Source organism: Maribacter sp. UBA3344 (genome assembly GCF_002362375.1).
Classification (GTDB): domain Bacteria; phylum Bacteroidota; class Bacteroidia; order Flavobacteriales; family Flavobacteriaceae; genus Maribacter; species Maribacter dokdonensis.
Genome location: NZ_DERI01000002.1, coordinates 57672 through 157620, shown reverse-complemented (window position 1 = coordinate 157620; position 99949 = coordinate 57672). Strand labels below are relative to the sequence as shown.

Here is a 99949-nt window from a genome sequence, read left to right as displayed (position 1 = left end):
GTTGTTGGTTTTTGGTTGTTGGTTGTTGGTTGTTGGTTGTTGGTTGTTGGTTGTTGGTTGTTGGTTGTTGGTTGTTGGTTGTTGGAAATTTAGCTTTGCTAAATTTCATTGAACAAAAAATCTATACTCTAATTTCTATTTTCTCAATTCTTACTTAACACATTGTAAAACCAAACTACTTAAGACTTCGTACTTAATACTTTATACTGATAACTTAGTAAACTAGAACACTGGAAAGTGAAACTGAGACTGTACACTGATACTGAAAACTGTAAACTACTTCCAAACATTCAACGAATAGATAGCCACGTCGCGAAAAGCTCCTCGCAATGACGTAATAAACTTGCCAACCAACAACCATTTCCCGTACTTTGTACTTAATGTACTTAAAAAAACATCCCAAAACACTTCTCGTAATCGCATTGGTATGGCCAGAACCTGTTTCTACTGCGGCCGGTGTTCGTATGATGCAGCTGCTACAGGTTTTTAAAAACCAAGGGTACCGAATTACGATTGCTTCTGCGGCTTCAAAATCAGAATATTCTGCGGATATGGTAGCGCTTGGATATGAAACTGCGGAAATCAAGATGAACGATGGTTCTTTTGATGTTTTTGTAAAAGAATTAAATCCTGATGTGGTGCTGTTCGATCGGTTTTTGACCGAAGAGCAATTTGGGTGGCGTGTGGCGGAAAACTGTCCGCAAGCACTTAGAGTGTTAGATACGGAAGATTTGCATTCCCTACGTCATGTACGGGAGCAGTGTTTTAAAAAAGAAATTCCATTTACTACGGATGCTTGGTTAGCTGATGATAAGACCAAACGTGAAATTGCCAGTATATATCGGTGCGATCTGTCCCTGATCATTTCTAGCTATGAAATGGAACTATTGACCGAAGTACTCAAAATAGATAAAAGTCTATTGTTGTTACTCCCTTTTATGGTCATTGAAATAGGTAATGACACTAGTTGGAAAACATTTGAACAGCGACAAGATTTTATTTTCATTGGCGGAGGCAAACATGCCCCTAATATAGATGCCGTAAAATGTTTAAAATCTATGATTTGGCCATTGGTGCACAAACAATTGCCCGAGGCAATTATGCATATTTACGGTGCTTATTTGCCTCAGCAGCTACTGGAAATGCACAACCCGAAAGAGAAGTTTCTGGTACACGGTAGAGCGGATAATGTAGATGCTATCATGCAAAACGCCAAAGTATGTTTGGCTCCGCTACGTTTTGGAGCGGGTATAAAAGGAAAATTACTCTCAGCAATGCAAAACGGCACACCCAGTGTAACTACCACCTTGGGCGCGGAAGGCATGCATGGTATTCTGGATTGGAACGGATATATAGAAAACGACCACAGTGCTTTTGTAGAAGCTGCAGTTCGCTTATATACTAAAAAAGAAGCATGGCAAACCGCACAAGATCAAGCCAAAACTTTGGTCAATACCTTATACAATAAAACAAGTCTAGAAAGCATACTTTCAAACAGCATAGCACAACTTCAACAGCATATAACTACACACCGCAAACAGAACTTTATTGGAAGCTTACTACAACACCAAACCATGACCGCTACCAAGTTTATGAGCAAATGGATTGAGGAGAAGAATAAAGTGTAATATTTAAATTTGAATCTAATTTTTTACACTAATTATTTCTTTATCTAAAAGAAAATCTGGGTTATGTTCTTCATATTTGGCATCAATATATTCTAAATAACTATATTCATGTAAATAGAATGAACTTCCCTGATAATTAAGATTATTAATTTTTAAATTAGGATATCTATTTAAAATTTCCTCAGGTAATTCGTAATTATAACCGTAATGATATTTTCCTTGGTTTAAATTCCAGTTAACTTCTACATAGTCTACATCCTTAGTTCCTACAGAAGATTGGAAGTGGTGACTTTGTCTGTTGAAACTATTAGATGAAGGTCCATTGTATTGAAAATTATTTATAGCATCATTAGTTACATGTACATTCCAATAGTCAATATCTGCTAATTGAAATCCAACGGGTCTATCACCATATTTTAAATATAGATAATTGAAATTACCATTTGTGTAATTTAATGTAGTTATATATTTATCGAGAGTATTTAAATATCCTAAATTGATATTGTTTGAGGTTATTTTGTCATTATCAAAGGGTAACATTAAGTTTAAAAGATAGCCGCCTCCTTCATTGTAAGCTTGATTTTCTTCAAAACCTACAATATTACAGAAGTATTCGCCCCCATCAGGTAAGTATAACGGCACAATTTCGTCATAACTTTGTAATTCTGAACTATTAAAACTTATAGTTGTACCATCGGTTAGGTCATTCAAAAATTTATATTTTGCATCTCCATTAGTATCATAAATAGAAAATAAATAACGATTCTCTTGATAAAGTGGAATGTTCTCAAATTCGATATTCGTAACATGATTTACTGTGGTTTCACTAAAACCGCCTGATAAAGTAGATCCATATTTATTTGATAAAGTATAGGAAGCTGGAGAATTCAAATTGTTAGCATTAATTTTTAGTTCACCTATAACTTCTCCCCTTGATGTAAAATCTACTGGAGTACTAGATACTAAATTCCATAAAGAACCGTCACTTACAGAAGAATATGTTGATATACTTATATATGTATTTCCTTCATAATTCCGAACATTAATTAAACTGATATTATTATCATGAATAGCGGTAGTCATAGGCTTTTCAAAATGTACAGAAGCTCCATTGTCTATTTGAATATAGTCTAAAACATCACCGTTATTGGCATCATTTACAACTAACCAAGATTCGCTGTTTTCGGAATAATAATTATTATCTACGTTTAAAGTAAAATATGTTTCAATTTCAATAGGTTCTTCTTCCATGGGATTTTCTGATTCCGGTTCTGACATAACATCTTCTGATGAATCTGAGGAACAAGAAATAACAATAAATATAACTGGAAGTAATACTAGAATGATTTTTTTCATAATTACTAAACGGAGCTTTGATTAATATATTGGTTTGCTATAAATCTTAAATATGTTATAGCTATTCATGAATTATGACATTAGAATATCTCCTACTACAACACCAAAACATGAGTACCTCCAAATTAATGAGTAAATGGATTGAGGGGGAGAATAGGGGATGATGGTAGGTTTCGTTACCCTGTTTGTGTATAGCTAGTTGCATTGTTAAACAATTAATCATATTCTGAATTATTCACAGTTCTTATTCATTCCAACTCTTAATCTTTTTAATCAGTTGATTCATTTTAAAGTTTAAATCCAAAATATTCAAATCATCTTCTTGAATATGCTTTACTATTTCAATTGAAAATTTGCTTTTTGCAGTCGCATATTTTTTAGTAGATACTTTAGAAATTAAATCTTCTAATTTTTTATTTGAGTCAATTTTTATTTTGTCAATTTTTAACCATTTTTTTAATGTGCTTTCGGAAACATAGTTTTCAATTTCACGTCCTTTGGTTACCCAAGAGTTTCTGTCTCCCAATTCTGCTTTAATCCTAGATTTAGTTGCATTTAATTTTGTTATGTTGGTAAAGCCATCTCTATCCATTATCACATAAGCATTTCTATTTAGTTTTAAAAGAGGTATTAATTCTGAAATTATTTTTTCATTTTCGAATGTTAAATGAGATAATAATCTTCCTCCATAGAACATTATAGAAAAGTGTAACCCTTCAACTAAAGTGGAATCAATTAAATTAATCCACTTTAGGATAAATGTTCTATCGCTTGGACCTTCCACCCATATAACTCCGTTAGACTGTAGAATATCACTAGAATGATAACCTAAATCATTTAATATTGAGAATGTTTTTCCTGTTCTATTTGCATTAAAAATAGTTGATTTAATTCCATCATTTTGAACGTGATAAATTGACGTATTATATCTTGAGTCTAAAAAAATATTAGAATGAGTAGTTAAGAAATATATATTTTTAGTTTTACCTAAAAAATTAATGAATTTTCTTTGTAATTCTGGGTGAAGATGAATTTCAGGTTCTTCAATGCATACTATGGAATTTTCGTGGATTACTAATGTACTGCACAATAAAACAAGTTGATGAATACCAGTTCCAAAAGACTCTAGAGGTAATCTATTATCATCTATGGTTAAAACGATTTCTTCTTTTGTGTGTGGGATTTCAATTTCTAAATCAGCTTTATTAATTAAATCTCTAACAAAAGTTTGAATGAGGTTAAATTTATCTCTTGATTTTTCATCTCCAATTAATGGGTTTTGCATTTCGAACATTTTGCTAATTATGTTTGAACCATTTATGGAAGAGTTTGAATCTCCGAAAGAATGACCTTCTTTGATTACTCTTAAATGAGGAATATAAATTAAATCACTAAAAGTATTTCGGACTTTTTGAATTATAGCACTTGTCCAACTCTCTTTTATAGTAGTTAAAAGCTGTGATACTCCAGCTGATGAATATTTTTGTTGAAATGGTAATAATTGATATTGGTTAAAGGTGCCAAATATTTTAGGTAGTTCGATTGATTGAGAGTTAATTGAAATATCAAATTTATGGTACTCACTTATGAATTTTTGAAAATCAAATTTTCTATTTTGATGAAATTGGTCTTGATTTACTGGTAATTCTTCTCCTTTAATTTTTATTTGTAAAATAGCCTGTTGCCCATTTCTTCTATGTTGATTTTGAATATCATTTGGGAATTTATTTAACTCTTGTATATTTGAATTCAAAGTCTGAAGAAACCTTAATACATTAGATTTTCCGCAATTATTTTTACCAATTATAACATTGATTTTTTTTAAATTATCAAGAGTAACTCCGTCCTCATTGAAGCTTCGGAAGTTTTTAATTCCAAATCCTTGGATATTGTTCATAGTTGTATTTTATTGCAGGTAACGAAGAGCTAAGAAGAATTTCAATTCCTTCTAGCGGTCTTAATTTTTATGTTTTCGGGGAGTGAAAGCTAAGTTCTATATTTCAACTATTGTACGCAAGTACTTACAAAATGAGTTATTCAGAGTTATCAACGAAAATGTAGTGCTAAAACTACCAACCGTAACCCCAACTGTAACTGCATACTGATACTGCCAACTGAACACCAAACACTACTAATAATTACGTAATTTCGAGCTTTAAATAAATTGCTAAGAATGGAAGTAAATAAAATGCTAGCATATATTACAAAGGTCATTACAAATATGCCACAAGATTGGTTGAACTTAACCACGCATCGGTTGGATATTTACAATGAAGAACTGGCTAAAGTCCAGTTTTTAGACCAGTTTATCCATCTAGCAAAAGAAGGGAATTCCAGCACTGCGGCATTGAGCAATTTACCTACGGCGTATGACTACATTCGTCTCGGTCATCCATTGTCCTGTGTTTTAGAATGGGCCATTGGGAATATCAACGGGTTGCCGGCCGAACAGGTAATCAGTTTTCAGTCCAAGACGGCACCTATTTTAGCCATTTTAAGAACAAACCTTTTAGCGCACAGAAATACGCTTATCACATACACCAAAGAGCTCCCAAGTGCATTTGATATTGATGTGCTAAAAAACATCTACGGTTTTTCTTTTGAGCTGAAAAAAGTAGCTAGTCCCGCTGATGTGGAATCGTTCAATGGCAGTACCATTTTCATCTCACAGCAACATGATAGTTCAGCTATAAGCGTATCATCACATATTGATTTTTACGTTAATATGTATGCAGAATTGGGAAGTGTATTGCTTATCAACGGTGCAGAAAATATACATTACATTTCAGATATTCAGCATTTTAGGCGTAGGGAAACCGTTGCCATGACACCTCATAATTGTTTGAACGCCTTACGGTCTTTGGTGCAACTACCGGCTGAAAAATCGGTAACAAAGAATACAACGGAGCACAAAACTGCCGTATTGGATTTGATACGAGAGGTGAGTGGCAGCCAGACCACACCATTGGTAGCATCGAGCGGATTATCCGTTCAATATGCGATTTTAATGGGCTTGGTGCATGACGCTTTGGAAAACCATAAGGACAAAGCCATTAAAATTGTGGTTCCACCAAATTGCTATGGTGGTACCAATGATCAAGCAAGGCGCGTTGCCGCTTGCAGCGATGCCATAGAAATTGTGGATTTACTGGTAGATGGTGATAATGATATGGTGCAAAGCATTGATCATGTTTTGGAACAAATAGCCGCCGAAGATGCCGTACCTTATATTATTGCGGAAATACCAACGAATCCAAGAGTTGAAGTTCCCGACCTTCAAAAACTAAGGGCTGTATTAAGTGCTAAACGAAAAACCGATACTGGGAGCCAGGCTATTGATCCCGTGTTTATTTTGGACCAAACGTTTTGCCCAAATGTCCATTTTTTAGGTGATTCCGACGTTCTTTCATCTGTTAGAACCATTTCCTTTGCCAGTGGTTCTAAATTTCCAAGTGGTGGTAAGTGTACTGCCGGATATTGTATAGCGAATAAAAAAGCGGAAGCTTTGATTGAAAAAATACAGTTGCACTTAGCCCTTTGTGATAATGAAGCTACGGATTTGCAATATGAAATTTTAGCAAAACAAATGCCGACTATGATGCAGCGAATTCATGATGCCTATATCAATACGCGAGATTTTGTTTCCTTTATAGAAAAAACATTGCCTACGGCGAAAATCAATTTTGTTTCCGAGGCATTGGCAAAGGAAGGTTTTACGCCATCGGTCTTTTCTTTGGACCTACCTACAAAAGGGAATACTCCTGAAGAAAAGGAGGCGTACAAAAGAAAAATGAACGCCCTGTTGATCGATTTAATGATTACCGAAATACCCGATGAAAGTAAGTATTGCGTAAGCTACGGACAATTGAAAGGGTGTTATTGGACCATACCGGCAACATCAACTCAGGGTACCACCAAAGAGGACGATAAGGATTATATCGCCCGTGTATCGCTTTCCCCGAATATGGACTTAGAACGCCATAAAGAGGTCTTCTTGAAGTTCGTGGAACAAATGTAAAAATGGTAGGGTAGGGCTATTCTATATAGCCCTGCTTGCGCATCCAATCATCATTGAACATTTTGCCAACATACCTGCTACCATGGTCATGAAATAAAACCACCACAACATCATCTTTGGTAAAGTGTTTCTTTAACTGCAAAACGCCTTTAATGGCAGAACCGGCAGAATTGCCCAAGAACATACCTTCTTCCTTTGCCAAACGCTGGGTGTATACCGCACCGTCTTTATCGGTTACTTTGGTAAATCCGTCAATAATATCAAAGTCTACGTTTTTGGGTAGAATGTCTTCGCCAATACCTTCGGTTACGTAAGGGTATATTTCTTTCTCATCAAAAATTCCCGTTTCGTGGTATTTTTTGAATACGCTACCATAGGTATCTATACCCCAAACTTTTATCTTGGGATTCTGTTCTTTTAAATACTTGCCCACACCAGAAATTGTTCCGCCCGTACCCACACCAATTACAAAATGAGTGATTTTACCATCGGTCTGTTTCCAAATTTCCGGTCCGGTGCTTTCGTAATGTGCTTTGGCATTACTTGGGTTGTCATATTGATTCACGTACCAACTATTAGGCGTCTCTTTCGCCAATCTTTTGGAAACCGAATAATAGGATCGTGGATCATCTGGCTCAACAGCAGTAGGGCACACGACCACTTCTGCACCTACGGCACGTAAAATGTCGCACTTTTCTTTGGACTGTTTATCCGCCAATACAAAAATACATTTGTAGCCTTTTACTATGGCAGCCAATGCCAAGCCCATACCTGTATTGCCAGATGTACCTTCAATAATGGTGCCGCCAGGTTGCAATCTTCCATCCGCTTCAGCATCTTCGATCATCTTTAAGGCCATACGATCCTTAACCGAATTACCAGGGTTAAACGTCTCATATTTAGCCAATACCAAACATGGCAATTCTGCCGTAAGTGTATTGATCTTTACAAGGGGAGTATTACCAATTGTTCCCAATATATTTTCTGCGTATTCCATAGCTGCTATTAAAGTCTTTCAAAAGTATAAAACGAGAATGACGAAAGCAATTTTGTTGCAGATACATCAAAAATTAAATGAGGCTTTTCTTTTGGTTTAATAACGATAACTACCGCACCACAGTAACCTCTAACTCAACTTTTAAGGTTTCAAATAGGCTCTTAACTTCCAATACGGTACTGGTCTGTTTTATCCCATGCTTTTTTACCCAGTTTTGAAAAATATCAAAAGAGGCAAAGAATTCATCTGATGACGTGGTGTAGATATTTAATCGCACAATATTCTTGCATGCATACCCAGCTTCATCAATGATCTTTTCTAAATTGCATATGGTGTCCGTAAGTTGGTTTCTCATATTGCCAGTACTTGATATACCGGCAGCGTCTATAGCTGTTTGACCGGAGATGTACAACGTAGCTTCGGGCTTTACGACTTCAACCGCTTGAACATAACTTCTTTCATTCTGCCACTCCCAGGGATTAATTATTCTTAGTTCCATGCTATTTTATATTTGGTGTTCATTTTTACACTACAAATATTCGAATTAAAGCACCGTTCAAGTGTGACATACATCACAATTATAAAACTAGGAAAGGCTAAGAGGATAATCTGCTAAGTGTTTCTCGTGATACACCCAAATAAGAAGCTAACAAGGTTTTTGGTACGCGTTGAAATAATGCTGGATGTGTTTTGAGCAATTGTTCATACCTACCCTTGGCGTCTGATGTTAGAAAAGATACAATCCTATTTTGCGAAGCGATATGACCTAAATTTGATTTCATTAAAAAGAAACGCTCCATTTTTGGAAATGCCGATGACAAGGCATGGTAATTTTTAAGGGGTAAAGCGTATACACTGGTGGGTTCAATTGTCTGTAATGACATGGAAGCCTTGGTTTGCATGAAATAGGCGGAAAAATCACTTTCCCACCAATCTTCCATAGCAAATGAAATAATATGTTCTTTACCATCTTGGTCTACTAACACCAATTTTAAGAGTCCGGAGACAATAAAATAACAGTGATTTACTTTTTCTCCCTGCCGGATAAGAAAATCCTTTTTATCATAATTTTCGAATGAGAAGTATGAAAGCACTTCTACAAATTCATGATCGGTAAGAGGCACTAGTTTTTGAATATGTTGTTTTAACTTCTCTTCCATTGGTTATGAACTATTCGATTAAATTCTTTATTGAATTTAGCCGAATAGATTTTACATAATTATTTCATTACCTTTTGATAATCCAAAATAAACTTCTTCATCATTGATTTTAATACAGCCTTTTCATTTTAAATCATTTTAAATCATTTTAACCATTTAAAGCCAAACTGCACCTATGGTTAATTTCGAATTAGTATTTCTTTGGTAATAAAATCGCCCTTTTCAAATGCCACTAAGTCTATATCCCAAAGTGATTAATAGGACCATTGCCATGACCCAAGATTTTATCTTTACCCGCGGCAATAGCTTGGTTTACGTAATTACACCCTTTTGTAATTGCTTCATCCATAGAAAATCCTAAACTTAAATAAGCTGCAATGCTTGAAGAAAGACTACAACCGGTACCATGTATATTAGTAGTGTTTACCCTTGGGTTGGTGATGATTTTTACTGTTTTGGTCTCATGAACATAAAAAACATCGGTCATAATAAAAGAATCATTATCCACATGACCACCTTTCAACAAAACGGAGACTTGAAACTGTTCACCAATTTTTTGTGCCATAGCTTTCATGTTGCCTTCGTTGATTTTTTCATTGATCAATAATTCCGCTTCGGGAATGTTGGGCGTAATCAAGCTTACCTTTGGTAGGAAATCCTTTAAACATTCAATAGCATCGTCCGCAATTAATTTATGACCGGATGTACTCACCATAACAGGGTCCAATACAATATTAGTTGCTTTATACTCGGTCAATTTAGCCGCTACCACATTGATTACCTCGCAAGAATGGAGCATACCAATTTTAATGGCGCCAAAATAAATATCACTCAATACGGCATCTAGTTGTTTTTCCAAATGTGCAATGGGTATAGCGTGTATATCTGTTACACCTTGCGTATTCTGAGCCGTGGTGGCCGTTATTACCGTTGCAGCAAATGCTCCGCAGGCGCTAATACTTTTAATATCTGCCTGTATACCTGCACAACCGCCAGAATCGCTCCCAGCGATACTTAACACACTATTATAGGTTCTATTTAAATCTTCCATGTTTCTTTATTATAGGCGCTATCCCAAAACATCCATTCCAATTTAGATGCTTTTATAAAAGCTGTTTTCATTTTTTGTAAAACTTCTTCAGGAGCATTTTCGGCATACCTATTGGTAATGGCTACCGCATTATTGACCGAAGTTGCAAATTCTTCCCCACCATAGGTATCTATCCAATCTTGATATGGGTTATCTGCTTTATTGGTTTGGTTTTCTTGAATGTAATCCCCAATTTCTTTGTAAATGGTAAAGCAGGGGAGCACGGCTGCCAATGCTTCTTCTAAAGAATGGTTTGCTACCATACGTGTTAAATAACTAGTGTACAATTCACAAGTAGGCGAGGGCTCGTGTGTTAACCGATTATCTTTCAAGAAAATTTGATGTAGCGCATTTTCAACATGAATAATGCCGGTTGCCGAATCCAGAAAAAACTGTGTGTCGTTTTCATCCTGACACTTAACACCCACTGTAGCAAGTACTTTTTTATACTCCGCCAAATACATGGCGTCTTGATTGATGTAAAATTGAAATACATCCGATGACAGCGTGCCGTTCATCAGTTCTTTGATAAAGGGCTGTTGTTTTATTGCTTCTAGAATAAAATCTGTTTCTTGTCTTACTAGTGTGTACCAGTCTTGCATACTATTTGTTTTAATTCTTTTGTTGCCGTTAGAGGTTCAACTGCTTTTGAAATTGCGGAAACTACGGCAATACCGTCGGCACCGTTGCTTATAATCTCCGCTGTATTATTTTTGTTGATACCACCAATACAGACCATAGGTTTATTATATATTTTTCGTATTGATCTAAGGCCCGAAATTCCTAAAGGTTTTGCTAGATCTGTAGTCTTCGTATCCGTTGAAAAAATAGGGGAGATGCCAATATAATCAGCGGCTTGGGCATTATCCTTTATAGCTTGTTCCAAAGTACTTACCGATAATCCGATAATGAAACTTTTTCCCAGTAAACGTCTGGCAACGTTAAATGGCATATCGGTTTGTCCAATGTGAACTCCGTCTGCATTCACTGCCAGTGCAATGTCTATACGGTCATTAATGATCAATGGAATGTTATAAACAACACACAACTCTTTTGCATGAACGGCACGTTTGTAAAATGTAGCCGTGTCACAGGTCTTCTCACGTAATTGTACCAATGTTACACCGCCCTTTAAAGCAGCTTCTAGAATAGCAAAAAAGGTATTATCGTCCCTAATACTATCATCGGTAACATACATTAAAGCGTAATCTATTTTAGGCATTCGTCTTAACTTTTACCGCTAAAACTTCAGGGGAAAGCTCGTATAGACTATCATAAAAATTCATTTGAAAACTGCCCGGACCGGCACTCTTATCATTTGCCATATCACCTGCAACGCCCATAATTGCCATTGCAGTAACTGCAGCTAAATGTGTATTTTCCTCAACCCCCAAACAAGCACCTACCATAGCGGTTGCCGTACAGCCCATACCGGTAATTTTTGCCATAAGCGGGCTTCCATTTTCTATTGTACTAATAGTATCTGCAGTGATGATGTAATCTATAGCACCACTGATCACTACGGTGTTATTAAGTTGCTTGGCAAGTAGGGTAGCACCTTCAATGGCATCTTGGGTATCCATAGTACTATCCACACCTTTAGTGGAATTGGTCAATTTAGCCAAGGCCATTATCTCCGAGGCATTTCCACGAATTACATTGGGTATTGCTGTCTCTATGATCTTCTGTGCCACTTCCGTTCTGTATGCAGATGCACCAACGCCAACCGGGTCGAAAACATAAGGGGTATTGGTCGCCTTGGCTTGTGCTGCAGCCATTAGCATACTTTCTACCCATTTGTCGCTCAGTGTTCCCATATTGATAACCAGTGAAGAAGAAATAGCAACAATATCCTCTACCTCTTCTTTAGCATGTGCCATTACAGGAGATGCACCAACAGCCAATAAAGCATTGGCAGTATTGTTCATGACTACATAATTGGTAATGTTATGAACTAAAGGACTCTTACTTCTTATTTTTTGTAAAATCTCGGAAATACTGCTCATTGAATAATTATAATCGGTTATTTTGGTGAGCAACTAAGTTCGCTAAATTCAAAAAAATAGAAAACAATATTGTATTAGTATTGTGTAAAGTTATTAACGTTAGTTTATTAATAATGATTTAAATAGCTTAAGCAAACAGTTTTTTGAACAATAGACGTCTACATTTCAATGGCTGATATGGTAGCAACCTTTACTTTGATTTGTAATCGTCGTTTTTAGAAAAATATCCTTCGTTTGATACTGCAGCATCGCTAACTTCTATACCAGCCGTTTTGAACCAAACTTCTGCATAATTGCCATCGGCATATTGCTTTTGAATATCGCCACCATGGGTTTCTGCACCTGAACACCAGTTCATGTTTTCATCTGGAGATTTCCCATTGGTTTGATTATAAGCGCCCAATTTAAAAAAGCAGCCTTCACCAGCGTATGCTTCTTTTCGTTCTACACCATCTTGACCAATAGGGAAGAACAATTTCTTGGTTTGCTCAGGTATATCCGCCTGTGTTGGGTATTCCGATTGCAGTAAATTTTTGGTAAACGTTTTGGTTTCATGTCCGTCACTCATAAACTTTAAGCTCATGATTCCGTCTTTTACAACAACTTCATAGCTGAATTCTTCACCTAGCGCTATGCCATCTTCAGGTTCCGCAGGATAGGTATCTACAGTTTCACCAACTACCGAGAAATCATTGCCCCAAACAGCAGTAGAGTAGTCCCACCTCTTAGAATTATCATCGCCAGCGGTATTGATTTCATAATGCCAAAATACAGAGCCTTTGGTATGACCTGGGTATTTTTTGTAAAAGATTTTCAATGGCTCGTTTTCAAAGGCATCTGCGCTATGAATTTGACCCACAACTACCGCGTGGGTTGCTGCCACACGGGCATCTCCCGTAGATGACACGTTCATTACTTTAAGAGTTGCCGTCAATTTGTCATTTGCCGTTTTCGGGTACCATTTTTTAATTTGCGCCAGTTCGGTTCTGGTATTATTTGAAGAACCATGAGTATTGCCACCATTAGGTGCTTTAAAAACTACCCAATCATCTTTGCCATCATTGGCAACGTAGAAGAAATCTTTGTTTTCAAAGTTATTGGCTACTCCCGCATTTGAACCATCGCCCAAAATTAATTTCCAATCATCAAAGAACGGAATTACCTCACTTGCGTAAACCGTTTCTTCTGGATCATTCTCAATAGGAGCATCATTTGTTTTCTTGGTTGTATTCTTACAAGCCAAGAAGCAAAATACAAACAATAGTACAGTTATAAAGCTATATTTACTTTTCATTATTCTTATCGTTTAAAGCGATAAGATAGGAATAGTTTAATAATTATAGCATGAAAATTTCAGATTAGCACAAATTACAAGCAGTTTGCTATTTTTTCGTCTATTTGTTGCATTAATGCCCAAAGGTATATGTGATAATCTTTAGTATGATAGCCCCAATTGTCATAATTTGGGTGGCTTTTTTCTTCCTCTAATTCATTAGGACGCTGTTCAGTATCAGAAAAATCATAGGTTAGGCTTAATACTACTTTTTGATATCCCTCTCTTCGTTGTCTTACATTATATAATCCGTCAAAAGCTAAAAAATTTGCCCCGTTGCCAAAATCATAACCCGATTTAGGAGTTATGTAATTTTCCAAAGATGAGAAAGCAACATCGTAATAACTATTATCTTGTACAAACCAATCTCTTTCTGCATTGAATTCCCGGTATACCAATCCTCCGTTAATCAAATATGGGTTAAATTCCGGTAAACCGGGATTGATATCTATTATAGTCTGTTCTTCATCAAAAGCGGCCCAATTGTTAATACAACCACATTCAGATACCGTGGTACATAAAGGAATATTTTGCCACCATCCGCCCGCATATTCTCCTTCTGCGGCATACACATAGCCCATACCACCCAGTGCGGCAGTTACCAATCTACTTCTTAAACTTGGGTCATCATCAAAAACATCCCTTAATAACATTCCCAATAAGTAAGATCCTTGTGAATGCCCAGCCAAAATAATCTTATTTCCATTATTATAGTTTGCCAAATAATCTTGAAAAGCAGCTTTTATATCGCTATATGATGTGGCAATTACATTGGCCTGTAGTTCTTTCTCCACATTAGCTTGATATGTTAAACCTGTTGATTGTCTATATCTTGGTGCAAACATTCTGCCGTACTTTGCCAATAAACCGCCCTGAGCCAATATGGTTAAAGAAATTATAGTGCCGGGTTGATCTTCTATGGGAATATTTTCAACAGCCGAATTCTCCGTAATTTGAGTTGGATGCACCCAAAATACATCTATGCCAGTATCTGTAGTTGCATTATTGGTAATGGCTATGGTTTGGTCAACTTCCAGATTTTCATTGATCACATCAATATCTAAATTATAGTTGGTAAGAAGGGTTGTCTTATTGGGGTGATAGGCCCAATTATCCATAGCACTATAGTTTACCGTGGAAACAGGAAGTTCAAAAGTAAATTCATTTTCTTCTTCCCCTATAGAATCATTATTTTCCTCAGTTATTTCTTCATCATCTATAACTACGGGTTCGTCATTATCACTTGATGAGCAAGAAACTAGCAAAAAAATTACCGAAAGTAGTAGTAGGTTTTTCATTTTAAGGTGCCTGTTAACGATTATTCATTTTCTAACGTAATACACTTACAATTAGTATAATAGAAAGACTATTTCTCCTTAATTAATCAATGAGATTAGCAAGATTTTATAAACAAAAAAACACCGATAAATCATATTTTACCGGTGCTTTATAAAAAGATGTATAACCTATTTTGAAGCTACGGGACAACCAATGGCTTTTGTAAAAGTAAGTTCTGGACTCTTGCCTTTTTGAAGTGCTTGAATTGCATTTTCTACATATTTTGTATTTACATCTTCTGCAGACCTCGCGTTATCATCAATTGTACCTATATATTGCACTTTTCTTTCTTTGTCCAATAAAAATACATGTGGCGTTCTAACTGCACCGTATTTTGGAAAAACTTCATGAGACTCATCTGCTAAATATACATATGGAAACTGCTTTTCTTTAGCCCTTTTTTGCATGGCAGCAAAACTTTCCCTGTCGTTATCTTCACTTACATTAGGGTTAATTGCAACTACTGAATATCCCATTGGAGCATATGTATTATGAAGATCAATTAAACGGTCTTCATACATTTTTGCAAATGGACATTCATTACAAGTAAAAACTACAATATAACCTTTCGCATTGGTAATATCAGATAATGAAAACATATTACCATCAACATTTTTCAGTGTGAAATCTGAAGCAACCTCACCAATTTTATAACCGCCTATTTCCTCTAAGGTTTTAGTCTGTTCTGGGCTATGACCACCACCTGGAGGACCTTTACGCTCACCGTTTGGAGGTGGTCCCGGTCTATTTTGAGCATTTAAATTGGTCGTGAATAAAAAACTACCTACTAGCAATGTTGTCGTTAAAATTAACGTAAGTTTTTTCATGGTTTTTATTTATTAATAGTGTTATATACTTCGTTTTCCAAATCTTTAATATCATTGAATGCACGCTCATGAAAAGTTCGGTTTTCATTATTAAATATAATAGTGAAAGGTATGGCGCCAGACCAGTTAGGGTCTATCTTATTGATCCAGCTATTTTGGTCGGGGTCATCGAGCAATACTACTTTAGAGGTAATACCTTTACGCTCTAAAAACGGCTTTAACCTGGTTTCAATATCCTCAGGAAAATCTAAACTCACCAAAGTGATTTCCACGTTTGGATTGTTTATTTCGAATTCCTTTAAAATAGGTAACTCTTTTATACACGGTGCACACCACATTGCCCAAAAATTGACAATATGAATTTTGTTAGAATCGGTATATAACAGTGGTTCTAGTGATTCAAAATTATAAACAGGAATATCGTTAATTGTTACTATTTTTTCTTTTACATCCATTATGGTAGTGTCTTTAGAAAAACTAAAGAGAATGGTTGAAGTCAAGAGTATTAGTAAATATTTCTGCACCTTTATTATTTAAGTATTTTAAAATTAGACAAGTTGTAGAAGGCATGGTTTAGCCATTATATTAATTTGTGTTTTATTTAACAATCTATAGTTATTAAATGTAAAGCACGTATTAAAAATCAGTTAACTATTTCACATAAAAAATGCCCTTATAAAAGAGCATTTTTTTAATCAACAATTGAATAAAAAATCTTATTCCAATAACGAAATAATATCGGCATTGCCTTGCATTTGCGCGTGCTTTAATGCTGTATTCCCTCTATTATCAGCAATAGTTTTGTTTGCATTATTCTTTAATAAATATGCAGCAATATCTTTATGACCAAAGGTGCTGGCATAAATTAACGCCGTTGCATCATTATAGTTTTGCTGATTGACCTTGGCTCCGTTGTCAATAAGCATTTTAGCTATTTCAAAATTACCTTTAAAACAAACACCCATTAATGCCGTATTGCCAGATGTATCTTTAGCATTTACATCGCAACCTTTCTCCAATAGAAATGCAACAACCTCTTTTTGGTTGTTATATGCTGATAATATTAAAGGGGTAAATCCCTTACTATCAACGGCACTTATTGACTCCTTATTTTGATTGTAAAGATTGCGTAATGTTTCTACATCTCCAGTTCTAGAAGCCTCAAAAATGTTTTGAGCGTTACCTATAAGTGTACTTATCATAATAGTTAGTATTAGTAAATTCTTCATTATTTTCTGTATTGGAAAAGAGGATGCATAATAGCACCCTCTTTTTAGTATAAATATTTAATGCATGAAATCTTTCTGTGAAAAACCTAGTGCTTTTGCTAAAGCCATTCCAAAATTCCTATCTGCTTGATAGAAATGACCAATCATGGTTTTTTGAATGTTTTTATCTGTTACAGCACTTAAATCGCCACTTAAGTTTTTAATTAAATTTTCTTGCTGTTGTTTAGATAGCGTTCTATAAAAATCCCCAGCTTGGGCAAAATCATTGGTTTTAGAGATTTTCTTTTGTGTAATAGTTACATTGCTAAGTGTAGTTTCTGATTGCTTGTATTGTGGATCTTCTACTAAAGCAGCTTTTGAACTTGGTTGATAATTCACATCCGGATTTTCAAATCTTTTATTTCCGGCACTGTTCCAACTATCAGAATTATAGTTGTTAGGTTCTTCTAGAGGCTTGTTGACTTCCAATTGTAAAAAATTAGGACCAAGACGATGTCTTTGTGTATCAAAATAAGAGAACAATCTACCTTGTAACAATTTATCCTCAGAAGGTTCTACACCTGGAATTAAAGCACCTGGAGAGAAAGCAATACTTTCTACCTGCTCAAAAAAGTTTACCGGGTTCTCATTTAAAGTCATGGTACCAATTTTAATTTTTTCAATTTTATCGGCAGGCCAATCTTTAGTTGCATCTAAAGGCCAAAAGTCGAAAGAATGCATATCTTCTGGCTTAATTAATTGTACATACAAGTCCCATTGAGGATAATTTTTATCGTCAATATCCTTTCTTAAGCTCATGGTAGCATGTTGCCAATCTTTCCCTTGTTGTTCAGCGGCTTCTTCAATAGTCAAGTTTTTCTCACCTTGTTTAGAAACCCACGAATACTTTACATAAGTAACATCTCCTTTGGCATTTATCCATTTATAACCGTGCACACTGCTACCGTTCATGTATTGGTATCCTTTTGGAATACCTAAATCCGTATATAATCTTGTAAGCATATGTGTAGATTCTGGCACATGCGAAAAGAAATCGAAAAACCTGTTAGGATCCTGTTTATTGGTTACAGGCGAAGGTTTTAACGAGTGTACCATGTCCGGGAATTTAATGGCATCCCTGATAAAGAAAATAGGCAAATTGTTACCTACGATATCATAATTTCCTTGTTCCGTATAAAACTTAACGGCAAAACCTCTTGGGTCTCTTGCAGTTTCAGGAGAACCTTTTCCATGTATTACGGTAGAGAAACGAACGGCAAGGTCTGTCTTTTTGCCAACTTGTGAAAACAATACCGCTTTTGTGAACTCGGACATATCTTTAGTAGCTTCAAAATACCCCGATGCTCCTGCGCCTCTAGGGTGTACCACTCGTTCTGGAATTCTTTCCCTATCAAACGCTGCCAGTTTTTCTACCAAATAAATATCTTCCAATAAAACGGGTCCATATTCACCTACGGTTTTGGAATTCTGATTATCGCCAACTGGAACACCACCATTTGTAGTTATTGTGTTGTTAGATTGGGCCAAACCTACACCTACCAAGGCTAGGGTGATAAGCGTCACTAATCTTTTTTTCATTCTTTATAGATTTATGTTATAATGATGAAGCAAAATTCAATTAGAAGCGCTTATCAATCAAATTAATACTCTATATACTTGTATTGCTAAAATTAATATGCCACCTAAATGACCTTGCAACAATTAGAGTATGTGATAGCTCTAGACGCTTATAGACACTTTGTTACGGCCGCAGAAAAGTGTTTTGTTACCCAACCTACCATAACCATACAGGTTAAAAAATTAGAGGATGAAATAGGATTTTTAATTTTTGACAAGAGTAAGTTTCCCCTAAAGCCTACCAGTTTAGGGGAAATGTTCATATTGAAGGCGAAGATGATATTGAAAGAAGCCCGTGAACTTAAAAATATGGTGAATATTGAGTTGAACAGTATTGAAGGGGAATTCCGTTTAGCCGTATTGCCCACAATTTCATCTTATTTGATCCCATTAATTTCAGGACCATTTTCCAAGAAATATCCCAACACAAGATTGATGATTGAAGAAATGGAAAGTGACCAAATTATAAGGTCTTTACACAATAAGGAAGTAGATATAGGTCTATTGGTAACACCATTGAACGATGCCCACCTAAGGGAAATAAAACTATACAATGAGCCTTTTGTCTTTTATGGGCAGCCTGGTTTTATAGATAAGGATAAGAACAAAATATCTGTTGAGGAAATAGAAGGATTAAGTAATTTATGGTTGCTGGAGAAAGGACATTGTTTTAGAAACCAGGTTCTAAATATTTGTGGTCATACCAATACTAACGGAAACATTCAGTTTAAAAGCGGTTCTATTGAAGCTTTAAAGAAAATGGTAGATAATTATGGAGGATTTACATTAGTGCCTGAAATGGCCATTAGCACTAATGATAATGGCCATGTACTTCATTTTCAAAAACCAAAACCGGTAAGGGAAGTAAGTCTAGTTGTTCAACAAACTTTTTCAAAAGAGGTGTTATTAGATGCACTTAGACATGAGATTTTAGATAAAACTCCTAAAGAATTTGAAAAGAACCAACGCTTTATAAAGATTAATTGGCGTTAGGCACAACTAAACATATGCTCTAAAATTTTTATAAAACGTCAAACTGGCAACACAGTAGATTCCTCTGTTAATAGAAGTTCAATAATTTTAATTGTTCTAATAACCAATAGGTATCTCAACCCTGTTCATATCCCAAGCAATATACATTAGAGCAACACCTTGTTCTGAGTCTTCAAATTGAATGGAAAATTCTTCTACGGGTTGATCGTTTTGTAAGACATGTGCATCAACTCTTAGAACATCATTTTTATCATCATAGCTATAGTGTCCCCATTGATCAACATCGCTGTTAAATATAATGGTCCATATCTCTTCGGTAGGTATAGCATACATAGTATACGTTCCTTCCCTAAGTAATTTACCATCTATTTTAACGTCTTGATAAACCTTTATCTCAGTTGCCTCATTAGCACCAAGTCGCCATATTTCATTGTATTTGACCATACCACCAAAAACTTGGCGACCTTTCTTTTGGGGTCTACTATAATCTATTTTTAGAATAGGGCTGTCAGGTAAATTTCGCTCTGGAGCAAATTTTATATCATGGGCAAAATGATCAGGTAAATATGCCCTGTCTAACGGACTTTTATCTAAGCCCCTAAAACTTTGGGCAAAACTAACTGAAGTAACTAGGCTAAGGCAGGCGATAAGTAGCGAAATTTTTTTCATAATAATTACATAAGTTTAAAATGAATTAGCATTTAAATTTAATGATAATTAAAATGAAAACTAGACTATTCACTAGGTATCTACCTAAGAATCAATATTGCTCATAACATCAATCCCCCGGTCGCTTCAATACGTTGACCGTTGATCCAACCTGCATCTTCTGTGCACAAAAAGGCTACAACACCTCCTATGTCTTCAGGTTCACCAACGCGACCTAAAGCCGTATTACTACTAATTTTTTGACGTCTTTCCTCATTATCTTTATTTGCACCACCACCAAAGTCTGTACCAACGGCACCAGGAGCCACTACATTTGCCCTTATTTTTTTTGAACTCAACTCTTTTGCCAAAAACCTTGTAAATACATCAATACCACCTTTCATACTTGCATACGCAGAAGAACCCGGTATGGTAACACGTACCAACCCAGAGGATATATTTATAATACCGCCACCATCATTTAATTGGTCAACGGCATGTTGGGTTAAAAAATAAACGCCTTTTAAGTGAATGTTCATCATATCATCAAAATCGGCTTCGGTGGTTTCCAAAAAAGGCTTGTAAATTCCCGTTCCGGCATTATTTATCAAATAATCAAATTTAGCTATGCGATAATTTTCATTCAAATACATGCTAATTCTTTTGAAAAAACTAGAGAAATTTGATGTATCGCTTGTATCTAATTGAAATGCTACGGCTTTTTGCCCTAGTTCTTCAATTTGTTTGACCACTTGTTCTGCAGCCTCTTTTTTGGAATGGTAGGTCAAAATAACATCCAATCCTTTTTCGGCGATCTTTAGTGCAATATTCTTACCGATTCCACGGCTACCACCCGTAACCAAGGCAATTTTTGAAGATGATTTCATGATGTACAATGTCTATAATTTGTGAAGTTTTTAGTGTAACTAAAATACAGATACCGTTTTTTCAATAGTACTTTAGCTACGTTATTTTTTTATTAAAGTTGATCTTTACTTAAGTTTTGGGGTCGCGTTTAAATAATTGAATTAGATCAAATACCAAAACACAGAAAACAACCCAGATAAAACCAGCAATGAATCCGCCCGCAATATCGGATGGAAAGTGCACCCCTAAATAAATTCGACTAATACCAATACTTAAAATTACCGTTACCAATACTAACACCAACAGATATTTAAACACTTTTTGAATGTCGAATTTGATCACCAAAAAAATGAGAAAGCCATAGAAAGCCATTGCACTCATGGCATGTCCGCTAGGATAACTTAAGGTTTCCACAGAGACCAAATGTTCTATTCCTGGTCTAGCTCTATCAATAAATCGTTTTAACATCATATTTGAAACTGTTGCCAATGCTAATACCAAAGTTGCCTGTACAATATATTTCCAACGTTTAAAAACCAAAAGGGAGACTAGCAAAAAAATGGATAATACAATTAAATAGCCATAAGTATCGCCAACATTGGTCATAAATTTAAAGTAGTTGGTTAAGCCAGGTGTACGTCTAGAAACAATGTAATCCGTTATTGCAGTATCATAATTGGCAAGCATTTCGGTCTTTAATGTCTCTGTTAATTCTACAAATAGATTTATGCCGCCTACGACTATAACCAGGGCAATAATTACAGTTATCACATAAGGTAACGTTGTATTGTACTGGTTGAGCTTATTTTCTAGAAATTCTCGTAGCGATTTTATAAATGTAAAAAGGGATTGTTTCATGAAACGATCTATTTAATTCGATGTAAACTTAGCCGATATGGGTCAATATCAGTGTTTCAAACAAATTGATAAATAACTCGTTTGAGTTAAACTCATTTTTTAAAGGGGTATGTGGTCATGCAGATTTTGACGGGTATATTCTGAAACCTTATCTTTATGCGATAATAGAACTGTTAGAAATTATGAAATCACCCGATTGGAAAACTGCCATAGAATTTGATGATATTACTTATAAAAAATGTGACGGCGTAGCACGTATTGCTTTCAATAGGCCTAATGTGCGCAATGCCTTTAGACCACATACCACAAGTGAACTTATAAAAGCATTTTATGATGCACAGGAAGATACTTCTATAGGAGTGGTTTTACTTTCTGCGGAAGGTCCTTCAACTAAAGACGGAATATGGTCTTTTTGTAGCGGTGGTGACCAAAAGGCTAGGGGAGAGAAAGGATATGTTGGGCAAGATGGGCAGCACCGTTTGAATATTCTTGAAGTACAACGAATGATTCGTTTTATGCCCAAAGTGGTGATCTGTGTTGTACCGGGTTGGGCCGTTGGTGGCGGACATAGCCTTCACGTAGTTTGTGATATGACCTTGGCCAGTAAGGAACATGCTATTTTTAAACAAACCGATGCTGATGTTACCAGCTTTGATGGTGGATACGGTTCTGCATATTTGGCAAAAATGGTGGGACAGAAAAAAGCACGTGAAATTTTCTTTTTAGGTAGAAACTATTCCGCACAAGATGCGTTTGACATGGGTATGGTCAATGCCGTTATACCTCATGATGAATTAGAGGATACTGCTTTTCAATGGGCACAAGAAGTATTGGAGAAATCTCCAACTTCTATTAAAATGCTAAAGTTCTCCATGAATTTAACCGATGATGGTATGGTAGGCCAACAAGTATTTGCCGGTGAAGCAACAAGATTGGCTTATATGACCGAAGAAGCAAAAGAAGGTAGAAATGCATTTCTAGAAAAGCGTAAACCTGATTTTGGCAAGAATAATTGGCTACCGTAAGTTGATTGTCCGTTGATGGTTGTCCGTTGATGGTTGTTTTAAAAAAGTTCATTTTTCCAAAAGAAAGAATGAACTTTTTTAGGCTAACGGCTAAAAGTGGTTGTTCAAACGCGAAGCGTTTAGCTATCATAAAGCAGTACTTAATACTCAGTACTTTTTACTTAATACTTTTTTCTGAACACTTAAAACAAAAACCACCCTAAACTAAAAAGAGTCCAACCCTTTGAAGATCAGACTCTTTTACGAGAACACTATATGAAAATGAAAAAATTTATTTCGTTTTTAACAACACTGTAAAGATATATATGTTCTTCAGTTCATAGAAACTATTGTTGTCATGTAAGAGCAATCTGTTGTGTGTTTCTTGAGAATTGTGGTGTTGCTTAAATTATTTAAAGCTAAAGTGTATTATTAATAGACCTTATGATTTCCTTTAACAATGTATTGAACTGTTCGTCAGATTGCTCTTCCAGTCCGGTACGTACCACAACTAAATCTTTCGAGGGTATTATGAATATGCGTTGACCTTGAAATCCGTTTACGGAGAACAGGTCTTTGGATATATCTGGATATTTTCCATTTGCATTCAACCAAAAATGTGCGCCGTAGACTCCATCAGAATTTACAGTGGGGGTAGAAACGTAATCCACCCAAGATTCCGAGAAAATACGCTCCCCGTTCCAATCCCCTTTATTTAAATATAGTAGCCCAAACTTAGCCCAATCTCTGGTTGTTGCCCACGCATAGGATGATAGTATGTAATTACCCATTAAGTCTGTCTCTAACAACATTGAATTCATACCAATTTTATCGATCAATTCCTGATAAGGAAAATCTAGATATTCTTGGTGGGTTTCAAATTGTTCGCGCAATATCCCTGACAAAAGATTGGTGGTACCGGAAGAGTAGTTCCAAATTTCGGTCGGGGCCGCGATTACGTTTTTATTACGCTGTGCCAAAGTCATATCCGAATCTAAAAAAAGCATGCGGGTAACGTCTGATATTTTAAAATAATTTTCTTCCCAAGCCAAACCACTCTGCATGCGTAATAAATGATCTATAGTAATATTACTTTTCAGATTTTTCATACGTATCTCATTGCCAAATGGTTTATAATCCATCTTCATTTCCCCTTGATACTTTAAAATACCATAAAGTGTAGCTAATATACTTTTAGTCATAGACCACCCCAATATTTTGGTATCCTCCGTAAATCCTCTAATATAGCGTTCACCTATGATTTGGTTTTTATGAACCACCAATAGAGACCTTGTTCTCTGTTCAGGATCTTTAAAAGCATTTTCAAATGCGACCTCTAATTTATCATAATCAACATTCGCTAAAATGGTATCTTTTACACCGTTGTTACCAAAAGGAAACGGTAGTGTATCTTTTACGAAAAACCTGTTGGGGATGATATCAAAATTATGCTTCTCATATTCGTCATTGGTCAAGACGGCACCTAACCCCTCCTTGAAAACCGCTTTTCTTGGCATAAGTCCATAAACGCTTGCAGTAGCAGAATTATCCTCAGTGGAAACCTCACAATCAGATAACTTGATCAAAGGCATTTCGTGATCGTTTAATATTACATCCACGGGTTCTCTATCCGCAATAAATACACTGGATGCCATACTTTTTGATGCGTAACCGGAAATGAGGTTCAGCTTCGGGTAATTAAAATAAATAGCGGCAATAATGCCTACCAAGGCAATTCCTAAAAGTAATTTTAACTTTCTCATTATTGTTTGATGGTTTTTATCTGATTGAAAATCAGAATTCTTAAATGGCAACTTACAATTTTTGCCAAGTTTTATCTGCAGATAACCTAAAACTTCCTAAATAGTCAAAATTGCATTCTTGGGGCAAAATCAATGATAGAAAGGTACTCTGGTCCTTAGCACGGTACAAGTGATACTCCTTGCCTACAATGGGTTCAAAACTAAACTTAGCATTGTAGACCAAATTGTTATATTCAAAATCGGTCATTAATTTATCATAAGCTTTCTGCAAAGCTTCATACTGTGCTTTAAATTGGTTATTAGCACCTACAATATGGGTGTTTTTCCATGAAGTAACATCGGGTGGTGTAATTCTAGGGGCCGCTACACCACTTGCAAATGGCAGTAGTTTTCCATGATATTCTTGAGCATCTTCATCAAAGACGACATTATCCGGTTTTTTTTCTTTTTTCATATCAACAAATTTAAAGAAAAGCATTCATGTATATTGCAAGGTTTTATGGGTATAGGTATCTTCCATATTCTATTAAAGTCACTATACGAAATCATTATAATTGATGAATTTAAAATTATGTTTTTACTGTATTGTATTTATGGTCTTTATTTCATGCAATACAGAGAAACCTTCAAGGGAGGAAGCCCTTTTTACTGGTTACTGTGCTAGTTGTCATATTGCTCCAGATATACAATCTTTACCCAAAGATATCTGGAAAAATGAAGTGTTACCCGAAATGGGAGCCAGAATGGGCATATTTACCAAAGGAAAACACCCTTATTACAAGTTACCTTTTCATGAACAAATTGCTGTAATCAAAACTGGCGTTTACCCTTCAAAACCTTTAATTCCGTTAGAAGACTGGAAACTACTAAAGGAATATATAATTGAATTGGCTCCAGATAGTCTTCTAAGTAATGTTCATAAAACTGAAAGTAAACCACTAGATACATTCACGGCTTTCCCTATAAGTTTAGATAGCGTAAAGGGCAGTATGATTACATATTTGGATATCGATAGTGAAAATAACAGAATAATTACAGGTAGCCGTCAAGGAGAATTAAATACATATGATTTAAATACCAAGAACTTTCAGCTTTTAGGAGATTTCGACTCCGCAATAATCAATGCCAGAATTTTAAATGATAGTGTGTATGTCACTAGTATGGGGAAAATGGACCCCAATGAAATACCACGTGGCGCAGCTGTTTTAAGAAAAGGAAATGAAACAGCGGTATTACAGGATTCTCTCCATAGACCGGTACACACCCTATATTTAGACCTTGATAAAAATGGTAGTGAGGAAATTGTTATAAGCGAGTTTGGAGACTTAAAGGGAAAATTAACCTTGTTGAAGAAAAATGATTTCGGGTTTTACGAAGAAAAAGTGCTACTAGCTTTACCAGGTGCGTTAAGGGCAATACCTAAAGATATGAACAATGATGGCAAAGAGGATTTGGTAGTGCTGTTTGCACAAGGTGATGAATCGGTCTATATATTATACCAACAAGAAAATTTAAAATTCGAAGCTGAAAAGGTACTACGGTTTAGTCCGGTCTATGGATCTAGCTGGATTGAGCTTGTTGATTATAATAAAGACGGATTTGAGGATATCATCACCGTTAATGGGGACAACGCAGACAAATCTTTTGTAAACAAACCATACCACGGTATGCGAATTCATATAAATGATGGACAGAACAACTTTAAAGAATCATATTTTTATCCATTAAACGGTGCTACAAGGGTTGTTGCCAATGATTTTGATCAAGACGGGGACATTGATTTCGCTTTGTTGGCTACTTTCCCCGATTTTGATAATCACCCTGATTATAATTTCATATATCTGGAAAATAAGGAAAGTACTTCTTATACGTTTTCCCAAGAGCATTTAACTAACACCAAATTAGGACGGTGGTTTTTAATGGATGCCGAAGATATTGATGATGATGGAGATGTTGACATCGTACTTAGTGCCCTTAGTTTTTCATTTACACCAGCCCCGGAATACTTAGAAGAAGCATGGAAAGAAAGTTATACGGATCTACTAATTTTAAAAAATAAGCTACATTAGTAACTATGTTGAAAAGAGGGGTCGTTTTATTTTTTGCCATTTTGGTGCTAAGTTGTCAAGAAGAAGTGGTAATAGATAAATACGATTGGGTGCCTATGGAAGTTACGGCAACGGCCTATAATTCAATACCCAACCAAACATCATACGAACACCCTGCAATTACGGCATGGGGCGACTCCATAAAACCAGGAAAAAAATGGATAGCCGTCTCTAGAGATCTTTTAAAAAAAGGGCTTTCTTATAATACTCTGGTAAAGATAGATACCTTTGAAGGCATTTATATTGTAAAAGATAAAATGCATTCTAGATGGCGTAACCGTATAGATATTTACATGGGTGAAAATATTGAAAAAGCCAAGGAGTGGGGAAGAAGAAAAATTACTATATCATACGCTGTTGAAAAAGACAGCACGGAAAGCATCATTAAATGAAAAAATATCTTTTTTACATCGTTTTAATAGGTTTATTTTCATGTTCTTCATCTAAAACTATTGTAGAACGACCAATTACTTTTAATGAGGAAAGGAAGGTGTTAACCTTGGAATACTTGCAAAACAGATACGGATTAGAGCAAGATTCCCCTGAGATCGACCCTAAAATGATAGTATTGCATTGGACGGTTATTCCAACATTTGAAAAGTCTTTTGCTGCTTTTGATCCCGTATCATTACCTAATTGGAGACCTGATATTAAAAATGTGAGCGGTTTAAATGTATCTTCACAGTTTATGATAGATAGGGATGGCACCATATATCAATTAATGCCAGAAACAACCATGGCACGCCATGTAATTGGGTTAAACCATTGTGCTATTGGAGTTGAGAACGTTGGTGGTACAGATGATTTGCCCCTGACCAAAGCACAGCTAAAGTCTAACATTTGGCTTGTTAGATACTTAAAGGGTAAATATGACATTGACTATCTAATTGGTCATTATGAGTATACGCTCTTTGAAAATCATCCGCTATGGTTAGAACAAGATGAAGGATATAGAACTAAAAAGACCGATCCTGGTAAAGCCTTCATGAACGATGTTAGAAAAGCTGTCAAAGATTTGAACTTTAAAAAATTACCTACTAATCATAATTAATATAATTATAGAATGAAACACCTATTACTAGCCGCATTGTTTTTATGCTCTTGTTCGGTCATTTGCCAAACCGACAACATTACCTCCCAATTGTATGATACCTATGAGAATTACAAAGAAGGTTCTATTGGAAAGAGACGCATTAAACGAGCAGATATTCAACCATTGATAGACAATTTTACGGTAAACGATAAATTTAAGGTTCAAACCGTAGGAAAGTCGATCGGCGGAAAAAAGTTAAGTTTAATTAGTATTGGCTCTGGGGAAACCAATGTATTTCTTTGGTCTCAAATGCATGGTGACGAACCTACAGCGACACAGGCTATATTTGATATTCTGAATTTTTTTGACAGTGCAGATTTCAAAAAAGAAAAAGAGGCGATTCTCTCTAATTTAACCATTCATTTTTTACCCATGCTGAACCCAGATGGGGCAGAACTTTTTCAAAGACGTAATCTTTTGGGTATAGATATCAATAGAGATGCCCTACGATTGCAATCGCCCGAATCTAAAACCTTAAAAAGGGTGAGAGACAGTTTAAATGCCGATTTCGGATTCAACCTACATGATCAAAGCACGTACTATAATGCGGAACGAACAGAAAAGCCTGCTACCATTTCTTATTTAGCACCAGCTTATAATTATGAAAAGGATATTAATGAAACCCGTGGCAATGCCATGAAAATTATTGTATTCATGAATAATATTCTTCAAAAGTATGCCCCGGGACAAGTAGGCAGATATAATGATGATTTTGAGCCACGTGCTTTTGGAGATAATATTCAAAAATGGGGGACAAGTACCATTTTAATAGAGTCTGGCGGTTACCCCAATGATATTGAAAAACAGGAAATTAGGAAGCTAAATTACACTTCAATTTTATCGGCCATATATACGATCGCAAAAAAATCTTACGAAACCATTGCCATTGAGAAATATGAGGAAATTCCCGAAAATGACAGAAAGTTGTTTGATCTTAAAATAATAGGAGCAAGTTATAACCTAATGGGTAATACCTACGTTTTGGACCTAGGCATCAATCAAATTGAAGTAGATTACCCGGATCACAATTCATTTTGGTATAGTAGCAGAATATTAGACCAAGGTGATCTTTCTACATATTATGGTTATGAAACCTTAGATGCCACTGGGTATACCATAAAACAAGCAAAAGTATATCCAAGGACTTTAAATTCTTTTGAAGAGGTAAAAGCTTTGAATTTCAATGATATTTTAAAGCAGGGATTTGGGTATGTGCGTTTATCAACGTTTCCTGCAAAGCGCATTAATTCGCCATTTCCAGTGCACTTGATTGGTGCAAAATACAATGTTCCTGAATTGAACTTATCACCCGGAATAAATCCTACGTTCTTTTTGGAAAAAAATGGAGTTACGGAATATGCGGTCATAAACGGATTTTTGGTCAACTTAAAAAAGACCGATATCAATGTACCCAATAGTATGATTTTTAGATAAAGGTCATACCATTAATGGAATAAAAAAAGGGAAGCATTTGCTTCCCTTTTTTACATATATAGATTTTGTGCTTTACATAGCATCTTCTGCATCTAAAAGTGCAAAAAACTTATCTAAGTTTGGCAAAATAACAATCTTAGTTCTTCTGTTCATTGCCATGTGCTCTTTAGTATCGTTCTCTACCAATGGTAAGTAGCTACTTCTACCAGAAGCAATTAATTGAGAAGGATCTACGTCATATTCTTTCTGTAATTTACGTACGATTGAAGTAGCACGCTTTACACTTAAATCCCAGTTATCCGTAACCATAGGTGTGTTAATGGTTCTAGAATCTGTATGACCTTCTACCATAACTTCCATACTTGGCTCTGACTTGATAACATCCGCCAATTTTTTAAGAATATTGTCAGCTTTGTTACTTACTCTATAACTAGCTGTATTGAACAATAACTCATCAGAAATATTGATCATAACCACAGTTTTATCAATACTAACATCAATATCTTCTCCTTCTTCAGAGATAGACTGCTTTAATTTGTAAGAAACTGCCAAGTTCATTGAATCTTGTAATGTTTTAGCACCAGCTAATTTTGCAGGGTCAACATTTTTCAATGTATTTCTCATCTTAGCCTTTGTGTTGTTGCTCATTACAGCTACATCGTCCACACTTGTGAACTGGCTATCGTTCATTTCCTTTAAAGAGTTTATTTTATTATTGTACTCTTCAACACGAGCTTCAATACGTGTCATTTGAGCTTGCAACTCTTCTTTTTCTACTTGTGTTTTCTGTAGGGTACTTTGGGTTTGAGATAAGTTATCTTCTAATGCAACATATTTCTTTTTTGAAACACATGAAGTTAAAAGCGCTACAGATACTATAGTAACTAAGGATAATCTTTTCATTTTGTTCTTTTTAATTAATATTAGTTTAATCGTTTTTATATACGGCTTAAACAGAATTACGGATGTTTAAATTTTTAACTCAATCCGTTTTTCCCTGTAAAACACGTCTACAACAAAATGATTATCAATATGTTGTTCATTTCGGTTAAGAGCAAAAAAAAGAAGCATTTACATGCTTCTTTTTACTTTTTGTAGGTGTTATATCTATTCGCAACCTCCGGTAAATCCGTTTGCACTAAACTTGGTTTGTACCGCTCCCTGTCTAGATCCTGTATTGACCTGTATAGCTAAGTTATTTTCACCGCTACCATCTCTTTTAGGGCTACAATATTCGAATAAATAGAAACTATTGGCTCTTTCAGAAACCTTTTCGGAGATATCTCTAAATGTTGTTTCCAGCTCATCTTTATTGGTAGCAAAAACACTGGCCGTTTTACCAACAGCTGTTAGAACTTCAGTGTCAATTTCAGCACCAAGCCCAATACTAAAGAATGAAATATTCGCATTTGCCTCATTAACTTTTTTCAGGGCAGCACTTTCTGTATAACGTGATGCTTGATCGGTACCATCAGTAAATATCACAACTGATGCAGCTCCAATTTTACCATCAGCCGTAGAAACCTTTACTAAGTCCGATGCAATATCGGTCGATTTGATAACGGCTCCATATAAGTCTGTTGAAGGGTCATTACTGATATCATCCGTTATACCCTCAATAGCATCTTTTAATTCAGTTTTTGACGGAGTAAGCTCATTTAATAAATGTAATTCATCCTCACCATCAAACCAGTAGATAGCCATTTTTACAGATTCTTGTGTAGTAGCAGGCATAACAGCGTCAACAAAACTAGTTGAAGCTAATTTTAGCTCTTCTAGACTACTGCTCAATACACTATTACTTAAATCAAGTACCAATAAGGTATTGTTCGAGAAAATTTGTGAATTTGGAGAAATACGTGCCGATGATTCCGACGTTGAAATGGTATTAAAACAATCATCATTTCTACCTTGCTCATAAATAGTGAACTGGTCTGCCGTTAACCCGGGTACAGGGTTTCCATTGGTATCGGATACTTTGAAAAATACTGAAACTTTACCTGGCAATGTGGTATATTGATCTTGTATGGATAATACGAGCTCACCTTCTTCCAAACCTAAACATTCATCAACTTCCGTTCCTTCTCCCAGTCCGTCTCCAGTGTTCAAAATCATGCTTACATCATCATCTGCGTTACCACAAGAAACAAGTAGGGTAACCATAAAAAACACACTAAAGGTTTTTAAAAAATTTTTCATATTCAATTATTACGGGTTCAACTAGCAGAACGCACAAAGTTTATTTAAATTATAGCGAATAATAAAATTAATGTTAAAGATTGTTAAAGCTTACCCACTTAAAGCCTTTAAATTCTACAAGACCTATATTTTGTTAGGCTTAAGCACATAACGCTTCATAATATAAATTATAATTTCACTACATTAGAAGATGTAAAATGCAATGAATGACCCACGAGTTCAAAAGGATATTTAACGAGTATAGACAAGCCAAAGCTTCTGGTTTAAAATGTGTTTTGGCCACAGTAGTAGATTTAGACGGTTCTTCTTATCGTAGACCCGGTGTTCGCATGCTTATACGCGAAGACCATGTTATGATCGGTGCGGTCAGTGGTGGTTGTGTTGAGAAAGAAGTGTTGTTTCAGGCACAATCGGTATTTAAAAACAATTGTGCAAAACTAATGACGTATGATGGCAGGTATAGATTAGGCTGTGAAGGAATACTTTATTTGTTGTTGGAGCCATTTGAGCCAAACGAAACTTGTTTGCATGCATTTGACCAGGTAATCAAGGATAGAAAATCATTTCAATTAGTTACATCTTACAAAAGGACTTATGGGGAACTTAAAGGATACGGTACTTTTATCACCATAAATGCTACTAATTATGCATTTAACATGCTAACCGAAAGGCAAACAGAAGCGCTGCATTTTTCTCAGGTTATGGCTCCTTGCCAACGAATTTTGTTAATTGGTGGTGAACATGACGCCGTTCAGCTTTCCCAATTTGGTTTAGGCATGGGCTGGGAGGTAAGTGTTGCCGTTACCCCTAAAGAAGATAAAACCATAGAGGATTTTCCAGGTATTGATTCCATATTAATCTATGAACCAGAAGATTTTCCAGTAGATATCATAGATAGCAATACTGCCGTATTACTAATGACCCATAGCTATGTAAAAGATTTGAAATACCTAATATCTTTAAAAAACTGTAATCCTGCGTATTTGGGAGTATTGGGACCGGCAAGGCGAAGAGAAAATCTATTATCGGAATTATTGGAACATGACATGGATATAGACATCAGTTTTGTTGAACGTATTCATGGTCCTGCAGGGTTGAATATAGGTGCCGAAACACCACAGGAAATAGCAATATCGATTTTAGCGGAAATTTTAACGGTAATCAGAAAAACCGAACCTATGATGCTAAAAGATAAGTTGAAAGAAATTCATCATTAACATGGCTTTGAAGATTGCTGTATTGATTATGGCCGCAGGTGCTTCAAGAAGAATGAAAGGCATTAAACAACTTATGCCCTGGAAAGACTCTAATTTTCTAGTTGAAACTATAAAAACTGTTCAAAAATCTGATGCCACAAGTGTTAACGTTGTTCTAGGTTCCAATGCGGATCTTATTGCATCTACCTGTCAATTAACTGAAATGAATATAAATGTATTCACCAACACCCATTGGGATAAGGGTTTAGGTAATAGTATTGCATACGGTGTTCAATCATTACTAAAGCAGCATGAACCATATAATGGTATTTTAATTTGTTTGGCTGATCACCCCTTACTTGAACACCAACATTTAAACAATTTAATTGACCAATTTGAAAAAAACACCTCTAAAATTATAGCTACGGATTATAATGCAAAAGCAGGTGTTCCTGTATTGTTCCCTACATTGCACTTTAAGGCATTGTCTCAACTAGATGGTGATTTTGGGGCAAAAGATTATTTGAATAAACATACTAACAACATCATCTCTTTAAATGCTGCAAGGCAAATAAAAGATATTGATACCACCAGAGAATACGAACAGTTAATGGCAGAAGCCAAAAAAACACATATTTAGCAAATGACCCAACTTAAGAACACTATTTTAATTACTTTTTTGGCCGTAGTTACATCACCTAGTTTTGCCCAAGAAATGGGCTTTGAAGAATACAATCCAACATCTACATTAGTTGTACCGGGAACAGAGATTACAAAAGCAAAATTCCCATTCATTGATGTTCATAGCCATCAAAGAGATATGTCCGTAGAAGCCTTAAATGGTTTAATTACCCACATGGATGCCATGAACGAAGCCATTATGGTAAACTTAAGTGGTAGATCGGGCAAAAGCTTAAAAGAAAAAGTAGATAATATCAATAAGAGTTATCCTAATAGATTTGTAGTATTTGCCAATGTTGATTTTGAAGGAGCAAAAGATATGGCATGGGGCGAACAAGCTGCAGCTCAATTAGAACAGGACATAAAGAATGGCGCTAAAGGACTAAAAATATTTAAAAGCTTAGGACTGAGAAATAAAGACGCCAATGGCAACCGATTGGCCATTGACGACCCTCGCTTAGATCCTATTTGGGCCAAATGTGCCCAAATGGGCGTTCCAGTATTAATACACGCGGCTGATCCCAAATCTTTTTGGGATGATATGGATGCAGATAATGAACGTTGGCTAGAGCTAAAAACCCATCCTAGAAGAAAACGGACGGCAACAGACCCCGCCCCGTTTGAACAGATTATTCAAGAACAGCACAATGTATTTAAAAAACATCCTAATACTAAATTTATTAATGCCCACATGGGTTGGCACGCAAATAACTTAGAAAAACTAGGTGAATTATTAGATGAAATGCCCAACATGAATGTTGGGATATCTGCTGTAATTGCCGAGTTAGGAAGACAGCCACAACATGCAAGAGCTTTTTTTATCAAATATCAAGACAGGGTATTATTTGGAAAAGACAGTTGGAAGCCCGAAGAATTTCCGACGTATTTTAGGGTGCTTGAAAGCAATGACGAGTATTTTCCCTACTACAAGAAATACCATGCTTTTTGGGCAATGTACGGATTAAACTTACCCGATGAAGTGTTAAGGAAATTATACTACCAAAACGCTCTAAACCTTATTCCTGGTTTAGATACTTCTTTGTTCGAAGAGTAAAACCTACACCTTTTTGAGTTCAACGGTTTCTTCTACAACAGGAATGTCATCTACATTTTGAAAAATGCCACATGAAACTTGTTTCTTGACCAAGCTTTGTGTGCTTTTTCTTTTTGTCAATGCTTCTATCTCAGGATTTAAAAACTGCATATCACGTATTTTTTTAATAAAACGTACATATGTATCTCATGTTGTATGCGTTAGAATTAATTTACCCTAATTTAAAAAAGAATTTACCTGAAAGTGTGACAAATGAGAAAATCAACATACTAATGGGGAAATAAGTTTTAAGAGATGCAGAAAGAAGCGGTCTTCACAAATTTAATACGAGAACATCAAGGACTTTTGTATAAGGTGACTTCAATTTATACTGATAATAAGGAAGACCAAGAAGATCTTTTTCAAGAAGTGGTATTTCAACTTTGGAAATATTTTGATTCGTTTCGTAATGATGCCAAAATAACAACTTGGATGTATCGCGTGGCAATGAATACATCTATCACATTTATAAAAAAGATAAAGAGACGACCAGATTCCGTTTCAGTTGCTGAAGTCTTTATTAGCGAATCTGATACCCATAATGAAGTTTTTGAAGAACGATTACGGTTACTTTATCAGCATCTAAAACACCTGAATATATTAGAAAAGGGACTCATTTTTCTATTGCTAGAAGGCAAAAGTTATAATGAAATAGCACAGATTACGGGCTTGAGTGCAAGTAATGTGGGTACAAAAATATCTCGAGTAAAGAAAAAATTAAAAACGAACATGACAAATAAATAAATCATGGAATTAGAAGAACTACAATCCGCTTGGACAAAAATGAGCGATGAATTAGATCAACAAAAAAAATTAACGAACAAAATCATATTAGACATGACAAAACAGAAATATCAGAACAAATTCACTACCATTACCAAATATGAATCTTTAGGCGCATTGGTATGTTTCGCAATCGCATTATTTGTAATCTTTAACTTTAACAAATTAGATACTTGGTATTTGCAGGCATGTGGGGCATTTACGCTCTTGTTTTTAATTGTATTGCCGGTTTCAGTGTTATCAACCCTTAAAAAAATCAAGAATATCGATATTCTAAATGGATCTTACAAAGAGAATCTTAAAGTTTACGTGCATACAAAAAATAGATTGCTCAGGTTGCAACAGATCGGAATTGTGGTTGGTTTTATTGGCTTGTTTTTCATTGTGCCGGTAACCTCAAAAATAATTTCTAACAAGAACGTTTTTCTACATAGTTTAAAAACGGAACAAATTATTACTTTGACTATAACATTAGTTGCTATGGCTTTTTTTTGTAATTGGGCATACAAAGGGTATAAAAAGATTACCAGATCTGCACAAGAGCTTTTACAGGATTTGGAGTAAGCAAATTATTCGGTAAGCTTCTTTTGAATATAATTTAAAATCAGCATCCAATTCATTTTTAGTAGGAGAGAGGCGGTTGGCACATTATCATCGGCAATGGCAGAAATAATGGCTTCATGCTGATTGTCAGATTTATTATAAAAAAAATCGTCATTGGTGAAAGCATGCTCATAGAAAAAAAGACGAGTTTTGAGGTCATTTAGTATTTTGAGCGCTAACTCGTTTTTGTATCCTTTGGTAAGTAATCTATGAAATTCCAAATCGGCTTGAATTCTATCAAGGGCATTGGTGGCATTTTCAAAAACTTCTTGTTGCGCTTTCAATTTAATAATATGCTCTTCATTAAACTCTGAGTTTTCAATAGCCATAACCTCTAAATTGGCTACCAATTCATAGAGATCTTCAGCTTCCTCTACATCCAGCTCAGCTATAATAAAGCCTCTATTTGGCACAGCTTTAATTATCCTTGACTGCTGTAATTGTGTAAGCGCTTCTCGTATTGGGGTTACACTCACTTTTAAATGTCTTGACAAGGCTGCTAAATTGATTGTTTTTCCGGTCTTAAGATTACCTGTAATCATTTCGGAAAGTAAATAATCTCGTACTTGGTCCCTTAAATTCATTCTAACAATCATGTATCAAATATAATATATCGTATACGATTAAAACTAATGTTTAGTTTCATTATTGCCATTCATTACACTTACTAGCTGCTAATGTGTAACATAGCCATACTATACAGACTATTTTTTCGTTTTATCCACACAACCCTACAATTAAACAAACATGAAAAATCTAACATCTTATTTAAAAAAAGGAATTCTACTTACGGGAGTATTGTGCATGGCATATAGCTGTAGTGATGACGACACTACCGCCCAGGAGGTAACACTATCCCAAACAGAACTTAAAGCAGTTCTAGAAACCGATGAAATTATTGGTGATATTGATCTTGCTTTATTTGAGCTATCTTCTAACGACAGCAGTACCGGCAAAACTTCATATAATGATTGCTACAGTGCAGTATATTCAGACACGGGCTATGTTGCAACATTCAATAATTGTGTATTGAACGGAACTGATAATGTTAATGGCACTTTAAACGTTACTTATGACCAACAAGGAGAAACAGGCTCTTTTACAGCTAGTTATGTTGACTTTTATGTAGGAGAAATTAAAATAAATGGAACCAGATCATTAACGTTCAGCACAAATTCAGATGATAGCGCTATAACTTTTGAGGTTACTAGCGATATGACGGTAGAAATGGAAGATGGTTCTATAATTGCTGACAGCGGAACCAAATCTACCACTATTGCATTCAACGATAGTAGTACGTATAGTATTGAAGGTAATTGGACCGTAGTTTTTGAAGGTAATACCTATAATGTAAACGTAAACAGTGCATTAACAAGTGAATTATCTTGTGCTTATGTTTCTAGCGGAGATATGGATGTTTTTAAAAACGGACTCTCAGTAAATGTACATTTTGGTGATGGCACTTGTGATGATATTGCAACACTTACATACCCTAATGGAGTAGAGGAAGAAATTACTTTAGAGGATTAAATAAAATAATGAAAATGAAAAGGGATAAGACTTTTAGGTCTTATCCCTTTTTTTTTAGCTAACTCAAAAAATTCTTAATGTGTAAACTGTCTACTTGCTACCCATTGCACTCTTTTACTGGTTTTAAAGCTTGAAAAGAATGTGTTTCTCCTTGTTTCCGTTGGTGTATTTCTGATAAAAGTTCTCATGATGTTCGTTTTTAGATCTGGTGAATAGTCAGATTGATTAATGATCGATTGTTTTTTGATGTGATGTGTGATGAATATTAATGAGTAAACTGTCTACTTGCTACCCATTGCACTCTTTTACTGGCTTTAAAGCTTGAAAAGAAAGTGTTTCTTCTTGTTTCCGTTGGTGTATTTCTGATAAAAGTTCTCATGATGTTCGTTTTTAGATCTGGTGATTAGTCAGACTGATTAATGATCGATTGTTTTTTGATGTGATGTGTGATGAATGTTAATGTGTAAACTGTCTACTTGCTACCCATTGCACTCTTTTACTGGCTTTAAAGCTTGAAAAGAATGTGTTTCTTCTTGTTTCCGTTGGTGTATTTCTGATAAAAGTTCTCATGATGTTCGTTTTTAGATCTGGTGATTAGTCAGATTGATTAATGATCGATTGTTTTTTGATTTGATGTGTGATAAATGTTAATGTGTAAACTGTCTACTTGCTACCCATTGTACGCGCTTACTATTTCTAAAAGCGGTTAAAAAAACATTTCGTCTAGATTCTGTTGGTGTATTTTTAATAAAAGTTCTCATGATATATTGTTTTTAATTGATGAATAATAATTCTGTTATACTTACAAGACGACCATAAATATATTTTGTTACAGTACTATGCATAAAAAGGTACTATTTTTAACAAATTAAACTTTTACAAATTAATTAATAACCTGATTTACAACATTTTATAATATTTTCTAAAAATTAAATTTTAACAAAATATTGAATAAAATAGAATAACGGTGTATCATAATTAAGAATTATAAGGTTCTAAAATGGAAAAAGAATAGGCGTAATGTATCTTAATATTGAAATTAACCTTAAGTCTTTCAAAACTTTGATAGTTTGAGAGCTACGAATGCTAAATAATTGAAATACAAATCATATCTTTGTAGAACTTTAGAGGGATGCAACTAATATCTGCAATGACCTTACAACAAATGACATCGTAGTTAACCCATAAGCTTTCCTTCGGTTATCAACGTCACTACGTATTTCAACCCCTTTACAGTAAAATCTATTATTATCATTAAAATTACGAATGGCAAAATCGCAACAAACATTTAATAAAACTGAAAAAGAAAAAAAACGCTTAAAGAAGCGTGAAGAGAAGAAGAAAAAAATGCTAGCCCGTAAAGCGGCAGCAAAAGAAAATGGTACTTCGGGTATTCCTCTTGCTTATGTAGATTTCAATGGAAATTTGGTAGACACTCCGCCAGATCCAGCAATGAAGGTTGAAATAGAAGCGGAAGACATTGTACTAGGTATACCAAAGAAAGAAGAAGGTGATGTTGAAGAATTTGATCCGGTAAGAAACGGTAAAGTTTCTTTCTTTGATACCACTAAAGGATTTGGTTTCATTATCGATGCTGAAAACAACGAGAAATATTTTGTTCACGTTAGCGGATTGATTGATGAAATCATGGAAAACGACAAGGTTTCTTACGAGTTAGAAAAAGGCATGAAAGGCATGAACGCCGTTCGTGTTAAAAAAATCTAACATTCTCAATAACATTCAATGGCAAAAATGCAGCGTAATACCTTATTGGTGATTCTGTCATTTTTTGCCATTTATTTTATTTGGGGCTCTACCTATTTATGGAATAAAATTGCCGTAACTGAACTACCCGCATTTATGCTTGCAGGAATTAGATTTGTTACTGCCGGTAGTTTAATTTTTATCATCTCAAAATTTTTGGGTTTACCCTTAAAAATTTCCAAACAAGAATTCAAAAATACTTTCATAGCAGGTTTTCTATTTCTAACTTTTGGAAATGGGGTAGTAGTATGGGCTTTAAAGTTCGTAGATAGCGGGTTTGCAGCGTTAGAAGTTTCTGCCCAACCCTTGGTAGTATTATTAATGATGCGGATAATACAGGGTAAAAAAATACAACCTATGTCTATCATTGGTGTTATTTTGGGCATTATAGGTATATTCTTATTGGTAGGTCAAAAAGAGATCATTGCCCAGGAAGGTGCTATATTAGGAATGATACTAATTTTTATCTGTATGCTAAGCTGGTCTTACGGTAGTTTGTTTGTTGGTAAGGCCGTACTACCTAAAAATTTCTTTGTAAATACCGGGTATCAAATGCTAACTAGTGGTCTTTCATTAATGATTATAAGTACATTCCTGGGTGAAAAATGGTCTTCACCACTTACCTGGAGTACTCCGGTAATCTGGTCCATGCTACTTTTAATAATCTTTGGTAGTATTATTACATTTACTGCATTTAATTACTTGTTAAGAATTGTTTCCCCAGACAAGGTGGCTACATCAACTTATGTTAACCCCATTGTTGCAATGATACTTGGTTGGTATTTCTTGAACGAGAATATCACCTTGCAATCAGCCATAGCCTCTGTAGTTTTATTAACGGGAGTATACTTTATAAACACCAAAAAAAGTTTGACCATTCTATCTCGCTTTTCAGGTAAGCGAATTCCTAAGAAGATAGTAGAGTAGGGGTAATCTTTAAAACTTGGGACGGTTTCATTTGACCTAAAGAGATATCACCTATTCTTATACGTACCAAACGTACCGTAGGGAAACCTACCGCAGCTGTCATTTTTCGTATTTGTCTGTATTTACCTTCCTTGATCACCATACTGATCCATGATGTTGGTCTATGTCTACCAATGCGCAAAGCAGCACTTGCTTCTGGTAATATTGGTTCTTTTTTTAAGTAATCTACATCACACGGTAAAGTTTTATACTTTTTACCGAACAACCCTATGACCACACCTTTAGATAATTTATCTATAGCGTCAGTTGTTACTAAACCATCCAATTGCACCAAATACTGTTTTTCTATTCCTGATCTATTGATGTCGTCACTCCATTTTCCATCTGTGGTCATCAGTAACAAACCTTCAGACTTCTCATCAAGCCTACCCACAGGCATTGTTCCTTCAGGAAAATCAGAAAGTTCACTTAAAAAGCGTTTTTTTCGAAGTTGACGGTCTTCTCCAGAAGTTAATTGACTTAACATGCCAAAAGGTTTATAAACCTTAAAATGGAAATGTTCCATTAAATTTCTGCCTTACAATTAATATTAGTTACAAATGGTCGCAAAAGATACCCTTTTTAACCCATGAATTAGTAATAAACTAGCGAGATTGTTACCTTTGCACACTCCAGAGAAGATTTTATGCAAGAGACAGTTTTTGAACTACAGGACAGAAAGACAGATAAAGAACTTTACAGCTACCAACAAGGAGCAATTCAACAAATATTTGACAAGTTCGATTCAGAACGAGATGATTACCACCTTCTATACCAATTACCAACGGGTGGTGGTAAAACCGTAATTTTCTCGGAAATTGTTCGCCAGTACCTTAAGAACCATAACAAGAAGGTTTTGGTTATGACTCACCGTATAGAGTTATGTAACCAAACTTCTACCATGCTTACAAGCTTTGGTGTTGTAAACAAGGTTGTGAACAGTAAGGCAAACCTTGATGACCAAGAGCGTTATAGCTGTTATGTTGCCATGGTTGAAACACTGAACAATAGGTTGAACGATGATCAGTTGGATATTTCTGATGTTGGTTTGGTCATTATTGATGAGGCTCACTATAATTCTTTTACCAAACTATTTAAGTTCTTTGAAAATTCGTTCGTACTTGGAGTAACGGCAACTCCGTTAAGTTCTAACAAGGATTTGCCAATGAACAAGAACTATGATGAACTTATACCTGGTGAAACCATAGAAAATCTTATTGCCAATGACTTTTTGGCAAGAGCAGAAGTGTTTCATTATGACATGGGATTAACTTCATTGGAAATTGGTTCTAACGGTGATTATACCGTTAAGTCATCTGCAGATCTTTATACAAGCCCGGCAATGTTGAGCAAGCTTTTAGAAGCTTACACCAAACATTCAAAAGGTAAAAAGACTTTAATTTTCAATAACGGTATTGAAACCTCCATACAAGTTTACCATACCTTTCAAGCTGCAGGTTTAAATATTATGCACCTTGATAATACCGCAACAAAAAAGCAGCGAAAACAAATTTTAAAATGGTTTAAAGAAACACCGGATGCCATATTAACTTCGGTTAGTATTTTAACCACTGGTTTTGATGAACCTACGATTGATACAATTATATTGAACAGGGCTACAAAATCTCTTACGCTTTACTATCAAATGATCGGTAGGGGATCTAGGGTCTTGAACAATAAATCCAAATTCACGGTAATCGACTTAGGTAACAACCTATATCGTTTTGGACCTTGGGGCGCAGATTTAGATTGGGGTGCAATTTTTAAATCGCCCAATTTCTACATGGATCGCATACGTGATGATGAAGATATTGAGAGCGATTTTAAACTTGAACTTTCAGATGAAGTCAAAGCTGAGTTCAAAAACTCCAAAGAAACCTATTTTGATATTAAGGAAACTTACGAAACTGCAACATTTGCAGGGGAATCTTCTAAAGTAGTTCTTGAACGATCTATAGCTCAACACGCATACATTTGTATTGAAAACAGTGAAGATGTCTATGATGCCATAGCATTGGCAAAGCTATTAAAAGAAGATATTGATAATAGAATACACGTTTATGGAAAATGTATCAGTAAAAGCACATATAATTTCTTAAGCTGGTTAAAAGACGATTACCAAAAGAAATTAAACGCATACTTACGTGAAAATTTTGATAAGGTCTTTGAAGAAATTCATGGTCATCCACCAGAGGATTAAATAGTACAAAATTCAAAAGGGCTGTTCTTAAATGAACAGCCCTTTTTCATTGCAAAACTTAACCTTATTCTACGATAAGACTATACTGTGGCGTTGGATTTAATGGGCAGAAATATACATATTCACCTTTTTCTAATTTAGTTTCTTTAGAATGACCAACCGTGTTGTTCTTAACCGCTGCAGTTACGTATGCAGTTTGAATGTGGTTCTCTGGTTTTGAAGCATCTTTTCCTTTTTTTACTAAAACCAAACCTACATCTTTACCCACATTATTGTTGGCAACGTCAAAAATATAAGTGCCTTCGCTAACAGTGATAGATTTTTGGGTGAATTCCCCTGTTGTTTGCTCTAAGGCAATTTTCTTAACTGGCTGCTTCATCATTTTGTCTTGTGCATTTGCGTTGAATGAAAATGCCAATACGATAACTAAAATTGATAATACTCTTTTCATGTTTTTAAAATTTAGTGTGGGTTTCCCCGTTTTAATGATTAATAATTATTATTTGTAATTGTTTATAAAGATGGTGCTACAGGAAAATCAACCGGAACCTGTGTAGTACTGTGTATATAGTTGGAAATTGTTTTATCACCAACCAATGATATTGTATCTATTAAATTGGCTTTTGTATAACCTGCCGCAAAATAATCGTTCAATACGTCCTCGTCAGTGCGGCCTCTATTTTCAGTAATATTCTTCGCTAATTTTGCAAGTGCATTTAATTTAGTGTCAAATGAGGCTTTTCCTGCTCTAAGCTCTAAAATTTGTTCATCTGTAAAACCGTTCATTTTACCAATGGCTGTATGTGCCGATAAACAGTAAATACAATTGTTAACTTGGCTTACCGCTAAATTGACAACTTCTTTCTCCTTAGCTGATAATGAAGTTTTGGCATTTGCAAAATTCAAGTAGTTTTCTAATGCGGTATCACTATTGGCATATGTGGCATATAAATTAGGAACAAAGCCCAATGCTTTTTCCAAATTATCGAAAATACCTTGATTTTTCTCGCTTACTTCTTCTCTTGTTGGTACATTAAATGTGCTCATATTATTATTTTTTTAAATTGAATTTATTATGTTATTAATCTTGTACAAAGGTAAATTGGTGAAGTAGTTATTGTCATGCTTGAAATTCCCTTTGACATGTCAATTTTTCCCTCAAAGCAATGAATTGAATACTCGGGCCAGTTTTGAGGAATTATCAGAATCACAATAATAGTCCGATAAATGATTGTGCTTACAATGCTCTTTCACATTGATTGCATTAGACGTATCTATCCTTTTAGATGTAAATATTTCTATTAAATTAAAAATTGATTTGTGTTTTAAGTTCATGTCTTTACTGTTTTAATTCTACAGTACAAAGATCATCTTTAAGTGAAACTTAAAACGGGCTATTTTACCCTAGTAGTTGTCAATTTTTCCCTAAACGGCTTTTGCCAGTTGTTTCTTAAATTGAGAAGGAGAGAGGCTTGTCAATTTTTTAAATAGCCTACTTAGATGAGATGCATCTTCAAAACCAATTTCATAAGCAATTTCCTTTGCTGCTTTATCGGTATAAATAAGTAGTCTTTTAGCCTCAAGAACTATGCGTTCATGTATTATTTGTAAAGGAGTAGTATTGAATTTTGCAAAGGTATTTGAAAGGGTCTTAGGAGATTTAAATAACTTATCCGCGTAAAAAGAGACTGAATGCTGCTCTTTAAAATGGGCTTCTACCAACAAATTAAATGACCTTAGCAAATCTAGCTTTACATCATTGGCAGCACTTCCAAATCCTTCTTTTGCCTTAAGCAGCCTTGTACTCATTATCATAAAACGAGCCATTAGCATTCGTAGCATTTCGGCTTGTATCGTATCTTCAGTATTTAATTCATCTACAAAAACCTCATGAAGGGTATTAAACTTTCGTTGTTCATTTTCTCCTAAATCTATTAATGGAAAATGTGCATTGCTAAAAAATAACAACCCAGCACAACTTACTTCTTGGTCATGGTCTTTAATGCAATAAAACTCTCTATTGAACTGATAAACAATTAAATCTTTACCCTCAACAAAATGAATAAATTGAATTGGTGTCAACGCAAGCAGACTATGTTCTGAAATGATATATGGTATGCCATCTACCTCAATAGTGGCTTTATTACTTGTAGTTCTAATAAAAATATAGAGTCCGGCTTGTTTTGGTTTTCCGTAATTCTCCAACAAAGCTTCGTTACCAATTTTTAGTAATCCGCCAGTACTAAAATCCTTAAAAACTTCTTGCATGAAGTCTTGGTCTAAAAAAAGGTTGTTTCATTACACTGGCAATGCATCAACCTTTTCAAAAATATAGAAATAGCACTTCTTTAAAACCTCACAGAAACCTTTCCTCTTAGGTAAAACGGAGTACCGGGAGTAAAATGAATTTCCTCTACAGATGCAGTTTCATTGAACAATCTGCTTTCTGTAGCAAATTGGGTCTCGTTCCATTCTGTATCAAATAAATTCTCTATTATCAGACCCAATGTCCAGTTTTTTATATGATAGTTAAGGTTCATATCGGTTACAAAGTAACCTTCAGCTACAATGCTATTGTCTTCATTTGCTGCTCTATCTCCTAAATAACGATAGTTTAAAGCACCAGAGAATTTTCCTAAATCTGTTACCGATATACCACCTACTGAAGTAAAATCCGGAGCAAGAGGTATATAATCTTCCCCATCAAGTTCTTCAGTGCTTCTAGCGTAGGTATAATTGATATCATTATAAAGATACAGCCAATCTAACACCTGGTAACGAGCACCTAGTTCAACACCTAACCTACGAGTCTTGCCACTTGGTTCAACAATACCAGCGTCACCTACATAAACAAATTCCTGGTCTAATAACAGCCCCCATAAGGTAGCGTTCAGCACAAGTTTATCCGTAGGTTTAATTATAGTACCTAAATCTGCACCGTAAGCGGTTGGCAATATATCCCTACCTTCATTTGCAGTGACTACTCGAGTATCATTAGAATGAAATCCAAGACCCGTTTTCAAAAACACTTGCCAATTTCTATTTACAGTATACAATGTATTTAGTTTTGGACTCACTTTTGCCTTACTTTCACTTTTGTTGTCATAAAGCTCGCTTAGTTTGTTTTCATAATCGAAGTTGAAATAATCTAAGCGTACAGAAGGATTAAAGGTCCAATTCCCTGTTTTATATTCCCCGTCAACAAATCCGTAAAAATTGGTTTCATCTACATCGCCAAAAGCAAACTGCTCAAGGGTGGTTTTTCTGTTTAATGTATGTGATAGAGTTACATCATCTACATTGTCATACCTAAACCCACCACCTGCAGAATACTTAAAAGTATCATCTTTACCCACAGCAATGTTAATCTGTTCAAAAATAGTTTCGGCACCCATAATGGTTCTATCTTCAAACTGACGAATTTGATCTCCGTTGACCGGATCATCCAAAAAGAATGTAAAATTCGAAAACAGCTCAAAATCATATTTACTTACAAAAGCCCTTGTTTTCAAAAACTGATCTTCACCTAAGAATTTAACATGGTTCAACATTAAGTTAGTTCTACTGGTTTGACCACCTTCAGTATCATCAATTGCACCAAATCTACCTATTAGGTTTTGATCTACAGCTCTTTGAGGTATTTGACCAGAAGCATCCCATTTACTTTGAAAATGCGAAGCGGTCAAAGTCAATTCTTCATTTCCTATATCTTTATAGTTATAGCGTCCTAGAATATTAATTCTATTAAAGTTTTGAGGAGAATCAAAAGGTCCGTCCGTAAGATAAACTTCAGAAGCTAAATAAACATTGCTTTTACTACTTTCCAGAACTTTAAAAAGTCCAACAAATCTATTGGTATTGAACTGTCCGGATTCATAAGAAACCATACTTTGATCTATACTTTTCTTCAGACTTAAATCAACATACCCGGCAGTATTAAAATTTCCTTTATCGGCATAATACAAGCCTTTTCCAAAATTTATATTATTAATGGTTTCAGGAATAACAAAGTGTAGATCTGCATAACCTTGCCCATGCGCATGCGAGACCATGTTTACCGGCATACCATCAACGCTGATGGCTACATCCGTTCCATGATCTATGTCAAATCCTCTTAAAAATATTTGCTCGGCCTTACCTCCACCGGCATGCTGTCCTATTAATAATCCAGGAACTTTACGTAAAATCTCTTGTGAAGATTTCACCGGATCGTTCTGTACATCAATGTTCACTATTCTGCTCATAGCATCAACTTTTGATACTACTACCACCTGATCCAAGTTTATACTAGACTCCTCTAAAGTAATTTGCACGCCTTCATTAACATGTTGGGGCTGTATGACCAATACATAAGTTTTATATCCTAGGTTAGAAAAGTAAACCGAATCATTCACTGTTGTTGAAGGAAGTGAGAATGATCCTGATAAATTGGTATGGCTATGTTGCCCGGTCGTCTGATTAAAAATACCAACATTTTCTAATGCAAGTCCATCTTTATCCGTTACTTTTCCCTTTAGGTTTTGTGCTGTCGCACTTGATATTACACCAAATATCATAATTAGGCTCAACAGTTTTAATGCCCTTTTACTGCTAGAATTCATAAAATTGTTTTTAGAAAGATTGTTTTCAACGATACTTACGACAAAAAACAAGGAAGGTTTTAATTATTTATAGAAAAGCAAAAATAATGGTTATATAAAGTTCTGCAACCTAATTACGCTTTATGACATTTTTTTCACGATAAGAGTTAACTTATTCTATGAATAAAACAAAACTTTGAGGAGGATTTAAACACTACTAGAAATTAGTTTTATGAAAAAACAAGCATTGTTAATACCGTACAATAAGAATATAGCATTAGATAATAGAATTGTTATGGCCCCTATGACCAGAAGCAGGGCCACAAATGAAGAAAATAAACCAACAGAAGATTTACATGTGCCGTATTATAAACAAAGGGCATCTGCCGGATTGATCATTACAGAAGGCTCACAAGTTTCTAAACAGGCGGTTGGCTATGTGAATACACCTGGCATCTACTCTCAAGAACAGGTAGAGGCATGGAGCAAAGTCACTAAAGAAGTTCATGCTAATGGAGGAAAGATTTTTATTCAGTTATGGCATGTAGGGCGTATGTCTCACCCAGATTTTCATGATGGCGATTTACCTTTAGCACCTTCTGCAATTAACCCCAATGCAAAAAGCTACACCCCTAATGGTTTTAAAGATACCGTAACCCCTAAAGCAATGAGCATTGATGAAATAAAACAAACGGTCAGTGACTTTAAAAATGCCGCAAAAAATGCAATAGATGCAGGTTTTGATGGTGTAGAAATACATTCATCTAACGGATACTTGTTTCATCAATTTTTTAACGGCACATCTAATCATAGAACAGACGAATATGGAGGAAACATTGAAAATAGAACTCGGTTCTTTTTTGAAGTTTTGGATGCCATTAAAGAAGTGGTGCCCCAACAAAAGATAGGAACAAGATTTAATCCTTCTTTAGATGGCCTGTTTGGTATTACAATGGACGAGGAAACCATACCAACTTTTGAATACATCATAAAAAGGTTAAATGATTATGATCTAGCTTACATTCATTTGTCCGAGCCCTTTACAGATGTTTCTAACATACCCTATGCAGTACAGCATATTGCCGCGCATTTTAGACCATTGTACACCGGTACATTAATGATAAACTCTAATTTTGACAGGGAATCTGGCAACAAAATAATTGAGGACGGCAATGCCGATTTGGTTGCCTTTGGCAAACTATTTATATCTAACCCAGATTTGGTAGAGCGATTCAAGAATAATTATGAATTAGCCGAATGGAATGAAGATACATTTTACACACCGGGTAAAGAAGGATATCTTGATTACCCAACATACAAGGAAAGTAACATCACTGTTTAGAAAACAAATTAGCCCCATAACAAAAAAAAGCAGCCGTTTAGGCTGCTTTTCTTTTTTAAACTATATGGTCCGTATTTTGTTCTAAATCTTCATTTTCCGCACCTCCCTGGCTGTACAATTGGTTCTCTTCATCTTTTAAAGAATTTTCAGATTTGCTTTGCGGAAGTTTCCTCCCTGGCACATCTAAATCCTTACCAGCAAAATCGACTTTTCGGTCTCTACCCGTGAGCTGACTATCATCGCCATTATCCGTTCTTGTGTTTTTAGTTTTTTCTCCCAAAGCCTGTAAATCATCCGTGGTAACATCTGAATTATAGGTTGACTTTTTATCTTCAGTTTTCATATATAACATTTTAATAATTGAAATGGTAATCTACTACTTACATCCACTATTTATTAGCACAAATGCCTTTTATCCTTGCTTTATTATTTAACAGGTATTTTAATATTGACTGTGGGTATTGCATCAATATTTTTGGTTAACGAATTAATACAAATAGGGCATTTTAATCACCTTGCAAGAAAATAAATTGAAATGGAAAATGTATTAGTTGCCGGTGCTAACGGTACTACAGGAAAGAAAATAGTTACACTTTTAAAAAACTCTCAATATTTTGAACCTATTGCAATGGTCAGAAAAAAAGAACAGCAGGAGCAATTTGAGAATGAGAATATTAAAACGGTTTTGGGTGATTTGGAAAAAGATGTATCACACACCGTAAAAGATATGGACAAAGTCATTTTTGCTGCAGGTTCAGGAGGAAAAAAAGTAGTTGAAGTTGACCAAGAAGGTGCTAAAAATTTAATTGACGCCTCAAATAACGCGAACATTAAGAAATTTGTAATGCTAAGTTCTATGGGAGCAGATAATCCTGAACAAGCCGAAGATCTAAAGGATTATTTAAAAGCGAAACACAATGCTGATGAATATCTAAAATCTGCCAATATAATGCATACCATAGTAAGACCAGGTTCGTTAACCAATGATGCTGGTACAGGTAAAATTGAATTGCAGGATAAATTGAACAAAAAAGGATCGATAACAAGAGATGATGTCGCGCAAACTCTAGTAAGATCATTACATGACGATGCGGCCATTAACAGAACTTTTGAAATTATAGAGGGCGATACGCTAATTTCTAAAGCAATGGATGCCAATTCATAAAAAAAATAAGTAGGTGGTTGTAAAAAGTCAATCTTAATTCTTTTAAGGTTGGCTTTTTTATTGGCACCGCCAAAGGATATAATACCCCGAAGCTTGCCTCGAATTTAAAAGTTTGACTCCTTTAAGTGCCTCATGGACTTGCCCTGAGGTGTTTTACTCTTAATAACCTCTATACAAACCATGCAAACATTATATAACTTGAAGAGGTTACGTATCTTCGTATAAAAACCAAATATTCTGAACATGAAAAAAACGTTTTTAAAAAGTATAGCAGTACTGGCTATATTGCTTTCCATACAGTCTTGTAAAGAAAACAAAAAAGAAAACACCACCACTACCAATAATGAGGTAGAACTTGACAGTACAGATTTAGCCTTGTTAGAACTTAATTTGCCAGAAGGGTTTCAAATTGAAGTTTATGCCAGGGGAGTAGATGGTGCAAGATCAATGGCTATGGGTGATAATGGCACTTTGTTTGTTGGTACCAGAACAGAAAATACCGTCTACGCCATACAAGATACCAACGGTGATTTTAAAGCTGACAATGTTATGGTTTTAGATACCATGGAAGTACCAAATGGTATAGCCATGAGAAATGGCGACCTATACGTAGCACAGGTAGGTAGTTTGTGGAAATATCCCAATATAGAAAATCAACTAGGAAATACACTTGAAAAAGAGTTGATCTATGATGACTACCCAACAGAATTTCATCACGGATGGAAGTATATTGCCTTTGGTCCAGATGACAAATTATATGTACCAGTTGGTGCTCCTTGTAATATTTGTAATCGTACCGAAGAAGATGAGCGTTTTGCAACGATAACCAGAATGGACCCTGATGGAAGCAATCGTGAAATTTATGCCAGAGGAGTAAGGAATTCAGTTGGTTTTACTTGGCACCCCGATACAAAACAAATGTGGTTTACAGATAACGGACGTGATATGCTAGGTGATGATATACCGCCATGCGAATTAAATACCGTTACCGAAGCCGGGCAACATTTTGGATACCCGTTTTGCCATGGGGGCATTGTTAAAGATCCTGAATTCGGAGATTTACACCCTTGTTCAGATTTTGTTGATCCCGCCTTACAACTAGATGCACATGTGGCTCCATTAGGAATCAAATTTTACACAGGCAAAATGTTTCCAGCTGACTACAAAGGAAAAGCATTTATTGCAGAACATGGTTCTTGGAACAGAAGCAAAAAAGTTGGATATAGAATCATGATGGTCGATATTGAAGATGGCGAAGCAGTAAACAGTGAGCCGTTTATAGATGGTTGGTTAGATGAAGCTGAACAAAAAGCAACAGGCAGACCGGTAGACTTATTACTATTAAAAGATGGTTCAATGTTGATTTCAGATGATTACGGAGATGCTATTTATCGTGTTTCATATAATGAGACCGCATTGGCCAACAACTAAATCCTAAAGAGGTTTTCATATAAAAAGCAGTCGTTTTCGGCTGCTTTTTAATTTTACACATACCTTATTTTGCTACCTATGTATTATATTTATATTATAGGTCCATACCAATAAAACATCATACCATGAATAGTTTAAGTTCGCGTAGAACATTTTTAAAGCAAACAGGGGTTTTATCCGTTAGCTCCATACTTCCGTTATCCGTTCTTCCGGTACATTACAAGTATAAAATGGGACTTCAATTGTTCACTATTAGAGATGCCATGGCCAAAGATCCGTTAGGAAGCATAAAATATGCTAGGTCCTTAGGTTATGAAGATGGAGAAATTTATGGGTACAACGGTGATAATGACACATATTATGGCATAAAATCAAAAGAGTTTAAAAAGCAGCTAGATAGTTTGGATTTTACAATTTCTAGTGGTCATTATGATTTTTCCAGTCGCTTTAATGAACCTATTGATGTTTTAAAAAAATATGTGGACCAGTGCATTATTGGTTCTGAAAATTTAAACAGCAAATACATTACCTGGCCTTGGCTTGCCCCGGAATATAGAACTATCGAGAATTTTAAAGTACTGACAGATAAGTTAAACATCATAGGTGAACAAGTAACCAATGCAGGTTTACAATTTGCGTATCATAACCACGATTTTGAATTTACGGACCATAATGGTGAACAGGGCTATGATATTATCCTATCCGGTACAGACCCAAATTTGGTAAAATTACAAATGGATATGTATTGGGTAGAACATTCATCAAATAAAAGTATTCATGAATTGATCAAAGAAAATCAAGGTAGATACGTCATGTGGCATATTAAGGATATGGACAAAGTAACGCGCGACTATTCTGAAATGGGTAACGGTTCTATTGATTACAAGAATATATTATCATCCATAGAACAGAAAGATTTACAATACTATTATATTGAGCAAGGTGGTAATTTTGCAAAAAATTCAATGCAAAGTATTACAGACAGTGCCATATATTTTAAAAAACATCTGCAACGCTACCTTTAATCAATGGCATATCCAAACAAAGTTTATTTAAATGGAAATATTGTAGATGCAGAGGAAGCAAAAATATCTGTATTCGACCGCGGATTTATTTTTGGTGACGGATTGTACGAAGTTATGGTACAGATAAATGGCTCTTTCTTTTACGAGAAAGAACATTTAGAACGGCTACAATACGGTTTACAAGCAATCAACATAGATTTTAATGCAGCCTTTCTTAAGAAAGAAATACCCAAATTATTACATGCCGCCCAGCTGACAGCTATTGACTGTATGTTGTATATACAGATTACTAGGGGAGTAGCTCCAAGGCAACACTCTTTTCCGCAACAATGTCAACCTACGGTAATGATGTATGCCATACCAAAAGTATTACCTGTTATCAATGAAATTAATGCCAAGGTAATAACCAGAAATGATTTTAGATGGTCTCGTTGCGATATTAAAATGACCTCACTTTTAGGCAATGTTATGCTTAATGAAGAAGCTATGCAGCATGAATGCTACGAAACTATTTTACATAGAAACGGAGTTTATACAGAAGCCTCGCATAGCAATGTATTCTTTGTTAAAGAAGGCGTGGTTTATACACATAAGGCAAATGAACATATTCTTAACGGAATTACTAGGATAGTGGTCATTGAACTTTGTAATTCGCTAGGCATACCTTTAAAAGAAGAAGCTATTTCAGTTGAAGAAATTGAACATATTGATGAAGCCTTCTTAACAGGAACCAGTACCCAAATAGCCTCAATTCAACAGATTGATGATAAATTACTATACTCAGAAAATGAAAAAGGCCCCATTACAAAAAAACTGCAAGAGGCCTTTTTAAAACTTAAGTAGCTAATTATTTTACTTGAAAATAATCGAAGAACTGATCGGTATCCTTTATTTCCATTAAACCAAGTATATAACATACCTCACTTAAATCCGAAAAATCAAGACCACCCTCATCTACGCTTTCATTTAAATATCTGCCATCTTTTCCATTATACTGATTGCCAAGTCGAATTGCCGTATTCCAAATGTTGGTTAATTTTTCATCATTGATTTTAGTCTCCCAAGCTACTTTACCATCAGATTTTAAACCAGGTGTACCATTACCAACAGCATTACCATCAGCAATTTTGTGATAATCCGTAACCGTTTGTGTGTATTTAAGCTTTGTAGGTTCTGTTACGGATTCGTTCCAATCACTATGCTGTACCACATGAATATGTTCTTTTATTTTAATTGACGGATTTTGATTTGATATTTGCTTTACCCAATCTGCCGTAAAATCTGACTGACCTGCTTCGGCTACTCAAACATCGCCACCGTTTTTAATAGTCTTTACCACTATTTTTGCAACTCTAGCTACAGATGCTTCCCATTCTTTATCAGCATCTGTCCAATTATTTTTAAATGCCATTTTCATTAATTCGTTTGGCGGAACGTAAAGTCCTTCTTGAATACCATAAGAACCAGCAACAGCATAGTAATTTAAATGCTTATAATCCGGGTGATTTAAAAGAGTAGCCAAACCTGCAGCTGTATGTAAATCATCAATATCCGTCTTGCAATCTAACTGTACCAATAATAAATCCTTAGATATATCATAATTTGGTTTTTGTGCTGTCAAACAAAAGCTAAATAATAAAATGCACGTAATACCTGATATGGCTTTCTTAAAGTCAAATGTGTTTTTCATGTTGTTGAATACTATGAGTTGATTTTTTTTGTTGTTTCTACTAATGTATCAATATTTATAATAGCATAATTGATGATTTTCTCATAAATCATGAACTAAACAACATCAGACATAATCAATAAAGATGTTCAATTTAGTTTTACAGAGAGTAAATGTTTCATTTTGAGCAAAAAACTCATAAAGTATTCACAAAAAAAGAATATAAGTGATCAATAACCGCTCATTGTCAACTATTGGCGTCATCTTTGTTCACTAATAAGTATTATAAATTAAATTACATTACAATGAGTAAAGGAACAGTAAAATTTTTCAACGACACAAAAGGTTTCGGTTTTATCACTGAAGAAGGAGTTGAGAAAGATCACTTTGTACACATTTCTGGGTTGATCGACGAAATTCGCGAAGGCGATGAAGTTGAATTTGAACTTAAAGAAGGTAACAAAGGTTTAAACGCAGTGAACGTTAAAGTTATCTAAGACATATATACATTCAAGTTTAAGAAAAAGCCCTCTACTATTAGAGGGCTTTTTTATTATCGCTCATTTTTAAGTCTATCAAAATCTTTCTCTAATTGAAATAACTTTTCTTCTATGTTAAAATTGGTCTCTGGCAGTCTATGATAGAAAACGTATCGTACACGCCACATTTCCTTAATTTCCTTTAATTGGAGTACTACATCATCCACATTTTTATGATCTGCCCGCAACACAAAACTATCATTGGTAATAAACAATCTCCTTAAAATGATTTCCTTTTCCGTTACCGTAAAAACCAAGGTGCCATTATTAAGTTTTGAATATACCGCTGGCGGCACCCATTCCCCAATAGCAATATCCTTAGGGAACATTCCTAGTTCATTTCTACTCATTTCTAAATTTTGAACGGTGTATGCCCTAAATTTTTTATCTGGATTTATAGGTAATGATAAAAAAGGGAGGTCTTGTATGTAAGAATCCTTGCTGAAATACTTTATATAATCGGTCTGATTCACAGCTGTAATACAAGGTACTTTAATAAAGAATTCTTGCTCACCAAGGTCTTGCTCAACAGTTAAATTGCCTTTGAACTTTAATAAATTATTTACCGTTAATTCGGTTGTTAGCAAGTCATCTATAGGAATGCTAAAATAATTAGCAATTTTTATCAATGTTTCTAGTTTTGGCTCACTTCTCCCTTCTTCATAAGCACCCAAAGTACCTCGTTTTAAGTCGAATAGCTCTGCAAATGCTTGCTGACTAAGACTTTTTAAACTTCTGATTTTCCTAATATTTTTACCGAAATATGACATTTTTTTTGCTAATTATATTTGCAAGTGATAAATATTTAATTATATTTGTCTAACAAAATTAGCAATAATTATTTGAATTGCTATTATTTTGAGCTATTAATTTTTGTCTAACCAATTTTAAAAACTCAATATCATGTTCGTCGTACTTATTTACATTTTAGCGCTCCTATTATCAATTTAGGATTACGCACCAATATTATTTTGTATTATTGAATTTAAGAATCCACTTACAAAAACCAACACAAATGAAAAACCACTTTAATATAACCAGAGATTACCTGCTTGAATTGAATTTTAATATTGTAAAGGAAAATAGGGCAGACGGAATTATGGTTGTTGAGAAAGAAGATTCTGGAATAAAAAATTTGATTTTGGGAGTATCGCCTCCAATTTTGATTATGGAACAGTTTATATTCTCCGTTCACAATCAATCTGAAAAAATCTTTAAAAGCTTACTTCAGAAGAATAGAGATATCATTCACGGCGCTTTTGTTTTAGATGAAACTGCAAACCGCGTCATATTCAGGGACACCTTACAAATTGAGAATATGGATTTGAACGAGTTTGAAGCCAGTCTTAATTCATTAAGCTTACTTATGAGTGAATACTCGGACAAAATCATTGAATTTTCTAAATATTAAAACAATAAAATCATGAATATATTTAAAAGACTATTTAAAATAGGAGAGGCTGAAACCAATTCGGCTATTGACAAAATGGAAGACCCCATTAAGATGACGGAGCAAGGCATTAGGGACATGAAATTAGACTTAGAAAAAAGTTTAGAGGCCCTTGCACAAGTAAAAGCACTTGCTATACGTTCTAAGAACGATCAAGACGTTTATAAGAACAAAGCCAAGGAATATCAAGATAAAGCTATTATCATTCTAAAGAAGGCCAACAGCAAAGAATTGGACGCTGCCGAAGCGGACAGACTTGCAAAAGAGGCTCTAATGCAGAAAGAGAACAATGAGAAACAATTAGAGGCTACCAAGGTAGAAACTGAAAAGTTTGAGGCTAATGTAAGTCAAATGCAAGGCAACGTTGAAGAGCTAAAGGCGAATATAAATAATTGGGAAAACGAACTTAAAACGTTAAAAGCGCGTGTTAAAGTGAGTAATGCTACCAAAAATTTAAATAAGCAAATGGCAGAGTTAGACAGTAGTGGTACGGTTTCTATGCTTGAGCGTATGAAAGAAAAAATAGCGCAAGAAGAGGCCTTGGCCGAAGCGTATGGTGATATTGCCAATGCTAGTAAATCTATTGATGAAGAACTAGATAAAGCTGCAGATACCACTGAAGCCGCTGCAGATGACGAACTTCAAAAATTAAAAGAACAATTAGGGTTCACAAAAACCAAAAAATAAGAATTTGAATCAACTAACCGACATATTATTTTCTGAAGTAAACATTACGCTGACCGTACTGTTGATACTTCTAATTGTCTACTGGATCATTACCATGATCGGTGGTCTTGATTATGACCTTGATGTAGATATAGAGGTAGATGCAGATATAGATTTTGATGCCGGTATTGAAGGCGGTAATCTAGATTTTGAGGACATTTCAAATGCAGAGGTCAATAAAGACGATGTAATAGGTAAGAAGCGCAAACCCTTAAAAAAGTGGCAAATTTTTCTCATTTATTTCAACTTTGTTGGCTTACCGTTCATGTTCACCTTTACCTTCTGGATTTTCGTTTGGTGGTTTGCTACCACCATACTTACAACACTTACAGGTACTTATGAGAACTACATTGGTTTTATCATAATGATTGCGGTTCTTATTCCTGCTTTGTTCATAAATAAAATTCTTACCACACCGTTTAAAGGATTTTTTAAGCAATTGAATAAGGATGGTGATGCCCCAGTGGATTTTTTGGGGAGACAAGCAATTATGTTATCCAGTATTAGTGAAGATAAACTGGGTAATGCAGAAGTAAAAGCAGATGGCAACAGTCATTCTATTTACGTAAAATCGTTAGACCGTAAACCTTTGCCCTATGGCAGTTCTGTACTTATTATTAAAAGATCTGCGGATCACACACACTTTTTAGTTCAATCTTATAATCAATAAATCTTAAATCATTTATGGAATCCATCTTTTCAATTATTGGTATAGGTCTAGGAGTTCTCCTTTTCCTTATCATCGTTTATTTTGCAATTATTGCCATGTTCTACAAAAAGGTTCATCAAGGTCAAGCCTTGGTAAGAACTGGTTTTGGTGGCACAAAGGTAGCCACCGATAAAGGTCTTTATGTGGTTCCTGTTTTTCACCGTGTAGAGGTAATGGATATTTCGGTAAAGAAAATTCAAATAGAAAGACTGGCTACAGAAGGTCTTATCTGTAAGGATAATATGCGTGCAGATATTAAAGTGGCGTTCTTTGTTAGGGTAAACAATGAGGTTGACCTTATTAAAAAGGTAGCGCAGACTATTGGTGTACAAAGAGCCTCTAGACAAGAGACGCTTGAAGAACTTTTTGAAGCCAAATTCTCGGAAGCTTTAAAGACCGTGGGTAAAAAATTCGATTTTATTCAACTGTATGAAGCCCGTAGGGAGTTTAGAGATGAAATTGTAGATATTATTGGTATTGACCTAAACGGCTATACTTTAGAGGATTGTGCCATTGATTACTTGGAACAAACTGCTGTTGCCCATTTAAAGGCCGATAATATTTTAGATGCTGAAGGTATCAAAAAGATTACCGATCTAACCGCTGCACAAAACATTAAAGCGAATCTTATTAAGCGCGATGAGGAGAAAATAATCCGTAAACAAGATGTTGAAGCTCGTGAGGCTATTCTTGAGCTGGACAAGCAGTTAGCGGAAAAAGAGGAGCAACAAAAAAGAGAAATCTCTAACATAAAGTCTCGCGAAGAAGCAGAAACTTTAAAAGTAGCCGAAGAAGAGCGTTTAAAGTCTGAAACCGCACGTATTGCAACACAAGAAAAGGTAAAGGTTGCCGAAGAGAATATGGAGCGACAAATTATTGTAGCGTTGAAAAATAAACAACGTACAGATGCTGTTGAAACCGAAAGAGTTGAAAAAGACCGTTTATTAGAGGCTACGGAAAGAGAGCGAGTTGTTACCCTGGCTCAAATAGAGAAAGAGAAAGTAGTAGAAGTTGAGAAAAAGAATATTCAAGATGTTATTCGTGATCGTGTTACCCTAGAAAAAGGAGTAGTGGAAGAGCAGGAGAACATGAAAGACATTGAAGCTTTCAAGACTGCAGATCGTGAAAAACAAGTTAAGATCACCATTGCTGAAGCTAATGCACAAGAAGATTTGATCAAAACGATCAAAGCGGCCGAGGCTCAAAAAGAAGCAGCTAAGCAAAAAGCGGAGGAAATCAATATTGAAGCCCTAGCACATAAAGAAGCTAGTGAGAAAGAAGCAGAAGCACGTAAGATTTTGGCTGAAGCACAAGCTAAAGAAGAAGCTACCGTTGGTATGTCAGAAGCACAAGTAATGCATGCCAAGGCAGATGCCTATGAGCGTGAAGGTGTTGTTCAGGCGCTTATCATTGAGAAAAAGGCAAAAGCAGAGGCTGCAGGTATTGAGGCTAAAGCGGAAGCAAAACGTAAAGATGGTTTAGCAGAAGCAGATGTAATTAAAGAGAAAGCCTTAGCAGATGCTGCCGGTATAGAAGAAAAAGCGAATGCCATGAAGAAATTAGATGGTGTTGGTAAAGAGCATGAAGAGTTCAAGCTGCGTTTAGACAAAGAATTACAAATTGACCTGGCTCAAATTAATATCCAGAAAGATATTGCCGATGCTCAAGCACAAGTTATTGGAGATGCATTAAAAGCTGCCAAAATTGATATTGTTGGTGGTGAAACAATGTTCTTTGACCAGATTATCGGGCAAATTACCAAAGGTAAAGGTTATGACAGGCTTGTTGCTAACAGTACCAACATACAAGATGTAAAAGATGCTATTTTAGGTAGTGATGACGTAAAGGGCAACCTTTTGGAAAAGGTGAAAGAATTTGCTGATAAATATGGTATTTCTTCAGATGATCTTAAGAATTTAACCATTGCAAATTTATTGATGGACCTAAAATCCAAGTCCAGCGATAATGATGAGCAAACCTTGTTCAGCAATTTATTCAACCTTGCCAAAGGTTTAGGAATGAGTGATAAGAAATTGCGTTAACACCAAAGCTTATTACTTCAACTAAATTAATAATGTAATTTAAAAGCCTAAGAATTTTTATGGCAGAGCATACCCAAACAGACACTACGGAAGAGCATGTATTGGACGGTGGCACATATGATGTTATCAAAAATAGATTACAGAAGCAAAAAGAGCTGTTACAGAACAAGTTAATCGACCTTAACAATGACAGAAAAACAGTTTTTGGTTCATTGGAGACCAAGCTTATTGCTAATGACCGGATCAATACGGAGAACAACTGTATTGCACGGGATATTGTTTCTTTTGGCAATACGTGTCTGTTTGGTTATAATGTTCATTTTGGGCTAAGGACGGACATCAACATTAAAGATGTTTTTAGTTGTTATCACTTTGAGGACAATAGCTTTAAGGCAATAGACCTTGGTCTTTTAGAGGATGATACTTTTAAGACAGATTTCACCAATCTGTACAAGTATTACAGAAATACGATATTCTCCAATTTTGCCATCATTGGTAATTATCTGCATATGGTCTTTCGTTTAAGCGATAGCCCTACAGACATAAAAACCTTTAAATGGTTATTGGTCAACAACACTTTGAAATATGTTGACAACAGAAGTGAACATGAATATAAATTTCCTGTTCAGCAAGAATTTAAGTGGCAAGAGGCAAGTAGAGACATGCACCGCTATGGAGTGCACTCACATGTTTCTATTAAAGATCGTGTATTTGTTGAAACTATTGGTGGTGACCTAACCATAAAAATTGAAGATAATACAGAAGAAGGCAAAGGTATTTTTGATGAACCTGTTGAGTATGTAGACCAGACTTTAGATGATGGGCAGTATCGTTTTGGAGATTTAGGAAACTTGTTGGTTCTAGAAATAAAACCATTTCAAGAGTCGCCTCGTTACTTTGTTTTTAACGATAAAATGAAAGAGGTACAGAAAATTGAATCTGTAAAAGATGCCTGTATTCTTCTTCCCGATGATCAAGGAATCATTTTCCCAACCGGATATTATTTACAAACCGGAGAATATCACATTTTTGACAATGCAATACCAAATGTAAAATTTCAGCAACGCATTGTATCGCCCAACGGTGAGGATTTTCTTTACGTGTTTTATGCAGCAAATGAAGGACTCTATAATCTTATGTCCTTCAACATCATTAGTCAAGTTATAAAAACACCAATAATTTGTAACGGATTTACCATTTTAGAAAATGGTGAACTATGCTATTTTAAGACAGAGCAGGAGCAGACCAAACACCACGTGGTACAAATATGGCAAACACCTTATTTGAAAGGTGATTATATGCCATCGCAACATGAAGATACTTTGTTGTACAAAATTGGCAATAAGGACATTGTGCGGGCAATGGCTGAAGTAAACAGCTTAATTACCTTGCTGAACAAAAATGACAACTATGCGGGTCTCTACAGTGATATCGCCAAGTTTTCAAAAGATATTATAGATGCATATTACTGGTTGCCAGAACCGGAAACGCATCAACTTAATATTCCTATAGAGGAAATCAATAAAGCGTCCAATGCCGCTATAGATGAATTTGAGAAGGTTGTACAGCTTCGTAAAAATGCTCAAAATCAATCTAAGGAAATTCAAAAAAACTCATCGGAACTATTCAATAAAATTAAGAGCACATCTTTTAAAAGTATTGATGAATTCGTAGCACTTTTAACGCGTTTACGATCCACTAGGGGTGAGGTCATTTCCTTAAAAGAGGTTAGATATATTGACCTGGAATTTCTTAAATCATTAGAAGAAGAAATTGAAGCTCAAACTAAAAAAATATCTGAGCGCTGCGTACAGTTTTTATTGAATCCGAATGCCTTACAACCTTACCATAAAGCTTTAGAAGAAAAAAAGAGTTTCATAGATACCGTTGAAAAGGTAATAGAAGCCAAGAAAAAGGAAGAGGAAATCAATGAAATCAGTACCGATCTTGAAATGTTGATTGATATTGTTTCAAATTTAGATATAGAGGATACTGCACATTCCACTAAAATAATAGATGATATATCGTTGATTTTTTCCACGATAAATGAGCTAAAGGCGGCTTTAAAGAACAAAAGAAATTCTTTGGGCATATCTGAGGCAAAGGCAGAATTTGCCGCTCAATTGAAGTTGATTGATCAAAGTATCATCAATTATATTGACATGGCAACCACTCCTGAGAAGTGCGATGAATATCAAACCAAAACATCTATTCAACTCGAGGAGCTTGAGGGCAAATTCACGGATTTCGAGGAATTTATTGAAATCATCATTGAAAAAAGAGAAGAGGTATATGCTGCTTTTGATGCCCGAAAAAATTCCTTAATTGAAAAACGAAATAAGAAGTCAAGCGCATTGACCAATGCTTCTCAACGCATTTTAAAAGGAGTTCAAAAGAAGGCACAGAGTTTTAATACTGCGGTTGAAATCAACGGGTATTTTGCATCGGACCTAATGATCAATAAGCTTCGCGACATCATTACCCAACTGCAAGAGTTAGATGATAGTGGCAAGGCTGAAGAGATAGAGACCCAACTTAAAACTGCCCGCGAGGATGCACTTAGAAAGTTAAAGGATAAACTTGACCTTTATGAAGATGGCGACAGTGTCATTAGGTTAGGAAAGCACAAATTTGGTGTTAACAAGCAGCAATTGGATTTAACCATTGTTTTTCATGACAATGAACTAAATTATCATTTAACGGGGACAGATTTCTACAAACAATTGGATAATGAAGAGTTTGTAAATAACAGGCATTTATGGAACCAAGAGTATGTATCTGAAACCGATGAAATCTATAGAGGTGCCTACTTAGCCTATAAATTGTTTTCCAACTTTGGCGAAGATGAATTACTATCGCTAAATGATGAAGAATTATTGAAGGTTGTTCAAGAACAGAGTAGAAATGACTATTCTGAAGGTTATGTAAAAGGTGTTCATGATGTAGATGCATCAAGATTATTAAAGTTATTAGTTCATAAGCATCATGAATTAGGTTTGCTTACTTACCGACCAGAAATAAGAGGATATGCCCAATTTTTCTGGAACAGCTTAAATGAAGAGGTGAAAAATGAGTTGGATAAAAGTCTAAAAACAGCAGGTGAGGTTTTGCAGTACTTTCCAACATCTAACGAATATGCTTCTGTTGTTGAAAAAATACAGGGTCTGGTAGCTCAATTTGGAGAAAATACTGCGCTTTACGACTCATTGCTGAGTGAAGATATTGCTTCCTATATATTTGAAGAACTTAAATCTGATTCTGAGTTTGTTTACAGCAGTGTGGCAATACAATTGAAAGAAGACTTTATAAAATTCCTAAAATCACAACAGGCAGATTTAAAATTTAAAAAGAGCATTGAAGATACGGTTAGTTTAGAGGACAAAGTTCGTTTAGCTAAACAATGGGTGGCCGCATTCTTAAAAACCAAAGAAAAAGAAAGCCAAGGAATAGACCTTAAAAGATATACGCATGAAATTGTTGGGGCTTTATTGTTCAGAGATGAATCTGCCTCAAAAATTAAATCTGTTTCACCTAACGAAACCATTAAAGAATTAAGAGGCTCTCATACCACCATAAACAATGGTACGTATAACTTTAATTACCATGATTTTATTTCTAGAATGAGATTGTTCGTAACCAGTGAGGTACCGGCATTTCAAAAATTTAAAAAGACCAAACTAGAAATAACGGAGCAACTTAAAAATGATTTAAAACTAGAAGAGTTTAAACCTAGGGTTCTAACTTCTTTTGTGCGTAATAAGTTGATCGACCAAGTGTATTTCCCCATTTTCGGTAATAACCTGGCAAAACAGCTAGGTACGGTTGGCGCCAATAAACGAACCGATAGAATGGGTATGTTGCTTTTAATATCCCCACCTGGTTACGGAAAAACCACGTTAATGGAATATATAGCCAACAGATTGGGCTTAATATTCGTAAAAATTAACGGTCCGGCAATTGGTCATGAAGTCACCAACGTAGACCCCGCATCTGCAAATAATAGTGCGGCAAGGGAAGAACTAAAAAAGCTGAACTTGGCTTTTGAAATGGGAAACAATGTTATGTTATATTTAGATGACATTCAACACTGTAACCCAGAATTTCTTCAGAAATTTATTTCTTTATCAGATGGCACCCGTAAAATAGAAGGGGTTTATGACAATGAACCTAAAACCTATGATTTAAGGGGCAAAAAGTTCTGTGTGATTATGGCGGGTAACCCTTATACGGAAAGTGGAGAGAAATTTAAGATTCCAGATATGTTGGCAAACCGTGCAGATATCTATAACCTTGGTGATATCATCGGAGAAACCGAACATCTGTTCAGATTGAGTTTAATTGAAAACTCGCTCACTGCAAACCCCATTTTACAACAATTGGCAAGCAAGGAGTTTGAAGATGTCTATACCTTGGTCAACCAAATAGAATCTAAAACGGATGAAGGTCAACTAAAAGGAAACCATTCCAGTCAAGAGGTTGAGGAATATAAAAAAGTATTGGAAAAGGTTCTTAAGGTTAGAGATGTGCTCTTAAAGGTTAATGCCACCTATATTAAAAGTGCAGCTATGCAAGATGAATACCGAACCGAACCTGCTTTTAAACTACAAGGTTCCTATAGGGATATGAACAAACTTGTTGCCCAAATTGTTCCAATAATGAACGATAAGGAATTAAACACCTTATTACGATCTCATTATGAAAATGAAGCACAGACACTTACCGGGTCAGCAGAGGCTAATTTATTGAAGTACAACGAATTAATCGGACAGCTTTCTATAGATGAAAATGAAAGATGGTCTGCCATTAAAGAGCAGTTTGTAAAGAATAATAAGATCAAAGGTTTTGGCAATACCAATGAAATGGCACAGGTTTTATCGCAAATGATGGAGTTTTCAGAAAATCTTGCCGGTATTAAGTCGGTCTTACAAAACGGACTTAAAAAAGACTAGCTGAATTAAAACACTTCTATTTTTCGTTATTTCAAGATCTTATAGGTGTTCACATAAAAATAAGACGTAGTTTCGCAGCCGCAAAAAAGCTGTGTTATGAAACGTATCAACGAATACAAAAAACTTTTTGGGGTAGAGAAGGAAATTGAGCTTAAAGCCTTAAAAACCAAGTACAGAAACTTGGTTAAAGAATGGCATCCAGATAAATTTCAAGAGGGTGATGAAAAGAGGGAAGAGGCAGAAGTGCAAAGTCGTAGAATTATTGATGGCTACCACTTTCTAGTAAGTATTGCTCCAGAAACCAAAGAAGCCAATAAAGAAGCTTACGAAGAAAGCATTGCTTCTGGTATTGCAGATTTTCAACATAACGGTCTTGTTTTAGAAGTTACTTTTGTTGATGGTGCTACGTACGAATATTTTGGAGTTACAAAACCTATCTTCCAAAAGATGATCAATGCCAACAAATTAAACAGATTTGCCAAAAGAAGTATTTTTCCAAATTACTTATATAGAAAATCTAAACGAGATCTTCAAGAAGCATAATATCATATTTTTAAAGGGTTATATCGCATGAAAAATCAAAAGGATATTTTATCAAAATTGAATATCAATGCGCTAAACTCTATGCAAGAATTGGCGTTGGAAACCATTTCTTCGTCAGACAACACCATATTACTTTCACCCACGGGTACTGGTAAAACCTTGGCGTTTCTATTACCGGTCCTAGACCTTTTGGATCTAAACAATCCTGAAGTACAAGTGCTCATTTTAGTGCCCTCTCGTGAGCTGGCCATACAAATAGAGCAAGTGCTGCGTGATATGGGTACCGGTTATAAGGTAAATGCCATTTATGGCGGTAGGGCAATGTCCAAGGACAAGATTGAACTAAAACATACACCTGCCATATTAATTGGCACACCTGGTAGAATTTTAGATCATTTTATGGCAGATCGTTTTACCAAAGATCATATTAAAACGCTTGTACTTGATGAGTTTGATAAATCGCTCGAAGTTGGTTTTGAAGAGCAAATGACAGAAATTTTGCTAGAATTGCCAAACCTTAAAAAGCGCATCCTTACCTCTGCTACCGAGGGCGTTAAAATCCTAAAATTTGTGGGTATGGAAAACCCAAGAAGAATTAATTTTCTAAAAAAGGAAATTCCATCACAATTAACCATTAGTACTGTTGTTTCCAAAGAAAAAGACAAACTGAACACTTTGGTTCAGTTACTTGAATTTATTGGAGAAGAACCTGGCATTATTTTCTGTAATTACAAGGATAGTATTGAAAGTGTAAGCACTTTTTTAAGCGAACAGGGTATTTTGCACGAATGCTTTTCCGGTGGTATGGAACAACGTGATCGCGAACGTGCGCTTATTAAATTCAGAAATGGCAGTAGCAGAATTTTAGTGGCAACTGATCTTGCCGCTAGGGGCATTGACATTACCGAACTAAAATTCATTGTTCATTACGAATTACCGCATCGTATAGAAGAGTTTACCCACCGTAATGGTAGAACTGCGCGTGTAAATGAATTGGGAACAGCCTATGTTTTAAAATGGGAGAAGGAAAAATTACCCGAGTTTATTGAAGCATCGACCCCAATTAAAATCAATCCCTCAAAAAGATTAGGTGATCCGTTTTGGGAAACCTTATTTATTTCTGGTGGAAGAAAAGATAAAATATCAAAAGGTGATATTGCGGGACTTTTCTTTAAGCAAGGCGACTTAAATAGAGACCAATTGGGAGATATAGAACTAAAGCAAGATTGCGCTTTTGTTGCGGTACCTAAAGGTCTATCAAAAGAACTTGCGAATAAATTGAGCAACACCCGATTAAAAAAGAAGAAAGTACGCATTACCGTACTTTAAGCATTGTTAGTATTTTTACCCTTATTAAGGTAGTATCATGAAGGAAGAACAGCAGTATAAAGAAACAGAAATCGACTTAAACGAGATTGAAAGTTGTATTGATATTTTAAATCGTTTGGTAAACGACACCAACCAGATTTTTGAAATTCCCGAAGATAGACGTATTGCCTTAATTAAAGCTGCCGGCCAATTATCTCGCCCTAGCAAACAAGAATTTGCTAAACGGGTAAAGGATGCCAAACGAAATGAAAAAAGAAAGCAGGCTGTTCGTGACAAACATGCCCGTAAAGAAACCGGAATTCGTAGTGCGCGTGAAGCCCATGTCTTTGTTGCGCCAAAATTACTACCTGCAGCCGAATTGGCCAGTAAAGATTTGCCGGAGCTTACTACCCCTCGAAACTGTTATGTGTGTAAGGCCGAGTTTACAAAGCTTCACCATTTTTATGATACCATGTGTACAGATTGTGGCGATTTCAACTATGCAAAAAGATTCCAGACTGCAAATGTTAAAGGTCAGGTAGCGGTGATTACCGGTTCACGTTTAAAAATTGGTTATCATATTACCTTAATGTTACTTCGTGGAGGCGCAACGGTCATTGCTACCACACGTTTTCCTGTAGATTCTGCATTACGTTTTTCCAAAGAGGAAGATTTTATGGAGTGGGGGCACCGACTTAAAATTCATGGTCTAGACTTGCGCCATATACCCAGTGTAGAGATCTTCTGTAATTTTGTGGAACAGCAATATGACAAACTGGATATCTTGATCAATAATGCTGCGCAAACAGTACGTAGACCAGCAGGATTCTACCATCACTTAATGGAGAACGAAGAGCGCGAATTCTCATCCTTACCAAAATTTGCCCAAATGGTTTTAAGCGACCATGAAAGCTGTTTGGAAGAGCTTAAAACATTCAGCTCAAAAGCATCACCAAATCAAAACATGCCGGTTACATGGCACGGACCAGAACCCGGTATTGGTTTAAGAGCCTCTGCTCAACTATCACAAATACCGTATAGTTTTGACAATGCATTGGTTGCCCAGGAGGTTTTCCCAACTGGCGAATTAGATGCCGATCTTCAACAAGTGGATTTACGTAAAACCAATAGTTGGCGACTAAAATTAGGGGAGATAGAAACTACTGAAATGATCGAGGTTCAATTGGTCAACTCCGTTGCACCTTTTGTATTGTGCAATCGTTTGGCAGAAATGATGAAAAAAGAAAACACCGGGCAAAAACATATTATCAACGTTACGGCCATGGAAGGTAAATTCCACCGTTTCTTTAAGGAGTCGCGCCATCCGCATACCAATATGGCGAAGGCCGCATTGAATATGTTAACGCATACCGCAGCTGGCGAACTTGCAAAAGATGGTATTTTTATGAACGCTGTGGATACTGGCTGGGTTACCGATGAGGATCCAGCGGAATTAGCGAAAAAGAAACAAGAAGTACATGATTTTCAGCCTCCGCTAGATATTGTTGATGGTGCAGCCAGAGTTATGGATCCATTATTTGACGGGATAAATACAGGTAAACATTGGTGTGGTAAATTTTTAAAGGATTACTTCCCAATTGATTGGTAGACAACTACTTTTATCTTTTTGAAAAACATGTCTTTAAATGAGTAAAAGAAATAACAGCTACCTTTATTTAGTTATTATTTTATATTGCATTATGGGTAACAGTCAAGACAACTTGTCAAAAATCAAAAATGAAATACTAAACTCAGATTTTAATGTTCCTTATAGCTGTAAAATAGAACTTAGTGAATTGATTCAACCTACTGTGGGTGTAAAAACAATAGCTAAAGATGATAAGGATATTAATATAGGTTCATCAAAAATTGGAGGTAAACCAGATTTACCCATTAACTTCAATTGGCCCAAAATGGACAATGAGCTTCTAACTTTTTGTGCTCAATACAACTTAGAGGAAATCAATATTTTTGATGTCTCTAACAAATTACCAGATAGCGGAATAATTTATGTTTTTATTTATATTGATAAAGAATGGCCAGGTTTCCTAAACAAGAAAAATTCTTATAAAGTTATTTTTCAAGAAAGCACAGACGAATTAATTAGAACAGAATTTCCCTTGAATTACTTTAGTGAAGGAATTTTTGAACCCTCCAAGATTGAATATTTTGAATCGTATACAATCCCTGATGATGAGAGTATTATATTGAAAAATTTTCAAGATAGTTATGAAGATTTTCATGATCTCTATCATTCTACCTACGAATATATACAACATTTAACTGAGTTAGATATAGATAGTTTTCATCAAGTATTAGGTTATGATCGTTCAATTCAATCTAGTGTAACATATAGTTTTGCAGAAATTGAATTAGAAATTACTTCACAAGATGAATGGAATACTAAAAAGTCTGAAATTTTAGAGTTATCTAAAAAATACCAATTACTTCTACAACTTGAAACTGATGGCAATAACTTAGATAAGTTTGGTGACAGTTCTACTATTTACTTCGGAATTGACCCTAAAGATCTAAAAATGAAAAATTTCGATAACGTTATTATGACTTTTCAGGGTACTTAATATCCAAATTTGGATAGAACAGTACATTAGCATTGATAGGAATTAATTGTTCTGGTCTTTTTTTTACATACTTTTTCTTAATATTATTGAGACTTCCGTAATTTTTATAGCTTTTATTGCTTCATTCTGAATAGATCAAAAACTTTTAATAAAAAGTTAAAAATCATACGGTTCTAATTTACTAGTCTGAATCTATTTTCGTTTTTTTGCGGCATGATTAGGCTAACTATCAACCCATTACTATTATTTATTGTATGCTGTTGTTTCAGTATAACAAATTTGTTGAATGCCCAAGAGGTCAAAAATTACAACGGACCGTTACAAATTGGCAAATACAACGGTAAGGCAACCTACACGTATAAAATTGTTGATAACGACACAGTACTGGAAGGCGACTTTTTAGTATTACGCTCCAATCTTCAAGAGCTTTTACAAAAGCAAGATTACTCTTTTCAATTTAAAGGTAGCTTTGTAGATGGTACGGCCAATGGTCCTTGGAAATTTCAATTTGGGGAATTCAACTCCAAAAGCCAATCTTAAGTTATTGATTATCAATACCGTGTGTTGGTAAGCGGTGTTCAAAAAACTTCTACGGGAAAAATAAAGATGGGCAAACCAAATGGTGAGTGGACCATTTTAGAAGAGCAGATCGAAGATTCCGAAATTTCAGAAACCTTATTTAAAAGTGTCATTACTTTTGATGACGGGGTGCCACAGCAAAATTTCAGTATCAACAATGAAGATTACACCTTGGTTGGTAGGTTTTTAAGGGATGGTGTGGCACATGATGAGTGGTCTTTATTTCCCACTAACGGAATTGACCAATCTGAAAGCTGGTTTTTTAAAGATGGTCTGTTACAGTCTATACGTGTAGATGATGATAATGAACATAAGACCATAACCGCATTTAAAGGCTATTCCGGCGAAACGAAAACTATAAATTTAGATGCGTCCTATATTGCTGCACTTGATATTCAGTTTTCTCAAGAAGATGTCAATACACTTCATCAAAACAATCTACCTAAGTTATTAAAACAAAATGCTTTGCGCTATCAAGAAATAGACGATATTTTATCAGCGTTGGGTAAATCTGATTTTCTTCCGGAGTTTAAAGTAAAGGTGCCTTATTACCCATTAGATTCATTAGAAAGAGATGATATTGATAGTACGGTGGCATATTATAAAAAAGCGAGGGAATTAAGTGAATCCATCCTACATAACTCACAATTGAATATTTTAAAGCTGTCAGATGAAACTACAGCATATCAATACAACACGGTACTTAAAATAAAGAAGGATTTTTTAACGCCTATTCAAGAAATGGTACGCTATGATTCTTTATCCATTTTAGAATATACTTCACGTAAAGAGCTATTGGATCACGTATTTGCAGAGGATTTACCCAAACCTAATATGACCATTGCTATTGAGATGGATAGTATTACTTCTACAAAAGAGTATACAATACCTACTTCAACTGTACCTTCCTCTGATGCTGCTAGTATTTCTTATATTAAAACCATTGCCAAAATGGGATATGATGGTATACAGGCCATTGCAAACGAAGTAAAAGAAACCCTTGCTCAGGAAAAAAGACAGAATGAACTGGCTAATCTTGAAGAGGAAATTATTGTTCAAAACGATTCCTTAGTGATGTTCATTGATTCTATGGGAACCAGCCTTCCTGTAAACTATTTAGCCGCCTTACGTCAATTAAAGTCTTTTGCGAGCGCTACGCTGAACGATTATTCTAAAGTAAAATCTGCCCAAAACAGATTAACCGCGGCTAGAAGTACGCTTACCTGTTTAAAGAATTTAAATGAATTATCCGTTACAGTATCCAAAATGCCCACATTTAAAAGTACCATACAAGATTCATATACCGATCGTATTTGGAATCCGTTTATGGCAACCTTAATGGATGAAGACATTAAAAAGAGAATAACATCTGCTTATACTAAAATTCTGGAACCCTATTTCTTAAAGCAAATAGAACAATCGCTCACATGTGAAAACACCTTCAATTTAAATGAGCATATTAACGCCACTTACCATACGGTAATAATGCTAAAGGATAAGGATACCAAAAAGCTGGAACGTAAACTGAAAAAAGAAAAGGACCCTTCAGTAATTTTAGAAATGTTGAATGTACAAAACACAAAGCAATAGTCTATGAAATCGTTTGGTACATACATAATAAAAGGGTTGTTTTTGTTTTGCTTTCTAACAGCATTCCATGGTATTTCACAAGAAGAGGAGCCAGAGGTTTTACCCGAGTATTCTAAGTATAAGGACCTCACTACTAAAACCTGGATTAATACATACGGAAACATACGTATTGGCAAACGCTTGTTTTGGGATGCCCAAACACACTTAAGACTTGAAGAAACAGAAGCTACACCTTTTGTAGGTCAGGTAGCCCAAGTCTATAACAGACATGCTATAGGGTATATACATTCTAAATATTTCAATGTACGTTTAGGCGGTGTGCTCCGATTGAATTTTAATACCGATGAATCTTCAACTGATCGTAATTTAGTGCCCGAATGGCGTATTTGGCATCAGTATCAATTTGCACAGGCTTTGGAAAGTATGATGATTTATCACCGTATTCGTATAGAGCATAGATGGACCCAAGGTTTTGCCGAGAATAGCGAGTATATTTTTAGAAATAGATGGCGTTACATGTTCAGAATGAAAATTCCATTGAACAATCATAAGTTGAAACCAAAAACATTGTACGTAGCTCCAGAGGCAGAATTGATCATGCAAAGTGGAAAAGCGGTAGTAGCGAGCCCTATGGAAGATTTACGACTTACAACCACCTTAGGATATATACTTACACCTAGGTTGACCGTGGCTGCGGGTGCCATGTATTCCCAAGGTCAAGATTTAGCCAATGGTGGATTTTTTAAACATAGTTGGGCCATGCGCTTTCATGTATACTTCTCTCCAGATTTTAGAAAGGTTAAGAACAAACTTCCAGAAATTCATTTAACGGACTAGATAAGTACCGCAATTAATAGAGTATGAAGAAAAAGGATATTACACTTTACGGCTTACTTGCTATACTTACTGTATTGGTAATTTATTTTGGCATAAAATCTAATTCGCTTCAAAATGAAATCGGTGAGAGTAGTAAGGCAAAAGAAGAACTAGATGTATTGGTTACTGGCAATAAAGAATTGATGGCCATTGACTCCGTACTTATTGAAGGTGATTATAATAAGGCCATTGCATCATACAATTCTACCCTAGAAAATCATGAAGAACTGAATTCTGTTATTCCTTTAAGAATTGCACTTGCAGAAAAACTTATGCAGAATGACAGCAAAGCAAAACTTGAAATAACCGAAACTGACGTTTTAAAAGATTCCATTGCCGTCAACCCAATTAGTCAAACGGAAATTAGGAGTATTGACTCCTTAAGTTTTGCCCTGGAGAAAGCACGTGTACAATTGAACAATATGCGTAAGCAATTGAACAATAAATCCTTTGGTGAATATCTTAGTTTTAGCACAAAGAAGGGAACTGCATTGCATTATGTAGGTCAAGTAAAAAACAACAAGGCCAACGGCTCAGGTATTGCGCTTTTGGAAACGGGCAGTAGGTATGAAGGGCAATGGAAAGACAATGCTCGTGAAGGATACGGTACATTTTACTGGCCAGATGGCGAATATTACATTGGCAGCTATGAAAATGATATGCGTAGTGGAGAAGGTACCTACTTTTGGCCCAATGGAGATAAATACAAAGGTCAATGGAAAGATGACAAACGAAACGGAAAAGGAATTTTTCATTCAAAAGAAGGCTCTGTTATCAGTGGTATCTGGGAAAACGATAAACTTAAAGATTCAGGCAAAAAAGAAAAGAAACAATAAGTTTCTGATTTGCCCGCTTTATAGTTTTGGGTAAAATAGTCATTGCTTACCACATGAATCTTAATTTATCCGTTGGATACTATCAAAATCATAAAAATTACATTAGCGGTATGTTTTGCGTTGCGGTTTAAGTAACTTTAGGTTTTAACCAACCTATCTGTACACTACAATGAAAACGCTATTTCGTTACCTTACTTCCGTATCGTTTATTTTACTTACTACAACACTTTTATCCCAAGACTTTTCTGCACTGGAATATAGAACTATTGGTCCACAAAGAGGTGGTCGTGTAACTACTGTTACAGGTACACCCATGTTACCAGGTACCTTCTATTTAGGTGCATCCGGTGCTGGTGTATGGAAAACCGATGATTACGGTACAACTTGGAACAATATATCCGATGGATTTTTCGATACTCCCTCCATAGGTGCCATTGAAGTTGCGCTAAACGACCCTAATATTGTATATGTTGGTACAGGTTCTGATGGATTAAGAAGTAATATTATCAGTGGTAAAGGCATGTATAAATCTATAGACGGTGGTAAAACCTGGAGTCATATAGGACTTGAAAATGCAGGACAGATCGGAGCGGTAGAAATTGATCCTACCAATAGTAATGTGGTTTGGGTGGCCGCTATTGGTAATGCATTCAAGGCAAATGAAGAACGTGGTATTTACAAAACAGTGGATGGTGGAACTACTTGGACAAAAATGTTGCATATATCCAATACTACAGGATTTGCCGATCTAGAATTGTTACCGGGCAATCCTAATGTGGTTTACGCTGCCGCATGGAAAGCACAACGAACTCCGTGGACCATCATCTCTGGTGGTGAAAATAAAGAAGGTGGTATTTATAAATCGGTCAATGGAGGTAAGGACTGGATAAAATTGGAAGAGGGACTGCCGCAGGGTTTGATCGGCAAAATAGATTTAGCCGTATCCCCCGTAGATTCAAGTATTCTGTATGCAGTAATTGAAGCTCCTGGTGATGAGGGCGGAGTATACAAATCTATTGATCAGGGTAAAAGTTTTGTACAGACATCAAGCAATAAAGGTCTTGTAAATAGACCTTTTTATTACACTAATATTGAACTAGACCCTACAAACCCTGATATTGTCTATTCCAATGCCAATCCGCTTTTAAAATCTACAGACGGTGGAAAATCATGGACAATGATGTCCGTACCACATGGTGACAATCATGATATCTGGTTGAACCCTAACAATCCAGATTTGTTGATTCAATGTAATGACGGCGGTGCCAATGTTTCTCATAACGGAGGTAAAACCTGGTCTTCTCAATTCAATCAACCTACCGCAGAAATCTATCAAGTTGCTGTGGATGATCAATATCCTTATTGGATCTATGGCGCGCAACAAGATAATACAACGATAGCCATACCTAGTTCTGCTCCAAGTGCCACAGCTTTACAAGGAAGCTCTCAGACCATGATTGATGTAGGTGGTTGTGAAACCGGACCCACTATTCCTAAACCTGGCAATCACAATATTGTTTACAATAACTGTAAAGGTCGTTTTAGTGTTTATAATAAGATTACGGGAGTTGGCAGGGAATACTCTATTGGAGCATCCAACATCTACGGGCATAATCCTAAAGACCTAAAATATAGATTTCAGAGGGTAGCACCAATTCATGTTTCTCCACATGATCCAGATGTTGTTTATATGGGCTCACAGTTTGTACATAAGACCAGAAATGACGGGGTTATTTGGGAAACCATCTCGCCAGATCTAACCGCTTTTGAGGCCGACAAACAAGTAAACTCGGGGAGCCCGATCACTAGGGATATCACAGGTGAGGAATATTACAGCACCTTATATTCTATTAGGGAATCTAAAATAAAAGAAGGATTGATTTGGACAGGCTCCAACGACGGCGTAGTTTCTTTAACGCAAGATGGCGGACAAACTTGGACGAACGTAACGCCTAAGAAAATGCTAAAAGGGGGTAGAGTGGAATCTATTGAACCATCTCAATTTAATCCCGCGAAAGCGTATATCTCCGTTGACAGACATTTGTTAGGGGATACTACTCCATATTTCTATAAAACCGAAGATTATGGTAAAACTTGGGAGTTGTTGACCAACGGAATTCCGTCTGACTATACCAGCAAAGTATTACGCGAAGACCCTGTCCAAGAAGGGCTATTGTTTGCAGGTACTGAATATGGAATGTTCGTATCCATGAACGATGGCAAAGATTGGAAGCCGTTTCAACAGAACTTGCCCGTAACACCAATTACCGATATTACAATTTATAGAGGCGATTTAGTTTTAAGCACCATGGGCCGCGGCTTTTGGGTATTGGACAACATCACCGCTTTAAGAAATAATGCAATATCATCGTTAAAAGATACCCCTGTATTATTTCAACCGGATAATACAATCAGATACCGTACACCTAGAAGATCAAAAGGATTTCCTGATTATTCTTCTACGGGAGTACTTATTGATTACTACTTACCAAAAGATGGTAAAAACAATGTACAATTAGAAATATTGGATGCCAACAAACAAACTATCGCCACTATTAGCAGTGATTCCACTAAAACAAAATCCACAAAAGAAGAAGTGGACAATATGAGTTTAAGCATGTCTTTCAGTTATTTTGATAATACGTTGAATACTAAAAAAGGCATTAACAGATTTCAATGGGATATGCGCCAAAAAGGAGCATGGAGTGATAAGGCTTCTAGAAGTTACAAAAATGGACCTATGGTGCCACCAGGAAATTATACTGTAAAATTAACGGTTGATAATAAATCATTTGAGCAGCCATTTGAAATTTTAGTGGACCCACGATTAGCCGATGAAGGTATTGACGAAAAAATTATTGCTGAGCATTTAGCCTTTGAAAATAAAGTATTGGATTTATTGACCGACGCCAGAAAATTTCAATCGAAATTAGAGGCTGAAATCAAAAAAAGTAAAGGGGACAGAAAAGAGTCTTTGGAGAGCGTATTAAAAGCCATTAAGAATGATGAAGGAGCGTATCCACAGCAGATGTTAGTACCACAAATAGCATATTTATCATATATCGTTGGGGGTGCAGATAAAATACCCGGTAACGAAGAAGTTGAACGCCTAAAAGATTTAGAACAACAATTACAGGCGGTTAAACAAAAGGCTCAACTTAACTAATTACATATTGGCAATTGTTGAAGTATTCGGCAATTGCCAAAAAAATTCGTCGATAAAATTTTACTTTCCGTATAAACAAAGAGGGTAGACTTCTATTCCTTTTTAGTAAAGAAGTATAAAGTTTCACTTTTGAGGTGTTAATTAAAAACGCACCTTAAATGAAACAATTTATAATCATAGCTAGCATTTTATTTGTGCACTTTGGTTTTGCTCAAGATGTCGAAACAAATTCTTCATCAAAAATATGGTCTTTAGAAGACTGTATTGAATATGCCATTGAAAACAATATTACCGTAAAAGATGCTGAATTGAACACAAGCATTTCTGAGGTAGATTATAGCGCGGCAAAATCAGCAAAACTTCCTAATCTTTTTGGTAGTGCTTCTCAAAATTTTTCTAGCGGTACATCTATAGACCCTATTACCAGCGACTATGTTTCTGATCAGATCCATAGTACCAATTTAGGTATCAATAGTTCGGTAACACTTTTTCAAGGGAATCAGTTAACCAATCAAGTAAAACAGAATAAGCTTTTAATAGAACAGAATAGCTTATTGGCGCAAGAAGCAAAAAACAACATTGTTATCAGTATTCTTGAAACATACTTACAAACCTTATTCAGTAAGGAAGGTATTACCATTGCCGAAAATAATTTAGATGCATCTGAAAAAGAAGTGCTAAGGGCTAAATCTAGATTAGATGCGGGTACTATTGCCTTAAGTGATTATACCGAGGCGCAAAGTCAGGCTGCAACCAACAAATACAATGTTATTGCCGCAAAAAATGATTACGAGCTTAATATCATTGATCTAAAGCAATTACTGGAGCTATCTCCTTTAGAGGACTTAGAAATTGAAACGGTTAATGAAAATCAAGATTTACTTCACCTTGAATTAAATAGAGAAGCTATTTATACCAATGCGCTTTCATACCTGCCGGAAGTAGAAGCCAGTAACACCAATATTCTGATCAACGAAAAAGAGTTGGAAATCGCCAAAGGTGGTTACTTACCTACATTATCGTTAACAGGGAGTCTTGGTTCCGGATATACCAGTATTAGCGACAATACTTTCTATGATCAATTGGATGTCAACTTTAACCAAAGATTGGGCTTAAGCTTAAATATTCCAATTTTTAATAGAAACCAGACAAAGTCTGCTGTACAGACGGCAACTTTTAATATTGAAAAAGCTGAAATACAAAAGCAAACGGTAGAAAAAGAGGTCATTAAAAAGGTGGAAACCGCTTACCAGAACGCACTTTCTTCCCAAGAACAATTGGTAGCCGCAGAGGCATCACAACAAGCCGCTGAACAATCTTATAATCTTGCACAGAAGAAATACGAGTTGGGAGATTTAAGTACTACGGATCTTGTAATTAGTCAAAACACTTACACCAATGCCCAACAGAATTACCTACAATCAAAATATCTAAACATTCTATACCATCAATTATTACAATTCTATCAAGGAAACGAAATTAAACTTTAATCAAAATGAAAAATAAAAATAAAATCATAATAGGCGGTATTGCATTAGTGATCGTAGCCCTTGTAGCTTACAGTTTTATGAAAGGCGACGACAATTCTTCTATTGAGGCAAAAACAGTTTTGGCCAAAAAAGGAGATGTAACCACTATGGTAACGGCTACAGGTACCATAGAACCCATTAACCAGGTTGATGTAGGTACACAAGTATCTGGTGTGGTAGAGAAAATATATGTGGATTACAATAGCGAAGTCAAAGAAGGGCAACTTATTGCCGAATTGGATAAGACCAACCTTAAAGCGGCTACCGTGCAAGCTCAAGCATCATATGACAACGCAGTTAGTAACCGTAATTATTTACAGACCATTTATGAAAGACAAAAAACATTATATGACAATCAGGTCATCAGTAAGTCTGATTTTGATGATGCCGTTTACAATTATGAAACTGCAAAAGGTACGGTTACACAGCGTTTATCCGATTTACAACAGGCGAGAACAAATTTAGGTTATGCCAATATTTACTCACCAATAGATGGAGTTGTACTTTCAAGAGATATTGAAGAAGGACAAACGGTAGCAGCAAGTTATAGTACACCTACATTATTTACCATAGCACAAGATTTAAAGGAAATGCAAGTTGAAGCAGATGTTGATGAGGCTGATATAGGAGTGGTAGAAGAGGGGCAGCGTGTAAGCTTTACTGTTGATGCATACCAAGGCCAAGAATTTGAAGGCACGGTTACACAAGTAAGATTAGACCCAACCATTACTTCAAATGTAGTTACATATACCGTGGTGATAAAAGCGGATAATCCTGACTTAAGATTAAAACCCGGACTTACGGCTACGATTTCCATTTACACTTTAGAGTTAAAAGATGTGCTATCAGTAGAAGCTAAGGCCATCAATTTTAAACCCACGCCACCTGAAATGATGGCTTATAATGAACAGGAAAACTTAGCTATGGAAAGACCTCAAGGTGGACCTATGAATTCTGATGAAGGCTCTACAAAGGTATGGGTGATGGAATCTAATGGCGCTATTTCACCTAAGGAAGTGACCTTAGGGGCAAGTGATGGGGTAAACGTACAAGTTTTAAGTGGTATTAATGAAGGTGATAAATTGGTGTACAGCTTAAAATCTGAATCCACAATAGCTGGTCCGCCGGCCGGAAACTCAGAAGAAAGTCCGTTTATGCCAAAACCACCAGGAGGTAAAAGATAAAGATCATGAGCAAGGAAATTATAAAAATTCAAGATTTAAAGCGCGAGTTTACCATGGGTAATGAAACAGTTCATGCCTTAAGAGGTATTTCATTTACCATAAAAGAAGGTGAGTTCGTTACCATAATGGGATCTAGTGGCTCCGGTAAAAGTACTATGTTGAACATTTTAGGTTGTTTGGATCAACCCACCTCAGGAACATATGAGATAGATGGTGTGAGCATGAAAGATTTAAGCAGAAACCAATTAGCGACCATCAGAAACGAAAAAATAGGATTCATTTTTCAATCCTATAATTTATTGGCAAGAACATCTGCCATAGAAAATGTTGAGTTACCGCTACTCTATAATAGCGCCGTAAGTAATGAAGAGCGTAGAGAACGTGCCATACATGCACTGCAAATGGTTGGTCTGGGCGAAAGGCTATATCACACACCTTCTCAACTCTCCGGGGGGCAGCAACAACGTGTTGCCATTGCCAGATCTCTGGTAAACAATCCCGTTATGATATTGGCAGATGAAGCTACCGGTAACCTAGATACTAGAACGTCTTACGAAATCATGTCTTTATTCCAAGACCTGAACAGCCAAGGCATTACAATAACCTTTGTTACTCATGAGCCCGATATTGCGACTTTTAGCAATAGAACCATTGTTTTAAAAGATGGAAATATTATTCAAGATTACAAGAATAACAACATTCAATCAGCTGCTGCCGAACTGGCTAAACTACCACAACAAGATCATTGATTATGAGAATATTAAATCTACTTAAAATCGCATATAAAGCTATTGTTCTAAACAAAGTTAGAACTTTACTTACCATGTTGGGTATTATTATAGGTGTAGCATCTGTAATTGCCATGCTCGCCATTGGTGAAGGCTCAAAAGAAAGTATTAGAAGCACTATTTCTAGTATGGGATCCAACATGATAACTATACGCCCTGGAACAGATGATAGGGGACCTGCAAGGGGTAGTGGAGGAGACGTACAGACCTTAACACTTAAAAATTATGATGTCATAAAAGAGAAATCTACATTATTAAGTTACATTACTCCCGTAGTGAACGGTGGCGGACAAGTTATTAGCGGCGCTAACAACTGGCCAAGTACCATTTACGGTGTTAACCCAGAATATTTGGACATTAAAGTGGTGGGGTTACAAAGCGGAAGCATGTTTACGGATGCGGAAGTGAAATCAGCTTCAAAGGTTGTGGTGCTGGGGCAAACCGTAGTTGACAATGTTTTTCCAGATGGTCAAGATCCCGTTGGGCAAATGATACGTTTTGATAATATTCCGTTCAAAGTTATTGGTGTTTTAGAGGAAAAAGGTGAAAATACTTTTGGGCAAGACCAAGATGATGTTGTTATAGCCCCATACACCACGGTACAAAAAAGAATTTTGGCAATAGATTATCTGAATCAGATTATGGCATCTGCGGTTAGTGAAGATGATGCACCCGATGCGGTGATAGAGGTAACGGACATTCTTCGTAACGAACACAAATTAATGGATAATGAAAATGATGATTTTTCCGTACGTTCCATGGAAGAATTGATATCTACTTTTAGCTCCACCAGTGAAATGCTTACCGTATTATTAGTGGCAGTAGCAAGTATATCCCTATTGATCGGTGGTATTGGTATCATGAATATCATGTATGTTTCCGTGAAAGAAAGAACCAAGGAAATTGGACTTCGTATGGCAGTAGGTGGCAAAGGATCGGATATTCTTATGCAATTTTTAATAGAAGCTGTATTAATTAGTATTACTGGAGGAATCATTGGTGTAATCTTAGGCCTTGGAGCTACTGTTTTTATAGAAAAGTTCTTACATTGGCCCACGAGTGTTGCTATGTATTCCATAATAATATCATTTGCCGTTTGTGCAGTTACCGGTATTTTCTTTGGTTGGTACCCTGCAAGAAAGGCGTCTGCTTTAGACCCGATTACAGCATTACGCTACGAATAATTAGTTATGTATAAGAATAAAAATATCATAATTGCCCAGCATCTTCTTATTTGGTTGGTGCTGTTCAGTATACCCTTTGCGTTATCGTACGGGCAAAATTTAGAAACTGGCAGACTTATTGCCCATTTTCTAATACCTGTATTGTTCTATGCAATCATATTTTATCTCAATTTTTTTATTCTGATCGATAAGTTTCTATTTGCAAAAAAAACACTGATTTTCGTAGTTCTTAATATTATTATCATTGGATTTTTTATGTTGGCCAAAGAGTTTATTGAAGACAATTTTTTCAGTATGCTTATAAAGAATCGTCCTCCGGAAAATGAAAGAGTAGGTCCACCATTTAAATTGTTCATCTATATACAAATGTTGACTTATGCGGCACCGCTACTTTTTTCCATTGCCATTAAGACCACTAAAAGATGGGTAAGAACAGAGGCGGAACGTAAAGAAGCGGATAATTTTAAGTTACAGACAGAGTTACAACACTTGCGATACCAATTACAGCCGCATTTTTTCTTTAATTCATTAAACAACATTTATTCTTTAGTAGATATTTCTCCAGATAAAGCCAAGTCTACCATTCATAGTTTAGGTAAGCTTATGCGCTACCTACTTTATGAAACCAATACCGAGATGGTACCACTTTCTAAAGAAATAGAATTCATGAGAAAGTATATTGAATTAATGAAATTACGGTTGACCGATAAGACAACAGTGGAATCTAGTTTCCCTAGAAGTGAACCACAAATAAATATAGCTCCTTTGTTATTTATTTCTCTCATAGAGAACGCTTTTAAACATGGGGTTTCTGCAAATAAGGAAAGTGTCATTTCAATAGATATGATTACGCAAGAAAGCAGTGTAATTTTTCAAATAGAAAATTATAACTTTCCAAAAGAGGATACTGATAAAAGTGGTTCTGGTATTGGGCTACCTAATTTGGAAAAGAGGTTACATTTGCTATACCCCAATAAACATAAGTTTGTTCAGGAAATCAAAGATGGTATTTATTCGGTGTACCTAAAAATTATAACGTAAAATGGAAGCAGTTGAAATTACTTGCATGATTGTTGACGATGAACCTATGGCGGTTAATCTTGTGGAAAGTTATGTTGATAAAACACCATATTTAACCCTTAAAAAGAAATGCAATAGTGCCATTGAGGCCATGCAATTTTTGAATACGGAAAAAGTAGATTTACTTTTTTTAGATATTCAAATGCCCGATTTAACGGGACTGGAATTCTCCAAAATGCTTTCAAAAGAAACTAGGGTCATTTTTACAACAGCTTTTGATCAATATGCCTTGGAAGGGTTTAAAGTTGAGGCCTTGGATTATTTATTGAAACCTTTTGACTATGCCGAGTTTTTGACCGCTGCGAACAAAGCTTTAGATTGGTTTACTTTGGTCAAAGGAAAGACAGCTACTACTAAAATATCAGAAGCAAAGGAATTTCTATTTGTAAAATCAGAATACAAACAACTGCGTATTAAGCTCGCAGACGTACTTTATTTTGAAGGGTTAAAAGATTATATTAAAATATGGCTAAAAGATAATCCTAAGCCTATACTTACTTTAATGAGTCTTAAAAGTCTAGAAGAAGATTTACCATCTTCCCAATTTATGCGGGTTCATAGATCTTTTATAGTTGCCCTTAAATATGTTGAAGTAATAGAGCGTAGCCAAATTATCATTAACAAACAACGTATTACAGTATCGGAACAGTACAAACCTAAGTTTTTAGAATATATCAACAATAACTCCTTGAATTCTTAAAGCAATAGATTTTTGCTTTTGATTGCATTGAGTTTATCAAAATCATAAACTCCACAATACGTTCCCTTTTCTCTTCCTCTAATTGAGTATGTTTTCGCTTGCATAATCTTAAATTAACAGTGTTTAAAAGTGCTGCTTGATAATTAATTGTTACTACATCTATATTATTCGGTGATATGGTATGTTTTGGTTTGAGCCCATTTTAAATTTTTCACAGCTAATAATTACAATAGGTTAACAATAATTTTAGCGCTCTTAACAAAACACACTATCCCATGGAAAAAGATAATAAGGAGACTTCTAAAATTAAGGACTTAGAAAATTTCAAAAAAGATATGACAGGTAAGCCCCTTACTACAAATCAAGGGCTTAAAGTCAACGATACTAATAACAGTCTAAAGTCAGGCGAGCGAGGATCAACCTTGTTAGAGGATTTTCTTTTACGAGAGAAAATTACAAATTTTGACCATGAGCGTATACCGGAGCGAATTGTACATGCCCGCGGTAGTGCTGCACATGGTTATTTTGAATTATATGAAAGTATAGAAGAGTATAGTAAAGCCGGTATTTTTACGGATACTAAACGCAAAACACCCGTATTCGTACGTTTTTCTACAGTAGCTGGATCAAAGGGATCACCTGATTTAGCCAGAGATGTAAGAGGGTTTGCCGTAAAATTCTATACACAAGAGGGCACTTGGGACCTTGTTGGAAACAACATGCCCATATTCTTTATTCAAGATGCCATGAAGTTTCCCGATCTAATACATTCGGTTAAACCAGAGCCTAATAAAGAGATTCCGCAAGCTGCATCTGCTCACGATACATTTTACGACTTTGTCTCACTGACTACAGAAACTTTACACAATCATATTTGGGCAATGAGCGATAGAGCTATTCCTAGAAGCTTGCGAATGATGGAAGGGTTCGGTATTCATACCTTTAGATTGATTAATGACAAAGGGGAGGCGCATTTTGTGAAATTTCATTGGAAACCAACTTTAGGGGTACATTCTGTAACATGGGAAGAAGCCGTAAAAATTAATGGAGCCGATCCAGATTTCCATAGAAGGGATTTATGGGATGCCATTGAAGCAGGGCAGTACCCTGAATGGGAATTAGGTCTACAAATTATTCCAGAAGCAGATGAGCATAAATATGACTTTGACCTTTTGGACCCCACTAAATTAATACCAGAGGAAATGGTACCGGTAAAAATTATTGGTAAAATGACCTTGAACAGAAATCCTGACAACTTTTTCGCAGAAACGGAACAAGTGGCTTTTCTACCTGGACATATAGTACCAGGAATCGATTTTACAAACGATCCATTATTACAGGGGCGATTATTCTCATATAGAGACACACAATTATCCCGATTAGGCAGCCCGAATTTTCATCAAATTCCCATTAACAGACCTGTAGCGGACACACATAACAATCAACGTGATGCCCACATGCAAATGGAAATTCCAAAAGGACAAACAGCTTATTTTCCAAACAGTTTAAGTGGTGGTTGTCCTCATTTATCCAAAATGGCAGAGGGAGCATTTCATTCTTACGAAGAACGAATTGATGCCAAAAAAATAAGAACACGTAGTGAAAGTTTTAGCGATCATTTTTCTCAACCAGCGCTATTTTATAGAAGCTTGGCAGATTGGGAAAAAGAACATGTTGCAGCTGCATATACTTTTGAATTAGGCAAATGTAACCATGATCATATTAAAGAACGTATGTTATGGTTAATAGCACAAATAGATACGGATCTTGCCAATAAGGTAGGGGAAGGACTGGGAATGGAAATTCCAAAAGAAATAGAGCAACCAATAAATCAAGCAATTGGTGCTGATGCCGATGTGAAAAAGCACCAACCAGGAAAAAAGAAAATCTATTTAGAAAAATCTAAAGCCCTTAGCATGGCGCACACCAAATTCGATAGCATTGCCACAAGACAAATTGCAATTTTAGCCGCAGATGGTTTTAGCATGAGCGATTATTCTCCAATTAAAGAAGCATTGGAAAAAGAAGGTGCTATGTTAAAAATTGTTGCTCCACATGGTGGCACCATTAAATGTGATAAAGGAAAGGAACATAAAGTAGATGCAGCAATTGCAACAACAGAAAGTGTTCTTTTTGATGCCATTTACATTCCTGGTGGTGAAAAGTCCGTTAGCACCATTATTGAAAATGGAAAATATATAAAATTCATTAATGAAACTTTCAAATACTGCAAGGCAATTGCAGCAGATAAGGAAGGTGAAAATGTATTAGATCATACGTTCGTAGCTAACTTTAAAGAAGATGGCGCCGTACATATCAACGATTCAACAGATAAATTCATTAAAAGTATTGCCAAACATAGAAACTGGGATAGAAGGGAACATACTGACAAAGTTCCAGTATAAATAAAAAATGCTCGGGGCAATTTGCGCCGAGCTTTTAATTTTAATAGATAAAAACAAAAATTATGAAAACTAGAAATATCAAAAATTTTGCACTAATGACATTTGCGGTATTGGCATTTGCATCTTGTAACGATCAAAAGAAAAAAGATGCCGATAAAAAAGCTATGGAAGAAAAAGTAGCCATGGAGGAGGCTGAAATGAAAGCTGAAGAAACAAGAATGCAGGAAGAAGCCAAAAAGAAAGAAATGATGGCAACAAGTATTGCAGCGGTTGCCAGTAAAAATGAAGAGCTAAGCACATTGGTATCTGCGCTTAAAGCGGCAGATTTAGACCAAATGTTATCAGAACCAGGTAGCTATACCGTATTTGCCCCATCTAATAATGCATTTGAAAAACTTCCTAAAAAAATGTCAATTGCAGAATTGGGTAAACCGGAGAACAAAGAAATGTTGACTCAAGTATTACAATACCACGTTGTATCTGGTGTAATTACTAGCGACAAGCTTGTAGAGGCTATTAACGGAGCCAACGGAAAATATACCTTTACAACCGTTGGAGGTAAAGATTTGACCGCAAGCTTAAAGGGTGATAAAATCAACTTAAAGGATGAAAAAGGTAATAGAACAGAAATTGTTTTAGGTAATGTAGAAGCTTCCAATGGGGTAGTACACGTTATTAATGATGTGCTAATAATGAAGTAATCAGTATACACTTTCTGTAAACAAAAAGGAGGACTTCATTAGTCCTCCTTTTTATATTTTAAATAGAAATTTCTATTCTTCACTTGATAGCACATCACTAAGTTCTAACTCCTCATTCATAGTATTATCTACGGGTACAGAGTCTTTTACCGTATTAAATTTTGCAACACGTTCCATATCATCCTCTTCGCCAGAAAAGTAAGGGAACACGTCCATAATAGGTGATTCTGATATGGAAGGAACAGAATATTCACCCATGGTATCTTTCATAACACTAATGGTATTGTCATATGCTTCTTTTACATCATTGGCCTGAACTAAAAGGTACATATTGGTCTTGCGTTCTTTACCACTTTCTTCGTCAAAAGCAATTAATGATACTTTTGATTTGAACCATCTGTCCGAATTTTCAAAAGGATGAATTTCTGCAAAATTTGCAACCTTTATATTCGTAATCTTTATTTCTTCCGTATCGCTTAGGTAAGCTGACATTTCTTCCGTAATTCTACTTTCTGCTTCGGTATAAGAAATTGCATCTACCAAAAATGGCTCGGTTTTCACCTTTAACATTCCAGATGCATCATCTAATTTTCTATATTTTATTTTACACTCGTACCACGTTGCACTCATATCTTATATTTTTTTTGGGGTGCTAAATATACTTCTTAGTCATAGTTTGCAACCTTAAAAAAAGCAATAGATATTCACAATTTCAAAATCAAGGGTATAGATAATTAGTACTTAAGTACTTATGAAAAAATGATGCAAAAAGAAAATCAATTGAGTTGTGCGCTAAAATAATTCTTGTTTTACATGGTCATAATAAGAATCACTCACCGGAATAATCACATCGGATAATTGCAAGTCTCTACCTTTTAATCCGGTTACATAATTTCTATTGACAATGTACGATCTATGCACTCTCATAAATAGACTGCTAGGCAACTCTTGTTCTAATGCCTTTAAACGCTGATTGCTGATTATTTTTTTAGTTTTTAAATGAAATGTTACATACTCACTATCACTTACTACAAAAAGAATATCGTCATACTTCACTTTATGAAGATCATATCCAGATTTAATGGTTATGGTATCTAATTTATCAATAGTGGTATTGGATTGTACCTTGTTGACCGCAGTAACAAAGCGTTCAAAGGTTATTGGTTTCAACAAGTAATCTACAGCATTTAATTCGTATCCTTCTAAAGCATAGTGAGAATAAGCCGTCGTAAAAATAACTTTGGTTTTAGACCCGAGCATTTTGGCAAAGTCCGTTCCTTTTATTTCTGGCATTTGAATGTCCAAAAACAATAGATCAACTTGTTTTTCCTTCATTATGCTCAAAGCTTCTAATGGATTCTCAGCTTCACCAACTAAATTTAAAAACTCTAATTTATCAATATAAGTTATTAACAAAGACCTAGCCAACTCTTCATCATCTACAACTATACAGTTTATACTATTCATGTAATCTGAGTTTTAAATTCACCTTAAACGCCTTAGAAGTTTCATTGATCATTAATTCATGTCGATCAGGATATAAGATAGCCAAACGCTTTTTTACATTTTCTATGCCAATACCGCCAACATCATCTTTTACAACAACATGCTCTGGTTTTGAATTTTCCAGCTCAAAATCAATACCATCAGTAAATGAAGTAATTTTCAAGTTGATAAATGTGCCTTCAATCTTTTCAATATTACTATGTTTTAAGGCGTTTTCCAAAAAAGGAATCAGCAACATGGGTACAATGGGCACATTTTGATCTTCAATAGAAAACGTAGTGGAAATAGGGTAGGTTTTACTACTCTTTAGGGAGAACAGTTTTATATAATTCTCAATATAATCTATCTCTTTGTATAACGGTACAATTTCTTGTTCGCATTCATATAGCACATAACGCAACATGTCTGATAAATAGCTAATGCTTTTTTGGGTTCTACCGGCATCAATTGCAGATAGTGCATAAATATTGTTCAAGGCATTAAATAGAAAATGAGGATTGATCTGTGATTTTAATAGCTTAAGCTCTGTTTGTAACGCTTCATTTTTATTGATGATGATTTCCTCTTCTTTACGTTGTGCAAACAAGAATATTTCTACAAGTGTTGCAATGATATAGGCAATTGTAATTAAAAGTAGGTTAATGAAAAACCGTGAAGGTGGTCTACGTAATTCTTGCAAAGGTCTGCCGCCGTCAAACCTTGGTCCGGGTCTTGGTCCGGGCAAAGTACCCATATTCGGTTCGTTAACCATTCCTCCTGACCAAGGGATTACGTTGGTCAAAATTAAGGTCAAGCCAACTACAACTGTAATGGATGCTATTGCAAATAAAATGTACTTTCTCCTTAATAAAAGGTATGGCACCGTTAAATAGATCAGTACAGCAATGACTATTATTTGAAAAATAAGTACCATACCGTTTTCCAGTACGAACTGAAAATCACTACCACTGAAGATCCATGCGGTAGACCAAACCAAAAGCCATAAGGCTACATGAAATACTATATTCTTATGTCTGTTCATGGTACAAATAAAAGGAATAAATTTTCAACCCAACCTTAAAAACAGTGCTATAAACCGCTGCTATTTAAACGTTCATTGTATATAGAACACCTTTCGCTTAAAAGTAAACGGCAAACACTTAAAACGACCATTCCGCATTAAAGATTCTTACATCTTTGCTAACGAATATTAGTTATAAAATTAAATATATATGAAACGTATTACATTAAAAACAGGATTGTTATTTGCCCTATTAGCAGCTTTTGGAACAGTAGCAGTTAACGCACAATCTAAAGGTGAAAGAAGAGAGCCCCCAACATATGCCAAACTTTTAGAAGAAATGGATGCAGATGAGGATGGTCAGCTTTCTAAAGAAGAAGTAAAAGGTCCATTAAAGGATAACTTTTCTGAAATAGATACCAATGAAGATGGTTTTATTTCTAAGGAGGAATTTGATGAGGCTCCAAAACCTAAAGGTAGACCTAGAAATTAATTTCTACACAGGTTATTATAAATATTGATTCAGTAAAACACCTCAGGGCAAGCCCATGAGGTATTCAAAGGAATCACACTTTTAAATTCGAGGCAAACCTGGGGGTATTATAACCTTTGGCGGTGCCAATAAAATTTGTTGAAGTTAGCCCAAAGCTTCATGGTCCGCCATGAAGCTTTATTTATCATCAATAAGATAAGCATATAAACAAATGGTCTTATTCAGAAAGGTTAGAAGTAGATTGATAAAATTAGAGAAATTCAAGACCTACTTAATCTACGCATTAGGCGAAATTCTACTTATAGTCATAGGTCTTCTAATTGCATGGAAGATCAATGATATCAACGAATCCAGAAAAAATAGAATTGTAGAAGTTAAAATCTACAAAAGTCTAAGTCAAGAACTGAATACAAATTTAGGTGTATTGGATAGTGCCATTGCAGACTATACCAAGAATATACAAACCTTGCAAAACACCATAAATTATTTGGGTATGGAACCTGCGGAATTAACTGCCGATGCCAAGTCAATGATCGTAAATCTAAATTACCAAAAGACCATTGTTAGGGATGAAGCCATAAACTCAATTAATGCAACCAATAAATTTGAATTTATTGAAAGTGATTCGCTCAAAAAACTGATTGCCGCTTATCCCAATGAACTTGACAACTTTAACAATCAACAAATCAAGATTGAAAATATTATAAACGAGCGCCTAAAACCTATCATTGAAAAGCATATTTCATTAATTGAAATTTTACCGGAAGACAGCTATAATTATCAGCGTATGAAAAACTACGGCAACCGATCAAATTATCCGGATTTGCTAGTAAGCAGAGAATATCAAAACAGTGTCATTGACAGGTTGTTACAAACCAAAGGACAACTTTCTATTGCCAAAAATTTAAGGAATAAGACAAAAATTATTGCTACAAAATTAAATCAAGAACTGAACAGGTCTTAGAGCCAAGCGAAACTAAAACCATATGATATATAAAACTGAACATTTATGCCTATCGGCCCTTCTTATTTCATTTGTTGTAATTGGTTTTACCAGTTGCAGCAATACTACTGATGATACAGACATTTCTGAGAATGGTATTGCAACTGATACCACGGGGGACAGCACGATTATTGCAAACGTAGAAGCTTCTTTCTTTTATACTGAAGATGGTTCTGTAAGTATAACCACAGTTCCTTGTACGTTATCTGATGGTACCGAAACAGATTGTTATCAAATTGTAACTACCAGTTTACCGGGAGATCATGAAATGGGACCTTGGTGCCCCGACAATATTAGTGATAGCGCGGAAGCAGGAGGAATTTGGTTAGAAAGTGGAGAAGTATACGATGTTGATGGTGCCTTTGTTGCGAATTTAGCTGAATTCTACAATGATGATAATTGGATGATGTATGATGAAAACGGAGATATTTATATCACCGATACCGAAGACGATTGCATAAATGCGGCAAACCCAAATGTTGGTGCCGAATATGAAAATTTTTGTGTGGAATGTCTGCCTTCCTATATTACCAACCTAAACCAAACTTGGACAATACCCATAACCCCAGTTGTACAAGACACTCCCGTTCTTTTTAACTCTGGCGGACAAGGACCACAAACCACTCAGGCTCCATCTACACGTGGTATTGCACTTAATGGCATTGAGTTTTCTGCACCGGCTCCGGTAGATAATATTCTTGGCGCCTATACTTTGGCTCCTTTTGATGATGCTGGTGGTCATATTAATGTACACCAAGGGTATCACTATCACGCTGCTACAGGCTACGGTAAAAAGGTTGTACAAGATGATGGACATGCCGCTTTAATTGGATATGCTTTAGATGGATTTGGAATTTACGAATTGGAAGATAGTGAAGGCTTTGAAGCTACCGATCTAGATGAGTTAAGAGGTCATGAAGATGACACCAGAGGCTATCACTACCACGTAGATGCCGCCGGTAACAACAATTTTATTAACGGGCTTAAAGGGGCCTACGTAAACTAAGGTTATATGAAAACGTATTTATTAATTCTGGCAAACCTTCTATTCATAATTATTGGCCATGCCCACAGCCCAAATGCTTCAACAACCATGTTGGTCGAAAAAAGCAATGGCTCTTGGATATTACAAATCAGCTCTTCTTTGACCGCTTTTCAGCAGGAAGTAAGAACCCATTTTACCGAAACTCCGTATAAATCCCCCGAGGAGTTTCAACACATGGTTCTTGAACATTTAAAAAACAATATTGATATAGATTATAACAATGGTTCTTCAGTAAAAATTGGTAATGGTAGTGTAAAACTAGGGCATGAAACCAAAGTAATTTTTGAAGTTTTTGGAATAGATGAAAATATGAAAACACTTAACATGAGAAATACTGCGTTCAATGATATTACGCAAAGTCAAAGTGCACTGTTTATATTTAAAAATGGGTTTAAAAAAGACCAATTCATTTTAAACAATGAAAATGAACATTCTATTGCATTAAAAGTTGATGATAACAAATTTGTGGAAATAGATAAACAAAAAGCCGGAATTGACCCATGGATAGTTATTTTTCTCTTAACAGGTTTATTGCTCATTGGGCTATTGACCAAAAGGTTAATTGAAACTAACGCATTATATCTACCAAGAAAATATTAAATAAAATACAATTCCACTTAAAATTAGGGGCTATTCACTGATTTCCAAAAATCCATAGTAATCAAGACATTAGTTTTATACAGCTTTATTAACATTAATCAATTTAAAAAGTCAATTATGAGAAAAAATAACATCAAAAGAATACCCTCTATTTCTTTTGCTCTTGCATTAGCATTTATAACCTTTGTTGCCTGTAGTAGCGACAGTGTAGATGATGGAGTGATAGATGATAGTACAACAGATGATAGTGATATAGATGATGATGAAGTGGTTACTGAGCTTCATGCTGCCTATAGTGCGTTTAATTCAGATGCCGTGACTGTGTATTTAGATGGTTCTGAAGTTGTTATAGAGACTACCGGACTTCCAAATCATGAAACGGTTTATTGGGGAGAGGGTAATTCCCTATATAAAGAAGAGCCAGATGTTGCCCTTACTCCAAGTATCATGTCCAGTAATAACAACGCTTATACCATACGTGTAGATGCTACTCCTGATTTAACGGGTAGTACTGTACAAACAGAATTAGGAACTGTTGGTATTGCGGTAAGCGGCTCTTCAATATTCAATGATCAAGAAGGTGGGGGTGCCTTAGATCAAGCCGCTGCTAGTTTAGATTGGACAGGTGCCCATATTGGTCCTGGAGTATATCATTATCACCTAGAGCCAAAGGCTTTTACCAATGACGATGATAACCTAGTAGGTATATTATTGGACGGCGTATTTCTTTACGGACGCAAATGCAGTGCAACGGGAGATTACCCAACGGATTTAGATGCTTCTGGTGGACATACTTCTACCACACAGTATACTGATGGTGAAGAAGAATACCATTATCACATTATCAATGAAGTGTATTCTACTACTGGATCCTATTTAGCATTTGCCGGTCCATATCAAGGCTACTAAAAATGAATAGTAAAAACTTCCATATCCTTTGCCTTGCACTGATGTTGCAGACCGGTTGTAAACAAAGTTCCGGTTCAAAGCCTCAGGTAGCAACCCCTGTTGAAATCAGTCAAGTAACTAAATTCAAGGAAGAGTTGAACCTTAATCAATTAGAAGGTACCTGGTATTACAAAAACTCACCTTATGATGGCTATGCATTAACCTTACATGAGAACGGCACATTGGCAGAAAAGGTGGGTTTTGTTAAAGGAAAAAGGGAAGGAGTCGCTAGAAGATGGTCTGTCAATGAAGTTCTTAGGGTTGAGTTTCATTATAAAAAGAACCGACTTGAAGGTTCTTACAAAACCTGGTGGGAAAACGGTCAGTTAGCTCAAGAAGCTAATTACGTAAATGGTAAAATGGATGGTGTGGAGAGAAAATGGTATCCTGATGGGCAATTGGCAAAAGAAAGACAATTGGTAAACGGTAGGGAAGAAGGACTACAAAAAGCATGGTTACAAAACGGAACCTTATATGTAAACTATGAAGCCAAAAACGGACGCATATTTGGTCTAAGAAGAGCAAATTCTTGCTATCAATTAGAAGATGAAGTTGTAGTTAGATCAGAAAATGAACCTTTATGAAAAAGACTTTATTTCACGTAGCAGCTATACTTGTTTTGATTTCCTGCAAACAAACAGTAAAAAAAGAGCATATTCAGATAACTGAAACTAGCCGGGTAGCGTATTTGCCATATTATAATGACGAATCTTTTACACCACATTGGTTGACACCAAACTCTGAAGAGGAGAAACAATTTCATAAAATACCCGACTTTAAACTGATTGATCAATTAGGCGATACATTGACACAGAAGTCATTTGAAAATCAAGTATATATTACCGACTTCTTTTTTACTACATGCCCCGGCATTTGTTTGAAGATGACGAACAATATGACCAAAGTACAAGAGGCTTTTCTAGATAATCCTGAAGTTGCCATCCTTTCCCATTCCGTAACACCATCCATAGATTCTGTAGCTGTGCTTAAAACGTATGCGGATAAAAACGGGGTTATAGATTCAAAATGGCACTTGGTTACTGGTGACAAAACTGAAATTTACAACTTAGGTAGAAACGAATATTTTGTGGAGAATGATTTAGGTATACCAAAGGACATTAATGACTTTTTACATACAGAAAACTTCTTGCTCATAGATAAAAATAAACACATACGGGGTATCTATAACGGACTTAACCGTGCTTCAATAGCACAATTGATTACTGATGTAAATGCCTTGCTAGAAGAAAGTTGATTGCAATTGTTTGATTATTTATTGACAAAAAGCCCGTAAACATTAGCTTACGGGCTTTTTAATATCAACTAATTTATTAACTATTTCAAAGCAGCCAATAACTTCTCTGCAACCAATTCTGATGAAGCAGGGTTCTGGCCCGTAATTAAATTACCGTCTTGTACTGCATATGCTGCCCAATCCTCTTTCTTAGAGTAGATTCCGCCGTTTTCTTGTAGCATATCCTCTACCAAAAATGGTACAATCTCAGTTAGCTGTACAGCTTCTTCTTCACTATTCGTAAATCCTGTTACTTTTTTTCCTTTTACTAAAGGATTACCATCTGTACCGGAAACTCTTTTTAGAGCAGCGGGTGCATGACATACAAATGCAATTGGCTTTTCTTGCTCATTGAATGTTTCAATCAATTTTACAGAAGTAAGGTCGTTTGCCAAATCCCATAACGGTCCGTGACCACCTGGGTAGAAAACGGCATCAAAATCATTGGCATTTACATCTGCCAATACTTTTGTGTTGGCAATTATCTCTTTCGCTTCTTTATCCTCTTTAAAGCGTTTGGTATCTTTTGTTTGTGCATCTTCAGTATCACTACTAGGGTCAATTGGTGCTTGACCTCCTTTTGGTGTTGCTACCGTAATTTCTGCTCCTTTATCTAAAAGAGCATAATATGGAGCTGCAAACTCTTCAACCCAAAATCCTGTTTTCTTTCCCGTGTCTCCCAATTGATCGTGAGACGTTAGTACAAATAATATTTTCATTTTATCTTCTTTTTAGTTACGCAATTATTTTGAAGTCTTATTATTAGACTTTTACTATCATTTTACCTTTGTTCTTACCATCCATCATATCCAAGAATGCTTGTGGTGTATTATCAAAACCTTCAACTATTGTTTCTTTATAGGTCAGTTTTTCTTCGCTCAACCATGTAGACAATTGTTTCATTGCCTGTGGAAATTTGTCGGCATAATTAGACACAATGAACCCTTGCATTAATGCACTGTTTTTTACCAAAAAGGGTTGTACGGCTACCGCCATGGGCAATTCTGTTTTATTGTAGACCGATATAGCCCCACAGATAATAATACGGGCAAACTGATTTATATTGAATAATACCGCATCAGATATTGGTCCGCCAACATTATCAAAGTAGACATCCACTCCGTTTGGCGCTGCTTCTTTAATAGCAGCTTTCATATCTTTGGTTGTTTTGTAATTGATACCGTGGTCAAAACCGAATTCTGATTTCAGCATATCAATTTTTTCGTCTGTACCAGCTATACCGATTACATTTAAACCAAGAATTTTACCGATCTGTCCTACAACACTACCCACAGCACCCGCAGCACCAGAAACTACCAAGGTTTCACCTTTTTTAGGCTTCCCAATTTCATGAAGTCCTAAATAAGCGGTCAATCCGGTCATACCTACAATGCCTAAAAAGGCACTTAATGGTGCTTTGCTTTTATCTATTTTCTGCAAGCCTTCGCCTGTAGAAATTTGCTTTTCTTTCCATTGTAAAAGACCTGAAACAAAATCTCCTTTTTGGAAATTACCATTTTTAGATTCCAACACTTCTGCTACAATACCGGAACTTATAGGTTCTCCCACTTTAAATGGAGGAACGTATGATTTTGCATCGCTCATTCTACCACGTAAGTAAGGATCAACGGATATATATTTCGCCTCTAATAAAAGCTCACCGTCAGAGACCTTTAGTTCATTGTCCAATTCTTTAAATTCAAAATCGGAAAGGGTAGGGGTTCCTACCGGACGTTGTTTTAAATTAATTGACTTATTCATAAGTTATCTTTTAAATTATATAATAATTCTACAACTGGAACGCTGGTCTATACCGTTTTAAAAAGTGCATTTACCCACTTAGAATTCCAGTGTATTTTTCGCTATTTCTAACTACAGTTCAAAGGTATTCAAAAAAAAGAATGAACATTCATTTATTAACAAAGCTTTAAAAGATTGAACTGTAAAGTAGGTTTAAAAAAAGCACCATTTAGGTGCTTTTTTTAAACCTACTTATTATTCCATGATCATTATAGATTTTACATTTACGAATTCCTTCATTCCAAATCCGCCATGTTCTCTACCATACCCTGAATCTTTCACTCCACCAAATGGTATACTTGGTTCTGCCAGACCAAATGAGTTTATAAATACCATACCGGTGTCAAAATGTTTTTCAGCAAGTTCTGTCGCCTTCTTAATATCTTTTGAAAATATACCACCACCTAAGCCAAATCTACTGTCATTGGCTATACGCATGGCATCTTCATTATCCTTCGCTTTTATTAATGAAGCCACAGGCCCGAACAACTCATCATCATACGCTGGTTGCCCAGGCGTAACGTTGGCAAGTACCGTTGCAGGGTAGAAGTAACCCTCACCGTCTGGTATTTTTCCTCCACATAATACATTGGCTCCTTTCTCTACACTTTTTTGTACTTGTTCGTGAATTTTCTCTCTAAGATCTTCACGAGCCATTGGTCCCAACTCGGTATCCTCATTCTTTGGGTCTCCTACTTTTAAGGCATCCATGGCTTTTACGAATTTTTCCTTGAATTCATCATATACCTTCTCGGTAGCTATGAATCGTTTGGCAGCAATACAGGTTTCCCCATTGTTATAAATACGTCCCATAACACTCTTTTCTACGGCTAAATCTATATCCGCATCATCCAGTACCAAATAAGCATCATTACTACCTAATTCCAATACCGTTTTCTTTAGTTGTGCACCTGCTTTTTCTCCAATTTTCTCACCTGCCACTGGGCTTCCGGTAAGGGTGACACCTCTAACCAAATCATGTTCTATTATGGCATTCGATTGATCATGTTCAATTATAAGAACATTGAACAAGTCTGCCGGCAAACCTGCCGTATCAAAAATGGTCTTTAATAATTTGGCGGTACCGGTTACGTTAGATGCATGTTTCAGTAAAATACTATTACCTGCCATTAGGTTTACAATCGTATATCGCAATACTTGATAACTAGGGTAATTCCAAGGCTGTATACCGTAAATAATTCCCATAGGAGAATAGGTGATAATTCCTTTTCCTCCATTTGATAGCTCACGTTCTTCATTCTTTAAAAACTCTGGCGCGTGTTCCGCAGAATATTCACATATTGCAGTACACAAATCGACCTCTTGATTACTTTGCTTAAGTAATTTTCCCATTTCATCGGTCATTAACTCCGCAAGTTCTTTCTTATAATTTTGAAGCTCCTTACCAATTGCTTTTATGATTTCACCACGTTCTTCAACGCTTTTCATCTTCCATTTTAGAAAAGCCTTATGAGATTGTTGAATGCTTTCTTCAACTTGGTCATCGGTCATGTATGCATGAGATGCTATTTCTTTTCCCGTTGTGGGGTTAATTGTTTTAAATGTATCTTGTTTTGTTGTCGTAGACATAATGTTATTTTTAAGTTACTCGATAATCGAGGTTTTAATACTTCATAGATTAAGCCGAAATATTAATTTGTTTTCAATTCATAGCTTTGGGGCTTACCCCGGAGATTGTTTACTGTTGCTCGCTTGGCACCAAATAAACATCGTTGATATTTACTCTAGCTGGCTGAGTTAACACGTAATAAATGGAATTTGCAATATCCTCCGCCTCAAGTGTTTCCATTTTTTGCATTTCCTTCATCTTATCCTTAATATCCTCATCGGTAATCGTGCTGGTCAAATTTGTAGCCACCGCACCAGGTTCTATAGAGGTAATGTTGATACCATATTTTGGTGCCAATTCTTGGCGTAAACCTTCCGAAAACATTTTCACTGCAGATTTCGTTGCACAATACACCGCTCCACCAGGAAAATACCTGTTGGCGGCCATAGATGATATATTTATGATATTACCGCCTTTATTTTCTTTCAATGCAGGTAGCACTGCAGCAACACCATTTAATACACCTTTAATGTTGACATCCACCATTTTATTCCATTCGTCTGTCTTCAATTTTTCAACAAACGATAACGGCATTAAACCTGCATTGTTGACCAATCCTGTAATTTTACCGTATTCTCTCTTTGTTTTGGAAACGACCTTTTCAAAATCTTCTTTTTTAGTTACATCTCCTGTAACCACAAGAGCTTCTCCACCTTTTTTGGTGATGTCTGATTTTAAATCGTTCAATTCATCTTCACTACGTGCCATTAAAACTACTTTAGCTCCATTATCCGCTAATTTCATTGCTGTAGCTCTACCAATACCACTAGATGCTCCTGTTATAATAATTACTTTATCTTCTATTTTCATTGCGTTTTAATTTGATTTAAGCACAAGATAGGAGCAGTTTTTGAGTTCTATTGACCAGATGAACTCAACTATTGACGTATATAGTTTTACGATACTTCTTTATTGATTTAAGTCAAAAAAGACTACAATTTAGGGTGTTAAGAAGGATACTGAAGAAATTATAGATTTATTAAGACCATTACTTATTTAAATGCCATTAATTTGATGCCTTATTTCTTTTTCTAATAAAAGGTGGAGTTATGATGACAAATAAAATGATAGGCATAGTGGGTGGCGTTGGTAGTTATGCGGGCATAGATTTAATTAAAAAAGTCTACGACCTTACGGAAGCTACATCTGATCAAGAACATTTACCGGTATCTATGCTATCTGTACCTCATAAAATTATTGATCGTACCAAATTTTTATTGGGTGAGACCGATGTGAACCCTGGCATTGCCATTTCTGAAATCATAGCTTCGTTGATTGCTAGTGGAGCCGGTATTATTGGTATTCCCTGCAACACCGCGCATGCCAAGCCTATTTTAAGTTTCATTGAAAAGAGCATTCCTGAATCCTGTATTTTGGTAAACTTAATTGAGGAAGTTGGTAAATATATATCGGAAAAACATCCAGAAATTACTAGGGTAGGTGTATTGGGAACTACTGGAACAATTTTGGCGAAAGTATATCCTGAAGTGCTGTCAAAATACGGTATTGAGGTAATACAACCTTCTGAAGATATTCAAGATTTATTTGTGCACCCATCAATTTACGATACTAGTTATGGTATAAAGGCTTTCTCTAATCCTGTTCATCAAAAGGCAAAAGAAAATTTGAGTATGGCAGCCACATATTTATCTAGAAAAGGTGCCCAAGCGGTAATATTAGGTTGTACCGAAATTCCATTAGCCATTCAATATGAAAAAATAGAAAACAGTTTAATTATTGATGCCACTACGGTATTGGCAAGTGCCCTTATCAGAGAATCTAAAAAAATGGAACAATTAGTTTAAGTATGCATAGCAGGCATACAAGTTGCTCTTTTCAATAACATATATTCGCCTTTAATTTTAAAATCCCGAATAGATGAGCCTGTATAACGTTTAAAGGTTTTTGAAAGATGACTTACATCTGTAAAACCTAAATCATCTGCTATTTGGGTAAGGGTAAAGTCTGAATTTAAGAGGCGAATTTCAACCAATTTCAGTTTTGCCTTTATTATATATTCACGTAAAGACATACTTACTTGTTTTTTAAAATATTCACTTACATAGGTGGGCGACATGTTAAATACCTTGGCTAAATTTTCGACCTTTAATAATTCTGTCTTATCGACATGGGTATTAATATAGGTGAGCATTTTAGTGATGCGATCATCAACTTGGTTCTTTGGTAATTCAAAATAATTGCTCTTTTTAATATTGCGAATCAAAATTTCTAAAATACTCGTCATTAAACTAGTGACCAAGTTTATAGATTCTTCTCCATAGTTTCTAGACTCTTGAAGAATCATACCTATTAAATTTTCTAGATAGTTGCGATCCATTTCGTTCTTAATGATATCGCCTGGCAATTGATTGTAGTTAGATAGTATGTACGACGCTTCTTTAAACCATTCATTTCTATCAATGGTTATCCTATTCGCATTTTTAAAAAACGAATCGGTGAACTTTAAAAAAATAAAACGTGTAGGTTTTTCTATGGTAAAAGAATGGCACTTTAAAGGTGGTAACAAAAACATACTATTTTTACTATAGCTATAGTCATTATAGTTTATGCACTGCGTACCTTCACCTTCTTTAATTAAAACCAGTTCAAAAAAATTGTTCTTCACCGGGCGTTGCTTCCAGCTAGTCAATTCAATTTCTTGTATTTCAAAAGGTTTATGTGCTTCTAATACCTGCATTTTACGAACATTTGGATGGAAAATTACAAAATAAGTATAAAATTGAATATAAAACATCAAAAATAACCTTTAAAAATACATGTTACATTTATCTCACTTACCTTTTATTTAAAAGCTGAAGTTTATTTTACTTAGTTTTAGTTTTTATTTTTCCTATTTTCAAATCAAATAATTAGAAACATTTTCATGAAGAAATCTTATTTAACCCTAGTAGTACATATTTTAGTAAAAGAAGCATATAGAGAAGAAATAAAAGCTGAATTACTAAAGCTTATTAGTCCTACAAGAGGCGAAGAAGGTTGTATTGCTTATGATTTACACCAAGATAATGACAACCCAAACCTATTCCTATTTCATGAAAAATGGGTAAATCAAGAATATTTAACCAAACATTCTCAAAGTGACCACATTGCGGCATATAGAATTATTTCTAAAGATAAATTAGAGAATGTTACTGCTTACAAAATGACGGAACTTACCAACTAGACTAGTAATAATAAAGGTTTTATATCTAAAACATATAATATAAACCAATATTTATATTGGCTTACAGCTTGTTTTGGCAATATTTTAATATTTGATTGCTCTAAAACCTGTTTTTGTACATACATCACCTTTTTTTATACTACAACATAGGCTCATTACCTATATATCTTTGTCTCAAAATTAAATAACAGACATAAAATATATATAATGAGCACACCTAACATTGCCAAAGAAGACATACTAAACGCTTTTAATTACAGACACGCTACTAAGGAATTTGATGCTACAAAGACCATTTCTGATGCTGACATGAAATTCATCTTAGAAACGGCACATTTATCGCCTAGTTCATTTGGTTTTGAGCCCTGGCATTTTGTGGTCGTACA

96 protein-coding genes (1 of these 96 running past the window's edge) are annotated in these 99949 nt (G+C 35.5%); 55 read left to right on the top strand and 41 right to left on the bottom strand.

The window, feature by feature from the left end:
- The first annotated feature begins 380 nt into the window (after positions 1-380).
- The gene (locus B2Z27_RS01460; RefSeq protein ID WP_286812284.1) at positions 381-1628 is read left to right on the top strand and encodes a glycosyltransferase; all 1248 of its coding nucleotides are present in this window, start codon (positions 381-383) and stop codon (positions 1626-1628) included.
- A gap of 15 nt (positions 1629-1643) precedes the next feature.
- Here B2Z27_RS01460 and B2Z27_RS01455 read toward each other — a convergent pair whose 3' ends face one another.
- Both B2Z27_RS01455 and B2Z27_RS01450 read right to left on the bottom strand, forming a co-directional pair.
- The gene (locus tag B2Z27_RS01455) at positions 1644-2984 is read right to left on the bottom strand and encodes a hypothetical protein (protein WP_286812283.1); all 1341 of its coding nucleotides are present in this window, start codon (positions 2982-2984) and stop codon (positions 1644-1646) included.
- A 244-nt stretch (positions 2985-3228) separates the two neighbouring features.
- Positions 3229-4881, bottom strand: coding sequence for an ATP-dependent nuclease (locus B2Z27_RS01450; protein WP_286812282.1), 1653 nt, complete (start codon positions 4879-4881; stop codon positions 3229-3231).
- Positions 4882-5157: 276 nt separating this feature from the next.
- Between B2Z27_RS01450 and B2Z27_RS01445 the strand changes: the two genes are divergently transcribed.
- Entirely contained in the window at positions 5158-7002 is a 1845-nt protein-coding gene (locus B2Z27_RS01445) for a PLP-dependent transferase (protein WP_286812281.1), read from the top strand.
- A 16-nt stretch (positions 7003-7018) separates the two neighbouring features.
- Here B2Z27_RS01445 and B2Z27_RS01440 read toward each other — a convergent pair whose 3' ends face one another.
- The 13 genes from B2Z27_RS01440 to B2Z27_RS01380 form a co-directional block, all read right to left on the bottom strand.
- On the bottom strand, positions 7019-7999 hold the full coding sequence (locus tag B2Z27_RS01440) for a PLP-dependent cysteine synthase family protein (protein ID WP_286812280.1): 981 nt from the start codon (positions 7997-7999) through the stop codon (positions 7019-7021).
- A gap of 109 nt (positions 8000-8108) precedes the next feature.
- On the bottom strand, positions 8109-8498 hold the full coding sequence (locus tag B2Z27_RS01435) for a RidA family protein (protein ID WP_286812279.1): 390 nt from the start codon (positions 8496-8498) through the stop codon (positions 8109-8111).
- A 97-nt stretch (positions 8499-8595) separates the two neighbouring features.
- A complete protein-coding gene (locus B2Z27_RS01430; protein ID WP_286812278.1) occupies positions 8596-9159 on the bottom strand; it encodes a Crp/Fnr family transcriptional regulator in 564 nt (187 codons plus the stop codon).
- 238 nt (positions 9160-9397) lie between these two features.
- Positions 9398-10210, bottom strand: a complete 813-nt coding sequence (gene thiD / locus B2Z27_RS01425; protein WP_286812277.1) for a bifunctional hydroxymethylpyrimidine kinase/phosphomethylpyrimidine kinase — start codon at positions 10208-10210, stop codon at positions 9398-9400.
- Positions 10198-10851 carry a thiaminase II gene (gene tenA, locus B2Z27_RS01420; protein ID WP_286812276.1) on the bottom strand — a complete coding sequence of 218 codons (654 nt, stop codon included), beginning with the start codon at positions 10849-10851 and terminating at the stop codon, positions 10198-10200. The genes thiD and tenA overlap by 13 nt, the downstream gene beginning before the upstream one ends.
- On the bottom strand, positions 10830-11471 hold the full coding sequence (thiE, locus tag B2Z27_RS01415; RefSeq protein ID WP_286812275.1) for a thiamine phosphate synthase: 642 nt from the start codon (positions 11469-11471) through the stop codon (positions 10830-10832). The genes tenA and thiE overlap by 22 nt, the downstream gene beginning before the upstream one ends.
- A complete protein-coding gene (thiM, locus tag B2Z27_RS01410) occupies positions 11464-12255 on the bottom strand; it encodes a hydroxyethylthiazole kinase (RefSeq protein ID WP_286812274.1) in 792 nt (263 codons plus the stop codon). The genes thiE and thiM overlap by 8 nt, the downstream gene beginning before the upstream one ends.
- 190 nt (positions 12256-12445) lie before the next feature.
- On the bottom strand, positions 12446-13549 hold the full coding sequence (locus B2Z27_RS01405) for a polysaccharide lyase family 7 protein (RefSeq protein ID WP_286812273.1): 1104 nt from the start codon (positions 13547-13549) through the stop codon (positions 12446-12448).
- A 74-nt stretch (positions 13550-13623) separates the two neighbouring features.
- Positions 13624-14886: a DUF3089 domain-containing protein gene (locus B2Z27_RS01400; protein WP_286812272.1), complete on the bottom strand. Its 1263-nt coding sequence runs from the start codon at positions 14884-14886 to the stop codon at positions 13624-13626.
- Between the two features lie 168 nt (positions 14887-15054).
- Positions 15055-15753 (bottom strand): thioredoxin family protein, encoded by a 699-nt coding sequence (locus tag B2Z27_RS01395; protein ID WP_286812271.1) that lies wholly within the window; start codon positions 15751-15753, stop codon positions 15055-15057.
- Positions 15754-15758: 5 nt separating this feature from the next.
- A complete protein-coding gene (locus B2Z27_RS01390) occupies positions 15759-16277 on the bottom strand; it encodes a TlpA family protein disulfide reductase (RefSeq protein WP_286812270.1) in 519 nt (172 codons plus the stop codon).
- Positions 16278-16469: 192 nt separating this feature from the next.
- A complete protein-coding gene (locus tag B2Z27_RS01385; protein ID WP_286812269.1) occupies positions 16470-16955 on the bottom strand; it encodes an ankyrin repeat domain-containing protein in 486 nt (161 codons plus the stop codon).
- An 84-nt stretch (positions 16956-17039) separates the two neighbouring features.
- Positions 17040-18560, bottom strand: a complete 1521-nt coding sequence (locus B2Z27_RS01380; protein ID WP_286812267.1) for a catalase — start codon at positions 18558-18560, stop codon at positions 17040-17042.
- A gap of 108 nt (positions 18561-18668) precedes the next feature.
- Here B2Z27_RS01380 and B2Z27_RS01375 point away from each other — a divergent pair, with 108 nt between their 5' ends.
- Positions 18669-19592, top strand: a complete 924-nt coding sequence (locus tag B2Z27_RS01375) for a hydrogen peroxide-inducible genes activator (protein ID WP_286812266.1) — start codon at positions 18669-18671, stop codon at positions 19590-19592.
- A gap of 96 nt (positions 19593-19688) precedes the next feature.
- Here B2Z27_RS01375 and B2Z27_RS01370 read toward each other — a convergent pair whose 3' ends face one another.
- The 3 genes from B2Z27_RS01370 to B2Z27_RS01360 form a co-directional block, all read right to left on the bottom strand.
- Complete coding sequence (locus tag B2Z27_RS01370; protein ID WP_286812265.1) at positions 19689-20261, bottom strand: DUF2911 domain-containing protein; 573 nt, start codon at positions 20259-20261, stop codon at positions 19689-19691.
- 101 nt (positions 20262-20362) lie between these two features.
- Complete coding sequence (locus B2Z27_RS01365; RefSeq protein WP_286812264.1) at positions 20363-21127, bottom strand: SDR family NAD(P)-dependent oxidoreductase; 765 nt, start codon at positions 21125-21127, stop codon at positions 20363-20365.
- A gap of 109 nt (positions 21128-21236) precedes the next feature.
- Positions 21237-21965, bottom strand: a complete 729-nt coding sequence (locus tag B2Z27_RS01360; protein ID WP_286812263.1) for a phosphatase PAP2 family protein — start codon at positions 21963-21965, stop codon at positions 21237-21239.
- Positions 21966-22147: 182 nt separating this feature from the next.
- Between B2Z27_RS01360 and B2Z27_RS01355 the strand changes: the two genes are divergently transcribed.
- Positions 22148-22990 (top strand): 1,4-dihydroxy-2-naphthoyl-CoA synthase, encoded by an 843-nt coding sequence (locus B2Z27_RS01355; RefSeq protein WP_215997764.1) that lies wholly within the window; start codon positions 22148-22150, stop codon positions 22988-22990.
- Between the two features lie 398 nt (positions 22991-23388).
- Here the strand turns inward: B2Z27_RS01355 and B2Z27_RS01350 are convergent, their stop codons facing one another.
- Together B2Z27_RS01350 and B2Z27_RS01345 are read right to left on the bottom strand one after the other, a co-directional pair.
- A complete protein-coding gene (locus B2Z27_RS01350; RefSeq protein ID WP_286812262.1) occupies positions 23389-24732 on the bottom strand; it encodes a serine hydrolase domain-containing protein in 1344 nt (447 codons plus the stop codon).
- A gap of 52 nt (positions 24733-24784) precedes the next feature.
- Positions 24785-25186, bottom strand: a complete 402-nt coding sequence (locus B2Z27_RS01345; protein WP_074674792.1) for a DUF2452 domain-containing protein — start codon at positions 25184-25186, stop codon at positions 24785-24787.
- A 103-nt stretch (positions 25187-25289) separates the two neighbouring features.
- On the opposite strand from B2Z27_RS01345, the gene B2Z27_RS01340 reads away from it, so the two are divergent.
- Genes B2Z27_RS01340 through B2Z27_RS01325 form a run of 4 tightly spaced genes read left to right on the top strand, consistent with a single transcriptional unit; the run spans position 25290 to position 29367 of the window.
- Positions 25290-26801, top strand: a complete 1512-nt coding sequence (locus tag B2Z27_RS01340) for an FG-GAP repeat domain-containing protein (RefSeq protein WP_286812261.1) — start codon at positions 25290-25292, stop codon at positions 26799-26801.
- A 5-nt stretch (positions 26802-26806) separates the two neighbouring features.
- Positions 26807-27232 carry a 3D domain-containing protein gene (locus tag B2Z27_RS01335; protein ID WP_058102705.1) on the top strand — a complete coding sequence of 142 codons (426 nt, stop codon included), beginning with the start codon at positions 26807-26809 and terminating at the stop codon, positions 27230-27232.
- Positions 27229-27891, top strand: coding sequence for an N-acetylmuramoyl-L-alanine amidase (locus B2Z27_RS01330; RefSeq protein WP_058102706.1), 663 nt, complete (start codon positions 27229-27231; stop codon positions 27889-27891). Before B2Z27_RS01335 ends, B2Z27_RS01330 begins: the two co-directional genes overlap by 4 nt.
- A 12-nt stretch (positions 27892-27903) precedes the next feature.
- Positions 27904-29367: a M14 family metallopeptidase gene (locus B2Z27_RS01325; RefSeq protein WP_286812260.1), complete on the top strand. Its 1464-nt coding sequence runs from the start codon at positions 27904-27906 to the stop codon at positions 29365-29367.
- A 72-nt stretch (positions 29368-29439) separates the two neighbouring features.
- Here B2Z27_RS01325 and B2Z27_RS01320 read toward each other — a convergent pair whose 3' ends face one another.
- A complete protein-coding gene (locus tag B2Z27_RS01320; protein ID WP_058102708.1) occupies positions 29440-30270 on the bottom strand; it encodes an OmpA/MotB family protein in 831 nt (276 codons plus the stop codon).
- Between the two features lie 204 nt (positions 30271-30474).
- Positions 30475-31566: a vWA domain-containing protein gene (locus B2Z27_RS01315; protein ID WP_286812259.1), complete on the bottom strand. Its 1092-nt coding sequence runs from the start codon at positions 31564-31566 to the stop codon at positions 30475-30477.
- 206 nt (positions 31567-31772) lie between these two features.
- Here B2Z27_RS01315 and B2Z27_RS01310 point away from each other — a divergent pair, with 206 nt between their 5' ends.
- The 3 genes from B2Z27_RS01310 to B2Z27_RS01300 are packed head-to-tail and all read left to right on the top strand — an operon-like array spanning position 31773 to position 34497.
- A complete protein-coding gene (locus tag B2Z27_RS01310) occupies positions 31773-32783 on the top strand; it encodes an XdhC family protein (RefSeq protein WP_286812258.1) in 1011 nt (336 codons plus the stop codon).
- A gap of 1 nt (position 32784) precedes the next feature.
- Positions 32785-33402, top strand: coding sequence for a nucleotidyltransferase family protein (locus tag B2Z27_RS01305; RefSeq protein ID WP_286812257.1), 618 nt, complete (start codon positions 32785-32787; stop codon positions 33400-33402).
- Between the two features lie 3 nt (positions 33403-33405).
- Positions 33406-34497 carry an amidohydrolase family protein gene (locus tag B2Z27_RS01300; RefSeq protein WP_286812256.1) on the top strand — a complete coding sequence of 364 codons (1092 nt, stop codon included), beginning with the start codon at positions 33406-33408 and terminating at the stop codon, positions 34495-34497.
- Positions 34498-34500: 3 nt separating this feature from the next.
- Here the strand turns inward: B2Z27_RS01300 and B2Z27_RS01295 are convergent, their stop codons facing one another.
- The gene (locus B2Z27_RS01295) at positions 34501-34647 is read right to left on the bottom strand and encodes a hypothetical protein (protein ID WP_167342504.1); all 147 of its coding nucleotides are present in this window, start codon (positions 34645-34647) and stop codon (positions 34501-34503) included.
- Positions 34648-34791: 144 nt separating this feature from the next.
- Here B2Z27_RS01295 and B2Z27_RS01290 point away from each other — a divergent pair, with 144 nt between their 5' ends.
- Together B2Z27_RS01290 and B2Z27_RS01285 are read left to right on the top strand one after the other, a co-directional pair.
- Positions 34792-35280: an RNA polymerase sigma factor gene (locus tag B2Z27_RS01290; RefSeq protein ID WP_286812255.1), complete on the top strand. Its 489-nt coding sequence runs from the start codon at positions 34792-34794 to the stop codon at positions 35278-35280.
- Between the two features lie 3 nt (positions 35281-35283).
- On the top strand, positions 35284-35883 hold the full coding sequence (locus B2Z27_RS01285; protein ID WP_286812254.1) for a hypothetical protein: 600 nt from the start codon (positions 35284-35286) through the stop codon (positions 35881-35883).
- A gap of 5 nt (positions 35884-35888) precedes the next feature.
- Here the strand turns inward: B2Z27_RS01285 and B2Z27_RS01280 are convergent, their stop codons facing one another.
- A complete protein-coding gene (locus B2Z27_RS01280) occupies positions 35889-36518 on the bottom strand; it encodes a GntR family transcriptional regulator (RefSeq protein WP_058102715.1) in 630 nt (209 codons plus the stop codon).
- 151 nt (positions 36519-36669) lie between these two features.
- Here B2Z27_RS01280 and B2Z27_RS01275 point away from each other — a divergent pair, with 151 nt between their 5' ends.
- From B2Z27_RS01275 to B2Z27_RS01265, 3 genes are all read left to right on the top strand, one after another.
- Entirely contained in the window at positions 36670-37452 is a 783-nt protein-coding gene (locus tag B2Z27_RS01275) for a hypothetical protein (protein ID WP_286812253.1), read from the top strand.
- Between the two features lie 1266 nt (positions 37453-38718).
- Entirely contained in the window at positions 38719-39177 is a 459-nt protein-coding gene (locus B2Z27_RS01270; protein ID WP_036154395.1) for a cold-shock protein, read from the top strand.
- Positions 39178-39195: 18 nt separating this feature from the next.
- On the top strand, positions 39196-40143 hold the full coding sequence (locus B2Z27_RS01265) for an EamA family transporter (protein ID WP_286812252.1): 948 nt from the start codon (positions 39196-39198) through the stop codon (positions 40141-40143).
- On the opposite strand, the gene B2Z27_RS01260 is transcribed toward B2Z27_RS01265, so the two are convergent.
- Complete coding sequence (locus B2Z27_RS01260; RefSeq protein ID WP_286812251.1) at positions 40124-40708, bottom strand: pseudouridine synthase; 585 nt, start codon at positions 40706-40708, stop codon at positions 40124-40126. The genes B2Z27_RS01265 and B2Z27_RS01260 overlap by 20 nt on opposite strands.
- 120 nt (positions 40709-40828) lie before the next feature.
- On the opposite strand from B2Z27_RS01260, the gene B2Z27_RS01255 reads away from it, so the two are divergent.
- Positions 40829-42382 (top strand): DEAD/DEAH box helicase, encoded by a 1554-nt coding sequence (locus B2Z27_RS01255; RefSeq protein WP_215998292.1) that lies wholly within the window; start codon positions 40829-40831, stop codon positions 42380-42382.
- A 64-nt stretch (positions 42383-42446) separates the two neighbouring features.
- Here the strand turns inward: B2Z27_RS01255 and B2Z27_RS01250 are convergent, their stop codons facing one another.
- The 4 genes from B2Z27_RS01250 to B2Z27_RS01235 all read right to left on the bottom strand — a co-directional run bounded on the left by B2Z27_RS01250 (position 42447) and on the right by B2Z27_RS01235 (position 46938).
- Positions 42447-42833 carry a hypothetical protein gene (locus B2Z27_RS01250; protein ID WP_058102720.1) on the bottom strand — a complete coding sequence of 129 codons (387 nt, stop codon included), beginning with the start codon at positions 42831-42833 and terminating at the stop codon, positions 42447-42449.
- Between the two features lie 62 nt (positions 42834-42895).
- Positions 42896-43429, bottom strand: a complete 534-nt coding sequence (locus B2Z27_RS01245) for a carboxymuconolactone decarboxylase family protein (protein WP_058102721.1) — start codon at positions 43427-43429, stop codon at positions 42896-42898.
- A gap of 378 nt (positions 43430-43807) precedes the next feature.
- Positions 43808-44650: a helix-turn-helix domain-containing protein gene (locus B2Z27_RS01240; RefSeq protein WP_286812250.1), complete on the bottom strand. Its 843-nt coding sequence runs from the start codon at positions 44648-44650 to the stop codon at positions 43808-43810.
- Positions 44651-44730: 80 nt separating this feature from the next.
- The gene (locus B2Z27_RS01235; protein ID WP_286812286.1) at positions 44731-46938 is read right to left on the bottom strand and encodes a TonB-dependent receptor; all 2208 of its coding nucleotides are present in this window, start codon (positions 46936-46938) and stop codon (positions 44731-44733) included.
- Positions 46939-47194: 256 nt separating this feature from the next.
- Between B2Z27_RS01235 and B2Z27_RS01230 the strand changes: the two genes are divergently transcribed.
- Entirely contained in the window at positions 47195-48304 is a 1110-nt protein-coding gene (locus B2Z27_RS01230; protein ID WP_286812249.1) for an alkene reductase, read from the top strand.
- A 55-nt stretch (positions 48305-48359) separates the two neighbouring features.
- On the opposite strand, the gene B2Z27_RS01225 is transcribed toward B2Z27_RS01230, so the two are convergent.
- Positions 48360-48647: a hypothetical protein gene (locus B2Z27_RS01225; RefSeq protein ID WP_286812248.1), complete on the bottom strand. Its 288-nt coding sequence runs from the start codon at positions 48645-48647 to the stop codon at positions 48360-48362.
- Between the two features lie 192 nt (positions 48648-48839).
- Here B2Z27_RS01225 and B2Z27_RS01220 point away from each other — a divergent pair, with 192 nt between their 5' ends.
- The 4 genes from B2Z27_RS01220 to B2Z27_RS01205 all read left to right on the top strand — a co-directional run bounded on the left by B2Z27_RS01220 (position 48840) and on the right by B2Z27_RS01205 (position 52768).
- Entirely contained in the window at positions 48840-49469 is a 630-nt protein-coding gene (locus tag B2Z27_RS01220) for an SDR family oxidoreductase (protein ID WP_286812247.1), read from the top strand.
- Positions 49470-49712: 243 nt separating this feature from the next.
- Positions 49713-50900 carry a PQQ-dependent sugar dehydrogenase gene (locus tag B2Z27_RS01215; protein WP_286812246.1) on the top strand — a complete coding sequence of 396 codons (1188 nt, stop codon included), beginning with the start codon at positions 49713-49715 and terminating at the stop codon, positions 50898-50900.
- A 125-nt stretch (positions 50901-51025) separates the two neighbouring features.
- Complete coding sequence (locus B2Z27_RS01210) at positions 51026-51925, top strand: sugar phosphate isomerase/epimerase family protein (RefSeq protein WP_286812245.1); 900 nt, start codon at positions 51026-51028, stop codon at positions 51923-51925.
- A 3-nt stretch (positions 51926-51928) separates the two neighbouring features.
- On the top strand, positions 51929-52768 hold the full coding sequence (locus B2Z27_RS01205; protein ID WP_286812244.1) for an aminotransferase class IV: 840 nt from the start codon (positions 51929-51931) through the stop codon (positions 52766-52768).
- A 4-nt stretch (positions 52769-52772) separates the two neighbouring features.
- On the opposite strand, the gene B2Z27_RS01200 is transcribed toward B2Z27_RS01205, so the two are convergent.
- A complete protein-coding gene (locus B2Z27_RS01200; RefSeq protein ID WP_286812243.1) occupies positions 52773-53135 on the bottom strand; it encodes a hypothetical protein in 363 nt (120 codons plus the stop codon).
- A gap of 93 nt (positions 53136-53228) precedes the next feature.
- The gene (locus tag B2Z27_RS01195) at positions 53229-53615 is read right to left on the bottom strand and encodes a hypothetical protein (RefSeq protein WP_286812242.1); all 387 of its coding nucleotides are present in this window, start codon (positions 53613-53615) and stop codon (positions 53229-53231) included.
- Positions 53616-53899: 284 nt separating this feature from the next.
- Here B2Z27_RS01195 and B2Z27_RS01190 point away from each other — a divergent pair, with 284 nt between their 5' ends.
- On the top strand, positions 53900-54091 hold the full coding sequence (locus B2Z27_RS01190; RefSeq protein WP_027067037.1) for a cold-shock protein: 192 nt from the start codon (positions 53900-53902) through the stop codon (positions 54089-54091).
- Positions 54092-54147: 56 nt separating this feature from the next.
- Here the strand turns inward: B2Z27_RS01190 and B2Z27_RS01185 are convergent, their stop codons facing one another.
- Positions 54148-54903, bottom strand: coding sequence for a helix-turn-helix domain-containing protein (locus tag B2Z27_RS01185; protein WP_058102731.1), 756 nt, complete (start codon positions 54901-54903; stop codon positions 54148-54150).
- A gap of 245 nt (positions 54904-55148) precedes the next feature.
- Here B2Z27_RS01185 and B2Z27_RS01180 point away from each other — a divergent pair, with 245 nt between their 5' ends.
- The 22 genes from B2Z27_RS01180 (at position 55149) to B2Z27_RS01075 (ending at position 85060) form a co-directional block, all read left to right on the top strand.
- The gene (locus B2Z27_RS01180; RefSeq protein WP_058102732.1) at positions 55149-55544 is read left to right on the top strand and encodes a molecular chaperone Tir; all 396 of its coding nucleotides are present in this window, start codon (positions 55149-55151) and stop codon (positions 55542-55544) included.
- A 12-nt stretch (positions 55545-55556) separates the two neighbouring features.
- On the top strand, positions 55557-56270 hold the full coding sequence (locus tag B2Z27_RS01175; RefSeq protein WP_286812241.1) for a PspA/IM30 family protein: 714 nt from the start codon (positions 55557-55559) through the stop codon (positions 56268-56270).
- Between the two features lie 4 nt (positions 56271-56274).
- On the top strand, positions 56275-56979 hold the full coding sequence (locus B2Z27_RS01170) for an OB-fold-containig protein (protein ID WP_074673844.1): 705 nt from the start codon (positions 56275-56277) through the stop codon (positions 56977-56979).
- A 14-nt stretch (positions 56980-56993) separates the two neighbouring features.
- Entirely contained in the window at positions 56994-59060 is a 2067-nt protein-coding gene (locus B2Z27_RS01165) for a flotillin family protein (RefSeq protein WP_058102734.1), read from the top strand.
- Between the two features lie 59 nt (positions 59061-59119).
- The gene (locus B2Z27_RS01160; protein WP_286812240.1) at positions 59120-64009 is read left to right on the top strand and encodes a DNA repair ATPase; all 4890 of its coding nucleotides are present in this window, start codon (positions 59120-59122) and stop codon (positions 64007-64009) included.
- Positions 64010-64105: 96 nt separating this feature from the next.
- Positions 64106-64552: a KTSC domain-containing protein gene (locus B2Z27_RS01155; RefSeq protein WP_286812239.1), complete on the top strand. Its 447-nt coding sequence runs from the start codon at positions 64106-64108 to the stop codon at positions 64550-64552.
- A 27-nt stretch (positions 64553-64579) separates the two neighbouring features.
- The gene (locus tag B2Z27_RS01150) at positions 64580-65881 is read left to right on the top strand and encodes a DEAD/DEAH box helicase (RefSeq protein ID WP_286812238.1); all 1302 of its coding nucleotides are present in this window, start codon (positions 64580-64582) and stop codon (positions 65879-65881) included.
- A gap of 37 nt (positions 65882-65918) precedes the next feature.
- Positions 65919-67469 carry an SDR family NAD(P)-dependent oxidoreductase gene (locus B2Z27_RS01145; RefSeq protein WP_074673853.1) on the top strand — a complete coding sequence of 517 codons (1551 nt, stop codon included), beginning with the start codon at positions 65919-65921 and terminating at the stop codon, positions 67467-67469.
- Between the two features lie 37 nt (positions 67470-67506).
- Positions 67507-68442, top strand: a complete 936-nt coding sequence (locus tag B2Z27_RS01140) for a YwqG family protein (RefSeq protein ID WP_286812237.1) — start codon at positions 67507-67509, stop codon at positions 68440-68442.
- 282 nt (positions 68443-68724) lie between these two features.
- Entirely contained in the window at positions 68725-68982 is a 258-nt protein-coding gene (locus B2Z27_RS01135) for a hypothetical protein (RefSeq protein WP_286812236.1), read from the top strand.
- 66 nt (positions 68983-69048) lie between these two features.
- Complete coding sequence (locus tag B2Z27_RS01130) at positions 69049-70611, top strand: hypothetical protein (protein WP_286812235.1); 1563 nt, start codon at positions 69049-69051, stop codon at positions 70609-70611.
- 3 nt (positions 70612-70614) lie between these two features.
- The gene (locus B2Z27_RS01125) at positions 70615-71448 is read left to right on the top strand and encodes a DUF2490 domain-containing protein (protein ID WP_286812234.1); all 834 of its coding nucleotides are present in this window, start codon (positions 70615-70617) and stop codon (positions 71446-71448) included.
- 23 nt (positions 71449-71471) lie between these two features.
- Complete coding sequence (locus B2Z27_RS01120) at positions 71472-72323, top strand: MORN repeat-containing protein (RefSeq protein ID WP_286812233.1); 852 nt, start codon at positions 71472-71474, stop codon at positions 72321-72323.
- Between the two features lie 169 nt (positions 72324-72492).
- On the top strand, positions 72493-75489 hold the full coding sequence (locus B2Z27_RS01115; protein WP_286812232.1) for a hypothetical protein: 2997 nt from the start codon (positions 72493-72495) through the stop codon (positions 75487-75489).
- A 158-nt stretch (positions 75490-75647) separates the two neighbouring features.
- Entirely contained in the window at positions 75648-76979 is a 1332-nt protein-coding gene (locus B2Z27_RS01110; protein WP_286812231.1) for a TolC family protein, read from the top strand.
- Between the two features lie 5 nt (positions 76980-76984).
- On the top strand, positions 76985-78202 hold the full coding sequence (locus tag B2Z27_RS01105; protein WP_286812230.1) for an efflux RND transporter periplasmic adaptor subunit: 1218 nt from the start codon (positions 76985-76987) through the stop codon (positions 78200-78202).
- 5 nt (positions 78203-78207) lie between these two features.
- Positions 78208-78951: an ABC transporter ATP-binding protein gene (locus tag B2Z27_RS01100; protein WP_071342230.1), complete on the top strand. Its 744-nt coding sequence runs from the start codon at positions 78208-78210 to the stop codon at positions 78949-78951.
- Between the two features lie 2 nt (positions 78952-78953).
- Positions 78954-80174: an ABC transporter permease gene (locus B2Z27_RS01095; RefSeq protein WP_286812229.1), complete on the top strand. Its 1221-nt coding sequence runs from the start codon at positions 78954-78956 to the stop codon at positions 80172-80174.
- Between the two features lie 6 nt (positions 80175-80180).
- Positions 80181-81215 carry a sensor histidine kinase gene (locus B2Z27_RS01090; RefSeq protein WP_286812228.1) on the top strand — a complete coding sequence of 345 codons (1035 nt, stop codon included), beginning with the start codon at positions 80181-80183 and terminating at the stop codon, positions 81213-81215.
- Between the two features lies 1 nt (position 81216).
- Positions 81217-81954: a LytR/AlgR family response regulator transcription factor gene (locus B2Z27_RS01085; RefSeq protein WP_286812227.1), complete on the top strand. Its 738-nt coding sequence runs from the start codon at positions 81217-81219 to the stop codon at positions 81952-81954.
- A 275-nt stretch (positions 81955-82229) separates the two neighbouring features.
- Positions 82230-84359: a catalase gene (locus B2Z27_RS01080; protein ID WP_286812226.1), complete on the top strand. Its 2130-nt coding sequence runs from the start codon at positions 82230-82232 to the stop codon at positions 84357-84359.
- Between the two features lie 62 nt (positions 84360-84421).
- Positions 84422-85060: a fasciclin domain-containing protein gene (locus tag B2Z27_RS01075; RefSeq protein WP_058102751.1), complete on the top strand. Its 639-nt coding sequence runs from the start codon at positions 84422-84424 to the stop codon at positions 85058-85060.
- 72 nt (positions 85061-85132) lie between these two features.
- On the opposite strand, the gene B2Z27_RS01070 is transcribed toward B2Z27_RS01075, so the two are convergent.
- From B2Z27_RS01070 to B2Z27_RS01060, 3 genes are all read right to left on the bottom strand, one after another.
- Positions 85133-85690 carry a DUF4494 domain-containing protein gene (locus B2Z27_RS01070; RefSeq protein WP_286812225.1) on the bottom strand — a complete coding sequence of 186 codons (558 nt, stop codon included), beginning with the start codon at positions 85688-85690 and terminating at the stop codon, positions 85133-85135.
- Between the two features lie 162 nt (positions 85691-85852).
- Positions 85853-86527 (bottom strand): LytR/AlgR family response regulator transcription factor, encoded by a 675-nt coding sequence (locus tag B2Z27_RS01065; protein WP_099192854.1) that lies wholly within the window; start codon positions 86525-86527, stop codon positions 85853-85855.
- Positions 86520-87587, bottom strand: coding sequence for a sensor histidine kinase (locus B2Z27_RS01060; RefSeq protein WP_286812224.1), 1068 nt, complete (start codon positions 87585-87587; stop codon positions 86520-86522). The genes B2Z27_RS01065 and B2Z27_RS01060 overlap by 8 nt, the downstream gene beginning before the upstream one ends.
- A 190-nt stretch (positions 87588-87777) precedes the next feature.
- Between B2Z27_RS01060 and B2Z27_RS01055 the strand changes: the two genes are divergently transcribed.
- The 7 genes from B2Z27_RS01055 (at position 87778) to B2Z27_RS01025 (ending at position 92910) form a co-directional block, all read left to right on the top strand.
- Positions 87778-88059 (top strand): EF-hand domain-containing protein, encoded by a 282-nt coding sequence (locus B2Z27_RS01055; protein ID WP_286812223.1) that lies wholly within the window; start codon positions 87778-87780, stop codon positions 88057-88059.
- 211 nt (positions 88060-88270) lie between these two features.
- Positions 88271-89023, top strand: coding sequence for a hypothetical protein (locus B2Z27_RS01050; protein ID WP_286812222.1), 753 nt, complete (start codon positions 88271-88273; stop codon positions 89021-89023).
- A 22-nt stretch (positions 89024-89045) separates the two neighbouring features.
- Positions 89046-90068 (top strand): YHYH protein, encoded by a 1023-nt coding sequence (locus B2Z27_RS01045; protein ID WP_286812221.1) that lies wholly within the window; start codon positions 89046-89048, stop codon positions 90066-90068.
- A 6-nt stretch (positions 90069-90074) separates the two neighbouring features.
- Positions 90075-90707, top strand: coding sequence for a hypothetical protein (locus tag B2Z27_RS01040; RefSeq protein ID WP_058102757.1), 633 nt, complete (start codon positions 90075-90077; stop codon positions 90705-90707).
- Positions 90708-90824: 117 nt separating this feature from the next.
- Positions 90825-91616, top strand: a complete 792-nt coding sequence (locus tag B2Z27_RS01035) for a YHYH protein (RefSeq protein WP_058102758.1) — start codon at positions 90825-90827, stop codon at positions 91614-91616.
- Positions 91617-91618: 2 nt separating this feature from the next.
- Positions 91619-92239 (top strand): toxin-antitoxin system YwqK family antitoxin, encoded by a 621-nt coding sequence (locus B2Z27_RS01030; protein ID WP_286812220.1) that lies wholly within the window; start codon positions 91619-91621, stop codon positions 92237-92239.
- A complete protein-coding gene (locus B2Z27_RS01025) occupies positions 92236-92910 on the top strand; it encodes an SCO family protein (protein ID WP_210707087.1) in 675 nt (224 codons plus the stop codon). Before B2Z27_RS01030 ends, B2Z27_RS01025 begins: the two co-directional genes overlap by 4 nt.
- An 80-nt stretch (positions 92911-92990) precedes the next feature.
- On the opposite strand, the gene B2Z27_RS01020 is transcribed toward B2Z27_RS01025, so the two are convergent.
- The 4 genes from B2Z27_RS01020 to B2Z27_RS01005 all read right to left on the bottom strand — a co-directional run bounded on the left by B2Z27_RS01020 (position 92991) and on the right by B2Z27_RS01005 (position 97189).
- A complete protein-coding gene (locus tag B2Z27_RS01020) occupies positions 92991-93668 on the bottom strand; it encodes a type 1 glutamine amidotransferase domain-containing protein (RefSeq protein ID WP_286812219.1) in 678 nt (225 codons plus the stop codon).
- A gap of 43 nt (positions 93669-93711) precedes the next feature.
- Positions 93712-94710: an NADP-dependent oxidoreductase gene (locus tag B2Z27_RS01015; RefSeq protein WP_286812218.1), complete on the bottom strand. Its 999-nt coding sequence runs from the start codon at positions 94708-94710 to the stop codon at positions 93712-93714.
- Positions 94711-94944: 234 nt separating this feature from the next.
- The gene (locus B2Z27_RS01010) at positions 94945-96339 is read right to left on the bottom strand and encodes an NAD-dependent succinate-semialdehyde dehydrogenase (protein WP_286812217.1); all 1395 of its coding nucleotides are present in this window, start codon (positions 96337-96339) and stop codon (positions 94945-94947) included.
- 109 nt (positions 96340-96448) lie between these two features.
- The gene (locus B2Z27_RS01005) at positions 96449-97189 is read right to left on the bottom strand and encodes an SDR family oxidoreductase (protein ID WP_058102766.1); all 741 of its coding nucleotides are present in this window, start codon (positions 97187-97189) and stop codon (positions 96449-96451) included.
- 239 nt (positions 97190-97428) lie between these two features.
- Between B2Z27_RS01005 and B2Z27_RS01000 the strand changes: the two genes are divergently transcribed.
- On the top strand, positions 97429-98184 hold the full coding sequence (locus tag B2Z27_RS01000; RefSeq protein WP_236973409.1) for an aspartate/glutamate racemase family protein: 756 nt from the start codon (positions 97429-97431) through the stop codon (positions 98182-98184).
- Here B2Z27_RS01000 and B2Z27_RS00995 read toward each other — a convergent pair.
- The gene (locus B2Z27_RS00995) at positions 98181-99077 is read right to left on the bottom strand and encodes an AraC family transcriptional regulator (protein WP_286812216.1); all 897 of its coding nucleotides are present in this window, start codon (positions 99075-99077) and stop codon (positions 98181-98183) included. The two genes, B2Z27_RS01000 and B2Z27_RS00995, sit on opposite strands and share 4 nt — an antisense overlap.
- 186 nt (positions 99078-99263) lie before the next feature.
- Between B2Z27_RS00995 and B2Z27_RS00990 the strand changes: the two genes are divergently transcribed.
- On the top strand, positions 99264-99563 hold the full coding sequence (locus B2Z27_RS00990) for a putative quinol monooxygenase (protein WP_058102768.1): 300 nt from the start codon (positions 99264-99266) through the stop codon (positions 99561-99563).
- A gap of 207 nt (positions 99564-99770) precedes the next feature.
- Positions 99771-99949 carry the 5' end (the start) of an NAD(P)H-dependent oxidoreductase gene (locus tag B2Z27_RS00985; RefSeq protein WP_099192878.1) on the top strand. Its footprint extends 496 nt past the window's final position, so 179 of the gene's 675 nt are visible here — the first part of the coding sequence; it begins with the start codon at positions 99771-99773; its stop codon lies beyond the right edge, outside the window.

Bases quoted from the DNA above. Each gene is read 5' to 3' on its own strand.
- tenA (WP_286812276.1), bottom strand. From the start codon at position 10,851: ATGCAAGACTGGTACACACTAGTAAGACAAGAAACAGATTTTATTCTA.
- B2Z27_RS01360 (WP_286812263.1), bottom strand. From the start codon at position 21,965: ATGAAACAATCCCTTTTTACATTTATAAAATCGCTACGAGAATTTCTA.
- B2Z27_RS01240 (WP_286812250.1), bottom strand. From the start codon at position 44,650: ATGCAAGAAGTTTTTAAGGATTTTAGTACTGGCGGATTACTAAAAATT.
- thiD (WP_286812277.1), bottom strand. From the start codon at position 10,210: ATGGAAGATTTAAATAGAACCTATAATAGTGTGTTAAGTATCGCTGGG.
- B2Z27_RS01035 (WP_058102758.1), top strand. From the start codon at position 90,825: ATGAGAAAAAATAACATCAAAAGAATACCCTCTATTTCTTTTGCTCTT.
- B2Z27_RS01095 (WP_286812229.1), top strand. From the start codon at position 78,954: ATGAGAATATTAAATCTACTTAAAATCGCATATAAAGCTATTGTTCTA.
- B2Z27_RS01000 (WP_236973409.1), top strand. From the start codon at position 97,429: ATGATGACAAATAAAATGATAGGCATAGTGGGTGGCGTTGGTAGTTAT.
- B2Z27_RS01340 (WP_286812261.1), top strand. From the start codon at position 25,290: ATGAATTTAAAATTATGTTTTTACTGTATTGTATTTATGGTCTTTATT.
- B2Z27_RS01285 (WP_286812254.1), top strand. From the start codon at position 35,284: ATGGAATTAGAAGAACTACAATCCGCTTGGACAAAAATGAGCGATGAA.
- B2Z27_RS01310 (WP_286812258.1), top strand. From the start codon at position 31,773: ATGACCCACGAGTTCAAAAGGATATTTAACGAGTATAGACAAGCCAAA.
- B2Z27_RS01140 (WP_286812237.1), top strand. From the start codon at position 67,507: ATGAGTAAAAGAAATAACAGCTACCTTTATTTAGTTATTATTTTATAT.
- B2Z27_RS01300 (WP_286812256.1), top strand. From the start codon at position 33,406: ATGACCCAACTTAAGAACACTATTTTAATTACTTTTTTGGCCGTAGTT.
- B2Z27_RS01120 (WP_286812233.1), top strand. From the start codon at position 71,472: ATGAAGAAAAAGGATATTACACTTTACGGCTTACTTGCTATACTTACT.
- B2Z27_RS01105 (WP_286812230.1), top strand. From the start codon at position 76,985: ATGAAAAATAAAAATAAAATCATAATAGGCGGTATTGCATTAGTGATC.
- B2Z27_RS01385 (WP_286812269.1), bottom strand. From the start codon at position 16,955: ATGATAAGTACACTTATAGGTAACGCTCAAAACATTTTTGAGGCTTCT.
- B2Z27_RS01295 (WP_167342504.1), bottom strand. From the start codon at position 34,647: ATGCAGTTTTTAAATCCTGAGATAGAAGCATTGACAAAAAGAAAAAGC.
- B2Z27_RS00990 (WP_058102768.1), top strand. From the start codon at position 99,264: ATGAAGAAATCTTATTTAACCCTAGTAGTACATATTTTAGTAAAAGAA.
- B2Z27_RS01315 (WP_286812259.1), bottom strand. From the start codon at position 31,566: ATGAAAAATTTTTTAAAAACCTTTAGTGTGTTTTTTATGGTTACCCTA.
- B2Z27_RS01265 (WP_286812252.1), top strand. From the start codon at position 39,196: ATGGCAAAAATGCAGCGTAATACCTTATTGGTGATTCTGTCATTTTTT.
- B2Z27_RS01045 (WP_286812221.1), top strand. From the start codon at position 89,046: ATGATATATAAAACTGAACATTTATGCCTATCGGCCCTTCTTATTTCA.
- B2Z27_RS01230 (WP_286812249.1), top strand. From the start codon at position 47,195: ATGAAAAAACAAGCATTGTTAATACCGTACAATAAGAATATAGCATTA.
- thiM (WP_286812274.1), bottom strand. From the start codon at position 12,255: ATGAGCAGTATTTCCGAGATTTTACAAAAAATAAGAAGTAAGAGTCCT.
- B2Z27_RS01110 (WP_286812231.1), top strand. From the start codon at position 75,648: ATGAAACAATTTATAATCATAGCTAGCATTTTATTTGTGCACTTTGGT.
- B2Z27_RS01355 (WP_215997764.1), top strand. From the start codon at position 22,148: ATGAAATCACCCGATTGGAAAACTGCCATAGAATTTGATGATATTACT.
- B2Z27_RS01460 (WP_286812284.1), top strand. From the start codon at position 381: ATGTACTTAAAAAAACATCCCAAAACACTTCTCGTAATCGCATTGGTA.
- B2Z27_RS01375 (WP_286812266.1), top strand. From the start codon at position 18,669: ATGACCTTGCAACAATTAGAGTATGTGATAGCTCTAGACGCTTATAGA.
- B2Z27_RS01150 (WP_286812238.1), top strand. From the start codon at position 64,580: ATGAAAAATCAAAAGGATATTTTATCAAAATTGAATATCAATGCGCTA.
- B2Z27_RS01015 (WP_286812218.1), bottom strand. From the start codon at position 94,710: ATGAATAAGTCAATTAATTTAAAACAACGTCCGGTAGGAACCCCTACC.
- B2Z27_RS01050 (WP_286812222.1), top strand. From the start codon at position 88,271: ATGGTCTTATTCAGAAAGGTTAGAAGTAGATTGATAAAATTAGAGAAA.
- B2Z27_RS01455 (WP_286812283.1), bottom strand. From the start codon at position 2,984: ATGAAAAAAATCATTCTAGTATTACTTCCAGTTATATTTATTGTTATT.
- B2Z27_RS01270 (WP_036154395.1), top strand. From the start codon at position 38,719: ATGGCAAAATCGCAACAAACATTTAATAAAACTGAAAAAGAAAAAAAA.
- B2Z27_RS01130 (WP_286812235.1), top strand. From the start codon at position 69,049: ATGGGCAAACCAAATGGTGAGTGGACCATTTTAGAAGAGCAGATCGAA.
- B2Z27_RS01250 (WP_058102720.1), bottom strand. From the start codon at position 42,833: ATGAAAAGAGTATTATCAATTTTAGTTATCGTATTGGCATTTTCATTC.
- thiE (WP_286812275.1), bottom strand. From the start codon at position 11,471: ATGCCTAAAATAGATTACGCTTTAATGTATGTTACCGATGATAGTATT.
- B2Z27_RS01245 (WP_058102721.1), bottom strand. From the start codon at position 43,429: ATGAGCACATTTAATGTACCAACAAGAGAAGAAGTAAGCGAGAAAAAT.
- B2Z27_RS01010 (WP_286812217.1), bottom strand. From the start codon at position 96,339: ATGTCTACGACAACAAAACAAGATACATTTAAAACAATTAACCCCACA.
- B2Z27_RS01160 (WP_286812240.1), top strand. From the start codon at position 59,120: ATGGCAGAGCATACCCAAACAGACACTACGGAAGAGCATGTATTGGAC.
- B2Z27_RS01290 (WP_286812255.1), top strand. From the start codon at position 34,792: ATGCAGAAAGAAGCGGTCTTCACAAATTTAATACGAGAACATCAAGGA.
- B2Z27_RS01185 (WP_058102731.1), bottom strand. From the start codon at position 54,903: ATGTCATATTTCGGTAAAAATATTAGGAAAATCAGAAGTTTAAAAAGT.
- B2Z27_RS01145 (WP_074673853.1), top strand. From the start codon at position 65,919: ATGAAGGAAGAACAGCAGTATAAAGAAACAGAAATCGACTTAAACGAG.
- B2Z27_RS01430 (WP_286812278.1), bottom strand. From the start codon at position 9,159: ATGGAAGAGAAGTTAAAACAACATATTCAAAAACTAGTGCCTCTTACC.
- B2Z27_RS01090 (WP_286812228.1), top strand. From the start codon at position 80,181: ATGTATAAGAATAAAAATATCATAATTGCCCAGCATCTTCTTATTTGG.
- B2Z27_RS01225 (WP_286812248.1), bottom strand. From the start codon at position 48,647: ATGAAAACTGAAGATAAAAAGTCAACCTATAATTCAGATGTTACCACG.
- B2Z27_RS00995 (WP_286812216.1), bottom strand. From the start codon at position 99,077: ATGCAGGTATTAGAAGCACATAAACCTTTTGAAATACAAGAAATTGAA.
- B2Z27_RS01260 (WP_286812251.1), bottom strand. From the start codon at position 40,708: ATGGAACATTTCCATTTTAAGGTTTATAAACCTTTTGGCATGTTAAGT.
- B2Z27_RS01070 (WP_286812225.1), bottom strand. From the start codon at position 85,690: ATGAGTGCAACGTGGTACGAGTGTAAAATAAAATATAGAAAATTAGAT.
- B2Z27_RS01400 (WP_286812272.1), bottom strand. From the start codon at position 14,886: ATGAAAAACCTACTACTACTTTCGGTAATTTTTTTGCTAGTTTCTTGC.
- B2Z27_RS01065 (WP_099192854.1), bottom strand. From the start codon at position 86,527: ATGAATAGTATAAACTGTATAGTTGTAGATGATGAAGAGTTGGCTAGG.
- B2Z27_RS01155 (WP_286812239.1), top strand. From the start codon at position 64,106: ATGAAACGTATCAACGAATACAAAAAACTTTTTGGGGTAGAGAAGGAA.
- B2Z27_RS01020 (WP_286812219.1), bottom strand. From the start codon at position 93,668: ATGAAAATATTATTTGTACTAACGTCTCACGATCAATTGGGAGACACG.
- B2Z27_RS01030 (WP_286812220.1), top strand. From the start codon at position 91,619: ATGAATAGTAAAAACTTCCATATCCTTTGCCTTGCACTGATGTTGCAG.
- B2Z27_RS01305 (WP_286812257.1), top strand. From the start codon at position 32,785: ATGGCTTTGAAGATTGCTGTATTGATTATGGCCGCAGGTGCTTCAAGA.
- B2Z27_RS01320 (WP_058102708.1), bottom strand. From the start codon at position 30,270: ATGAAAAGATTATCCTTAGTTACTATAGTATCTGTAGCGCTTTTAACT.
- B2Z27_RS01165 (WP_058102734.1), top strand. From the start codon at position 56,994: ATGGAATCCATCTTTTCAATTATTGGTATAGGTCTAGGAGTTCTCCTT.
- B2Z27_RS01345 (WP_074674792.1), bottom strand. From the start codon at position 25,186: ATGAAAAAAGAAAAAAAACCGGATAATGTCGTCTTTGATGAAGATGCT.
- B2Z27_RS01210 (WP_286812245.1), top strand. From the start codon at position 51,026: ATGAATAGTTTAAGTTCGCGTAGAACATTTTTAAAGCAAACAGGGGTT.
- B2Z27_RS01060 (WP_286812224.1), bottom strand. From the start codon at position 87,587: ATGAACAGACATAAGAATATAGTATTTCATGTAGCCTTATGGCTTTTG.
- B2Z27_RS01450 (WP_286812282.1), bottom strand. From the start codon at position 4,881: ATGAACAATATCCAAGGATTTGGAATTAAAAACTTCCGAAGCTTCAAT.
- B2Z27_RS01380 (WP_286812267.1), bottom strand. From the start codon at position 18,560: ATGAAAAAAAGATTAGTGACGCTTATCACCCTAGCCTTGGTAGGTGTA.
- B2Z27_RS01080 (WP_286812226.1), top strand. From the start codon at position 82,230: ATGGAAAAAGATAATAAGGAGACTTCTAAAATTAAGGACTTAGAAAAT.
- B2Z27_RS01370 (WP_286812265.1), bottom strand. From the start codon at position 20,261: ATGAAAAAAATTTCGCTACTTATCGCCTGCCTTAGCCTAGTTACTTCA.
- B2Z27_RS01190 (WP_027067037.1), top strand. From the start codon at position 53,900: ATGAGTAAAGGAACAGTAAAATTTTTCAACGACACAAAAGGTTTCGGT.
- B2Z27_RS01435 (WP_286812279.1), bottom strand. From the start codon at position 8,498: ATGGAACTAAGAATAATTAATCCCTGGGAGTGGCAGAATGAAAGAAGT.
- B2Z27_RS01075 (WP_058102751.1), top strand. From the start codon at position 84,422: ATGAAAACTAGAAATATCAAAAATTTTGCACTAATGACATTTGCGGTA.
- B2Z27_RS01330 (WP_058102706.1), top strand. From the start codon at position 27,229: ATGAAAAAATATCTTTTTTACATCGTTTTAATAGGTTTATTTTCATGT.
- B2Z27_RS01235 (WP_286812286.1), bottom strand. From the start codon at position 46,938: ATGATATTTGGTGTAATATCAAGTGCGACAGCACAAAACCTAAAGGGA.
- B2Z27_RS01405 (WP_286812273.1), bottom strand. From the start codon at position 13,549: ATGAAAAGTAAATATAGCTTTATAACTGTACTATTGTTTGTATTTTGC.
- B2Z27_RS01335 (WP_058102705.1), top strand. From the start codon at position 26,807: ATGTTGAAAAGAGGGGTCGTTTTATTTTTTGCCATTTTGGTGCTAAGT.
- B2Z27_RS01175 (WP_286812241.1), top strand. From the start codon at position 55,557: ATGAATATATTTAAAAGACTATTTAAAATAGGAGAGGCTGAAACCAAT.
- B2Z27_RS01055 (WP_286812223.1), top strand. From the start codon at position 87,778: ATGAAACGTATTACATTAAAAACAGGATTGTTATTTGCCCTATTAGCA.
- B2Z27_RS01365 (WP_286812264.1), bottom strand. From the start codon at position 21,127: ATGAAATCATCTTCAAAAATTGCCTTGGTTACGGGTGGTAGCCGTGGA.
- B2Z27_RS01005 (WP_058102766.1), bottom strand. From the start codon at position 97,189: ATGAAAATAGAAGATAAAGTAATTATTATAACAGGAGCATCTAGTGGT.
- B2Z27_RS01085 (WP_286812227.1), top strand. From the start codon at position 81,217: ATGGAAGCAGTTGAAATTACTTGCATGATTGTTGACGATGAACCTATG.
- B2Z27_RS01255 (WP_215998292.1), top strand. From the start codon at position 40,829: ATGCAAGAGACAGTTTTTGAACTACAGGACAGAAAGACAGATAAAGAA.
- B2Z27_RS01445 (WP_286812281.1), top strand. From the start codon at position 5,158: ATGGAAGTAAATAAAATGCTAGCATATATTACAAAGGTCATTACAAAT.
- B2Z27_RS01100 (WP_071342230.1), top strand. From the start codon at position 78,208: ATGAGCAAGGAAATTATAAAAATTCAAGATTTAAAGCGCGAGTTTACC.
- B2Z27_RS01395 (WP_286812271.1), bottom strand. From the start codon at position 15,753: ATGAAAAAACTTACGTTAATTTTAACGACAACATTGCTAGTAGGTAGT.
- B2Z27_RS01040 (WP_058102757.1), top strand. From the start codon at position 90,075: ATGAAAACGTATTTATTAATTCTGGCAAACCTTCTATTCATAATTATT.
- B2Z27_RS01025 (WP_210707087.1), top strand. From the start codon at position 92,236: ATGAAAAAGACTTTATTTCACGTAGCAGCTATACTTGTTTTGATTTCC.
- B2Z27_RS01125 (WP_286812234.1), top strand. From the start codon at position 70,615: ATGAAATCGTTTGGTACATACATAATAAAAGGGTTGTTTTTGTTTTGC.
- B2Z27_RS01220 (WP_286812247.1), top strand. From the start codon at position 48,840: ATGGAAAATGTATTAGTTGCCGGTGCTAACGGTACTACAGGAAAGAAA.
- B2Z27_RS01440 (WP_286812280.1), bottom strand. From the start codon at position 7,999: ATGGAATACGCAGAAAATATATTGGGAACAATTGGTAATACTCCCCTT.
- B2Z27_RS01350 (WP_286812262.1), bottom strand. From the start codon at position 24,732: ATGAGAAAGTTAAAATTACTTTTAGGAATTGCCTTGGTAGGCATTATT.
- B2Z27_RS01195 (WP_286812242.1), bottom strand. From the start codon at position 53,615: ATGAAAAACACATTTGACTTTAAGAAAGCCATATCAGGTATTACGTGC.
- B2Z27_RS01280 (WP_058102715.1), bottom strand. From the start codon at position 36,518: ATGATTGTTAGAATGAATTTAAGGGACCAAGTACGAGATTATTTACTT.
- B2Z27_RS01325 (WP_286812260.1), top strand. From the start codon at position 27,904: ATGAAACACCTATTACTAGCCGCATTGTTTTTATGCTCTTGTTCGGTC.
- B2Z27_RS01275 (WP_286812253.1), top strand. From the start codon at position 36,670: ATGAAAAATCTAACATCTTATTTAAAAAAAGGAATTCTACTTACGGGA.
- B2Z27_RS01215 (WP_286812246.1), top strand. From the start codon at position 49,713: ATGAAAAAAACGTTTTTAAAAAGTATAGCAGTACTGGCTATATTGCTT.
- B2Z27_RS01115 (WP_286812232.1), top strand. From the start codon at position 72,493: ATGAAAACGCTATTTCGTTACCTTACTTCCGTATCGTTTATTTTACTT.
- B2Z27_RS01205 (WP_286812244.1), top strand. From the start codon at position 51,929: ATGGCATATCCAAACAAAGTTTATTTAAATGGAAATATTGTAGATGCA.
- B2Z27_RS01180 (WP_058102732.1), top strand. From the start codon at position 55,149: ATGAAAAACCACTTTAATATAACCAGAGATTACCTGCTTGAATTGAAT.